114 protein-coding genes (2 of these 114 cut by a window edge) are annotated in these 113,809 nt (G+C 45.9%); 53 read left to right on the top strand and 61 right to left on the bottom strand.

Going from position 1 to position 113,809, the window contains the following annotated elements; translation table 11 throughout:
- Positions 1–216: the 3' portion of a vanadium-dependent haloperoxidase gene (locus AAHN97_RS10750; protein WP_343307603.1), read on the top strand. It extends 1,119 nt beyond the left edge of the window; the window shows 216 of its 1,335 coding nt (coding positions 1,120–1,335); its start codon lies beyond the left edge, outside the window; its stop codon occupies positions 214–216.
- Between the two features lie 84 nt (positions 217–300).
- Positions 301–693 carry a hypothetical protein gene (locus AAHN97_RS10745; protein ID WP_343307602.1) on the top strand — a complete coding sequence of 131 codons (393 nt, stop codon included), beginning with the start codon at positions 301–303 and terminating at the stop codon, positions 691–693.
- Here the strand turns inward: AAHN97_RS10745 and AAHN97_RS10740 are convergent.
- The 3 genes from AAHN97_RS10740 to AAHN97_RS10730 are packed head-to-tail and all read right to left on the bottom strand — an operon-like array spanning position 686 to position 2,856.
- Complete coding sequence (locus AAHN97_RS10740) at positions 686–1,330, bottom strand: VIT1/CCC1 transporter family protein (RefSeq protein ID WP_343307601.1); 645 nt, start codon at positions 1,328–1,330, stop codon at positions 686–688. The genes AAHN97_RS10745 and AAHN97_RS10740 overlap by 8 nt on opposite strands.
- Positions 1,331–1,337: 7 nt before the next feature.
- A complete protein-coding gene (gene rocD, locus AAHN97_RS10735) occupies positions 1,338–2,573 on the bottom strand; it encodes an ornithine--oxo-acid transaminase (RefSeq protein WP_343307600.1) in 1,236 nt (411 codons plus the stop codon).
- Between the two features lie 25 nt (positions 2,574–2,598).
- Positions 2,599–2,856, bottom strand: a complete 258-nt coding sequence (locus AAHN97_RS10730; protein ID WP_343307599.1) for an acyl-CoA-binding protein — start codon at positions 2,854–2,856, stop codon at positions 2,599–2,601.
- A 169-nt stretch (positions 2,857–3,025) separates the two neighbouring features.
- Here AAHN97_RS10730 and lepA point away from each other — a divergent pair, with 169 nt between their 5' ends.
- Together lepA and AAHN97_RS10720 are read left to right on the top strand one after the other, a co-directional pair.
- On the top strand, positions 3,026–4,819 hold the full coding sequence (gene lepA / locus AAHN97_RS10725) for a translation elongation factor 4 (RefSeq protein ID WP_343307598.1): 1,794 nt from the start codon (positions 3,026–3,028) through the stop codon (positions 4,817–4,819).
- 49 nt (positions 4,820–4,868) lie between these two features.
- Positions 4,869–5,660, top strand: a complete 792-nt coding sequence (locus AAHN97_RS10720; protein ID WP_343307597.1) for a diphthine--ammonia ligase — start codon at positions 4,869–4,871, stop codon at positions 5,658–5,660.
- A gap of 226 nt (positions 5,661–5,886) precedes the next feature.
- On the opposite strand, the gene AAHN97_RS10715 is transcribed toward AAHN97_RS10720, so the two are convergent.
- On the bottom strand, positions 5,887–6,480 hold the full coding sequence (locus AAHN97_RS10715) for a DUF6580 family putative transport protein (protein ID WP_343307596.1): 594 nt from the start codon (positions 6,478–6,480) through the stop codon (positions 5,887–5,889).
- Positions 6,481–6,519: 39 nt separating this feature from the next.
- A complete protein-coding gene (gene manA, locus AAHN97_RS10710) occupies positions 6,520–7,728 on the bottom strand; it encodes a mannose-6-phosphate isomerase, class I (RefSeq protein WP_343307595.1) in 1,209 nt (402 codons plus the stop codon).
- A 36-nt stretch (positions 7,729–7,764) separates the two neighbouring features.
- Here manA and AAHN97_RS10705 point away from each other — a divergent pair, with 36 nt between their 5' ends.
- Positions 7,765–8,109 carry a YraN family protein gene (locus AAHN97_RS10705; RefSeq protein ID WP_343307594.1) on the top strand — a complete coding sequence of 115 codons (345 nt, stop codon included), beginning with the start codon at positions 7,765–7,767 and terminating at the stop codon, positions 8,107–8,109.
- Between the two features lie 148 nt (positions 8,110–8,257).
- Positions 8,258–8,539, top strand: a complete 282-nt coding sequence (locus AAHN97_RS10700; protein WP_343307593.1) for a hypothetical protein — start codon at positions 8,258–8,260, stop codon at positions 8,537–8,539.
- Between the two features lie 145 nt (positions 8,540–8,684).
- Here the strand turns inward: AAHN97_RS10700 and AAHN97_RS10695 are convergent, their stop codons facing one another.
- Both AAHN97_RS10695 and folP read right to left on the bottom strand, forming a co-directional pair.
- The gene (locus AAHN97_RS10695; RefSeq protein ID WP_074238580.1) at positions 8,685–9,494 is read right to left on the bottom strand and encodes a diadenylate cyclase; all 810 of its coding nucleotides are present in this window, start codon (positions 9,492–9,494) and stop codon (positions 8,685–8,687) included.
- Between the two features lie 16 nt (positions 9,495–9,510).
- Positions 9,511–10,371 (bottom strand): dihydropteroate synthase, encoded by an 861-nt coding sequence (gene folP / locus AAHN97_RS10690; protein ID WP_343307592.1) that lies wholly within the window; start codon positions 10,369–10,371, stop codon positions 9,511–9,513.
- Between the two features lie 100 nt (positions 10,372–10,471).
- Between folP and AAHN97_RS10685 the strand changes: the two genes are divergently transcribed.
- The 7 genes from AAHN97_RS10685 (at position 10,472) to AAHN97_RS10655 (ending at position 15,462) form a co-directional block, all read left to right on the top strand.
- Positions 10,472–11,014 carry a DUF1599 domain-containing protein gene (locus AAHN97_RS10685; RefSeq protein ID WP_343307591.1) on the top strand — a complete coding sequence of 181 codons (543 nt, stop codon included), beginning with the start codon at positions 10,472–10,474 and terminating at the stop codon, positions 11,012–11,014.
- 3 nt (positions 11,015–11,017) lie between these two features.
- Complete coding sequence (locus AAHN97_RS10680) at positions 11,018–12,106, top strand: BT_3928 family protein (protein ID WP_343307590.1); 1,089 nt, start codon at positions 11,018–11,020, stop codon at positions 12,104–12,106.
- A 6-nt stretch (positions 12,107–12,112) separates the two neighbouring features.
- The gene (locus AAHN97_RS10675) at positions 12,113–13,171 is read left to right on the top strand and encodes an ABC transporter permease (RefSeq protein WP_343307589.1); all 1,059 of its coding nucleotides are present in this window, start codon (positions 12,113–12,115) and stop codon (positions 13,169–13,171) included.
- Between the two features lie 117 nt (positions 13,172–13,288).
- A complete protein-coding gene (locus tag AAHN97_RS10670) occupies positions 13,289–13,807 on the top strand; it encodes an RNA polymerase sigma factor (RefSeq protein WP_343307588.1) in 519 nt (172 codons plus the stop codon).
- The gene (locus AAHN97_RS10665) at positions 13,794–14,291 is read left to right on the top strand and encodes a hypothetical protein (protein WP_343307587.1); all 498 of its coding nucleotides are present in this window, start codon (positions 13,794–13,796) and stop codon (positions 14,289–14,291) included. Before AAHN97_RS10670 ends, AAHN97_RS10665 begins: the two co-directional genes overlap by 14 nt.
- Positions 14,292–14,343: 52 nt before the next feature.
- Complete coding sequence (locus AAHN97_RS10660) at positions 14,344–14,868, top strand: DUF4252 domain-containing protein (RefSeq protein WP_343307586.1); 525 nt, start codon at positions 14,344–14,346, stop codon at positions 14,866–14,868.
- Positions 14,869–14,940: 72 nt separating this feature from the next.
- Positions 14,941–15,462 carry a DUF4252 domain-containing protein gene (locus tag AAHN97_RS10655; protein WP_343307585.1) on the top strand — a complete coding sequence of 174 codons (522 nt, stop codon included), beginning with the start codon at positions 14,941–14,943 and terminating at the stop codon, positions 15,460–15,462.
- Between the two features lie 9 nt (positions 15,463–15,471).
- On the opposite strand, the gene AAHN97_RS10650 is transcribed toward AAHN97_RS10655, so the two are convergent.
- Genes AAHN97_RS10650 through AAHN97_RS10640 form a run of 3 tightly spaced genes read right to left on the bottom strand, consistent with a single transcriptional unit; the run spans position 15,472 to position 18,310 of the window.
- Positions 15,472–15,759 carry a DUF721 domain-containing protein gene (locus AAHN97_RS10650; protein ID WP_074238571.1) on the bottom strand — a complete coding sequence of 96 codons (288 nt, stop codon included), beginning with the start codon at positions 15,757–15,759 and terminating at the stop codon, positions 15,472–15,474.
- 15 nt (positions 15,760–15,774) lie between these two features.
- Positions 15,775–16,629 (bottom strand): bifunctional transcriptional activator/DNA repair enzyme AdaA, encoded by an 855-nt coding sequence (locus AAHN97_RS10645; protein WP_343307584.1) that lies wholly within the window; start codon positions 16,627–16,629, stop codon positions 15,775–15,777.
- A gap of 43 nt (positions 16,630–16,672) precedes the next feature.
- A complete protein-coding gene (locus AAHN97_RS10640) occupies positions 16,673–18,310 on the bottom strand; it encodes a M1 family metallopeptidase (RefSeq protein WP_343307583.1) in 1,638 nt (545 codons plus the stop codon).
- Between the two features lie 119 nt (positions 18,311–18,429).
- On the opposite strand from AAHN97_RS10640, the gene AAHN97_RS10635 reads away from it, so the two are divergent.
- Entirely contained in the window at positions 18,430–20,031 is a 1,602-nt protein-coding gene (locus AAHN97_RS10635) for an ABC transporter substrate-binding protein (protein WP_343307582.1), read from the top strand.
- A 123-nt stretch (positions 20,032–20,154) separates the two neighbouring features.
- Entirely contained in the window at positions 20,155–20,922 is a 768-nt protein-coding gene (locus AAHN97_RS10630; protein ID WP_343307581.1) for an acyl-CoA desaturase, read from the top strand.
- Positions 20,923–21,267: 345 nt separating this feature from the next.
- Here AAHN97_RS10630 and AAHN97_RS10625 read toward each other — a convergent pair whose 3' ends face one another.
- The 6 genes from AAHN97_RS10625 to AAHN97_RS10600 form a co-directional block, all read right to left on the bottom strand.
- Positions 21,268–22,251 carry a hypothetical protein gene (locus AAHN97_RS10625; RefSeq protein WP_343307580.1) on the bottom strand — a complete coding sequence of 328 codons (984 nt, stop codon included), beginning with the start codon at positions 22,249–22,251 and terminating at the stop codon, positions 21,268–21,270.
- 51 nt (positions 22,252–22,302) lie between these two features.
- Complete coding sequence (locus AAHN97_RS10620; RefSeq protein WP_343307579.1) at positions 22,303–23,244, bottom strand: DUF6620 family protein; 942 nt, start codon at positions 23,242–23,244, stop codon at positions 22,303–22,305.
- Between the two features lie 33 nt (positions 23,245–23,277).
- Entirely contained in the window at positions 23,278–24,021 is a 744-nt protein-coding gene (locus AAHN97_RS10615; protein WP_343307578.1) for a hypothetical protein, read from the bottom strand.
- Complete coding sequence (locus AAHN97_RS10610; protein WP_343307577.1) at positions 24,011–24,265, bottom strand: hypothetical protein; 255 nt, start codon at positions 24,263–24,265, stop codon at positions 24,011–24,013. Before AAHN97_RS10610 ends, AAHN97_RS10615 begins: the two co-directional genes overlap by 11 nt.
- 11 nt (positions 24,266–24,276) lie before the next feature.
- Complete coding sequence (locus tag AAHN97_RS10605) at positions 24,277–25,218, bottom strand: SPFH domain-containing protein (protein WP_343307576.1); 942 nt, start codon at positions 25,216–25,218, stop codon at positions 24,277–24,279.
- 79 nt (positions 25,219–25,297) lie between these two features.
- On the bottom strand, positions 25,298–25,561 hold the full coding sequence (locus AAHN97_RS10600) for a hypothetical protein (protein ID WP_343307575.1): 264 nt from the start codon (positions 25,559–25,561) through the stop codon (positions 25,298–25,300).
- A 147-nt stretch (positions 25,562–25,708) separates the two neighbouring features.
- Here AAHN97_RS10600 and AAHN97_RS10595 point away from each other — a divergent pair, with 147 nt between their 5' ends.
- On the top strand, positions 25,709–26,062 hold the full coding sequence (locus AAHN97_RS10595; RefSeq protein WP_343307574.1) for an MmcQ/YjbR family DNA-binding protein: 354 nt from the start codon (positions 25,709–25,711) through the stop codon (positions 26,060–26,062).
- A gap of 26 nt (positions 26,063–26,088) precedes the next feature.
- Here AAHN97_RS10595 and AAHN97_RS10590 read toward each other — a convergent pair whose 3' ends face one another.
- The 4 genes from AAHN97_RS10590 to gyrA all read right to left on the bottom strand — a co-directional run bounded on the left by AAHN97_RS10590 (position 26,089) and on the right by gyrA (position 31,622).
- Positions 26,089–27,045 (bottom strand): NADP-dependent oxidoreductase, encoded by a 957-nt coding sequence (locus AAHN97_RS10590; RefSeq protein WP_343307573.1) that lies wholly within the window; start codon positions 27,043–27,045, stop codon positions 26,089–26,091.
- A gap of 107 nt (positions 27,046–27,152) precedes the next feature.
- On the bottom strand, positions 27,153–27,452 hold the full coding sequence (locus AAHN97_RS10585; RefSeq protein WP_343307572.1) for a KGG domain-containing protein: 300 nt from the start codon (positions 27,450–27,452) through the stop codon (positions 27,153–27,155).
- 282 nt (positions 27,453–27,734) lie between these two features.
- Positions 27,735–28,985 carry a hypothetical protein gene (locus AAHN97_RS10580; RefSeq protein WP_343307571.1) on the bottom strand — a complete coding sequence of 417 codons (1,251 nt, stop codon included), beginning with the start codon at positions 28,983–28,985 and terminating at the stop codon, positions 27,735–27,737.
- Between the two features lie 45 nt (positions 28,986–29,030).
- A complete protein-coding gene (gyrA, locus tag AAHN97_RS10575) occupies positions 29,031–31,622 on the bottom strand; it encodes a DNA gyrase subunit A (RefSeq protein ID WP_343307570.1) in 2,592 nt (863 codons plus the stop codon).
- A 385-nt stretch (positions 31,623–32,007) separates the two neighbouring features.
- On the opposite strand from gyrA, the gene AAHN97_RS10570 reads away from it, so the two are divergent.
- On the top strand, positions 32,008–33,333 hold the full coding sequence (locus tag AAHN97_RS10570) for a saccharopine dehydrogenase C-terminal domain-containing protein (protein ID WP_343307569.1): 1,326 nt from the start codon (positions 32,008–32,010) through the stop codon (positions 33,331–33,333).
- Between the two features lie 72 nt (positions 33,334–33,405).
- Here the strand turns inward: AAHN97_RS10570 and AAHN97_RS10565 are convergent, their stop codons facing one another.
- From AAHN97_RS10565 to pdhA, 6 genes are read right to left on the bottom strand one after another with little or no spacing between them, the layout of a single operon-like run.
- Positions 33,406–34,095 carry an SIR2 family NAD-dependent protein deacylase gene (locus AAHN97_RS10565; RefSeq protein ID WP_343307568.1) on the bottom strand — a complete coding sequence of 230 codons (690 nt, stop codon included), beginning with the start codon at positions 34,093–34,095 and terminating at the stop codon, positions 33,406–33,408.
- Positions 34,092–34,499 carry an EVE domain-containing protein gene (locus AAHN97_RS10560; RefSeq protein ID WP_074238551.1) on the bottom strand — a complete coding sequence of 136 codons (408 nt, stop codon included), beginning with the start codon at positions 34,497–34,499 and terminating at the stop codon, positions 34,092–34,094. The genes AAHN97_RS10565 and AAHN97_RS10560 overlap by 4 nt, the downstream gene beginning before the upstream one ends.
- Before the next feature lie 32 nt (positions 34,500–34,531).
- Positions 34,532–35,251 carry a (Fe-S)-binding protein gene (locus AAHN97_RS10555; protein ID WP_343307567.1) on the bottom strand — a complete coding sequence of 240 codons (720 nt, stop codon included), beginning with the start codon at positions 35,249–35,251 and terminating at the stop codon, positions 34,532–34,534.
- A 47-nt stretch (positions 35,252–35,298) separates the two neighbouring features.
- Positions 35,299–35,796 (bottom strand): 6,7-dimethyl-8-ribityllumazine synthase, encoded by a 498-nt coding sequence (gene ribH, locus AAHN97_RS10550; protein ID WP_343307566.1) that lies wholly within the window; start codon positions 35,794–35,796, stop codon positions 35,299–35,301.
- 9 nt (positions 35,797–35,805) lie between these two features.
- Positions 35,806–36,507, bottom strand: coding sequence for a tetratricopeptide repeat protein (locus AAHN97_RS10545; RefSeq protein WP_343307565.1), 702 nt, complete (start codon positions 36,505–36,507; stop codon positions 35,806–35,808).
- 42 nt (positions 36,508–36,549) lie between these two features.
- On the bottom strand, positions 36,550–37,542 hold the full coding sequence (pdhA, locus tag AAHN97_RS10540) for a pyruvate dehydrogenase (acetyl-transferring) E1 component subunit alpha (RefSeq protein WP_343307564.1): 993 nt from the start codon (positions 37,540–37,542) through the stop codon (positions 36,550–36,552).
- Between the two features lie 170 nt (positions 37,543–37,712).
- Between pdhA and recF the strand changes: the two genes are divergently transcribed.
- Positions 37,713–38,798, top strand: coding sequence for a DNA replication/repair protein RecF (gene recF / locus AAHN97_RS10535; protein WP_343307563.1), 1,086 nt, complete (start codon positions 37,713–37,715; stop codon positions 38,796–38,798).
- Here recF and AAHN97_RS10530 read toward each other — a convergent pair.
- Positions 38,787–38,948 carry a DUF1328 domain-containing protein gene (locus tag AAHN97_RS10530; RefSeq protein ID WP_343307562.1) on the bottom strand — a complete coding sequence of 54 codons (162 nt, stop codon included), beginning with the start codon at positions 38,946–38,948 and terminating at the stop codon, positions 38,787–38,789. The two genes, recF and AAHN97_RS10530, sit on opposite strands and share 12 nt — an antisense overlap.
- Before the next feature lie 118 nt (positions 38,949–39,066).
- Between AAHN97_RS10530 and AAHN97_RS10525 the strand changes: the two genes are divergently transcribed.
- Positions 39,067–40,347, top strand: coding sequence for a TCR/Tet family MFS transporter (locus tag AAHN97_RS10525; RefSeq protein ID WP_343307561.1), 1,281 nt, complete (start codon positions 39,067–39,069; stop codon positions 40,345–40,347).
- 287 nt (positions 40,348–40,634) lie between these two features.
- Here the strand turns inward: AAHN97_RS10525 and AAHN97_RS10520 are convergent, their stop codons facing one another.
- Complete coding sequence (locus AAHN97_RS10520) at positions 40,635–41,291, bottom strand: NADPH-dependent F420 reductase (protein ID WP_343307560.1); 657 nt, start codon at positions 41,289–41,291, stop codon at positions 40,635–40,637.
- Between the two features lie 32 nt (positions 41,292–41,323).
- Positions 41,324–42,061, bottom strand: coding sequence for a menaquinone biosynthetic enzyme MqnA/MqnD family protein (locus AAHN97_RS10515; RefSeq protein WP_343307559.1), 738 nt, complete (start codon positions 42,059–42,061; stop codon positions 41,324–41,326).
- An 81-nt stretch (positions 42,062–42,142) separates the two neighbouring features.
- On the opposite strand from AAHN97_RS10515, the gene purB reads away from it, so the two are divergent.
- Both purB and AAHN97_RS10505 read left to right on the top strand, forming a co-directional pair.
- Positions 42,143–43,483 carry an adenylosuccinate lyase gene (gene purB, locus AAHN97_RS10510; RefSeq protein WP_343307558.1) on the top strand — a complete coding sequence of 447 codons (1,341 nt, stop codon included), beginning with the start codon at positions 42,143–42,145 and terminating at the stop codon, positions 43,481–43,483.
- Complete coding sequence (locus AAHN97_RS10505) at positions 43,480–43,875, top strand: thiol-disulfide oxidoreductase DCC family protein (protein ID WP_343307557.1); 396 nt, start codon at positions 43,480–43,482, stop codon at positions 43,873–43,875. Before purB ends, AAHN97_RS10505 begins: the two co-directional genes overlap by 4 nt.
- A gap of 496 nt (positions 43,876–44,371) precedes the next feature.
- Here AAHN97_RS10505 and AAHN97_RS10500 read toward each other — a convergent pair whose 3' ends face one another.
- Positions 44,372–44,857 (bottom strand): hypothetical protein, encoded by a 486-nt coding sequence (locus tag AAHN97_RS10500; protein ID WP_343307556.1) that lies wholly within the window; start codon positions 44,855–44,857, stop codon positions 44,372–44,374.
- Positions 44,858–45,045: 188 nt separating this feature from the next.
- Here AAHN97_RS10500 and AAHN97_RS10495 point away from each other — a divergent pair, with 188 nt between their 5' ends.
- Complete coding sequence (locus AAHN97_RS10495) at positions 45,046–45,741, top strand: pseudouridylate synthase (protein ID WP_343307555.1); 696 nt, start codon at positions 45,046–45,048, stop codon at positions 45,739–45,741.
- A gap of 6 nt (positions 45,742–45,747) precedes the next feature.
- On the opposite strand, the gene AAHN97_RS10490 is transcribed toward AAHN97_RS10495, so the two are convergent.
- From AAHN97_RS10490 to AAHN97_RS10480, 3 genes are all read right to left on the bottom strand, one after another.
- A complete protein-coding gene (locus AAHN97_RS10490; protein WP_343307554.1) occupies positions 45,748–46,365 on the bottom strand; it encodes a hypothetical protein in 618 nt (205 codons plus the stop codon).
- A gap of 63 nt (positions 46,366–46,428) precedes the next feature.
- Positions 46,429–47,325 (bottom strand): FKBP-type peptidyl-prolyl cis-trans isomerase, encoded by an 897-nt coding sequence (locus AAHN97_RS10485; protein WP_343307553.1) that lies wholly within the window; start codon positions 47,323–47,325, stop codon positions 46,429–46,431.
- Between the two features lie 19 nt (positions 47,326–47,344).
- A complete protein-coding gene (locus tag AAHN97_RS10480) occupies positions 47,345–48,349 on the bottom strand; it encodes a DHH family phosphoesterase (protein ID WP_343307552.1) in 1,005 nt (334 codons plus the stop codon).
- 186 nt (positions 48,350–48,535) lie between these two features.
- Between AAHN97_RS10480 and AAHN97_RS10475 the strand changes: the two genes are divergently transcribed.
- From AAHN97_RS10475 to AAHN97_RS10460, 4 genes are all read left to right on the top strand, one after another.
- Positions 48,536–48,952 carry a nucleoside-diphosphate kinase gene (locus tag AAHN97_RS10475; RefSeq protein WP_074238534.1) on the top strand — a complete coding sequence of 139 codons (417 nt, stop codon included), beginning with the start codon at positions 48,536–48,538 and terminating at the stop codon, positions 48,950–48,952.
- A gap of 116 nt (positions 48,953–49,068) precedes the next feature.
- Positions 49,069–50,835 carry a hypothetical protein gene (locus tag AAHN97_RS10470; RefSeq protein ID WP_343307551.1) on the top strand — a complete coding sequence of 589 codons (1,767 nt, stop codon included), beginning with the start codon at positions 49,069–49,071 and terminating at the stop codon, positions 50,833–50,835.
- 138 nt (positions 50,836–50,973) lie between these two features.
- Positions 50,974–51,300: an acetyl-CoA hydrolase/transferase C-terminal domain-containing protein gene (locus AAHN97_RS10465; RefSeq protein ID WP_343308272.1), complete on the top strand. Its 327-nt coding sequence runs from the start codon at positions 50,974–50,976 to the stop codon at positions 51,298–51,300.
- Positions 51,301–51,384: 84 nt separating this feature from the next.
- The gene (locus AAHN97_RS10460) at positions 51,385–52,281 is read left to right on the top strand and encodes an alpha/beta fold hydrolase (protein ID WP_343307549.1); all 897 of its coding nucleotides are present in this window, start codon (positions 51,385–51,387) and stop codon (positions 52,279–52,281) included.
- A gap of 40 nt (positions 52,282–52,321) precedes the next feature.
- On the opposite strand, the gene AAHN97_RS10455 is transcribed toward AAHN97_RS10460, so the two are convergent.
- On the bottom strand, positions 52,322–55,777 hold the full coding sequence (locus AAHN97_RS10455; RefSeq protein WP_343307548.1) for a pyruvate carboxylase: 3,456 nt from the start codon (positions 55,775–55,777) through the stop codon (positions 52,322–52,324).
- A 346-nt stretch (positions 55,778–56,123) separates the two neighbouring features.
- On the opposite strand from AAHN97_RS10455, the gene AAHN97_RS10450 reads away from it, so the two are divergent.
- Positions 56,124–56,564, top strand: coding sequence for a DUF4488 domain-containing protein (locus AAHN97_RS10450; RefSeq protein WP_343307547.1), 441 nt, complete (start codon positions 56,124–56,126; stop codon positions 56,562–56,564).
- Between the two features lie 56 nt (positions 56,565–56,620).
- The gene (xerD, locus tag AAHN97_RS10445) at positions 56,621–57,517 is read left to right on the top strand and encodes a site-specific tyrosine recombinase XerD (protein WP_343307546.1); all 897 of its coding nucleotides are present in this window, start codon (positions 56,621–56,623) and stop codon (positions 57,515–57,517) included.
- A gap of 103 nt (positions 57,518–57,620) precedes the next feature.
- On the opposite strand, the gene AAHN97_RS10440 is transcribed toward xerD, so the two are convergent.
- Positions 57,621–58,511, bottom strand: a complete 891-nt coding sequence (locus AAHN97_RS10440; protein ID WP_343307545.1) for a hypothetical protein — start codon at positions 58,509–58,511, stop codon at positions 57,621–57,623.
- A gap of 451 nt (positions 58,512–58,962) precedes the next feature.
- Here AAHN97_RS10440 and AAHN97_RS10435 point away from each other — a divergent pair, with 451 nt between their 5' ends.
- From AAHN97_RS10435 to AAHN97_RS10415, 5 genes are all read left to right on the top strand, one after another.
- Complete coding sequence (locus tag AAHN97_RS10435; protein WP_343307544.1) at positions 58,963–59,358, top strand: hypothetical protein; 396 nt, start codon at positions 58,963–58,965, stop codon at positions 59,356–59,358.
- Positions 59,359–59,366: 8 nt separating this feature from the next.
- On the top strand, positions 59,367–60,041 hold the full coding sequence (locus tag AAHN97_RS10430; RefSeq protein WP_343307542.1) for a hypothetical protein: 675 nt from the start codon (positions 59,367–59,369) through the stop codon (positions 60,039–60,041).
- Entirely contained in the window at positions 60,038–60,838 is an 801-nt protein-coding gene (locus tag AAHN97_RS10425; protein WP_343307541.1) for a sensor histidine kinase, read from the top strand. The genes AAHN97_RS10430 and AAHN97_RS10425 overlap by 4 nt, the downstream gene beginning before the upstream one ends.
- A 13-nt stretch (positions 60,839–60,851) precedes the next feature.
- Positions 60,852–61,511 (top strand): response regulator transcription factor, encoded by a 660-nt coding sequence (locus AAHN97_RS10420; protein WP_343307540.1) that lies wholly within the window; start codon positions 60,852–60,854, stop codon positions 61,509–61,511.
- A 104-nt stretch (positions 61,512–61,615) separates the two neighbouring features.
- Entirely contained in the window at positions 61,616–62,452 is an 837-nt protein-coding gene (locus AAHN97_RS10415) for a DUF2911 domain-containing protein (RefSeq protein ID WP_343307539.1), read from the top strand.
- Positions 62,453–62,500: 48 nt separating this feature from the next.
- Here AAHN97_RS10415 and AAHN97_RS10410 read toward each other — a convergent pair whose 3' ends face one another.
- The 6 genes from AAHN97_RS10410 to AAHN97_RS10385 form a co-directional block, all read right to left on the bottom strand.
- Complete coding sequence (locus tag AAHN97_RS10410; protein WP_343307538.1) at positions 62,501–64,210, bottom strand: sodium:solute symporter; 1,710 nt, start codon at positions 64,208–64,210, stop codon at positions 62,501–62,503.
- A complete protein-coding gene (locus AAHN97_RS10405; protein WP_343307537.1) occupies positions 64,207–64,329 on the bottom strand; it encodes a hypothetical protein in 123 nt (40 codons plus the stop codon). Before AAHN97_RS10405 ends, AAHN97_RS10410 begins: the two co-directional genes overlap by 4 nt.
- A 2-nt stretch (positions 64,330–64,331) precedes the next feature.
- Entirely contained in the window at positions 64,332–64,493 is a 162-nt protein-coding gene (locus AAHN97_RS10400; RefSeq protein ID WP_343307536.1) for a hypothetical protein, read from the bottom strand.
- Positions 64,494–64,495: 2 nt separating this feature from the next.
- Positions 64,496–66,967, bottom strand: a complete 2,472-nt coding sequence (locus AAHN97_RS10395) for a PIG-L family deacetylase (RefSeq protein WP_343307535.1) — start codon at positions 66,965–66,967, stop codon at positions 64,496–64,498.
- A 192-nt stretch (positions 66,968–67,159) separates the two neighbouring features.
- On the bottom strand, positions 67,160–68,239 hold the full coding sequence (locus AAHN97_RS10390; RefSeq protein ID WP_343307534.1) for a serine hydrolase domain-containing protein: 1,080 nt from the start codon (positions 68,237–68,239) through the stop codon (positions 67,160–67,162).
- 4 nt (positions 68,240–68,243) lie between these two features.
- Positions 68,244–68,573: a DMT family protein gene (locus tag AAHN97_RS10385; RefSeq protein ID WP_343307533.1), complete on the bottom strand. Its 330-nt coding sequence runs from the start codon at positions 68,571–68,573 to the stop codon at positions 68,244–68,246.
- A gap of 143 nt (positions 68,574–68,716) precedes the next feature.
- Here AAHN97_RS10385 and AAHN97_RS10380 point away from each other — a divergent pair, with 143 nt between their 5' ends.
- Entirely contained in the window at positions 68,717–71,038 is a 2,322-nt protein-coding gene (locus AAHN97_RS10380) for an ABC transporter permease (RefSeq protein ID WP_343307532.1), read from the top strand.
- Here the strand turns inward: AAHN97_RS10380 and AAHN97_RS10375 are convergent.
- Positions 71,035–71,970: an aspartate carbamoyltransferase catalytic subunit gene (locus tag AAHN97_RS10375; RefSeq protein ID WP_074238520.1), complete on the bottom strand. Its 936-nt coding sequence runs from the start codon at positions 71,968–71,970 to the stop codon at positions 71,035–71,037. The two genes, AAHN97_RS10380 and AAHN97_RS10375, sit on opposite strands and share 4 nt — an antisense overlap.
- A 23-nt stretch (positions 71,971–71,993) precedes the next feature.
- Positions 71,994–72,524, bottom strand: a complete 531-nt coding sequence (pyrR, locus tag AAHN97_RS10370; RefSeq protein ID WP_343307531.1) for a bifunctional pyr operon transcriptional regulator/uracil phosphoribosyltransferase PyrR — start codon at positions 72,522–72,524, stop codon at positions 71,994–71,996.
- A gap of 146 nt (positions 72,525–72,670) precedes the next feature.
- Between pyrR and AAHN97_RS10365 the strand changes: the two genes are divergently transcribed.
- The 3 genes from AAHN97_RS10365 (at position 72,671) to AAHN97_RS10355 (ending at position 75,632) form a co-directional block, all read left to right on the top strand.
- Complete coding sequence (locus AAHN97_RS10365) at positions 72,671–73,348, top strand: outer membrane beta-barrel protein (RefSeq protein ID WP_343307530.1); 678 nt, start codon at positions 72,671–72,673, stop codon at positions 73,346–73,348.
- A gap of 53 nt (positions 73,349–73,401) precedes the next feature.
- Complete coding sequence (locus AAHN97_RS10360; RefSeq protein ID WP_343307529.1) at positions 73,402–73,914, top strand: peroxiredoxin; 513 nt, start codon at positions 73,402–73,404, stop codon at positions 73,912–73,914.
- A gap of 104 nt (positions 73,915–74,018) precedes the next feature.
- A complete protein-coding gene (locus tag AAHN97_RS10355; RefSeq protein ID WP_343307528.1) occupies positions 74,019–75,632 on the top strand; it encodes an arylsulfatase in 1,614 nt (537 codons plus the stop codon).
- A 57-nt stretch (positions 75,633–75,689) separates the two neighbouring features.
- Here AAHN97_RS10355 and pruA read toward each other — a convergent pair whose 3' ends face one another.
- Both pruA and prfB read right to left on the bottom strand, forming a co-directional pair.
- Positions 75,690–77,321, bottom strand: coding sequence for an L-glutamate gamma-semialdehyde dehydrogenase (pruA, locus tag AAHN97_RS10350; RefSeq protein ID WP_343307527.1), 1,632 nt, complete (start codon positions 77,319–77,321; stop codon positions 75,690–75,692).
- A gap of 45 nt (positions 77,322–77,366) precedes the next feature.
- Positions 77,367–78,462 (bottom strand): peptide chain release factor 2 gene (gene prfB / locus AAHN97_RS10345; RefSeq protein WP_143197363.1). Its coding sequence is split into 2 segments (ribosomal slippage): positions 77,367–78,401 and positions 78,403–78,462, totalling 1,095 coding nucleotides; the frame shifts between segments, so codons are not numbered across the junction.
- Positions 78,463–78,558: 96 nt separating this feature from the next.
- Here prfB and AAHN97_RS10340 point away from each other — a divergent pair.
- Positions 78,559–79,359, top strand: a complete 801-nt coding sequence (locus AAHN97_RS10340) for a hypothetical protein (RefSeq protein ID WP_343307526.1) — start codon at positions 78,559–78,561, stop codon at positions 79,357–79,359.
- Between the two features lie 33 nt (positions 79,360–79,392).
- Positions 79,393–81,021 (top strand): glucose-6-phosphate isomerase, encoded by a 1,629-nt coding sequence (gene pgi, locus AAHN97_RS10335; protein ID WP_343307525.1) that lies wholly within the window; start codon positions 79,393–79,395, stop codon positions 81,019–81,021.
- 296 nt (positions 81,022–81,317) lie between these two features.
- Here pgi and AAHN97_RS10330 read toward each other — a convergent pair whose 3' ends face one another.
- Complete coding sequence (locus AAHN97_RS10330; protein WP_343307524.1) at positions 81,318–82,925, bottom strand: hypothetical protein; 1,608 nt, start codon at positions 82,923–82,925, stop codon at positions 81,318–81,320.
- 162 nt (positions 82,926–83,087) lie between these two features.
- On the opposite strand from AAHN97_RS10330, the gene AAHN97_RS10325 reads away from it, so the two are divergent.
- The 3 genes from AAHN97_RS10325 (at position 83,088) to AAHN97_RS10315 (ending at position 85,272) form a co-directional block, all read left to right on the top strand.
- Positions 83,088–84,017 (top strand): DUF6607 family protein, encoded by a 930-nt coding sequence (locus AAHN97_RS10325; RefSeq protein WP_343307522.1) that lies wholly within the window; start codon positions 83,088–83,090, stop codon positions 84,015–84,017.
- A 124-nt stretch (positions 84,018–84,141) separates the two neighbouring features.
- The gene (gene trxA, locus AAHN97_RS10320) at positions 84,142–84,441 is read left to right on the top strand and encodes a thioredoxin (RefSeq protein ID WP_343307521.1); all 300 of its coding nucleotides are present in this window, start codon (positions 84,142–84,144) and stop codon (positions 84,439–84,441) included.
- Between the two features lie 42 nt (positions 84,442–84,483).
- Complete coding sequence (locus AAHN97_RS10315) at positions 84,484–85,272, top strand: transglutaminase-like domain-containing protein (RefSeq protein ID WP_343307520.1); 789 nt, start codon at positions 84,484–84,486, stop codon at positions 85,270–85,272.
- Here the strand turns inward: AAHN97_RS10315 and AAHN97_RS10310 are convergent.
- From AAHN97_RS10310 to AAHN97_RS10285, 6 genes are all read right to left on the bottom strand, one after another.
- Positions 85,269–86,456 carry an erythromycin esterase family protein gene (locus AAHN97_RS10310; RefSeq protein WP_343307519.1) on the bottom strand — a complete coding sequence of 396 codons (1,188 nt, stop codon included), beginning with the start codon at positions 86,454–86,456 and terminating at the stop codon, positions 85,269–85,271. The genes AAHN97_RS10315 and AAHN97_RS10310 overlap by 4 nt on opposite strands.
- A gap of 23 nt (positions 86,457–86,479) precedes the next feature.
- Positions 86,480–87,196 carry a LytR/AlgR family response regulator transcription factor gene (locus AAHN97_RS10305; RefSeq protein ID WP_343307518.1) on the bottom strand — a complete coding sequence of 239 codons (717 nt, stop codon included), beginning with the start codon at positions 87,194–87,196 and terminating at the stop codon, positions 86,480–86,482.
- Positions 87,193–88,260 carry a sensor histidine kinase gene (locus AAHN97_RS10300; RefSeq protein ID WP_343307517.1) on the bottom strand — a complete coding sequence of 356 codons (1,068 nt, stop codon included), beginning with the start codon at positions 88,258–88,260 and terminating at the stop codon, positions 87,193–87,195. The genes AAHN97_RS10305 and AAHN97_RS10300 overlap by 4 nt, the downstream gene beginning before the upstream one ends.
- Before the next feature lie 167 nt (positions 88,261–88,427).
- Positions 88,428–88,865 (bottom strand): DUF3276 family protein, encoded by a 438-nt coding sequence (locus AAHN97_RS10295; RefSeq protein WP_343307516.1) that lies wholly within the window; start codon positions 88,863–88,865, stop codon positions 88,428–88,430.
- A 164-nt stretch (positions 88,866–89,029) separates the two neighbouring features.
- Complete coding sequence (locus AAHN97_RS10290) at positions 89,030–90,826, bottom strand: ABC transporter ATP-binding protein (protein WP_343307515.1); 1,797 nt, start codon at positions 90,824–90,826, stop codon at positions 89,030–89,032.
- Positions 90,827–90,861: 35 nt separating this feature from the next.
- Positions 90,862–92,559: a chloride channel protein gene (locus AAHN97_RS10285; RefSeq protein ID WP_343307514.1), complete on the bottom strand. Its 1,698-nt coding sequence runs from the start codon at positions 92,557–92,559 to the stop codon at positions 90,862–90,864.
- A gap of 90 nt (positions 92,560–92,649) precedes the next feature.
- Between AAHN97_RS10285 and AAHN97_RS10280 the strand changes: the two genes are divergently transcribed.
- A complete protein-coding gene (locus AAHN97_RS10280) occupies positions 92,650–93,303 on the top strand; it encodes a Crp/Fnr family transcriptional regulator (RefSeq protein WP_343307513.1) in 654 nt (217 codons plus the stop codon).
- Between the two features lie 38 nt (positions 93,304–93,341).
- Here the strand turns inward: AAHN97_RS10280 and AAHN97_RS10275 are convergent, their stop codons facing one another.
- Entirely contained in the window at positions 93,342–94,271 is a 930-nt protein-coding gene (locus AAHN97_RS10275; protein ID WP_343307512.1) for a phosphoribosylaminoimidazolesuccinocarboxamide synthase, read from the bottom strand.
- A gap of 83 nt (positions 94,272–94,354) precedes the next feature.
- Here AAHN97_RS10275 and AAHN97_RS10270 point away from each other — a divergent pair, with 83 nt between their 5' ends.
- Together AAHN97_RS10270 and AAHN97_RS10265 are read left to right on the top strand one after the other, a co-directional pair.
- On the top strand, positions 94,355–94,609 hold the full coding sequence (locus AAHN97_RS10270) for a hypothetical protein (protein ID WP_343307511.1): 255 nt from the start codon (positions 94,355–94,357) through the stop codon (positions 94,607–94,609).
- 14 nt (positions 94,610–94,623) lie between these two features.
- On the top strand, positions 94,624–95,313 hold the full coding sequence (locus tag AAHN97_RS10265; RefSeq protein WP_343307510.1) for an MgtC/SapB family protein: 690 nt from the start codon (positions 94,624–94,626) through the stop codon (positions 95,311–95,313).
- Here AAHN97_RS10265 and AAHN97_RS10260 read toward each other — a convergent pair whose 3' ends face one another.
- The 3 genes from AAHN97_RS10260 to AAHN97_RS10250 all read right to left on the bottom strand — a co-directional run bounded on the left by AAHN97_RS10260 (position 95,314) and on the right by AAHN97_RS10250 (position 98,731).
- A complete protein-coding gene (locus AAHN97_RS10260; RefSeq protein WP_343307509.1) occupies positions 95,314–96,234 on the bottom strand; it encodes an EamA family transporter in 921 nt (306 codons plus the stop codon).
- Positions 96,231–96,860, bottom strand: a complete 630-nt coding sequence (locus AAHN97_RS10255) for a CGNR zinc finger domain-containing protein (RefSeq protein ID WP_343307508.1) — start codon at positions 96,858–96,860, stop codon at positions 96,231–96,233. The genes AAHN97_RS10260 and AAHN97_RS10255 overlap by 4 nt, the downstream gene beginning before the upstream one ends.
- A 251-nt stretch (positions 96,861–97,111) precedes the next feature.
- Positions 97,112–98,731: a hypothetical protein gene (locus AAHN97_RS10250; protein ID WP_343307507.1), complete on the bottom strand. Its 1,620-nt coding sequence runs from the start codon at positions 98,729–98,731 to the stop codon at positions 97,112–97,114.
- 105 nt (positions 98,732–98,836) lie between these two features.
- On the opposite strand from AAHN97_RS10250, the gene AAHN97_RS10245 reads away from it, so the two are divergent.
- The 7 genes from AAHN97_RS10245 to AAHN97_RS10215 are packed head-to-tail and all read left to right on the top strand — an operon-like array spanning position 98,837 to position 106,394.
- Positions 98,837–99,724: a decaprenyl-phosphate phosphoribosyltransferase gene (locus tag AAHN97_RS10245; protein WP_343307506.1), complete on the top strand. Its 888-nt coding sequence runs from the start codon at positions 98,837–98,839 to the stop codon at positions 99,722–99,724.
- On the top strand, positions 99,724–101,055 hold the full coding sequence (locus AAHN97_RS10240; protein ID WP_343307505.1) for an FAD-binding oxidoreductase: 1,332 nt from the start codon (positions 99,724–99,726) through the stop codon (positions 101,053–101,055). The genes AAHN97_RS10245 and AAHN97_RS10240 overlap by 1 nt, the downstream gene beginning before the upstream one ends.
- Before the next feature lie 21 nt (positions 101,056–101,076).
- Positions 101,077–101,814, top strand: a complete 738-nt coding sequence (locus AAHN97_RS10235) for an SDR family oxidoreductase (protein WP_343307503.1) — start codon at positions 101,077–101,079, stop codon at positions 101,812–101,814.
- Positions 101,811–102,404, top strand: a complete 594-nt coding sequence (locus AAHN97_RS10230) for an HAD family hydrolase (RefSeq protein WP_343307502.1) — start codon at positions 101,811–101,813, stop codon at positions 102,402–102,404. Before AAHN97_RS10235 ends, AAHN97_RS10230 begins: the two co-directional genes overlap by 4 nt.
- Before the next feature lie 21 nt (positions 102,405–102,425).
- Positions 102,426–103,967 carry a patatin-like phospholipase family protein gene (locus tag AAHN97_RS10225; RefSeq protein ID WP_343307501.1) on the top strand — a complete coding sequence of 514 codons (1,542 nt, stop codon included), beginning with the start codon at positions 102,426–102,428 and terminating at the stop codon, positions 103,965–103,967.
- Between the two features lies 1 nt (position 103,968).
- A complete protein-coding gene (locus tag AAHN97_RS10220) occupies positions 103,969–104,559 on the top strand; it encodes a hypothetical protein (RefSeq protein WP_343307500.1) in 591 nt (196 codons plus the stop codon).
- Between the two features lie 59 nt (positions 104,560–104,618).
- Entirely contained in the window at positions 104,619–106,394 is a 1,776-nt protein-coding gene (locus tag AAHN97_RS10215; RefSeq protein ID WP_343307499.1) for an ABC transporter ATP-binding protein, read from the top strand.
- 20 nt (positions 106,395–106,414) lie between these two features.
- On the opposite strand, the gene AAHN97_RS10210 is transcribed toward AAHN97_RS10215, so the two are convergent.
- Genes AAHN97_RS10210 through AAHN97_RS10190 form a run of 5 tightly spaced genes read right to left on the bottom strand, consistent with a single transcriptional unit; the run spans position 106,415 to position 111,283 of the window.
- Positions 106,415–107,179 carry a LytR/AlgR family response regulator transcription factor gene (locus AAHN97_RS10210; RefSeq protein WP_343307498.1) on the bottom strand — a complete coding sequence of 255 codons (765 nt, stop codon included), beginning with the start codon at positions 107,177–107,179 and terminating at the stop codon, positions 106,415–106,417.
- A 10-nt stretch (positions 107,180–107,189) separates the two neighbouring features.
- A complete protein-coding gene (locus tag AAHN97_RS10205; RefSeq protein ID WP_343307497.1) occupies positions 107,190–108,200 on the bottom strand; it encodes a sensor histidine kinase in 1,011 nt (336 codons plus the stop codon).
- 4 nt (positions 108,201–108,204) lie between these two features.
- On the bottom strand, positions 108,205–108,411 hold the full coding sequence (locus AAHN97_RS10200) for a hypothetical protein (RefSeq protein ID WP_343307496.1): 207 nt from the start codon (positions 108,409–108,411) through the stop codon (positions 108,205–108,207).
- 47 nt (positions 108,412–108,458) lie between these two features.
- Entirely contained in the window at positions 108,459–109,091 is a 633-nt protein-coding gene (locus tag AAHN97_RS10195) for a hypothetical protein (RefSeq protein ID WP_343307495.1), read from the bottom strand.
- An 11-nt stretch (positions 109,092–109,102) separates the two neighbouring features.
- Positions 109,103–111,283, bottom strand: coding sequence for a TonB-dependent receptor (locus tag AAHN97_RS10190; RefSeq protein WP_343307494.1), 2,181 nt, complete (start codon positions 111,281–111,283; stop codon positions 109,103–109,105).
- 144 nt (positions 111,284–111,427) lie between these two features.
- Between AAHN97_RS10190 and AAHN97_RS10185 the strand changes: the two genes are divergently transcribed.
- Positions 111,428–113,809, top strand: the 5' end (the start) of a protein-coding gene (locus AAHN97_RS10185; RefSeq protein ID WP_343307493.1) for an AAA domain-containing protein. 2,826 nt of this gene lie beyond the right edge of the window; 2,382 of the gene's 5,208 nt are visible here — the first part of the coding sequence; it begins with the start codon at positions 111,428–111,430; its stop codon lies off the right edge, out of view.

Genomic DNA, 113,809 nt, shown 5'->3' with positions numbered 1-113,809 from the left:
ATTTTAATTGCCCGGTTCGGAAGCAATTTCTCCTTCACGGATCAGCAGAAAGTACCGGAGGGTTTTGCTCCCCGTTCCTTTATTAACATTCAGAGCATGATCAATGAAGCGGCCATTTCCCGGGTCTATGGTGGTATCCATTACGAGTTCGACAGTGAGACCGGTAAACAGACCGGCTTTGACATAGCCAGGCGGGTACTGGATCTGCAGTATTAAGCAAACCGGGGTTGGGGGAATTCACCAACCCCGGTTTTTCTTTTTCGTTTATAAACTTTTACTTTGCTGCTTTAATTCCGAGTAATGACCAAAAGCAGTATTATTGGCGTCATCGCCTCCATCATCGTTATAATCAGTGCATTCCTTCCCTGGATCAGTATTCATGTAGACGGGCAGACACTCTTGTTCACGGGTATGAACACCAAGGGCTCCAGCTTTGGGGAACCGGGAAAACTGGGGATTGCGGTAGCAGTGATGGTATTGGTATTGTTCCTGATCAATAAGGAATGGTCTCCCCGGGTTAATTTATTCACCAGTGCTTTTCTCGCTGCCTGGTATTTCCGGAACATGCTCATCTTTTCCCGTTGCGAAATGGGGATCTGCCCGGAACAGAAAATTGGTTTGTTCCTCTCTCTTGGAGCAGCAGTGATTGCATTCGCATGTGTGTTGTTACATCGCCGCAAACATGTTAAATAGCGATGGCTATCAGGTAAGAGGCTAAGATCACTAATCCGCCGGTAAGCACATAACGCAAAGCCATGCGGGTAATGTGTTGCCCTGTGATGCGTGATTTCAGATATGCAAAGAACAGCAGGGCAAAGATGCTGAGTGTAAGGCTGAGTTCAGATGCTTTTGTGAAATTCTCCTGTGCCAGGTAGGGCACAAAAGCGATGAGGCCTCCCAGTAAAAAGAATGCACCGGTAGCCAGTGTGCTTCTCAGGGCATGGGCAAGACCAAATTGTTGTAACTGTACATTTTCTTCCTGTAGGGTATTTTCCCACTGCTCCTGGTCCTTTTTCATTTCATCTGCAATGTGCTCAATGGTACCCTGGGAGATATCCAGCTTTTGCAGTCTTTGTTGCTCTTCTTTGGACATCTTGCCTTCATCATCATGATCATCTCCGCGGTTAGCGCGAAAAACGGCAATCATCATCAACAGGGTGGCGATGCCCAGGATCAGGATATGCAGGGAGTAAAAAGCTTGTACTGTAAGGCTTTTGCCATGCAGGATCTGTGTGGTGAATAATAACAGCAATAAGCCGTCAGGGAAGCCGATCAACAGATCAGTTCTCCATCCGGAGCTACGTATCGCTGCTTTATTGCGTATGTCCATAATGCAATTAGTCTAGTGTTTCAAGGCTCTTTTTTATGATGCTCACACAATCGCTGATCTGTGTGGCATTGATCACAAGGGGAGGAGCGAAGCGGATCTTATCCCCATGTGTGGGCTTGGCCAGCAGCCCGTTCTCTTTCAGTGCCAGGCATAGCTCCCAGGCAGCATCCTCATGCGGATGATTGATGATGATGGCATTCAGGAGACCTTTTCCCCTAACGATACTGATATGCGGAGATTGAATGTCTGTAATTCCTTTCCTTAATAATTCACCCATCTTCACAGCGTTCTCTGCCATCTGTTCTGTACGTAATACTTCCAGTGCCGTCATGGCCACTTTACAGGCTAAAGGATTTCCGCCGTAGGTGGAACCATGTTCGCCTGGTTTGATGGTGAGCATGATCTCATCATCAGCCAGTACTGCGGATACAGGTAACATGCCGCCGGAAAGGGCTTTACCGAGGATCAGTATATCAGGACGAACATTTTCATGATCGCAGGCCAGCATCTTTCCCGTGCGGGCCAATCCTGTCTGAATTTCATCTGCTATAAATAATACGCCTGCATCGCTGCAATATTGCCGTGCGTTGGATAAATATCCCTGGTCAGGTACTTTTACGCCGGCTTCGCCCTGGATGGGTTCTACCATAAAACCAGCCACATCAGGGTCCTGCAGGGCTTTTTCCAAAGCGGGCAGGTTGTTGTAGGGGATCACTTCATAACCGGGCATGTAGGGGCCGAAGTTTTTGCGGGCTACAGGATCGGTGCTGAAGGACACTACGTTCAATGTGCGGCCATGGAAATTGTCTGCGCAAACGATGATCTTTGCTTTGTTCTCCGGGATGCCTTTTACCATGTAACCCCATTTGCGGCAAAGCTTCAGGGCGGTTTCAACGGCTTCCACGCCGGTATTCATTGGTAATACCTTATCGTACCCAAAATAACGTGTGATGTACTGTGTGTATTCTCCCAGCAGATCACTGTAAAAAGCGCGGGAAGTGAGGGTGAGTTTACTGGCCTGTTCCACCAGTGCCGCTACAATCTTAGGGTGGCAATGACCCTGGTTTACGGCGGAATATCCTGATAAGAAATCGTAATAACGTTTACCGTCCACATCCCAAACAAATACTCCTTCGCCACGGGTAAGCACTACCGGTAAGGGATGGTAATTGTGCGCGCCGTATTGTTCTTCAAGTCCGAGGAAATGTTGCGTCTTTTCGCTGATCGTATAATTGGGTACCATAATCTCTCAAAGTTACTCAATTACTTCATCCTTTCAACTTATTCACGAGGTTGATGTAGTCCTGCATAGCGTCTTCCTTGCTTTTTCCTTTCAGATTGGTCCATGCATCAAACTTGGCTTTTCCAACAAAATCGAACATATTGGCAGGCGGCTCAATGTTAATATCTCCTTCTGTGGATTGTTTGTATAAAGAATACAATTGCAGCAGGATGTCGTTATCCGGTTTGGTGTCCAGTGTTTTGCTGGTTGCTACCGCCTCCTCAAATAATTGTTGCAGTGCCATGGTGTATTTTTTGTATTAAATGTAAAGAAATAGACGCAATAAGAGGGTAGCCACACATGAAAGAAGTCTAAAATTTAATACCTTTGCAGCTTATCACAGTTGCGAATTGTCAATTACGAATTAAAGATTGATACAATTTGAGGCTAATTCGTGATTGATCTTGTATTATATGAAGAATATCCGGAATTTTTGCATTATTGCACATATTGACCACGGTAAGAGCACGCTGGCGGACCGTTTATTACAATTTACCAATACCATTTCCGATCGCGACATGCAGGCGCAGGTGTTGGATGATATGGACCTCGAAAGGGAGAAAGGTATCACCATCAAGAGCCATGCTATTCAAATGAAATATACCGCCAAAAATGGCGAACAGATCATATTTAACCTGATCGATACCCCCGGCCACGTGGATTTCTCCTATGAGGTTTCCCGCGCGCTCGCGGCCTGTGAAGGTGCGCTGCTGCTGGTAGATGCTGCACAGGGTATCCAGGCACAAACAATTTCCAACCTGTACCTGGCCCTCGAAAACGACCTGGAGATCATTCCCGTGATCAACAAGATCGATATGGAAGGTGCCATGATTGAGGAAGTAAAAGACCAGATCATTGAACTGATCGGGGTGAAACCAGAAGATATCCTGCTGGCTTCCGGTAAGTCCGGCATAGGCATTGAAGAGATCCTGGAGGCTATTGTACATCGTATTCCGGCTCCTAAAGGAGAACAGGAAGCACCATTGCAAGCCCTGATCTTTGACAGTGTATTCAATTCTTTCAGAGGTATCATTGCGTATTTCCGCATTTTCAACGGCAGTATTAGAAAAGGTGATAAGATCCGGTTCGTGAACACGGGCATGGAATATGAAGCGGCAGAAGTAGGGATCCTTGGCCTGGGGCTGCTCCCCAGGGATACGGTGAACTGCGGGGATGTGGGATACATTATTACCGGTATCAAAAACGCCAAAGAAGTAAAAGTAGGGGATACCATTACCCTGGCTAACAATCCCTCCGAGACTGCCATTGATGGTTTTGAAGAGGTGAAGCCGATGGTATTTGCCGGTATTTTCCCTGTAGTAACAGAAGATTTCGAGGAGTTGCGGGATTGTATGGACAAACTCCAGCTGAACGATGCTTCCCTTACTTACGAGCTGGAAACTTCACAGGCACTTGGTTTTGGTTTCCGTTGCGGATTCCTTGGCATGCTGCACATGGAGATCATCCAGGAACGTTTAGAACGTGAATTCAATCAAACCGTTATCACAACGGTTCCGAACGTGGGCTTCATTGCATACGATACAAAGGAAAAGGTGATCATTGTGAACAACCCTGCGGAAATGCCGGACCCCACTAAGCTGGAACGCATTGAGGAACCGTTCATCCGCGCACAGATCATCACCAAACCTGATTACATCGGTAATATCATGACGCTTTGCCTGGGTAAAAGAGGTATCCTGGTGAACCAGAGCTATCTCACTACCACACGCGTAGAGCTGATCTTTGAATTGCCGCTCACAGAGATCGTTTTTGACTTCTATGATAAACTGAAGAGCCAGACCCGCGGTTATGCTTCTTTCGATTATAACCCTATCGGCTTCCGCGACAGTGATATCGTTAAAATGGATATCCTGCTGAACGGTGAGAAGGTGGATGCCCTCAGCGCATTGATCCATCGCAGCCGTGCACATGATTTTGGCCGCAAACTCTGCGAAAAGCTGAAAGAACTGTTGCCACGCCAGCAATTCATGATTGCCATCCAGGCAGCTATCGGCGCTAAGATCGTAGCCCGTGAAACCATCAGCGCTATGCGGAAAGACGTTACTGCCAAATGTTATGGTGGTGATATTTCCCGTAAGCGTAAACTGCTGGAAAAGCAGAAAGAGGGTAAGAAACGGATGCGTCAGATCGGTAACGTAGAGGTGCCGCAGGAAGCGTTCCTCGCTGTGTTGAAACTGGATGATTAGAGGCAGAGGCGGCATGCGGAAAGAAGTGCTGGTTTCTTCTCAAATTTAGATGACGAACATAACCTGGCTGCAGAAGAGAAGTGTTCTTTTGCATGGCTGGATGGCAGAAAGTTTCCATTTCTTCTCAAATTCAGATGGCCGGCATAACCGGATCGCAGAACGTTCCCATTTCTTCTCAAATTACATGACTAATATTATTTGCTCCTGGAGCGGCGGTAAAGATAGCTGTTTCGCACTCATGCAGGCTGTGCAACAGGGTTACCGTCCGGTTGCACTCCTGAATGTGATGAATGAAAACGGCCAGATCTCCCGGTCCCATGGCCTCCCTTCCTCCATCCTTCAACAACAGGCTGCCGCAGCCGGTTTGCCGCTTACTACCATTGCCAGCAGCTGGCAGGATTACGAAGCCAACTTTGTTACACAGTTAAAAGACTTAAAGCAGGAGTATGCTGCTTCCGCTGCCGTGTTTGGAGATATTGATCTGCAGGCGCACCGGGACTGGGAGGAAAAGGTATGTGCTGCTGCCGGGCTGGAAGCCCTTTTACCTTTGTGGCAACTGGAACGTAAATTGCTGGTATACCGCATGTTGCAGGAAGGGATCCGGTGTATGATCGTATCCTGTAATACCCATCTGGGGGAAAGTTTCCTGGGCCGGATCCTGGATGATGTGCTGATAGCGGAACTGGAGGAGAAAGGCGTGGATGTATGCGGGGAGAACGGGGAGTTCCATACTGTAGTAGTGGATTGCCCTTTGTTTGCCGTGCCGGTGCAGTTGCCCGGGTTTACGAAGGTGAGGCATGAGGAATACTGGTTCCTTCAATGGGAGATAAAGCATACATAAAGCATACATAAAGTAGAGATAAAGTAGACATAAAGCGTAGTTATCCCCACCCACTGACATTTCAATCCTTCTATCCGGTAACAATGACATAAGGTCCCTCCAACAAAGGAGTAACGAATCCTGACCCTATGTCGAGCCTATGTCAAGCATTGGAATCTTATAGGAACCCCATAAAAAAAAGCCGTTCCAGCATAGCTGAAACGGCTGGTATCTTAGATCAGTTCTCTTACGCTAATTGTTGTTGCTCATGCTGTTTTACGAACACTGGTTTCAGTAAAGCATAAGCTCCAAAAAGGATCCCGCTGTAAAACACATTCCCCATTATGGTATTCAGGGCAAAGCTACCGAACAGGCTATTCTTGTAGAAAGGAATGGCAGAAAGGTAGCAGGTCATCAGGCCGCTGAAGGTATGCGGATACGTGTCCCTGAAAATGAATGTGCCCAGGTTGGATAAGAGGAAAAACAGCACACCCGCACCAATAGATGCGAGCAGGATATTACCGGGTTTGGCTTTCTTAATACGGGTACCAATAAAGGTGGTGAGTATGAAAGCGCCATAAACAAAGAGCTGTTCTCCGCTGCCATAGAAACCCTGGATCTCTGTGAACAGTTCAAAGAACACATCACTCAGGAGGAGAGCTACCAGTGGAACGAGGTAAGCATAACGTTTATCTTTGAACACAACTCCTGCAAACAATGCACCTGCGCCTACAGCAGTGAAGTTGTAGATCTGCATGTAATTGGTAAACAACCGTCCGAGGATGGTCAGAAAAATAAGGCCTGCGATCAGGAGTACTTTAGATGTAGTTTCTTTCTTCATGCAAGATGCTGCTTTTGTTGACAGTACAAATATAATCAATTAAGGAATAGATGCTTTAAACACGCTTAATTCAGTCGTGGCCGTGAGGGTGTAACTTTCCCCGATGGCAGCAAATACAGAAGTGCCTTTTTTCAGGGGCAGTTCTGCAGAGCCTTTTACCACGCCTTCCCCGTTTAATACGATCCATGTTTCAGGAGCGGCGGCGGTATGTTGATATACTTCACCGGGTTTAAGGCTGATCTGGCTGATCACAAAATCCGGTGCAGGGGTAGGATAGATGCGTTCCTGGCCATTATGGATGGATTCTCCTTTGAGGATATTGGGTTGTACTGCTTCAAAACGGGTATGTTTTAGCAGTTCTTCCACATCAATATGTTTGGGAGTAAGCCCGCCACGTAACACATTGTCTGAATTGGCCATCAGCTCCGCATTCTGACCTTCCAGGTAAGCATGGGGAATGCCGGCATCCTGGAATACGGCGTCTCCGGGTTTGGCGTTCACGATGTTGAAGAAGTAGATGGAAAAGATGCCACGGTCCAGACGGTTCAGGCCTTCCGGATCATTTGAAATGGCGCGGGCCGTCCAGAAAGCGGGATCGCTTTTTTCCAGGGTACCTGCGGCATAGGAGGGGAGTACCCTTTCTGCCAGCGGGCGGAGGAGGGTATTGATCTCTTCCTGTGGCAGTTCCATTACTGCTTTATATAAACCTTTGTATCCTTCTGTTTCAAAGACCGGGGCGAACGACTGCAGTTCAGGTACCGTCTGCAGTACTTTTTTCAGTTGTGGTTCCGGCAGAAAACCATGCAGCAGCCAGAAATCGCTGAGGGCTACCATGATCTCCGGTTTGTGATTGGCATCTTTATAGTTGCGGTTGGATGCCGTGAGGGGAATACCCGCTTCATTTTCAGCAGCAAATCCTTTTTCTGCTTCTGCTTTGGTAGGATGCACCTGGATAGAGAGCATGTCCTTCACATCCAGGATCTTGAACAGGTAAGGCAGTTCGCCGAAACGTTCAGCAGCTTTTGTGCCCAATACCTCAGCAGGGTTTTCTGCTATATAGGCATTTAATAACAAAGGGCCGGATGAGGCCTGTAAGGTAGACGGTGCACTCTGATGTGCTCCCATCCAGTATTCCGCGCTGGGTTGCTCAGATGCCGGCAGTCCCAGTAGTTGCGGGATGTAGGTGAAACCTCCCCAGGCATAATGTTGTACCTTGCCATTCAGGTAAAATAATTTCCGGTTGCTCATGATTCCATTGTTAAGTTGTAAAAATAGAAAAATCGAATGGCTTATCATCACGAAGTAGGGAAAAAGGGTGAATTGCTTGCCGCCAGTCATCTTCGTCAAAAGAAATACGAAGTGCTCCATACCAACTGGACGTACGGGAAACTTGAGCTGGATATTGTTGCCCGTTACCAGGATGTATTAGTATTTGTAGAAGTGAAAACCCGGAGCACACAATATTTTGGTATGCCGGAGGAAGCAGTGCATGCGAACAAAGCGCAGTTGATCAGAAGAGCGGCAGATAAATACATGCAGCAATATAACCTGCAACCGAATGAAATACGTTTTGATATTATTGCTGTAACTGTTAATGAGGAGATCATGCATTTTGAAGATGCTTTCTAGGAATAGGTTATAACCCGCGCCCCGACTGCTTAACATCGTTTTAACAAATACGATTCCATACGGATATAATTAGTTGTATATTTGTGTATCCAATCAAATAATCGTCTCCTGTAAAGAACCGTTGTTTATCAATCCAAAAAGGTTCTTTATGTATATCTGGAGTTTAGTATTAACCATGCTCACAAACAATGTTGTAATGCAACAGCTTCCTTCAGGGGAAGGTACTGTTTGTATCCAGGTTCCTGCTATGGAACAACAGAGAGGTACAGTGCAATGCACCATTTATAATGAGCAACAGATGCCGGTTAGAATGATCCCTTTAGAGGGTGGACATAAAAAGGGGGTGTATACTTTACAGTTACACACACTGGAGGCAGGGAATTATACAGTGAGTGTGCAGCAGTTGAACCTGCCGGTTAAATTGAAATAAAAGACATAGCTAAGACATTTTATATTAGAGTCATCCCCCCAAACATAGATCCCCCGAGATAATCGGGGGACTTTGTATTTATAGGGCTGGCTCAAAATAAAAGAGCCGCTAAATGTTTAGCGGCTCTTTTATTTTGGTAATTTTTTTAATATCCATCTACCAGCACTTCATACATCTTCACCTTCAATTCTTCCAGCGAAACATTCTGTACCAGCTGGCCATCTTTGGCATAAGATACGGTACCTCTTTCTTCAGAAACGATCAGCGCCAGGTTATCACTGTGCTCTGTGATCCCAACTGCTGAACGGTGACGCATACCAATGCGTGTGGGCAGGTTGGGATTCTCCGATACGGGCAGGATCACTTTTGCAGCCAGTATTTTATTACCTACAATGATCAGTGCGCCATCGTGCAAAGGACTGTTCTTTTCGAAGATACTTTCTATGAGCTTGGCACTGATATTACCATCTATCGCAATACTGGAGGCGGTATCAAACTTCACACGATAGGTAGTGGCAATTACGATCAGCGCACCTGTTTGTGTTGCCATCATATGGCCCACTGCCGTGATGATCTCGTTGATCATCAGTTCTTCTTCTTTATAACTTTTAAAACGGTCTGGCAGGAAGAGTTTTGTAAAGAAACTATCCTTACTGAGTGGCGTTTTTTTACCCAGTACCAGGAGGAACTTCCTGATCTCCGGCTGGAAGATGATAATGATAGCGATCAATCCTACGTTGATAAAATTCTGCAGGATATTGGTGAGGATGGGCATTTGCAGGGAACGTACCAGAAAGTACGCAGCATACACCATCAGCAGCCCAATGAAAATATTAAAAGCAAGGCTGCCTTTCAGCAAGCGGTAAAGCTGGATCACCAGGAAAATTACAACGAGCAGGTCTACAACATTCAGCCAACGAAACTCAAATCCATAAAATTGATATACATCCTTCATATCGACAAAAATAGCATTAAATTGATTGCATAAAAGCGATGATACGTGTTGCTTCTGTCGCTTCTTTTACATCATGCACTCTGAGGATGGCTGCACCTTTCTGCAATGCCAGTGTTTGTACCACAGTAGTACCATTCAATGCCTCAGAAGCTGAATTGCCCAGCAAACGGTAGATCATGGACTTCCTGGATACTCCTACCAATACAGGAACTTCCAGCATATTAAACACCTCCAGGTTTTTCAGCAGCTGGTAGTTGTGTTCCAGCGTTTTACCAAAACCAAAACCGGGATCGATGATCACATCTGTAATGCCTGCTTCCCGGCATTGGGCTACTTTGCGGATAAAGTAATCCAGTACTTCCTGGGAAACATTGTTGTATTCCGGGTTGTGCTGCATGTCTGCCGGTGTGCCCTTCATATGCATGGCAATAAAGGGAACCTGTAGTTTAGCCACGGTGGAAAGCATCAAAGGGTCCATATCGCCGGCACTCACATCGTTCACCATGGCAGCCCCGGCATGGATACATTTCTCAGCCACGGCGGCATGGTAGGTATCAATGGAGAGGATGGCTTCCGGGAAATGATGCAGGATGCCATGGATGGCAGGCAGTAAACGTTCCAGTTCTGTTGCTGCGCCTACTTCCGGGGCACCAGGCCGGGTACTTTGTGCACCAATATCCAGCATCAGTGCTCCTTCTTCCAGCATGTCGCCAGCCCGGTCAATAATATGATGAAGCTCCCGGGTACGGCTGTCTGCATAAAAAGAATCATCCGTTACATTAATGATCCCCATCACAGCAGGGCGGGAGAGGTCTATTAACTTTCCTTTGCATCGGATCGTAAAATCTTTACGTAATAATGTATTTTTGAAACTCATTGAAAATTAATTACGAATTAAGCGATTACGAATTACGAACGATTAACAACAAATTTATCGTAAAAAAAGGCTTATTTCGTAATGACAATAGAAATAGATTATGACTCAGGTACAATATGCGGAAGTAATAGCGGGCTGTAAGGATGTATTTATCAAGAAAACGAAGGATTATGGAACATCCTGGCGGGTATTACGGCCTATCTCTATTGTAGATCAGATCTTTATCAAGGCGCAACGCATCCGTAACATCCAGGAGATCGGCCAGCAGAAAGTGGCGGACGATATCAAAGGGGAATTTGCGGGCATCATTAATTATGGTGTAATAGCCCTGATCCAGATGGAGTTGCCGGATGATCCTTATACGGACCTGCCGGTAGAAACTGTTTCCCGCCTCTACGATGAAAAGATCGCTTTCATCCGGGAGGTGATGGAAAACAAAAACCATGATTACGGGGAAGCCTGGCGGGATATGAGCCAGGAATCTTTCGTTGACCTCATCCTCACAAAATTACTGCGTATCAAACAGATCCTCCGGAACGAGGGTAAAACACTGATCTCTGAGGGGATGGATGCCAACTATGTAGACATTGTGAACTATGCCGTATTTGCACTGATACTTTTGAAAGAAAAAGAGCAATTATAAAATATGAAACCAATCCTGATCCTATTTCGCATTCTTGTAGGCGTACTGTTCATCTTTTCCGGACTTATTAAAGCGAACGACCCGCTGGGCCTCAGCTATAAGATGGATGAGTTCTTTGAAGTACTGCACATGCACTTCCTTATACCTTTTTCCCTGGCTTTTTCCCTGATCATGAACGCTTTTGAGATCATTGCAGGTATTGCGGTATTGCTGGGATACCGTATGCGCATCTTCTCTTTCCTTTTATTATTACTGATCATATTTTTCACCTTCCTCACCGGGTTTGCTTTATTCAGCGGCCTGATCAGGGAATGCGGTTGTTTTGGCGACTGTATCAAACTAACCGCAGAGCAATCTTTCTGGAAGGACATTATCCTGCTGGTGATGATTGTGGTGATCTTTATTTACCGCAACCGTATACAACCACTGCTGGCTAAAAAGCCGATGGCTGCTGTAATGATCCTGGCGGTATTATTCCCCATCATCCTTCAATGGTATACCTTATCACATTTACCCATTGTGGATTGCCTTCCTTATAAAATAGGTAATAACATCGTTGAGAAAATGAAACCGCCTCCAGGTTCCAGGCCGGATGTTTACAAAACGGTGCTGATCTATGAAAAAGACGGTAAACAACAGGAATTCTCTGAGGAGAATTATCCCTGGCAGGATTCTACCTGGAAGTATGTGGACCGTAAGGACAAGCTGATCGTAAAGGGCAATGCCATGCCTGAGATCAAGGACTTCATCCTCACGGACTATGATAATAATAACCAGAACAATGCCGTGCTGAAGGAAAGTTTGCCGGTATATCTCTTCGTGGTGCTGGATGTTAATAAAGCCGGTGAAGGATGGGATAAAAAGATCCAGGCATTACAGCAGCAGTTCAAAGAAGGTAAGATTGTGCTCTTTGGCATTACCAGTTCCAACAAAGCGGCGGTAGAAGCATTCAAGGCAAAACACGGACTGGATTTCCAGTTCCTGCAAATGGATGGTGTGGCTATCAAAACCGCAGTGAGGGCAAATCCCGGTCTGATACTGCTGGATAAAGCCACCATCAAGGGTAAATGGCATTACAACGATATTCCATAATTCATTATGCTGCGATATTTCCTGCGTAAGATCGGCTACGGTTTCCTCGTTCTCCTGGGCGTGGTGATTGTAGTATTCCTGCTCTTCAATGTACTCCCGGCAGATCCTGCCAGGCTTACATTGGGGCAGCGGGCCGATGTTACTTCCCTGGAAAATGTACGGAAAGAACTGCACCTGGATAAACCCAAAGCCGTGCAGTTCTTTTATTATCTCAACGATCTTTCTCCCATTGGCATTCATTCCCGGGAGGAATTAAAGACTTCGCTGAATGGATTTGCTTTATTTGGCATAGGAGGGGAGAAGGTCCTGGTGCTCAAAACCCCCTATCTCCGCAGAAGTTACCAGGGCAAAAAAGATGTCTGGGAGATCCTTACAGAAGCCTTGCCGGGTACACTGGTACTGGCTTTGGCGGCTATGATCTTTGCCACGATAGCGGGAATTTCGCTGGGCATCCTTTCTGCGGTAAAGCAAAACACCTGGATGGATACCAGTGCTGTATTTGCCAGTGTGATCGGGATCTCTGCACCTTCCTTTTTTACAGGCATTGTGCTGGCTTACCTGTTTGGTTTTGTACTGAGTGATTACACCGGTTTACATATGACCGGGAGTTTATTTGATATCGACCCCTTTGAAGGCAGGATCCTCAACCTGCGTCACCTGATCTTACCTGCCATTACCTTGGGCATCAGGCCCCTGGCCATTATTGTACAATTAACCCGCAGCGCCATGCTGGACGTGCTGGGCCAGGATTATATCCGCACTGCTTATGCAAAAGGATTGAGCCGCCCGGTTATCCTTTACAAACATGCTTTAAGGAATGCCCTGAACCCTGTGATCACTGCTATCACCGGATGGTTCGCGGAATTGCTGGCAGGCGCTTTCTTCGTAGAGTACATCTTTGGCTGGAAGGGTATCGGGAAAGTAACCGTGGACGCCCTGGAAAAATTCGACTTCCCCGTGGTAATGGGAGCGGTATTGTTCACGGCAGGTATCTTTGTACTGATCAACCTGCTGGCCGATGTATTATATAGTATCGTAGATCCCCGGATTAGTCTAAGTAATTGATCTTCAACTAATTTATATTTATTTTCTATTATTTTGTAACAAAGGTGATCCATGGTCGTCTTCTTATTGTAGCACGCTGACAGGAGCATCTCCTTCCGCCAAACCTAAAAACTGAAAATGTCGTCCGAAGTATTCCTTGCTCAAATAATGCCTATCAAGCAGAAGCTGTTCCGCTTCGCGCTTCGGCTGCTGGGCAATGAGGAAGATGCCAAGGACATTATTCAGGATGCTTTTATGAAAGTGTGGCACAACAAAGAAAAGATGGGAGAGTTACAGAACCTGGAAGCGTGGTGTATGCGCATCACCCGCAACCTGGCACTGGACAAGCTGAAGAGTAAGAAGTACAGGATCACGGACCATCTCGACCGGGCACAGGAAGTGCCGGCCAGTCATCAACAAACGCCGCATCAGCGATCTGAACAAAGTGATCTGATGCGCAGGGTGCACGGCCTGATCCATGCCTTACCGGAGAAATACAGGACTATTCTGCAACTGAGAGATATAGACGGGTTGAGTTACCAGGAGATTGCAGATGTACTGAACATTGAAATGAGTGAAGTAAAAGTAAACCTGCACCGGGCCCGGAAACAGGTGCGGGAACAACTACAAAATATACATGTATATGGAATACAGTAACATCAGAGCCCTGTTGGAAAAATACTGGGCTTGTGAAACTACCGAGGAAGATGAAGCAGCATTGCGCATCTTTTACGCCACCCACGAGGATGCTTTACCGGCAGACCTCCAGGAAGCTGCGCCTTTGTTCCAATACTTTCATACAGCAGAAGCGGAGTTGCCGGAAATAGAGATTCGTGGCCCCTGGGAAGAGGAAGAAACAAAGATCATCCGCCCATTCTGGCAAGGCTGGATGAAATACGCCGCCATTTTACTGGTGGCATTGGGAATAGGGCATTCCGTGTACAATTTCCAGCAAAAGAACAAACCAGAGGAAACCGGAATGGTTTTCCGGGATACGTTCGATGATCCAAAGATTGCTTATGAAGAAACGCAAAAAGCACTGGCGATCATTTCAAAGAACCTGAATAAAGGCAAAACGCAAATGGAGAAACTCAGTTACTTCAACAATGCTACAGACCTGATCCAGGGAAATAACAACTAAGGCTATTCTAGAACTGCATATCAACAATTTACAGTAACACAAATCATTCATTATGAAACGAATATTCTTTCTCATATTCATCTCGCTTTGCAGCACACAGCTGGCACTGGCGCAGAGTACCGTTGAGAAGTTTTTCCTGAAATACCAGAACGATCCGTCCTTTACCGTGATCAATGTAACGCCCAAGATGTTCTCCATGTTCTCTACGGTGCAGTCCAATGATCCCGACTTCAAAAAGGTGAGTACGGTAGTCAGCAAACTCAAGGGCCTGCGCATCCTCGTTAAAGAAGATACCAAAGATGGCGCTAAGCTTTTCAAAGAAGCCGCCGCATTCCTTACATCTGATTTTGAAGAGCTGATGACCATCCGGAATAAAGAAGCGGATGTAAAATTCATGGTCAAAGAAAACGCAAAAGGTAATATTGCGGAACTCATCATGCTGGTGGGCAGTCCGGATGAATTTGTTGCGCTCTCTATCTTTGGAGACATCAATCTCAGCGAGCTGTCTGAAATTGCGGGAGATATTAAAATTGACGGCTTTGATAATCTCAGGAGTCTTCCCAAAAAGAAACCGTAAAGAAGAAAACGCCGTCCTCCATCCACGGCGTCTTCCTATCGCGTCTGAATCTGAACCCTTAAACTATACTATATGATACGTTCCATCCTTCTCTTCGTTTGTTTCCTGGCCTTTGCCTCCATTGATGCTAACGCACAACGTAAACAATTACGCAATTTTCAAAGGCAGCATTATGATGTTGCTGAAACTCACCGCATAGGACTCAGTTTCCTGCCATTGCGGATCGTGAGCTGGTTTATCCCCGGTCATGCTTTTGACGGTGAAGCCAGGGATGTTAAATGGGCACTGAGGAAAGTAAGAAGCGTGAAATTGTACACCATTGAAATGGATAACGGCGCAGCTGTTTCTAACGAATCCATCCTCAAATTAAAGGAAGACCTCTACGCCAAAAATAAGTTTGAACCCCTGATGGAAGTGAGAACAGCTGATGGCAGTCACGTACAATTCCTGAGCGATGGAAAGGACGGCGACAGATTAGATAACCTGGTGCTGTTAGTACAGGAAGAAGGGGAAATGGTGATGGTACACCTGCGTACCCGCTTAACGATAAGTGACCTGCAAAGAGTGATGGATAAGTTTAAGAACGAGATCTGATCATCAGTGTTAGCGGATCATTACTTCCTTCACCGCTTCTTCTCCCAGCATATCATTTACTAACCGGAGGATCCGGTCTTTAGAGTAGTTCAGTTCCTGTTTTAATGGTGCAACGGTAGTAGTGATCACCAGTTTGCCATCAAAGAGTTGTACACTTTCTGTATAACGGGCAATGGTTTTACCCACTACCTGTTCCCAGTTTTCCTGGATGCGAACCTCCAGCAGCCTTGGTTTAAACCTGCTGTTATTAAGATACTCTCTTAACGCATCGCCCATACTTACAACTTTGTATCGCATGCGCCAAAGGTATGATTAAATTGCTGCTTTTTCGCCAATAACCTTTGCTGCTTCCCATCCTAATATCGCTGTTTTTCTTTCTTTGCCCCAGTGATATCCACCCAATATTCCGGTAGATCTTATAACACGATGGCAGGGAATCAGATACGCGATCGGATTATCGCCAACAGCAGTGCCTACTGCCCTGGATGCTTTAGGATGTTGAATACTTTCTGCTATTTTTCCGTAAGTGGAAACCTGGCCACAAGGGATCTTCAGCAGTGCTTCCCATACCTTTAACTGGAACGGCGTGGCTTTAACATGTAAACGCAGGTCCTTTACCGTTTCATTCCTTTCTGTAAAGAATTGCTTCACGGTTTTAAGGATAGGAGATTCCCCCACCGTGATCTGCGCTTTAGGCCATTGTGCCCGCAGTTCTGCGAGTGAGCTTTCGAAACTTTCTGTGAACTGGATATTACAAACCCCTTTATCTGTTGCCGCTAAGAATACCATGCCGAATTGGGTGATGGTGAACGTGCATTTGATATGGAGGTTTTCTCCGCCGTTCTTGTATTCACCGGGCGTCATGGCTTCCATGTTCACGAACATATCGTGCAGGCGGCTGGTTCCGGAAAGGCCTGTTTCAAAAGTGGTGTCTTCCAGGGTGTAATTCTTTTCCAGCAAAGTTTTGGCATGCTGCAAACTGATGTATTGCAGGAATTTCTTTGGGCTTACGCCTGCCCATTCCTTAAATAAGCGCTGAAAATGAAACGGGCTTAAATGTACTGCAGCCGCAATGTCGTCCAGGGAAGGTTGTTCCGTGTAATGATCATTGATGTACTTTATGGCTTCCGCAATTGTTTCGTAGTGGTGCATTGTTTTTTTATTCAAAGTAACACCTGTTTTGATGCGTGTACAACCCGGTTCTTGCGCTTTATAAAGCTTTGGTTATGATATAGAAATTCTTGTCTGCTGCAAATTTCTTTGGATCAGTTAATTGTATGGCTGTTGTTTGCCATGCTGTGGTGGGATAGATGAAGGAATATTTCCCGTCTGCCAGGGTTACTTTCACCGGCAGGTCAAATCCCTGTACATCGGCCACCCAGCGGTATTTTAATTCCCTGTTGTTGATCGAATATTCCAGCACGGGTATTTTTGTGTGCCGGAGATACTGATCAAATACCTTGCTGAAATCACGGCCGCCGTTTTTACTGATATAGGATTCTACTTCCTGGGTGGTCACTGTTTTATGATAGAAGGTTTTATTCAACCCGCGCAGGATCTTCCGGAATGTTTCATCGTTATTGATCACCTGGCGGATGGTGTGCAGCATATTGGACCCTTTATAATACATGTCTCCGCCGGAACCTTCAGTATTTACGCCATAAGGGCCGATAATAGGAATATCATTGGCAATCTTTGAGCGGATGCCCTGTACATAAGCATTGGCAGCATCTTTTCCGTACTGGCATTCTGTGAAAATGGTTTCAGAATAATTCGTGAAACTCTCGTGTACCCACATGTCTGCAATATCTTTTGTAGTGATATTGTTGCCGAACCATTCGTGACCGCTTTCATGAATGATGATGAAATCCCATTTCTTGCCCCAGCCTGTACCGGAAAGGTCTGATCCGCGGTAGCCCATCTTGTATTGGTTGCCATAGGCCACGGCGCTCTGATGTTCCATGCCCAGGTGAGGGGTTTCTACCAGTTTGTAGCTGTCTTTATAAAAAGGGTAAGGCCCGAACCAGTGTTCAAAACATTTCATCATGGGCTTCACTACCTGGAAATGTGATTTTGCTTTGGTGAGATTGTAATCCAGTACCCAGTAATCGAGATCGAGTTTACCATCCTCACCATTGTACTTGTCACTGAAATGTGCGTAGTTGCCAATGTTCAGGGCTACATCGTAATTATTGATGGGATTGTCTACGAACCAGGTGAAGGTAGTGGTGTTGTTCATCGTTTCTCTTTTGCTGATCAGGCGGCCATTGGAAACGTTGGTGAGTCCTTTTGGTACAGTTACTGCAATGCGCATGCTATCCGGTTCATCGGACTGATGATCTTTATTCGGCCACCAGATGCTGGCTCCCAAACCCTGGCAAGCAGTGGCTATCCAGGGACGTCCGAGGGAGTCTTTTCCCCAAACTACGCCACCATCCCAGGGAGCACGTATGGCTTCTTTGGGTTTGCCGTGAAAGGAAACTACCAGTTTGCGGACTTTACCTTTAATCTGTGGCTCTTCCAGGTCTACGAACCAGGCGTTCCCTTCTTTTGTGATGTTGAGGGATTTGCCATTTTGCATGGCGTTATCCAGGATCAGGGGTTCCTGGAGGTCTATCTGTAATCTTTTAGATGGTTCCAATACTCTGTAGCTTATGCCATTCATACCATAAATCATTTTATCTGCCGGGTCCAGTTTTACGTTCAGGTCGTAAAACGTAACATCCCACCAGCTTCTTTCAGGGGTAAGGGTACCACGCAAAGTATCCGCACGGCTGAACTTATGCTGGGCTTGCATATCGGGCATCAGGAAGCAAAAGCATATCAGAACAAGGAGAAGAGATCTCATTACAGTTTAGATTTGGGTGGAAAGATATTTTAAATGGGTGAATTGGAGGGTGATTTTATGATTATTGGTCGTTTATCTATGCAGAATTACTATTTTACTTCCGGCATTTATCTGCAGATATGAAATATTATTGCTTACTTTTTACCCTCTTCCTGTTTTCCTGTGGTCAACGCAGCAAGGAGCATAAAATGGTTTTCCGGTATAATCAGCCGGAAGGCATTCCTACGCTGGATCCTGCATTTGCCAAGAACCAGGCTATTATGTGGGCGGTGCGCCAGCTCTATAATACTTTAGTTGAACCGGATAGCATGCTGAATATCAGGCCATCCCTTGCTACGCGCTGGGAGGTTTCTGAGGATCGCCGCAGGTACCGTTTCTATCTTCGTAACGATGTTTATTTTCATGATAATGATATATTCCCCGGTGGCAAAGGGCGGAAAATGACAGCTGCGGATGTGGCTTACAGCCTCAAACGGATCATGGACCCCGGCACTGCATCTCCCGGTGCCTGGATCTTCAACGGTACTGTAGATCCCGCAACTGGTTTCCAGGCAATTGACGATACTACCTTTCAGCTGACTTTAATACAACCTTTCCATCCCATTATGGGGATCCTCAGCATGCAGTATTGTTCTGTTATACCGCATGAAGCAGTAGAAAAATATGGCAAGGATTTTCGTAAACATCCATGTGGTACAGGGCCTTTCAAATTTCATTACTGGGATGAAGGGCAGGCATTGATCCTTCACAAGTATGAAAACTATTTTGAAAAAGACTCCGCCGGAACCCGGCTACCATACCTTGACGCCGTGAAAGTGGTGTTTGTAGACAGCAAGGCAACAGAATTCCTGTTGTTCCGCCAGGGTGAGCTGGATTTTATCAATGATATAGAAACCTCTTTCAAAGATGAAGTACTCACCAAACAGGGACATCTGAAAAAAGAATGGGAAGGAAAGATCGCGTTGATCAAAGCGCCTTATCTGAACACAGAATACTTTGGTATTGTAATGGACCCGGAGAAACGAGATCCCTCATTGAAGGATATCCGGGTCCGCCAGGCAATCAATTATGGTTTTGACAGGGTGAAAATGATGACTTATCTGCGCAACAGCATTGGTATTCCGGCTACATCCGGTTTTGTACCTGCGGGTTTGCCTTCATTCGATACTACTCACGTGAAGGGATATACGTACGATCTTGCCAAATGCAGGCAATTATTAAAGGAAGCAGGTTATCCTGAAGGGAAAGGCCTGCCACCTATTAAACTGGTTACACAGCCTGTTTATGCAGACCTTGCCAATTACCTGGCCAATCAGTTGCAGGAAGTTGGCATGACGATCCAGGTGGAAGTGATCCAGAAAAGTACTTTAATAGATCAGGCCGCTAAATCAGCCATACCATTTTTCCGTGCCAGCTGGATTGCAGATTATCCAGATGCCGAGAGCTACTTAGCGATGTTCTACAGTAAAAATCCTGCGCCTCCGAATTATACGCGGTATAATAATCCTGTTTTTGATCAGCTGTATGAGAAAGCAATGCTGGAAACAAATGATTCCCTTCGTTATAAATTATACCAGGAAATGGACCAGATGGTGATCAAAGATGCGTGTGTGGTACCGTTGTTTTATGATATTTCCGTGCGTTTTCGTCAGATGAATGTCACGGGATTAAGCAGTAATGGCCTCAATCTGCTCGAATTGAGGAGGGTTAAAATAGAGTAGGGGCCTGCGTTTCATATCATATTATAATATATTCATTAACATGGAGTTAAATTGTGCCCCAATCCCCGCATTTTAAGTTACCTTTGCGGTTCACTTTTATTTATTTACCGAAGTGGTTTTAACATGATAGCAATCCTTATTTTCTTTTTTGCACACTGGTTCCTGTCTTTATTCTTTCATACATTTTTCCTGCACCGATATGCATCTCACCAAATGTACGATACCAGCAAAGGTTGGGAAAGAGTGTTTTACTTTATGACCTGGTTTTTCCAGGGTTCATCTTACCTGGTTCCAAGAGCTTATGGCGTTATGCACCGCATGCACCATGAGTATAGCGATACTGAACAAGATCCTCACTCGCCACACTTTTTCAAAGATGTTTGGCAGATGATGATGCACACCCGTCAGATTTACGCGGGTATTCAAACAAAGACCAAAACTCCGGATCCTCAATTCACGAAAGATCCATTACCTGAATGGGATGCGATGGACCGTTTTGGTGATCACCGTGCAACACGTATTGTCTGGATGGGGATCTACGTTGCTTTTTACGTAGTTTTTGCTACACAGTGGTGGATGTACCTGTTGTTACCGATCCATTTTCTGATGGGGCCTGTACAGGGTGCTGTGGTTAACTGGTGTGGTCACAAGTATGGTTACAGCAATTTCAAGAACGGTGATCATTCCAGGAATTCTGAACCCTGGGGTATTTTTCTGCTGGGTGAATTGTTCCAGAACAATCACCATATGCATAAAGACAGTGCAAATTTCGCGCAGAAATGGTATGAATTTGATCCCACTTATCCGGTGATGAAAATGATGCATTGGATGAGGATCATCAGACTTCGTCCCAGGGTTGCAGTGATCAATGAGGAGAAAAAAGCGGCTTAACCGGCCTTTAAATATTTTCAAAGCAGCAGGATTTCGGTTCTGCTGCTTTTTTGTTTTCAGGGGATTGGGAGTGTATTGTATTTTTCTTTTTGCCGGGTTTAGAGGCATTTTTGGACTGATTTCTGTAGTACGAGTTTGAGCTTTTTTGACACAAATATCTTCCCGAAATTGCTACTTATGACCGGGCTTTGGAGTACCTGAGCGAATCCCCGAATAACCCCTGAATGATCCTGAAAGCCTTATCTGCAGGCGATTTATTGCCATTTGCGGCGCTTTTACACAAATAGTATTTATCGAGCCATATTTATGTTATGTTAAATAGGCTTGGGGGCTTTTCCCCGATCTCTAGGAAATCAACGCCTTTGCCTTCTTCATATTCTCCTTTATTCTTCCGTCCCTGATTAACACCACCTCTCCAGCGAAGAAATGGTCCATAATCAAACGAATATTCTTAAGGTCCCCGATCTCCAAAGCAAACTGCAATATTTTTCCCGCCGGGATCTCCCTGAGGACCAGTGTCAATTCTCCTTTACCAAGACCAGCCCTGTATTGGTTGATTTCCCCGAATTTGCTGATCATCAGTTCCGTCAGTCTGGCAAATTCAATTTCATCCCGTTTGTCCACCGCCTCCAGTATCAGCAACTGAACGGCGTTTGAAATGTTATAGGAATAAAGCTCGGCGTCTTTAACACTGGGCCAGTTAATGATCTGCCAAAGCAAAGGCCTCGCCTCTTCAAATCGCTTCAGATCCCGCCATAATACGTTGGAAATTCTGCATAAATAGTAGAATTTGAACCCGTAGAACTCCTTTACGCCAGTGGAATAAACATCCGGTTTCTCGTTGTACAACCTCAGCCAAAGCTGATATTCCTTTTCCTTAAACTTCTCTTCATTCGTGCAATCACTCAGAAAAAAAGCAAAATCTTCTGCTTCTTTCAGTGACAAACTTTCTATAGGGATATTGTGGAACTTGTCGTACCACTTATTGGCTTTATGTACCTTCTTTATTTCATCGTTGATGAATTTCTGCAGCTTAAGGGATGGTTTGTGGCCAGGTTCTTTCCCAAGGATTTCAGCAATAATTTTCAGCGCGCTCTCCCCGCTGCTCAGGATTTCGGCGCCTGTTTGCATCGCCATCGCATCTATCCAGACAAAATAGGCCCAGCATAAAAGCGTATTGGAATCACTTAAATTGTCAGATACGATTGATTTTTCGATGGCCCGTGAAGTCGTATAAAAATCGAAATGCTCTACTTCCCGGCGAATGTCTGCCGGTAGCTTCTTAACGTCAAACGGATATTTTTCAAACGGATGAATATTGGTCTGCATGGAATCAAATTTAAAAAACCTTCCCGAAGATTTCCGGAAAGGTTTTATAAGTTAAAACGTTATATCATCTGCCACATTACCACCCTGCTCAGCTGCGAATTTCTCTGCGTATTCTTTCTGCTTCTCGTCCTGGTAATTCATGTAATGCATGATATCCTGGCTGTTGAACTGCTGGTTTTGTTTTTCCATATGTTTTACGGCTACACCCTGGAACTCTCCTAATGTGATGCCGTAATTGTCAAGGATCCACTGTGCACCATCCAGTCCATATTCATAGGCAGCCTGGCGGGCTCCGCAGAGTTCATGGTAGAAATAAAGGTCTTCTTCCAGGCGTTGCAGGTTTGCGGCGCCTGCTGCATTTCCGCCGGAGCCTGAACTGGCGGCGGTTAATTTCCCCAGCACCGGATGCTGATCAGCCTGACCGAAATACTGGCTAAAAACATTGACCACCTGGAAGCTGGAGTCTTCCTGCATACGTTTGGGCCAGAGAACGTTTATTTCATCCCAGACCGGTAATTCAATGCCCAGCGCTTTGCAGACCTGTTCTGTTGAAACACCTGATCCCAATTTGCTGGCTGCGGCAGCATAATCATATAAGGATACGCCATGGATGGGTTGCAATAAAGGATCGCTTTCATCTGCTTTCTGGATACCAAATGCATGAATGCCCCGTACTTTACTACCCCAAACCAGGGAGAATTGCTCGTAGCGGTCCCAGCCATTCCAGTCCGTGAAAACATCACGACCAAAATTGGTACGCAGGTTCATGATATCATTTTCCAGCAGATCTTCATCGCTGTCTGCAACAAAAGCCTGTACGCGTTTTTCTACTTCTGCTTCAAACTGCGCTTCTGTATAATGAAGGCCATGAAAGGTTTCCGGGTCAAAGCCTGCCGCTGCAGGTGCTGCTTGCTGTGCTTCCTGCTGCTGTGGCTGCTGAGGTTTCTTTTCGTCCTCATTCCCGAGGAGGTCATTTAACAACTTTTTAAACATGGTGGTCTGCGTTTTTTATATAAGTGAAACGGGTTACAAATTATCTCTCCTGTATTCTTCCAGCAGGCGTTCATAGAATTTTTCATTTTGTATTGTCAGATCGGGCACTATTTTATTCACCTCATCAAATACGCCACGAAGGTATTTTTGGTAATAAGAAACCTCGGTTTCTTTTTTTGTACGTCTCTGGGGATCATCATGCCGCGGATGAAGAACATGCTGCTGGTATTCATTGTATAAATGCTTGCAGCGCTGCTCTGCCAGCGGTTTTGATAAGCCTTCCAGGCTCTTTGCCACGGTAGAGGGTTCAAAGGTATTTTGCGTCTGGCACTGATCACATTTGATATAGGTGGTGATAAAATAGATCTTGTCCAACACCAGTTTTCCGCCACATTGAATACAGGAAAATTTATCTTTTATGGCTGCATGTTCCGCCAGTATTTCCTGGTACTTTAACTCGAGGTCTTCTGCTTCCGCGTCATTGACTGCATCTTCTTCTTTTTGCCTGATCCGCTCCTCCCATTCATGATAGGCCGATGACAGGTGATGCCCCTGCTGTTGGATCTGGGCTTCATAAGTATCACGTGCTTTTGAATAGATGGACCTCAACTGGCCCTGCATGCCACTTCTGAAACGATAATAGGTCTGATGGTATATATCCGCTTTATCCTGCCAGAGTGTTTTTCCTTCTGTGCGGATCCCTTCTATGAGTTCGTTTGCTTTTTCTTCCAGTTTACCAAGGAAAGTATTCCAGCGGGTTTCCAATTCATTTGTCATGAGAATTATCTTCCTTTTTGATGTTGATACCATCGCCGAGTTGCACACGGATAAATTCAAAACCGCAATAGGCACAATGTGTAATGCCATCCTGTTTGGCCCTGCCGGCACCGCAGTTAGGGCAATCGGTAACATCCACTTTAGCACTTTCCTGTTTGGCTTCTCCCCCATAGGAAATTTGCTGCTGCGCTTTCAGTTTCATTTTTTCAATAAAACTAAGGGGCTTTTTATTCTGGTCAGACATGTAATGGGTAACTATAATTTTTCAATGAGTTCCGCCTTTTTGGCTTTGTATTCGGGTTCGTCAATTAATCCCTGTTCAAACAGCGTTTTGAGTTTCTGGAGTTTTGCCGTGATATCTTCCTGTGGCTGTTGTTGTTGCTGCTGAAGGGTATTTAACATGATGCCAGCCATCATGCCCTGCTGCATGCCTTCATTGGCAACAGTTCCTGCCTGGCCTATTGCATTGGCCTGGTTAAACTGCTGATATTTATTCATGTCAGGGATCATGTTCATGCCGGTGACTTTGTCGTAATATTCTGTTACTTCAGGTGGCAGGGTTGCACTGGTGATAACGAACTGGGTTAACTCAATGCCGATATTTTCGAAATAAGGTTTGAGTAATGGTTCTATTTTCCTGCTGAGATCGCTGATATTGCCTGCTACGTCCAATACAGAGATATTGGCCTGTGCGAGCACTTCTCCGAATTTAGGTGCTATGAAATCACGCATTTGTACTTCCAGCTCAAAGATGGTGAGCCTTGGATAAGTACCTGCATATTGCCTGAAGAAGGTGGCTACATCTGCAATCCGTACAGAGAATGTACCAAATGCACGAAGTCTTACCTGGCCAAACTGAGGATCACGTAAAAGTATCGGAGCGGGTGTACCCCATTTCAGATTAAGGAACTGGCGGGTGGTGAAGAAATAAACATCTGCTTTAAATGGTGATTCAAAGCCGTATTTCCATCCTTTCAGGCGGCTGATAATCGGAATATTGGCCGTGCTCAGTTTGTGCATTCCAGGGGCGAATACATCAGCCAGCTGCCCTTCATTCAACAGCATGGCTGCCTGGTTCTCACGCACGGTTAACTGCGCGCCATTTTTAATTTCTTTATCACCATCTGCAAATTTATGCATGAGCAGATTAGGGTCATGTTCCACCCATTCAATAATCTCAATAAAAGGTAACGTCATGGCATATCGGGTTAAATGGTTAAACGGGCTAATGCATGGTGATGCTAAAATAAGATATTTATTATCAATGGAATGACAATTAAATGTTACCCTCATCTCCCCTCGCCTTTCTGACGAGTTGCAACATATATCTGAATGGTATTTTGATGGTATTGGCGATGGCCATCATTTCGTTAAGGGTAAATAAATGGAGGTTATCGAGTTTGTGTTTGAAGATCACCCAATCAAAGCCGCAATCCTCGCTGACGGTCTTTGCAGGAATTATCTCGAAAATATCCGGGAACCGGATCCTGTCAGATAGTATCAATGCCTTTATTTGGGCATATAGTGCTTCTGTTTTCATTAGATATGATTAAAGGTGAGCTCGGTGGTTTTTCAGAACTGCCATAGGCACAAAACTTGCGCCAAAAATCTATCTTTATAAAGTTATAGCTAATCCCGGATTTGCCAGGGTGTTGGGCTACTTATAACAAATATTTAAATTGATGTTATGAATCTAGAGAAATTCCAACAATATTGCCTGTCTTTACCTGGTACTTCAGAGGGCCTCCCTTTTGGTGAAAACACACTGGTGTTCTATGTTATGGGGAAAATGTTTGCGTTGACGGATATTGAAGAATTTGAGAGTGCCAATCTCAAATGTGATCCTGATCAGGCGATTGAATTAAGGGAGAGATATGAAGGCGTACTGCCTGGTTATCATATGAACAAGAAACACTGGAATACGGTGTTATTTGATGGTTCTATTCCTGATAAATTGCTCCTGCAATGGACAAAGGATTCCTACGATCTGGTAGTGGCAAAACTTCCGAAGAAAGTAAGAGAGGAGTTAACGGGGAAATGAACCGGATTACAGATGCGCTAAGGATATCATTCAGCATTAATAACGATAATCGTTTTGCCTTTACTTTTCCCCTGACGGCTTTCTGCAATGGCTGCCGGTGCCTGTTCCAGGGATACTTTACGATCTACCGGAATACTTACTTCTCCTGCATCGATCACTTTACGCAATGCATCCAATGCGGCAGGTGAACTCTTTGTCTCAAAATTGCCGCCATGCAAATGCTGCGCTTTTAAACTTTCTTTATCAGCCACAAATTGTGTGGTTAACGCATATCCCTCTGGTTTTACGAGTGTGATCATCTTATGAAAATCTTCCTTATTGTCAACGAGGTCTATCAGTGCGTCTACGCCATCAGGGTAAAGTTTGCGTACTTCTTCTTCCAGGGAAGATGCTTTGTAATTTATGGTAACGGCAGCGCCCAGGGTGGTTAACCTTTCTGCCTGTGCCGGGGAGGAAGCAGTGGCTATCACGCGGATGCCTTTGGCATTGGCCAGTTGCGTGGTGAAAGAGCCCACCCCTCCTGCTGCGCCTATTAACAATAGGCTCTGGCCGCTTTCCAGTTTTGCTTTTTCCAGCAGTTGCAAGCCCGTCATTCCTGCTGTGGGGGCTGCTGCGGCATCTTCGAGCGAAATAGTTTCAGGGGCCATGGTTATTGCAGCAGTTTCGGGAACTACCACATATTCTGCATAAGAGCCTTCGCCTACAGGGGAATGTAACATCTGGCCGTATACTTTATCTCCGATTTTAAAACGGGTAATACCTGCTCCCACTTCTGTTACCACCCCTGCACCATCTGCGCCTATGATCAAAGGAAAAACATGTGGCATATGATCCTGCATGATACCATCGATCGTTTTCCAGTCGAAAGGATTGAGTCCCGCGGCGGTGAGTTTTATTTTGATGGAACCTTCTTTCACAGCGGGTTCAGGGAGGTCCATCACTAAGGGGAGTGTTTTGAATTCGTTAACGGCTACAGCTTTCATCAGGTGTTTTATGAGATAACAAAATAAGGCATTTTGGGTTGAATAAAAAGAAGAATGGCTGGATGATAACCAGTATCATCCAGCCATTCTTTCTGTTAAGTTTCCTTTTAACGATTCTTGCTGGGCTTACGGCCGCCACCATGGGAGGCTTTACCGCCTTTACTGGCAATCATTTTCTGTTTCTCTTTATCCATCGCTGCAAAACCTCTTCTGCTGGGTGTTTTCACCGGTGGACGTTCTTCAGCAATTTCGCCTTCATCGCGTTTGCGGCGATCTTCCGCATCAAATTCATTTTCATCATAACCTTCGAGGTTACGATTTCTATCGTCATTAAATTCCTTTCCCTGCCGGGCAGTACGATTGTCTGTCAGTGTCGCGGCATCGGAAGTTTTTGCATGTGTGACCATAATAAAATGTTTGATATGGTTAAGAGTTAATTAACTGTCTTACAGCTAAATAAGGGTAATTACCATGCCAAGGCAGTTTTATTTTGGGTTTGTCTGCAAAAAACAGCTTTGCAAGTTATTGGTATGTAATGGCTTAGGTTCTAACGTTAATATTATGTCATCACGTTTTGCACCTAACAGCAGTGTGGAAAGCTGTAGAATTTAATTCCCTAATGAGGGTTGCGGGAAACAAAAAGGGCAAGGAGAAATTCCCCTTGCCCTTTCTTATAAAACACCTGATTTTTAGTTCAGGCTTTCGAGTTTTTTCTTCACTGCTTCTACTTTATCATTCATACTCTTGATAGCGTAGATCTTTTGCAGTGCATAGAGGCAGCTTTCGTAAGTACGTTTGTCACTTGGCTCCAGTTTGCCTTGTGCAGAGAAACCAGCATCTGCTTTCTCAAAGAAAGGCAGGGATTGGTTCATCAGCGCTTCTACTTTACCTTGCAGTTCTTTTGCTTTAGGAGAGCTTTGTTGTTTGCTTTCCATGCCGTTCAGTTCTTTGTTGAACGCAACCGCGCGATTGAAGTACAATGCACCTAACTGGAAGTTGGCGGTAGCATCTTCAGCTTTCAGCTCCAGCGCTTTTTTGTAGGCACCTTCTGCTTTGGTCATCAGGTCATCGTAGTTAGCTGGCTTTGGCAGGTCGGAACCTTTCTCATCGCGGGGATTCGCCAGGTTGTCCAGACGGATAGCGTAATCCAGTTGCAGCGGGAAGTCGGAAGGATTTTCCTGTACTTTCTTTTCCATCATGTTGATGAGATCGCTGGTTTTACCAGTTTTAGAATAGTACAGCATTTCCATATCAGCGAAACGTTTGTCTGCAGGGAAATACCTTTTCGCGGAGTCGATGGTAGCGATCCAGTTGGCGTTGTCACCACGTTCTTCGTATTGTTGCGCTAATACAACATACAAAGCGGGTTCACCTTTGAATTTCAGTGCAGCAGCGGCTTTCAGGCCTTCGAATGCTTCATCCTTTTTACCAGCCTGTTGTGCTGCGTAACCAGAATAAAACACCATGGCTGTATCGCGGGGAATGGAACCACCGAGATTTTTACCATTATAGAAATCTGCTACTTCGAATGCTTTTTTGAAATAAGCGTAGGAGGAATCCCATTTCTGCTCATTCAGGTTACCGTAACCGGCGTTCCCGATAGTGGCATACACGTTAAACATGCGGTTGTTCAGCTCCAGGAGGGCTTCAGGCAGTTTCGGATTGATCTCAAGCGCTTTCTTGAAGGCATCATAAGCTACTATTGCATCTGCTGCACTTTTGTTTTTGGTAGCCAGTGCTTCGTGGATCTTACCTTTCACATACCAGGCTTTCGCGTCATCCTTGGTTTTTTCGTTTTGAAGTGCTGCATCGATATCTGCTTTAGCCTGATCGATCTTGTCGCTTTTCAAATACTCATCCGCACTGTTCACTTTTGCCTTTTGCGCCATAACGGTGATGGCTGCGCTGCAAAAGAGAAGAGATACAAATAGTTTTTTCATGTGGCTCAAATTTTGAAATTAGCGTTAATTGTTTATGGGTTTTAGTTATGCTTCGGGTTCAGGTTCTACCGCTTCGGTAGTATCGTTGGCTTCAGTTGCGTTTCCTTCTCCTTCTACTTCAGTTCCCTCAATTGCTTCTTCAATAGCGGCTACTACTTCTTCCTCTTCATCCAAACGTGCTACTGCTGCTATTTCATCTGAATCGTCCATCCGGATGAGGCGTACCCCTTGTGTGGCGCGGCCTGCTTCGCGGATATCTCCTACTGCCATCCTGATGGTGATCCCTGATTTACAGGTGATCATCAGGTCATTTTGTTCCGTAACATCCAGGATTGCGATCAATGGGCCGGTTTTGTCGGTAACGCTGATGGTTTTCACCCCTTTACCCCCACGGTTGGTGATGCGATATTCCTCAATGTCTGTCCTTTTACCATATCCTTTTTCGGAAACAACGAGAACGGTACGGGTTTTATCTTCCTTGTCTACACAAATCATACCAACCACCTCATCTTTCTCATTATCCACCTCAATTCCTCTTACGCCGATGGCTCCGCGACCGGTGTCCCGTACGGTATTTTCAGGGAATCTGATGGCACGGCCACTTCTGATGGCCATCATGATCTCGCTGTTACCGTTGGTGAGCTTGGCTTCCAGCAATTGGTCGCCTTCATTGATGGTGATAGCGTTCACACCATTCTGGCGCGGACGGCTGAATTCTTCCAGCAATGTTTTCTTAATGATACCATTGCGGGTGCACAATACAATATAGTGGTTGTTGATGAATTCGGTATCGCTGAGGTCTTTGATATCAATGATCGCGCGGATCTTATCGTCAGACGGAAGGGTGATCAGGTTCTGGATGGCACGGCCTTTACCGGATTTTTCACCTTCAGGGATCTCGTAGACTTTCATCCAGTACAGGCGTCCTTTTTCTGTGAAGAACAGCATGGTATGGTGAGTGGATGCTACGAAGAGGTGTTCGATAAAGTCTTCATCCCTTGTTTTACCACCAATGGCGCCACGGCCGCCGCGTTTCTGCTGACGGAAATCGTAAGCGGAAGTACGTTTGATATAACCGAGGTGTGAAATGGTGATCACCACATCTTCTTCTGCGATGATATCTTCGATGCGCATTTCAGCGGCGAGGTACTGAATCTCTGTTTTACGTTCGTCACCAAATTTCTTCTTCACTTCTTCCAGTTCATCTTTGATGATCTTCATCCTCAATCCTTCATCTGCCAGTACTTCTTTCAGGTGTGCGATCGTTTTCATGATCTCCTCATATTCTTCGCGGATCTTATCACGCTCCATGCCTGTTAAACGTTGTAAACGTAATTCCAGGATGGCTTTGGCCTGGATCTCAGACAACTCGAAGTTGGTCATCAATCCTTCACGTGCAATTTCCGGTGTGGTAGAGTTCCTGATGAGGGCAATCACTTCGTCGAGGTGATCGAGTGCAATCAGGTAACCTTGTAAGATATGTGCTTTCTTTTCTGCTTCGCGCAGGAGGTATTGCGTACGGCGGGTCACTACTTCATGACGGAATTCCAGGAACTCTGACAGTAAGTCTTTCAGGTTCAGGATCTTTGGCCGGCCTTTTACGAGTACCACGTTATTGATACCGTAAGAGGTTTGCAGTTCGGAGTATTTGTAGAGCTGGTTGATGATCACGTTTGGAATGGCTTCGCGCTTGAGGTCTATTACCAGGCGCATGCCTTCCCTGTCGCTTTCATCCCTTACATCAGAAATGCCTTCAATCACTTTATCGTTCACGAGCTGTGCGATCTTCTGATGCAGTACAGCTTTGTTCACCTGGTAAGGCAGTTCGTATATAATCAGTTTTTCTTTGCCTTGTTTGGAGGTTTCAGACATGATCTTACCACGTACCACTACCCTTCCGCGGCCGGTTTCAAAACCGGCTTTCACACCTTCAAATCCATAGATGGTACCACCTGTAGGGAAATCGGGTGCTTTTACATGTTTGATCAGTTCTTCGATGGTGATCTCACGATCATCGATCATGGCAATGAGGCCATCCACCAATTCCGACAGGTTGTGCGGCATGATGTTGGTGGCCATACCTACGGCGATACCGGAAGCTCCGTTTGCCAGCAGGTTGGGGATACGGGTAGGTAATACTACCGGTTCCTCGAGGGTATCATCAAAGTTGAGTGTGAAGTCTACCGTGTCTTTATCCAGGTCTTCCAGCATGGCTTCGGCTATCTTTTGCAGCCTGACCTCCGTATAACGCATTGCTGCCGGGAAGTCGCCATCTATGGAACCGAAGTTACCCTGTCCGTCTATCAGCATGTAGCGTAAAGACCAGGGTTGCGCCATCCGTACCATGGTATCATATACGGAAGCATCACCGTGGGGATGGTACTTACCCATTACGTCCCCAACGACACGGGCAGATTTTTTGTAGGGTTTGTTATGCGTATTTCCCAATTCATTCATCCCGAACAACACTCTGCGGTGAACGGGTTTAAAACCGTCTCGCACATCCGGCAGTGCACGACCTACGATTACCGACATGGAGTAGTCGATATACGCAGTTTTCATCTGCTCTTCAATGTTGACCTGAACAATTCTACCGTCCTCCTTTTGATTGTCTTGATTGTCCGTGTTCTCTATCATTATGTTATTGGTTTACAGGTTTTTCAGCCCTTTTAAATGAAGAGCAAATATAACGCATTCAGCCCGTATTTAAAGGGTTTGGGGGCTTAATGTTAATAAAAAATGAAGGGTGTTTCGAAGGCCTGCTTTTTAGCCCCTGTTTGACCATCAAACAATTTGTTCTACTTTCGCGTCATCTCCGGCAAATGTTCTATATGTCTATTTTGAGATATATAACTGTTATACGCAAGTTGGCAGGCTATTTGTTTATAACCCTGTGAAAATCAAAGCATAATTGAAGGGAGGGAATAATTCAGATACTGAGCTTTATTAAAGGGCTTATCTGAACATTACCGGGACTTTATTGTTTACTCCCTGTAGTTTTTAACCATTTCTATAAAACATTATGAAGAGTATTCTATTGTTTGGTGCCGGAAAATCTGCTACCTGTCTGATAGACTATTTGCTGGCCAACGCTCCACGACAGAAGTGGCATATCACTGTTGTGGACAATGATCTGATGCTCATTAAATCAAAGATCGGCAAATCCTATTATGCTACACCCGCTGCGATTGACATTAACGATGAACCTGTAAGGCAGTCCCTCATCCAGGAAGCAGACCTTGTTATTTCTCTTTTACCCCCTGCCCTTCACATTGTGATTGCGCGGGATTGCCTTAAATTCTCCCGAAACCTGCTGACCGCCTCTTACATTGACCCGGAGATCCGCAAACTGGAAAAGGAGATCGAAAAGGCCGGATTGCTGTTCATGTATGAAATGGGCCTGGACCCGGGTATCGACCACATGTCTGCCATGAAACTGATCCATTCTATTGAAAAGAAAGGCGGGCAGATCTATTCCTTCAAATCTTACTGCGGCGGGCTCATTTCCCCGGAAAGTAACGACAACCCCTGGTGTTACAAGATCTCCTGGAACTCCCGCAACATTGTGCTTGCAGGTACCTCAGGGGCTACATACCGGGAAAAGGGGAAAGTTAAGGAGGTAGAGTACCAGCAGTTATTTGATCAGTCCAAAACCGTACAGGTGCCAGGGCTGGGAAAACTGGCTTATTACCCTAACCGGGATTCTCTGAACTATGTGGATATCTATGCGCTGAGCAATATCCCTACTTTCATGCGGGCCACTTTGCGGTACACTGAATTCACCGAAGGCTGGAATGCACTGGTAAAACTGGGTTTAACAGATGATACCAAAAAACAACAGACCAACAACATGCCCTATTTCAAATGGGCATCCCAACATATCAAGGTAAATAAGGAACTGACGAATGAAGAAAACATCGCCCAGTTCCTGGGAGTGAGCAGTAAAAGCAAGCTCATCCGTCAGCTGAAATACCTGGGTATTCTGAACGGGGAATTGATTAACTTAGGAGAGCAAACAAATGCAGGCGTGCTGCAGCATGTATTGGATGTTCGTTTAAAAATGGAGCCTTCAGATAAAGACATGATCGTGATGCTGCATGAGATAGAGTTCGAGCGCAGGCATATGGGCACTAAGTTACATAGTTACATGATCGTTCAGGGAGAAGATAACCTCCGTACCGCCATGGCTAAAACGGTAGGGCTGCCATTGGGCATTATGGCCAAACTGGTGCTCTCCGGGCAAGTTGAATTAAAAGGATTACATATACCCGTGATGCCGGAAGTGTACAATCCCGTGCTCAGGGAGCTGGAAGAACATGATATCAGATTCGAAGAGAGTTTTGAATAGAAGAGATTTTTCCTGTGATAAACTCCGTTTGATGATCAAAGTATGGAGCCGCCTGACATCCGGGCGGCTTTTTTATTGCGCTTCAGCCAGAAGCTTCAGTAACTCCTCCACTCCCTCCGTGGCAGGCTTTTCTATCAGGTGATAATCCGAACCTTTAACGGGTGGAATCTTTTTATCAATGATGTATTTGGGAATACCGGGTCTGAGATAATCCACCAAACCTGCAGCAGGATAGACATTCAGCGAAGTACCAATCAGTACGAACACATCTGCCTGTACAATTTCAAGGATAGCAGGCTCTATCATGGTCACTGCTTCTCCAAACCAAACTACATGCGGGCGGAACTGACTTCCGTCTGCTGCAAGGTCGCCCATTTTGATGTCGCCGGTAATGGGGAAAAGTTCAGTTTCGTTGAGTTCGCTGCGCATTTTGATGATCTCTCCATGCAGGTGTAAAACCCTTGTGGAGCCTGCGCGTTCGTGCAGGTCATCTATGTTCTGGGTGATGATGTGTACATCGTAATGTTCTTCTAATTTAGCTAAGCCGATGTGTGCTGCATTGGGTTGTGCATTCATCACATCTTTGCGGCGCATGTTATAGAAATCCTGTACCAGCGCGGGGTTCTTCTGCCATCCCATGGGAGAAGCTACTTCGTAGATATCATATCCTTCCCACAGGCCGTCACTGTCCCTGAAAGTACGGAGACCACTTTCTGCGCTGATACCAGCACCTGTGAGTACTATGAGTTTAGGTTTGCTCACATGCCTGCCATTTCGAGTACTTTCTTAAATTCCTCTTCTTTCACTGCGCCAACAGATAATCTGCTGAGGCGTATCAGGTCCATATTCTGCAAACTTTCTTCCTCTTTCATCTGCGCGAGGGAGACGGGCTTTTTTAATTTCTTTACAGGGGCAAGGTCCACTGAAAGCCAGGCGGGATCAGGGGTTGTAGGGTCCTGGTAATGTTCTTTCACTACTTTGGCGATGCCTACAATTTCCAGGCCTTCATTACTATGGTACCATAACACCTGGTCTCCTTTTTTCATGGCGCGCAGGTTGTTGCGTGCAGCATAATTGCGTACGCCATCCCACAATGTTTTGCCGTCTTTTACAAATTGATCCCAGGAGTACTTAGATGGTTCGGATTTCACTAACCAGTATTGCATTCGGACGAAGTATTATATTTGATAATTACTGATCACCAGCCACTGGCCAGTACATCAGCGATATGCATAACTTTGATGTTGTGCCCATGTTTGCGGATATAACCATCCAGGTGCATGAGGCAACTGAGGTCTGTTGAGATCAGGTAATCCGCTCCGCTGTCAATAGCATTGAGCACTTTTTGCTCACCCATTCCCAGGGAGATGGGTTTGTATTTCACTGCAAAGGTACCACCGAAACCACAGCATACTTCACAATCGTGCATTTCTTTCAGCTCCAGGCCTTTCACGTTTTCAAGTAACTGGCGGGGACCGGCTTTGATGCCGCATTCGCGCAATGCGCCACAGGCATCATGATAGGTGCCGATGCCTTCAAGCGTTGCGCCGATGTCTTTTACATGCAGCACGTTTGTGAGGAACTCGGTGAATTCGAAGAGGTTTTTTCTGAGCAGTTTTACATCGTTGTGTGCAGCAGAATTGTCGAACAGCTGGCCATAATAGTTACGGACGAAACCTGTGCAGGATCCGCTGGGTGCAACAATGTAATCGTATGTATGGAAATCTTTCAGGAATTTAGTGGCAACGGAGCGGCATTCGTTCTGGTAACCTGCGTTGAAAGCCGGTTGGCCACAGCAGGTCTGGTCTGTATTGTAACTTACATTACATCCCAGTTTTTCCAGCACTTTCACCATATTAAAAGCCGTTTCGGGAAATAGCTGGTCTACGAAGCATGGTATGAATAGCTGTACGTTCATTATCAGTATCAGATTGCGTGTAATTCCTTAAAAGTACTCTTTTGCGCTTAAATCTTGGCCAGCTGCCTCTGGAAGCTGATCATTTTCAGGGCGGTAAGCGCAGCTTCCTCTCCCTTATGGCCATGGGCGCCACCGAGACGGTCTTTTGCCTGTTCGATGTTATCCACGGTGAGTATACCGAATATAACAGGTACGGGGAGTTCAAGGTTGAGTTGCAGGATACCGTCTGTCACGGCTTTACAAACGTAATCGAAGTGAGGGGTCTCTCCTCTTATCACACAGCCAAAAGCTATGATGGCAGAGGGTTGTGAACCGGTACCTTTTGTTTGTTCCCAGATCTGCCTGCAGGCAAAGGGTAATTCAAATGCGCCAGGTACCACGGCTTTGGTGAACTTTGCTTTGTATTGATCCAGTGAGCGTTCGCAGCCCGTTACCAGTTCATTTACAATGAAGTCGTTCCATTCCGTATATGCAATAACAACACTGGCACCCTCCAGGTGAAGAATGCCAGCGTCGTTGAGTAAGGTCTGATTATATATAGACATTTCCCGAAGTTATTTCACCACTCCCAGTCTGGCCAGGTATTTCTCAATCTCACGGCCTTCGTTCGTCTGTGGGTATTTTTGTTTGATCTGTTCGTATACCGCAATAGCATCCTGCGGTTTGTTTGCTTTTTCCAGCGCCAGGCCTGCACGCAGCAGGTAGATGGGGGAAGTGAGCATGTTATCGGCAGCGCCTGCTTTCTTATAATAAGAAACGGCATCGTCTGTTTTGTTCAGTTCCATGTAAGCATCTCCGATCAGCCCGTTTGCGAGGGATTGGATCACGAGATCGCTGCTGGAGAAGGCTTTCAACTGATCGATACCTTTCTGGTAGTCGCCCAGTTTCACATAACAAACGCCTGCGCTGTATTTAGCGAGGTTGCCTGCTTTTGTTCCGCCATATTTATCGATCACCTGCAGGAAACCGTAGGTGTTACCGTCTCCGTTGAGTGCCAGCTTGAAAGAATCCACGGCAAAGAAGTTCTGCGCGCCGAAGATGGCTTCCTGCGCTTTCTTTTCGTTGGGAGCTTTTACAAAACGATTGTAACCAAAGAAACCTCCGATGATCACAACTACAGCGAGTAAGCCGATGTTGATCACATTTTTGTTCTTTGTGTAGAAGTCCTGTGCCCTGTCTGCCGTGTGCTGCAGATCAAAGTCCTGGTTCTTAGCGGCTGGTGCCGGTTGTTTGGTGTTTGTTTTATTATCTGACATGTGTTGCTCTAATATATTAGATAGTGGTAATAGGGTTCCGTATTAGTCTACGATGAATGGATAATCCTGCTGGATATATACATCCTTCAGCAATTCATCGTCAGAAGGCCATGGGCTTTCTTCGGCGAAGTTAACGGAATCTTCCACTTTATTCTTTACGCGCTCAGTGATAGCTTCGAGTTCAGCATCAGTGATCCATTTGTTATCCTGCAGTGTTTTGAGCACAACAGTCAGCGGATCCCTTTCCTTATACTCTTCCACCTCTTCTTTGGTGCGGTATTTAGCGGGGTCACTCATAGAGTGGCCGCGGTAACGGTAAGTTTTGATCTCCAGCAGGGTTGGTCCGCCGCCTTCGCGTGCACGTTTGATAGCTCTGTCCACTCCTTCATGTACAGCTTCGCAGCTCATACCATCGATGGAATCGGCAGGCATTTCATAAGCGTCTGCCAGTTTATAGATATCCAGTACATTGGAAGTACGTTCTACAGAAGTACCCATAGCGTAATGGTTGTTCTCGCAGATGAATACTACGGGAAGTTTCCACAGCATGGCCATGTTAAAGGTTTCATGCAGCATACCCTGGCGGGCAGCACCATCACCAAAGAAGCAAAGTACAGCATTGTCTGTACCCAGGTATTGCTCTGCAAAAGCCAAACCAGCACCTGTACCTATCTGCGCACCTACGATCCCGTGACCGCCAAAGAAACCGAGTTCTTTAGAGAAAAAGTGCATAGAGCCTCCTTTACCTTTGGAACAACCTGTTGCTTTACCATACAGTTCCGCCATGCAAGCCTCAGGAGAAATACCTTTAGCGATTGCAAGGGCGTGATCACGGTAAGCCGTAATGAATTTGTCGCCGGGTTTGGTAGCTGTCATGGCTCCGGCAGCAATAGCTTCCTGGCCAATGTAAAGGTGACAGAATCCACGGATCTTTTGCATACCGTAAAGTTGCCCGGCTTTTTCTTCAAAGCGGCGCAGTAACAGCATCAATTCGTACCAGTATAGATAGGTCTCTTTGGAGAATTTCGTTTTCACGTCTGTTAAAGTTTGCACTATTTCTAAATTTGTTCGCAAATATAACAGGAAAATCTGCAAATTCAAGCAATTTTGCGGAACGAAGTACGAAGGCGGGCGGAGACGCGCAATATATTGTACTTCTACCTGTTAAAAATATTACTTGATTATATTAATTATATACGACAAGCTTGTTATCTGTTTCTAAAATAGCGCTTACCCAATTTAAGAATTACTCTCACCGGGTATTCCACTTTTCCAGGAGGATCGTGGGCATCACCGGGCATAATGGTTCCGGCAAGACCAACCTGCTGGATGCCATTTATTACCTCTGTTTCACCAAAAGCTATTTCAGTACGGCCGAAAACCAGAATGTACAGTATACCACCAACGGTTTCCGGCTGGAAGCTCAGTTTGTAAGGCATGCGCGGGACGAGAAGATTGTGTGCACAGTAAAGGAAGGGAAAAAGGAGATTGCGCTGAATGAGGAAAGTTATGAGAAGTTCTCCCGCCATATTGGTCAGTTCCCGGCTGTGATGATTGCGCCGGATGATGCAGAGATCATTCTCGGGGGAAGTGAGGACCGCCGCCGCTGGCTGGATAGTTTGCTTTCCCAGTTGCACCCCGGGTACCTGGATCACCTGATCGCTTATCATAAGATCTTACAACAGCGGAATAGTCTGCTTAAATCACTGGCCCCCTCCCCTGATGCTTTGCTGGATGTGTTTGATGAACAACTGGTACAACATGGGGTGCCGATCTTTGAAGCCCGGAAATTCTTCCTCCAGACCTTCATTGGACAGGTACAGCAGAAATATGATTACCTGGCGGGCCGCCATGAGGTAGTGGCTTTCCGTTATCAAAGCCAGCTCCTGGAGCGTGATCTGGCAGAATTGCTGGCCACCAGCAGGTTGCGGGACAAACAAATGCAAAGGACCACACAGGGCATCCACCGGGATGATCTGTTGTTCCTGCTGGATGAACATCCCATGAAAACCAGTGCTTCCCAGGGGCAGCGCAAAAGTTTCCTCTTTGCCCTGAAACTGGCGCAGTATGAGGCCATCCGGGAGCATAAACAGTTCCCTCCTATCCTTTTACTGGATGATGTGTTCGAAAAGCTGGACCAGGAAAGGGTTTCCAGGCTTATTCAACTAGTGCAGGGGGCTGATTACGGACAGGTTTTCATCACAGATACACACGGAGAACGGCTGTTACAGGCATTCTCCGGTAATCCGGATATGATCCAGCTGATCAATATGCAGGAATCACTTCCTTAACAAACCTGCGATCAGGGAGATCAGGAACAATACCACGAAGATAAAGAAGAGGATACGCGCAATAGAAACAGCGCCAGCGGCGATTCCGCCGAATCCAAAAACTGCCGCCACAATGGCGATGATCAGGAAAATAACTGCCCAGCGTAACATAATATATGGTTTTACGGTAGTGTTTACAATTATCATTCCACAGATTACAAATGGTGTACGTCATTTGTTTAGCCTTTCTGATCTTTATTCCCGCTAGTTTTGCGCAAATTCTTAAACAATGGCTGACAGGCAGAAGTGGGCACTATCGTTCATCTTCATTACATTATTGATCGACTTTACCGGGTTTGGTATTATATCCCCCGTTGTTCCCAAACTGATTGAAACCCTTACCGGTGGCGATATTAGTGATGCTTCCCAGTATGGAGGCTGGCTTACTTTTTCCTATGCCATTATACAATTTGTGTGCGCCCCTATCCTCGGAGGGCTGAGTGACCGTTATGGAAGAAGGCCTGTGCTATTGCTTTCCATGTTTGGTATGGGAGTAGATTACCTCTTCCTGGCTTTTGCACCTTCCATCTTCTGGTTGTTTGTGGGCAGGATCATATTAGGACTCACCGGCGCCAGCATCACAGCGGCTTCCGCTTATATTGCAGATGTCAGTACACCTGAAAAACGGGCACAGAACTTTGGCCTGCTGGGAATGGCTTTGGGGATAGGATTCACGCTGGGGCCTTCTATCGGAGGGTTTGCGAGTAAGCTCTGGGGTGTTCATGCACCTTTCCTGATAACAGCGGGCATGTCTTTATTGAATGCACTGTATGGTTATTTCATTCTGCCGGAATCCCTTAAAAAAGAGAACAGGCGCACTTTTGAATGGAAACGATCCAATCCCATAGGTACTTTAAAGCAACTGAAGAACTATCAGAAGATCTATTCCCTGCTGGGCGCGGTTTTCCTGATCTATATAGCGGTACATGCCATTCAAAGCAACTGGACGTTCTATAACATGTATAGATTCGGTTGGGAAGAAGACATGGTGGGGCTTTCGCTTTCCCTTTCGGGAATCCTGCTGGCTATTGTACAAGGCGGGCTGATCAGGATCGTGCTGCCTAAGCTGGGTTACCATAGGGCGGTATATATTGGTTTACTGATCTACATGACCAGCTTTTTGCTGTTTGGCTTAGCTACAGCGGGTTGGATGATGTTTGCCATACTGGTGGCCTATAGCATGGGGGGAATTTTTGGGCCATCGCTGCAAGGGATCATGAGTAACCAGGTATCATCTTCTGAACAGGGGGAATTACAGGGAGCTATGACCAGTCTGATCAGTTTGAGTAATATCATCGGGCCTTTGCTGATGACGGGCGTGTTTCATTTTTTTACGAAGAAGGATACGGTTTTCCGTTTCCCGGGAGCGCCGTTCTTCCTGGCTTCTGTTTTGACTTCCATTGCTGCTGTGCTGGCTATCAGGGCGTTCAGGAGGACTACTGCTGTTGCTGAGCCTGAGCCTGCCACAGCTACGGAGGAGATTGTTGAAGGGGAACTGGTTCCGCGGTAATGTGAATGCGTGGCTTCAGCGGATTAACTTCCGCAGTAATGTGAAAGCATGAATTCTACCTCCTCAGTAACCTGAAGAACAGATACTGTTTCCGCGGTGATGTGAAAATCGGGGCTCCAGCAGCTTTACTTCCGCAGTAATGTGAAAGCATGAATTCTATCTCCTCAGTAACCTGAAGAACAGATACTGTTTCCGCGGTGATGTGAAAATCGGGGCTCCAGCAGCTTTACTTCCGCAGTAATGTGAAAGCATGAATTCTACTTCCCCTGTAACCTTAAAAACAGATCTTACTTCCTTAGCAGCCTGAAAGCATGGTTCCAGCTGCCTTCCCGGAATGCGATAGCGGACCAGATCACAGCTAATCCTTCCAGGTAACGGCTCATTTCGATGTTCCCGGTGTCTGTAATGTCTTTCCAGCCTAGTTGACGGAGTATTTCACTGACTGCTTTTTTGGCCAGGTTATCGTTTCCTGCAATGAGCATGGTGGGATCTCCTTCCTGGAATTGGGGATTGACCATCAGGAGGTTGCCTACTATGTTAAGGGCTTTTACTACATGGGCATCCGGTAACCAGGCCTGTACCTGTTCTCCCCCGGAATTACTATTGCCGGGGGCAAGTCCTAGCCTGCCGGTTTTATCAGGACCTTTGCCATCCAGGGGATTGGTGACATCTACGATTATCTTCTTTTTGAAATTCCATACACCGGCCTGCTCGATCACGTTCTGTGTACCACTCCAGTTGGTACAAAGAAAGATCACTTCTCCATAAGCGGCTGTTTCAGCGAAGGTGCCAATGCTGCTGCCAGGGCTGTTTTCCATCATCCATTGCTGTAGTTTCTCCTGCCTGGGATGCCGTGTTCCGATCATAACGGAGTGGCCTAAACGTACCAGCCCCTGGCCTATGGTAGTACCTACCACGCCAGAGCCAATGATGCCTGCCTTCATACTGTATGAATTTAGTATTGAAAGTTAAGCATTTATTGCAGGTAACTGAGGAACTTTTGCATGCCCTGCCGCTTTGCAGGGGTTAAACGGTAACTGATGTTCTGGGTATAATAAGTGGTGAGATCGTAATCCGGACTGCCGTTTTCAGATACCACTATCGGAAGGTTATTGAGCCCGATCTGGTTGGCATCGTTGAACTGTTGGATGAATTCCACAGGCAACGGGCGGTTGCTGATCCAGGCTGCAAATACAAAAGGCAGGCTGGTGAAGCGGACCCAGGCTTCACCGAGATCATATATATAAGGGGAAATGAGGCGTTGTTTGAGAGCACGGTCTCCAATTACGAGTCCTGCGTCTGTTCCTTTGATCAGGTCCTGGTAATCTCCGGAAGTTTCCACAAATTCCACGTTCAGTTTCCAGTGCTCCCGCACCAGAACCTTCAGGAGGGCTACGGAAGTACGGCTTTGGTAGTCCAGGTAAATACGTTTTATCTCCTGCAGGGGTACCTCGCTGAAAAGGCAAACAGAGGCAACAGGGCCTTCCGCACCAATGCAGAAATCTGCGATGATATGGTATTCTTTCAATTTTGGAATAATTGCCACCGGCACCAGGGCCAGATCTACTTCTCCATCAATCAACTGGCGGGCTATCTTAGCCGGATAATCCATTGTCAGCTCCATGGAGCGTAACACTTTATGATCCCTGAAACCATATAATAAAGGTTTCGTATTCAAATAACTAACTGCCGCTACTTTTACTTTCCGTTCCAATTTCCGTAATTTTGAGCCTGCAAAAATAAAGTAATTCCTGCAAACTAATGCCAGGGGCTATATTGACCGGTTAATTAAAATATGATGCAATTACAAGCTTTAACTGCTATTTCCCCGGTAGACGGGCGTTACAGAGGACAATTGGAAGAACTGGCCCCCTATTTTTCCGAGTTTGCGTTGATACGCTACCGTGTACAGGTAGAGGTAGAATATTTCATAGCCCTGGCGGACCAGAAGCTTTTTACACTGCCCAAAGCCAGGATCCCTGCTTTAAGGAACATCTATCAATCTTTCACCATTGAAAATGCTCAGCTGGTAAAGGATACAGAAAAGATCACCAACCACGATGTTAAAGCAGTGGAATATTTCCTGAAAAATGAACTGAAGGCCCTGGGGCTGGAAGATAAACTGGAGTGGATCCACTTCGGCCTTACTTCCCAGGATGTGAACAACACAGCTACTCCCCTGCTCTGGAAGGAAGCGGTAGAGCATGTTTACCTGCCTGCCATCTCCAACCTGATCATTCACCTGAAGAAACTGGCAAAAGAATGGAAAGCTGTACCGATGCTGGCCAGAACACATGGTCAGCCTGCATCTCCTACCCGTTTAGGTAAAGAGATCCTGGTGTTTGTAGAAAGACTCGAAGGACAGATCAAATTATTAGGCCAGATACCTTTTGCGGCTAAGTTTGGTGGAGCAACAGGGAATTTCAATGCACATCATGTTGCCTTCCCTTCCATTAACTGGGAGAAGTTCGGGAATAAGTTTGTGAACGGGGTATTAGGACTGCAAAGGATGCAATACACCACACAGATTGAACATTACGATAATCTTTCCGCACAGTTTGATACCTTGAAACGTGTGAACAATATCCTCGTGGATTTTGCACGTGATGTGTGGACCTATATCTCCATGGATTACTTCAAACAGAAGATCAAAAAGAACGAAGTGGGTTCTTCTGCGATGCCGCATAAAGTAAACCCCATCGACTTTGAAAATGCAGAAGGCAACCTTGGCCTGGCGAATGCTTTGTTTGAACACTTAAGTGCTAAACTTCCTATCTCCCGCCTGCAGCGTGACCTGACGGATTCCACTGTACTCCGCAATGTTGGTGTGCCAATGGCACATACGGTATTGGCTGTTAAATCCCTTGAAAAAGGATTGGGCAAGCTGATCCTCAATGCTGCGAAATTACAGGCGGACCTGGAGAATAACTGGGCAGTTGTTGCAGAAGCGATACAAACTGTTTTGCGCCGTGAGAATTATCCGCAGCCTTATGAAGCGTTGAAAGAATTAACGCGTAACGGGGAGCAGATCACGCAGAAAACAATGCTCAAATTCATTGATGGACTGAAGATCAGCGCTACCTTGAAGAAAGAACTGAAAGCTATCACACCTCATAATTATACCGGTATCCATTGAGCCGGATCATCCTGTTTGACGGTGTTTGTAAATTCTGCAACGGCAGTGTGAACGTTGTCATCAGGCATGATAAGCACGACCGGTTTAAGTTTGCTCCTTTGCAGTCTGCTGCCGGGCAAGCGTTGTTAAAGCGGTTTGCATTGGATACGGAGAAGATGGATTCCTTTGTGCTGATAGATAACGATAAGGCCTATACGCGGAGTACGGCGGTGTTGAGGGTGTTGCGAAGGCTGGGTTTTCCTTTTAACCTGTTGTATGTGGGAATAGTATTACCGGTTGGCTTGCGGGACAGTTTGTATAACTGGATTGCAAAGAACAGGTATAGGTGGTTTGGGAAGAAGGACCAGTGTATGGTACCGGATGAAATGGTGAGGAAGAAGTTTTTGGATTGAGAATTGATATGCAGAAGGGTGCCTTTTGAAAGGACAGGTAAGAATTTAGACTTGGTTATGAACGTGAAGAACGAGTGCCTTTGAGAGGACAAGTAAGAATTTTGATTTAGTTGTGAACGTGAAGAACGAGTGCCTTTGAGAAGACAAGTAAGAATTTAGACTTGGTTATGAACGTGAAGAACGAGTGCCTTTGAGAGGACAAGTAAGAATTTAGACTTGGTTATGAACGTGAAGAACGAGTGCCTTTGAGAAGACAAGTAAGAATTTTGATTTAGTTATGAACGTGAAGAACGAGTGCCTTTGAGAGGACAAGTAAGAATTTTGACTTAGTTGTGAACGTGAAGAAGGGATGCCTTTGAATTGATCTGCAAAAAATAAACCTGTAAGAGGAGGCCTTGATACCAGGCTCCGTAATAAACTTTGTCTTGAAAGAGGGCGTTCTGTTGGACGCCCTCTTTATTTAATGGATTAGTATTTCACGAGGACATGATATGTTCTAAGTTTGTATCTCCACCGGGCAGATATTGCCGGCAACATCGTACACCAGTATTCTCAGTAGTTCGCCGGGTTGTTTGAATTCATACTCCCACTGTTCATTTTTTAATACGGCGAAGCGCTCTCCCACTTTCACTTTCTCTATACGGTGTTTCCCTTTTGTTTTGATGATGATCTTCTGGTCTTGTTTGGAGACCGTTACTTCCGGTTTATGATAAGCATCCTGAAACGCTGCGTTGAAAGCACTTTGGCCGGGTTTGGCTATTGATTTGTAGTGTGCTTTTTTCGCTGGGTCCTTGATGGCTGCTTTTGCGAAGTTGTTGGCTTTTTTGAAACGCTCCTGGTTGGCCAGTTGATTGGCGGTTTTAGGAGGATATGGCTTGGGCATCTTGCAGATAACGGTTTTCCCGTTCCGCTGGCGCAGTACGAATTCGTTTGCGAAAGTTCCGCTTGCCTTTTTAAGAATTACACTTCTTGATATTGCCATAACAACACTAAGGTAAGTATAAGATACCAGATATCAAAACTTATTTTAAACCTAATTTAAACCTATATTGAACCTATGTCAGTGTTCTGAGAGTACAATGAAAGTGCTTCTTTTGAGGTTGTTTTGAAGGGGATTGGAGGGATTTTCTGAGTGAATGAGGTACCTTTGCGGACCTTTGGGGATTTTATATGAACACTGCTGCAGCTTTTCGTCCTTTTCAAACATCTCTTGCTGTTCAGCAGTTAGCAGAAGGACTGACGTTTTCACTGGATAATGCCCTCCACCCTCTTAGTTTACTGGCTGTCAGTGAGTTGCAGTTGCATTTAAAGCATCAGCAGGAATGGGCGGGGAAAATGTTCGGGGTATTGGTAGTGAGAACGGAAACGGGGGAATTGGGTTACCTGTCCGCATTTTCGGGGAAACTGGCCGGAGAGAATCATCACGAGGGATTTGTGCCACCTGTGTTTGATGGATTGGTGGATGGCGGATTTGTGAATGAGGGAATGACAAAACTTACCCGGATCAATGAGGAGATCAATTCCCCTGAAACGGATGCAGTACAGGTGGAGTTGCTTAAAGTACTCAGGAAAGATCATTCTACTTCTTTACAGTACAGGATCTTTGAACAGTATCATTTCCTGAATAAGTTAGGGGAGTCTAAAAGCCTGATTGAAATATTTGGGGATAGAAACCCTCCTGCTGGTGCGGGAGAATGTGCGGGGCCGAAGCTTTTGCAATATGCTTATCAGCATAAGATGGAACCATTGGCGCTGGCAGAATTCTGGTGGGGATCATCTACCAGGTCCGATCACTGGAAACATGGGGAGTTTTATGCACCCTGCAGGGAGAAATGTTCTTCTATATTAGCACATATGCTGAGCTGAGTGATGTCAGGTCTTTTTAAAATATCCTTTTTCTATAATAGAATCACCCACACCCAGATCCCAGTTGGTGAATCCCAGCTTTTCCATCATCAGCTCCTGTAATTTTCTTTGGTATAAGAATGGTTCAGAACACAGATAACCGTTCTCCGGATCTATATAAACCAGCATGCCTTCCTCTCCTTTCTCTTCCTCCTCCCTATATGTTACCGCATGCTCCCATTTCAGTTCCGTTCGTTCCGGAGGACCGAAATCAATGACCGCTTTACGATACCGGCTAAAGAGCTGTCTTTTAACTACTCCGTTATAGATCAGCGAGTAGGAATAAGATTCACTGCTATCATACTCTTCATAAGCAAAGACCAATTCAGGGTCCGAGAAATAGTCCAGGTATTTTTTTATAGTGGATGTTTCCTGGTTTTTGAAAAATTCCCCGGCAAAGTCTGAGTTGCAGAGCACAACCAGGTCTTTGGTCTTTACGGCATATACACTGTCCGGGCGTCTGATATCAAAGAAGTGCCCGTTATGATCTTCAAAGGATTCACCAAAGAGATCCTTCACTACTTTTTTTAGCTGGAATTTTCCTGTGTTGACTTTAAACGCAACACCTGCGCCGTTTGTACCCATAGCCTAATATAACAAAAAAGGCTGATCTTAAAGACCAGCCTTTTTTGTTATATCTGTAACAGATTACTTTTTAGGTGCAGGTGCAGCAGGAGCTGCTTCAACAGCTGGTGCAGGAGCCGGCGCTTCAGCAGGTTTAACATCAACCAGTTCTACGTTGAAAACGAGAACGCTGTTGCTCTTGATGGTTTGACCCTGGCCTTGTAAACCGTAAGCTAAAGCAGACGGGATTACGATAGTAGCTTTAGAACCTTTTTTCAGTTGAGCGAGTGCATCGTCCCATCCTGGAATAACACGGCCCTGACCAACAGGGAAGGTTAATGGCTCTAATGGCATACCCGGGCGGATAGTGGAATCAGTGTTTGAATCAAACACGGTACCATCCAGCAGTTTACCAGTATAGTTTACAGAAACCACATCTCCGTTCTTAGGTTGTTCGCCGGTACCTTCCTGGGTTACAGCGATATAAACACCTTTAGGGGATTTAGTGGTTTTCAGTTTATTCTTGTCGATATACTCCTTAATAGCTACTTCGTCTTTAGCAGTTTGCTTAGCTGAAGAATAGATGCCTTCCACGATGAAATGAACATTCATTTTGTCGCCTGGTTTTGCGAACGGAGGTCTTTGTTCTGCTGGCATAGAATCGATCGGGAGAACGAAGATCGCGCTGTCTCCTTCAGACAGTTCAGCGAAGCCGTCCATCAGGTCCCACTTAACAGTAGATTTCTGAACGATCATAGGGATAGCGTTAGGAGATTGGTCCCTTGATTTCATCAGGAGAGAATCATTCAGATAAGAAGCGAAATATACCAGGATGGTATCGCCTACTTTCAGTTTGTCTCCTTTACCTTGTTTGGCAACGGTATATTCGATGCCGCTTGGTGTTTTTCTCGGGCCGCTTTTACCACAACTTGCCAGCAGCAAGCCCAGTGAAGCAAAAAGTAACAGGTTGTTCTTTTTCATTTGATTGTATTAAGTGAGTCTATTGCAAAATATCTTCATTCTCATGCATGGCCTTCAGGAAACGTTGAACTGTTCTTTCGAGCGAATCGGTGCTCCTGCCACCGGATGCATGAAAATGGCCTCCTCCTTCAAAATATTTACGTGCGAAGGTATTCACGTCGAAATTACCTTTTGAACGGAAAGAGAGTTTTACTTCTGAATTCCGGTCGATAATCAGAGCCGCTAATTTAATGCCTTGGATGGACAAAAGGAAATTTACCAGGCCTTCTGTGTCCCCGGTTTGCAGATCGAACCTTTTCAGGTCGCTGTAGGGGATGGCCATGATGGCTGTATTGGCTTCATAATAGACTTCCATGCGGTTCAGCAGGCTGTGGCCGATGAAGCGGAGCCTGTTTTCCAGGAAGTTATCGTATATGGCCTGGTGGATGAGTTCGTGTTCGAGGCCTCTTTCCAGCAGATCGGCCACCATTCGGTGAACACGGGCTGAGGTACTGGCGAAACGGAAAGAACCGGTGTCAGTCATGGTGCCGGCGTAGATGCATTGGGCGATGTCATTATCTATATAATGTTCATCCCCAAGGCGATAGATGATCTCGTAGACCAGTTGGGCAGTGGAAGCGGCGGTGGTATCGCTGATACCATAGTCGAAACCCGGCTGTGGTTCCAGGTGGTGGTCTATGAGGATCTTTACGCATTGGAGCTTTTCCAGGTAGGGCTCCATTGTTTTGGTGCGGCTCATGGTATTGAAATCCAGGCAGAAAAGGAGCTCCACTCCTTCCAGGGCCTTGATGGATTTTTCCTGAGCAGACTCAAAATCGAGGACGGTATCGCTACCAGGCATCCATTTGAGGAAATCAGGGAAATTAGTGGGCGATATTACCGTTACATCGTGGCCTTTGCGGCGTAGGTAGTGGCACATCGCTAATGACGAGCCCATCGCGTCTGCATCGGGCTTCTGGTGCATGGTGACCACCACTTTCTTGGGGCTTTCCAGTAACGGTTTAATTTCCTCGATTGGCTTCATTCCAAAAAACGCTAGAATTTTAATTTACAAGCTGTTATAAATAGCCTGTTTTCGTTCAGGCAAATGAAGTGCGAAGTTCTTCATTTGAACCAGTATTTCAAAATTTTTTACTGCTTAACAAAAACTGTTTACTTTTGCGCGCGAAACCCCTTGGCTTTAAATCTGAAAAAACGACTAATTCACAATATGAGTAACAGAACATTTACCATGATCAAGCCCGATGCCGTTGAAAACGGACATATCGGAGGTATCCTTGATAAGATCTGCGCAGCAGGTTTCAGGATCGTAGCAATGAAGCAAACGAAACTTTCTGCTGAGAAAGCGGGTGAGTTTTATGCTGTACACAAAGAGAGACCTTTTTATGGTGAGTTGGTTGAATTCATGAGTAGCGGGCATATTGTTGCTGCTATCCTGGAGAAGAGCAATGCCGTAGAGGATTTCCGTAAACTGATCGGGGCTACAAATCCTGCTCAGGCTGAAGAAGGTACTATCCGTAAGATCTATGCTGAGTCTATCGGTAGGAATGCGGTGCATGGCTCTGATTCTGATGAGAATGCGGAGATTGAAGGGAACTTCTTCTTCAGCGGTTTGGAGAAATTCTAGTTTGACAAATAATGTTGAAGAAGCTCCGGTGGGATTCCATCGGGGCTTTTTTGTTTCTACAGGGTAACATCCGGTCAAAGTCGTTGATATACAACTGTACTAAACCACTTTGAAAGATGAAAGCCAAAATTACTTTAGCCCTCATACTGGTTTCAATGCAGATCAGCTTTGCACAGCAAACCAAAATATTTAATCAAAACGCTTCCCGGAGCAATCACACGCGCATTAGCTTGTCTGCAGGAGGAATTTTCACTCAAAACGATCAATTGCAGAATGGGTTTGATGTACAGGCAGATGCTTTCCTGCCATTTTACCGCAAAGGCCGGGACGGTAGTGTGAAAGGAAGCGGATTTGCACTAGGCATCAATATCAGCGGCAATTATTCCGGGGTTAAAAATAGTTCGCCGGACAATATTGCGGTGGCAAACCGATACCCCGTTTACTCAGCTACCCATACCGTTTCTACTGAAAAAGGCGGCTCAATTTCCAGCAATTTTTCAGGGCTGCTTGGCGTACAGGCTATGTTTGGGTTGGGCAGAGCTTATATTTCGCCAGTGGTAAGTACGGGTTATTCTGGTTTTACACTACAAGGATTTACCCAGACCGGGGCTTACACCGCTAACGGGCAATCACAAAACAAAGACCTTGTAAAAAGGCAAAAACAAAACTCCGGCGGCATGGTCTTTAAGCCAGCATTGAAGATCGGCTACAGCCTTACACCAGCACTGTCATTGTTTGCGAGTTCTGCATACATAATAGGACCGGATATAAAATGGACTACGGAGAATTGGGTACCGCAAGGTGGTTTTAATCCTAATAATTCTTATGAACCCCAGCAAATGCAAAACGGGTCCTGGTCTGCTGCAAACAATAGCAGTAAATACAAAGCAGTAGAAATTAACATCGGGCTTTCTCTCGCAATCGGAAAAAGAACACATAAGCCCAAGGCCATCAAACCTGGTGGTGCGGTTTCTAATTCTTATGCTAAAACTGCAGCACAAACTCCTGAAGAATTAGAGAAAACCAAAACTGATCTTTTAAATAACCTTTTCGTTACCAAAGACGGTATACCACAACTAAAACCGGACCTGTTTAAAGAAGCATTAACGCCAGGCGATCTGAAAGGTCAAAAAGTATCTATTACCAAAGCCGGCAGATCTTATATATACCTCGGAAACCAGGATGATCTGGCCGCGATTATTTCCCTTCCTTCCGGAAATCCTGTAAACAGGCAATCAGGATGTGCAGATTGCACCACTACAACCTGCAATGGTACAACATATGACTGCACCTGTGTGAATGGTTTTTGTATGTGTGTTCTTTGTCCTGAAAGATCAACATTAACACCCTTACCCGAAGAAATAAAAATAATAGATCAAAATGGTAAAAGCATTAGTACAAAAGGGGTGAAAAGTATTAATGCCGCAGCATTAGCACTTCCCGGCAATCCCATTGGTGGTATTATTGTAAAAGGCGGTAAAAATCCCGGTGGCAATGCCATCAATTTAACTACCAATGAAAATGGAGAAGTGATCTTTACTGCAACAGAAGCGGGCGAATACAAATTACAGTTCACTGCTCCGGAACCTTCAGGCAATGAACAAGGCGTTAAGGCATCAACAAAAAGAACAGGTGTGCGAACTTATACCGCCGGCAGAAAAAATGAAACACCAGCCATTAATATAGTGGCGGGAAACCCTATCGGCGGCATCATCGTTAAGGGAGGCAAAAACCCGAGCCCGGGCAGTGGTTGGGGTGCCATCAATGTAATGACAGACGAAAACGGTGAAGTAACTTTTAACATACATGAACCGGGCGAATACAAACTGCAGGCAACCGCACCGGCATCCAACGGCAAAAGCATCAGCGAAAAAGGAATATAACACGATTGCCCGAAAGTATGCCGGTGAAATGTATGCTGTTTTATCTGTAGCACCTATCAGTACTCCGATAAAAGCATCAGCGAAAAAGGAATATAACACGATTGCCCGAAAGTATGCCGGTGAAATGTATGCTGTTTTATCTGTAGCACCTATCAGTACTCCGATATTGGTGGACAGATGGATTTTATGCGGGGCGCTTCTCTTTCTGAAGGAGGTAAACCGATCATCGCATTGCCATCCGTAACGAACAAAGGTATTTCCCGGATCGTTCCACAATTGAAGCCTGGTGCGGGAGTTGTTACTACGCGGGGGCATGTACATTATATTATCACGGAACAGGGAATTGTGAACCTTTACGGCAGGAACCTGGAGCAGCGTGCGCGGTTGCTGATCAGTATTTCACATCCTGATCACAGGGAGATGTTAGAGACAACTTTTCATGAAAGGTTCGGGAAACTGATCTGAGAGGATTTGTAAATACCAGATTGAAGTAGTAGTTTAGGAAACAGCTTGAAGACAACCACATCATTCTTAATTAATTCTGCAACAATGAGAACAGTTTTCCTTTTATACCTGATCACGATTTCATTCTTTTCGACTGCACAAGAAAAGTTAGTTACTGTAAATGGAAATAACTACCATGTTTTTGTAAAAGGATTTGAAAACAGAGGGAAAAATGTGCCAGCTGTAATTTTTGAAAATGGAATGGGGGTTGATCTGGGGAATTGGAAAAAAGTACTGGAGCAGGTGTCGTCATTCGGGCCTGTTTTTGCATACGACAGGGCTGGAATAGGCAAGAGTGATAAAGTTTTTAAAATGCCTACCGTTCAGTTTGTATCTGAAAATCTGCATGAGATCCTAAAGACTTTAAAGATAGCGCCACCCTATATATTAGTCGGGCACTCGCTCGGAGGAGTATATATCAGAAGCTTTGCCGGGTTTTATCCCAATGAGATATCAGGCCTGGTTTTTATTGATCCTGCGGATTTTACAGAAACCAAAAATGACTGGAATGCTATTTTCAGAACAATGGGTGTTCCGGAAAAGAAAATTGACGAAATGTTATACAATCGTCTTTATCAGCAAAAAACAACAGTTGATTCAATGAATTTTGGCCCCTGGAGTGAAAGGCAGATCTTAAATGATCTGAGGAAAACAGATTTCGCCGAGGTATCGAAATTACCTTTACCCAATGTTCCAATTTACTTTTTCGTTGGTGGGAAATTTGAAGTTCCTCCGGCCCAAAGGAGTAAGGATTTCGACCAGGAAGCCTTTTTTCATATAAAGAACAACGCAAACATGGAACGCTGGAAAAAACTGATGTATTCATCAGGCAAAGGCGGGACGCTTATTTATCTCACCAATGCCGGACATTATATACACTGGGACGATCCTGCATCTGTCATCAATAATATCAGGATCATGTATGAAGGTCTGAAAGAATAAAAAAAAGAGGGGTATCATTCAGTTGATACCCCTCTTTTTTTTACGCATCCAGCTCTACCACCAGATCGTCCTGCTGGACCATGGTGCCTTCGCGGAGATGAATTGTTTTTACTTTAGAGTCTCGTGTAGCCGTTACGGTAGTTTCCATCTTCATGGCTTCGATGATGAAGAGTGGCGTGTTGGCGCTGATGCTGTCTCCTGCTTTTACAAGCAGTTTGGATAGCTTGCCCTGTAAAGGTGCGCCTACTTCTATTTCCGGATTACCTACTTTCTTATTTACGGGTACTTCGCTTTTTACGGCTTTGTCCCTGATCTGTACACGGCGGGTGTAACCATTCAGTTCAAATACCACGGTGCGCATGCCGCTTTCGTCTGCAGGCAATACATACACGAGTTTTACGATGATGGTTTTGCCTTTGCCTAAAGTGATGAGGATCTCTTCACCCAGGCGCAATCCGTAGAAGAACGCAGGTGTTGGGATGGCTTCCACGTTGCCGTATACCTGTGCATGTTCATAGTATTCTTCGAATACTTTCGGGAACATGTGGTAGCTGAGGTAATCGAGGAATTCAGCCAGCGGATATTTGAGCTGGAAGGCGGCAAAGTCACTGTCGAAATCAACGGGTGGTAAATGGCCGTTGGGTTTTCCGGTGAGGGGCTTCTGCCCTTTCAGTACGATCTTTTGCAGTTTTTCGGGGAATCCGCCGTAAGGGAAACCGATCTCGCCTTTGAAGAAACCTTGTACGGAGGCAGGGAATGCCAGGTTGCGGGTTTCGTCCAATACTTCTTCAGCTGTAAGGTTGTTGGAGGTCATGAACAGGGCCATGTCCCCTACTACTTTAGAGCTGGGCGTTACTTTCACGATGTCGCCGAAGAGCTGGTTCACCACGGCATAGTTATGCTTGATGGTTTCCAGTTTATCTCCAAGACCCAGTGATTCAGCCTGCTGGCGGAGGTTTGAGTACTGACCACCAGGGATCTCGTTCTCATATACCTGGGCCGTTCCGGCTTTCATATCTGATTCAAAAGGATAATAATACTCACGTACATCTTCCCAGTAATTGCTGTATTCATTCAGGGAATGCAGGTTCATGGGCTGGCTGCGCTCATGCCCTTCCAGGATGGCAGCCATGGAATTGAGATTGGGCTGGGAAGTAAGACCACTCAGAGAAGCAATAGCACAATCTACCACGTTCACACCAGCTTCGATAGCTTTAAGGTAAGAAGCTGCCTGAACGGATGCGGTATCATGTGTATGCAGTACGATAGGGAGTTTTACAGCATCTTTCAATGCACCTACCAGAACTGTTGCGGCCTGGGGTTTCAGCAATCCTGCCATGTCTTTGATACAGAGCATGTGTGCGCCTGCATCTTCCAAACGTTTAGCGAGGGTGATGTAATAATCCAGGGTATACTTCTTATTGTCTTTATTCAACAGATCGCCGGTGTAGCTAATAGCTGCCTGTGCGAGGGAGTTGGTATTGTTGCGCACGAAACCGATACTCGGTGTCATGGCTTCAATATCATTGAGGGAATCGAATATGCGGAAGATATCGATACCGTTCTCTGCTGCTTTTTCGATGAATTTAGCGATGAGGTTTTCCGGGTAAGCGGAATAACCTACTGCGTTGGAGCCACGGAACAGCATTTGCAGCAGTACGTTGGGCATGGCCTGCCTTAAGTTCTGCAGCCTGCGCCATGGGTCTTCATGCAGGAAGCGCATGGCCACATCAAAGGTAGCACCACCCCATACTTCCATGGAAAAGATCTGTGGGTTGTTGCGGGCGTATCCTTCTGCTACGGCTAATATATCTTTGGAACGTACGCGTGTAGCAAGGAGACTTTGGTGTGCATCCCTGTAGGTGGTATCTGTAAAATAAACAGGCTTTTCGTTGCGCAGCCATTGTGCGAACTGTTCGCGGCCCAGTTCTTCCAGTTTGTTGCGGGAGCCTTTTGGAACAGGCGCCAGCGGATCGAAAGACGGAATGGTGGGTACGCGGAAACGTTTATTGTCGTTCTTTCCTTTTACATCAACATGCCCGTTCACGGTAACGTCTGCCAGGTACATGAGGGTTTTGGTGGCCCTGTCTCTTATCGGCGAGAGTTTGAACAGTTCGGGATGTTTGTCGATGAAGCTAACGGTACAGTTTCCTTTGCGGAAAGTATCGTGTGTGATCACGTTTTCCAGGAAGCGGATATTGGTTTTCACCCCGCGGATCCTGAATTCCTTCAATGTACGGTGTAAACGGCCGGCGGCACCGGAAAGGGTACGGCCTGATGCAGTTACTTTCACCAGCATGGAATCAAAGAAGGGAGAGATCTTTACGCCGGAGTAGGCACTGCCTTCATCCAGGCGGATACCAAAGCCACCAGCATTGCGGTAGGCAATTACGGTTCCGTAATCCGGTGTGAAGTTGTTTTCCGGATCTTCTGTTGTAACGCGGCACTGGATGGCGAAACCATTCAGCTTCACGTCTTCCTGGTTTTTCAGGAAGATCTCGGGATCGGATAAATGATGTCCTTTGGCGATAAGGATCTGGGAACGTACGATGTCGATACCGGTTACTTCTTCCGTAACGGTATGTTCCACCTGGATGCGGGGGTTCACTTCAATGAAGTAAACTTTGTTCTGGCGGTCTACCAGGAACTCTACCGTACCTACGTTATTATAATTTACGGCGCGGGCCAGGGCTAACGCGTATCCGTAGATCTCTTCTCTTGTTTCTACGGGCAGGTTGGGTGATGGAGCTATTTCCACTACTTTCTGGAAACGGCGTTGTACAGAGCAATCTCTTTCATAGAGGTGAACGATGTTGCCATGGTTGTCTCCCATGAGCTGCACCTCAATGTGTTTGGGTTCTTCAATGAACTTTTCAATGAAGATGGTGTCGTTACCGAAAGCTTTTCCGGCTTCGCTCCTGGCTTCTGAGAAGGCTTTTTCCAGCTGATCTGCCGCATGTACAACACGCATACCACGGCCACCGCCACCGAATGCTGCTTTTAAGATAATGGGAAAACCGATGCGGGCAGCTTCCGTTTTCACGGTAGCCAGGTCCTTCAGTTCTGCTTCACTGTCTTCGATCAGGGGCACTCCTACTCTTCTGGCAAGGGTTTTAGCGGCAACTTTGTCGCCCAGCTGGTCCATTACAGAAGGATCGGGGCCCACGAAAATGATCCCTTCTTCTTTACATCTGCGTGCAAACTGAACGTTTTCACTGAGGAAACCGTAACCGGGGTGAATGGCATCTACCTCCTGGGTTTTGGCCAGGTGGATGATGGCTTCGATGTCCAGGTAAGGTTTGAGTGGTTCATCGTCTTTTCCGATCTGATAGGCTTCGTCCGCCTTATAGCGGTGTAAAGAGTAGCGGTCCTCATATGTGAAGATGGCTACGGTCCTGATCCGTAATTCCGATGCTGCTCTTAAAATCCGTACCGCGATCTCTCCGCGGTTTGCTACTAACAGCTTTTGTATTTTCTTTAGCGATGAATCCGACATAACTGTGGTTGAAATGAAGCTTCAATATAACATTATTGCTAAAATTCAGCGGGCATAAAAGTAGTAAAAGAATCAGGTTTTTTATTCGTTTATTTCTAAAATTTAGTGGATTTTAATTAATTTTCTTTAATCGATTTCGATTGAGAGAAAGTTTTGTACAAAAAAACAGCCGGTTCTTCATATTATGTTTATTTTCCATTGGCGGAAGGGTTTGATATCGTGAATAGGATACTGGTGGCCGTTTTGGGCGATGGTTATGCGTTTGTTACTGTTTGCTGGTAAAATCTTTAATATGATGCATTAAAATATTATATTGTTTCAAATAAAACCCATTTATCCATTTGTTATGAAAATGAACATCAAATCCTATTTCGCGCTGTTGTTTGTAATTATGGTGACTACTTCATTTACAAAAGATGAAGTATTAAGTAACAGGTTTAAAGGAGTCTGGCAGCTCGTGTCCTTAAATTATGGGAAAGGAGATGGAAAGCCGAAAATGGTTACGTTGAAAATATTTGGAGACTCCTCTTTTCAGTCTTACATCTGTACCCCGGAAGGCTCGGTACAAACCATTGAAGGAAAATTTAAGGTGCTCAGTGATACGCTTTATAAAGAAACGATTATCGAAGCCAGGAATACTGCCATGAATGGCCAAACTTATGATATTAAATACAAAATGAATAGCAGGGCATTTACTATTTCGGGTATAGTTGGTGGAAAGAATGCAGATGGCTCTGTAGTGAAAACGGCGTTCCAGGAAACCTGGGTGAAGATAGAATTCCAGTGAGCCCGAACATCTGGCTCTTCGCCCCAATTCCCAACCCAAATCCGTAATTTCACCCCATGTGGGAATCCAACATTAAGGGCTTTAATACCTATTTAAAGAGCGAGAAGTTTCTTGAAAAGAATACGATTGAGGCTTATATCCGTGATGTAGAGCGGCTTACAGAGTATCTGGCGGCAGTGGATAAACCGGTATCCCCGGAGCAAATTACACTGGATGATCTCCAGGCTTGTGCGCAATGGATTGCTTCCCTGGGCATGACGGCCACTTCGCAGGCCAGGATCATTGCGGGGATCAGGGCTTTTTTCAGATTCCTTCTCAGCCAGGATATGATCAGGGAAGATCCTAGCCAACTGCTGGAAGCGCCCAAAACACGCCGCAAGCTTCCCGATTTTTTAAGTTTCCAGGAGATTGAAGATATGATCAGCCGGATAGACCTCAGCAAACCTGAGGGCCATCGTAACAAGGCTATCCTTGAAATCATGTACAGCTGTGGATTACGGGTCAGTGAGGTGGTATCTCTGAAGATCTCACAGCTTCATTTTGAAGAGGAGTATATCCGGGTAATTGGAAAGGGGGATAAAGAACGGCTGATACCGATCGGGGAATCTGCCATGAAGTACATCACCATATATTATAATGAAACGAGAAAAGCAATGCTGCCTAAAAAAGGCCAGGAGGATATCCTTTTCCTGAACCGGAGGGGCAGTGCACTCAGCCGGGTGATGATCTTCCTTATTATAAAGGACCTGGCTGCCCAGGCAAATATTCATAAAACCATCTCACCACATACCTTCCGCCATTCATTTGCCACACACCTTGTAGAAGGCGGAGCTGATCTGAGGGCGGTACAGGCGATGCTGGGGCATGAAAGCATCACTACTACCGAGATCTACACGCATTTAGACAGGCAGTACCTCCGCGACACGCTCCAGCATTACCATCCAGGTTTTTAATGTCTTAAGCTATAGGGAAGAAAAAAACAGCTACCATTGGAGGCTTGGCTGAGGGTAGGTAGCTGTTTTGTAGATATTGGGGCTTCCAACATTGGGCGAAGACCTACATGACGTAGAGGTCTTTATAATGACTTTTTGTTTTGGTATTACTTATAAAATCATTGAACCAACCGGTAAGCCTTGCTGCTTTCTTCTCTCCTCCCGGAGGTTTGATGAACAGATTCAATTTTGTACAAGGCGGTATATGCTGCCGCTCAGGCTGTAAGGCCATATCTTTACTCTCACTCCAGACCAGCTGGTTCTGATCATATACCTTAAAATAAACATCAGGTCCCTGGTTATAACCTGCTTTATCGTCCTTTATAATATACAGCAATCTGCTGCCACTGATATCCTTTCTTGAAAAGTTCAGTTTATATCTGCCACATTCATTGCTCAGGCACCAGCCCAGCAGTTTATCATTATGTGCGTTATAAGCTTCCACTCTATAGGTACCGAGCCCCTGGTAGGTCTCGTTATGTTTCACCATTCCTGTGATCACCCAGGCTCCAAAATCTTCGCGGATCCTGCTCCACATGTCAGAAGGTACCACGTAGGCGAAGGCTGCGAGGTACTTCTCTTTGGATCTTTTCCAATGCGGCACAAAGGTGCTCAGGTTGTACTGGATCCAGTCCTGTTGGCCGCTGCTCTGTTTGCCGGGTACGCTGTTAAGACAAATATCCATTTCCAGCGGTTCGGTGAACAGGTGAAGGTCTTCCCAGCCAAGGCTGAAATTTCCTCTTTCATCCAGTTTCGATTCGGCCAACAGGCGTTCTGCTTTGGCTTGCACATCCCTTTCAGACAGCTGCCGGAGATCTTTAAAAATGCCGCGCGCCAGGTCCTCACTGTTGTATTCAGCAACCGGTAAGTAGATCCGGATCCGCGCGTTTGCCAAGGGTTCAATACATTCTTCACTGATCAACGCAGAGATGTTTCCAATTAATAGATAACTCATAGCGACGACATTTTGGTTCTTCAATTTTGGGGGTAACTAGTTTTCGTTTACTGGTTTCAGGGTAACCAGCCAACCCTCTGCATACTAACGAAACAAACATTGGTAGAAAGGCCCGAGTGCGTGTAAAATTTTTGGAATTAACACGGTTTCAACAACCCTCCTTTTTGCCCTTTTCACGTTACAAAGTTTGAAAAGAATAGTATTGCAGTCAAGCGTTAAGTCCCTATAAATATGGAATACGTAGAAGTACGCATTTTGAGGGGAGAACCACGCATTCAGGGTAGCCATTGGGTAGCTAACCAGCGGCTGAAAACCGCAGTGGTAAAGATTGTGATTGGTTTTCAATGCTTTTTTCAGGAGGCGTTATTATAAGCAAGGGTGTATTATAAATGAGAATTTGTAATAATTTTAATCCCCGACAACCTATTTTAAACAGTTTAAATTGACACGCATGTCTAAATTTAACAAGGACGCCGGGAAGTTTATTTCCCTTGTAAAAGGCGCCAAGCTAACACAGGCTTACCGGATCGATCAGATCGATCGTAAAAAACACAAAGATCCTCTTCTGGCTGGTTTTTTCGGGCTGGATAAGATCAATGAATTATTGAACAAAGATAAAGCCACCGGTCTTCGTATCTATTATGGATTGGACATTGACGGTGATGGCAAACGTGATAAGAAATTCGTATTAGTGGCAGTAGATACTGACGGTAACGACATTCTGCCTTCTGCCGAAAATCAATTTGCCAAGGACGAACCGGCTGATGATATCCTGACCACTGATATCTATTGTCCGTTCGATTGCCCGAAAGCCAATCCAATCAACTCAGATAAAGGTAACGGATAAAGAACTAAATGCATCTTCATCACTATATTTACTATTTCATGGTGGGGATCAGGCTACTGCTTCTGATCCCCTTCTTTTTAAACTACCGGTTCCTCAATAAAGAGCAAAAGGTAATCTTCATCTATGCCATAACCAATGCATTTATGGGGGTAGTATTAGATACTCTTGCCAGGGTATTCCATAATAATATGCCTTTCCTTACCGGTATGATGCTCATACAGTTCTTCATACTTACATTCTTTTACCGCCATGTTCTGAAGAATCCCAATGCCCGGAAGATCTTAAATATAATGCTGGTGATCAGCACTATCCTCTGCATCGTTGATATTTCTTTCCTGGAAGGACCACTTTTTTTCAATTCCATCTTTGTTTCTTTCCGTACCTTCCTGTTGATTATTTACGGGGTGATATTCTTCCTTCAATTGATGAAAGATGAAAGTCTGATAGAGCAATCTATTTATATCAACGAGTTACCAGCATTCTGGTTCAATGCCGGATTATTTGTAGCGCTTTGCTGCGCGTTTCCGCTGGACCTTTGTTTCAACTATCTGCAAAAGACTCCTCCAACTGACTACACGATTAATTTATTCAGGATCACGGCAGCTTTAACATGGAGCGGAGGTGTTATTCAGTCAATTCTTTTCTATATTGGGCTCGTAAAACTCAAAGCCGCCAGAAAATGAATACACTGCAATTAATATTAATAGGCACCATCGTCATGCTGAGCCTTGGTATTTTTGTTGTGGTAATGGTTGTATTACAGCAAAAGCAGGTAGTTCAGTATAAACTGAAGCTGAAGGATAAAGACCTTCAAATCCAGAAAGAACGGCTTGTGGCTGTATTACAGGGGCAGGAAATTGAGCGTAAACGGATAGCGGAAGACCTTCATGATGAAGTGGGGGCGCAGTTATCAGTGCTGAAACTCAACCTGAACCATCTTCAGCAGCTGGCGAGCAACGGAGAAGCAGAACGAATAAAGGAAACCAAGGAATTTACAGATACTATCATACAACAATTACGTTTCATCTCCCAAAGCCTCCACCCCACTACCCTCGAAAATTTTGGCCTCAGCCATGCCCTGGATTCTTTCTCCAGCCTGATGAACAAGAATAAACAGATCCTGATCGCTTTCAGTACGGATGGTACAACTTACCCGGTAGACCGGGAAAAAGCCCTGAATGTGTACAGGGTTGTGCAGGAACTGATCAATAATATCCTCAAACATGCAGAGGCGCATCATGTAAAGATCATCTACGAAAGCTCCCCCAGCCTGCTAACCGTTCGCGTTGAAGATGACGGAAATGGCAAATTAGTAGCGGATCTGGCGGAATTCAGTAAAAAAACAGGACATTTAGGTCTTAAAAATATTGAAAGCCGCTTGAATATTATCGGCGGAAATATCAATTTTGCGAATAATTCACCAAAAGGCACTATTGCCGAGATCAGGGTGGATAATTATCAGCCTGTTTTAGTCAGTTAAACTTATTCTCTATATGCAACCGCCAATCAAAGTCGCTATTGCGGACGACCATAAAATATTTCGTAGTGGTGTGATCAATACGCTCACGCCCTATGAGAATATCAGCGTGGTATTTGAAGCGGAAGACGGAGAACATCTGCTGGAGATCATGCAGCAGCAACAGCCTGATGTGATACTTATGGACCTGAAGATGCCTAAAATGGATGGCATCCAGGCCACGATCAAGGTAAGGGAAAAGTATCCCCAGGTGAAAGTGATCATCCTCACCATGTATGAGGACGATAATTTTATCGTACACCTGGTAGAGAATGGCGCCAATGCCTACCTGCTCAAGAACAGTGAACCGGAAGAGATCTACGAAGCTATCTGCACTACTTTCGATAAAGGATTTTACTTCAATGAGAACGTAAACCTGGCCCTGCTTAAAAAAGTACTCCACAAGAACAAACAGCAATTCAAACCTACTTTCAAGAACGAGGTACAGCTCAGCGACCGGGAGCTGGAAGTACTGAAACTCATTTGCAATGAGTTCACCACGCAGGAGATCTCCGAAAAGATCTTTCTGAGCCCGCGTACGGTGGAAGGCCTTCGCCAGAAGCTGCTGGAAAAATTGAATGTAAAGAATACAGTGGGCCTGGTACTGTATGCATTCAGGAATGGATTGATAGAATAGTTCATTTAAAGTACCAAAATCTTCAGTTCAGCTTTGTTTCACAACAGCTGTGTTGTTTTCTTTCCTATTTTCGCGCAGAATTCTTACCACCAAATAATACAACTATGAAACAATTTCTATCTGCTGTAGCGGTATGCCTGGTAACGGCATCTGCTTCTATGGCGCAGGGTATAAAAATGCCGGCGCCCAGTCCTACGCAAACCATCAAACAGCAATTTGCACTGTCTGCTGTGGAAGTTACTTATTCCCGTCCACTGGCTAAAGGCCGTACTGTAATGGGTGACCTGGTGCCTTACGACAAATTATGGCGTACCGGTGCCAACAACGCAACCAAGATCACTTTTGGCGAAGATGTTAAACTGAACGGCCAGGCTGTACCTGCAGGTGAGTATGCATTATACACTGTTCCTTCCAGGAGCGGCTGGGAAATTGTGCTCAACAAAGGCGTGAAGAACTGGGGCATTGATGGTTATAAAAAAGAAGACGATGTAGTGCGTTTCCAAACGGAATCAAGTGAATTGCCTTTTGCTGTTGAATCATTCATGATCACTTTCGAGAATGTTCGCCCTACCACTATGACGATGATGCTGCTCTGGGAAAAAACCATGGTGCCCATCGAGATCACGGCTGACATTGATGGCAAAGTAATGGCACAGATCGATCAGGCCATGAAGAATGCTGAGAAGAAACCTTATTTCAGTGCAGCAATGTACTACTATGAATCCGGTAAAGACCTGAAACAGGCATTAGCCTGGGCGGATCAGGCTACTAAGGAAGATGCTAAAGCTTTCTGGGTATTTCACCTGAAGGCTAAGATCCAGGCAAGACTGGGTGATAAAGCGGGTGCAAAAGCTACTGCACAGCAGTCAATTGAACTGGCAAAAGCAGCTAAAAATGATGATTATGTTGCGTTGAATGAGAAGCTGATCGCTAATCTGTAATTTTTTCTTTTGTATAGAGGGGAGGCTGGTCTGTGATCAGCCTCTTTTTTATGAGGGTGTGTCTGAAGCTTGCAATTTCTCAGGCGTCAGCACTTGCCATAACCAGGCAAAGAGCATCACAAATGCGCATCCTATCAGGTTCAGCCAGAGGAACGATACAATATCCAGCATAAAAACCATTACCACACCTATCTCTGCTATCAATGCTCCCCAGAAAACCGATGTACCCCTGATCTTTTTCATACCAAAGGCAACAACAAAAATACCCAATATGGTGCCGTAAAACAGGGAACCGAGAATATTCACGGCCTCAATGAGGCTGCCCAGGTTAGTGGCAAACATGGCCACAGCCACACTAAAGATGCCCCAGCCGAGTGTAATGAATTTGGACATACGCAGGTTCTCTGCATCAGAACAGTTTGGATTGATCAGGCGCTGATAGATGTCCACCATGGAAGTGGATGCGAGTGAATTCAGCGCCCCTGCGATACTGCCCCAGGAAGCCAGGAAGATAATGGCGATCAGTAATCCCACCAGCCCTTTCGGAAGATTGTTCACAACAAAATGCAGGAAGATATAATTGGTATCATTGTCTTCCGCACCAGGTAAAGCGGCATGGATGATCTTCCGTGCTGAATCCCTGGTTTGCATGGACAGGGTATCTGCGTCTTTCAATAACATCTGCACTTCTTTTATCTGCTGCTCATTATCTGTTTCCAGGGCTGCCGCCATGGCTTTTACATGTATTTGCTTTACGGTGAACAGGGAATCGTACCGGGCTTCCTGCTCAGCCATCAATGGGGCATATTTTGTATTGTGCACTCTGTCCAGCTCGCCTTTATTAAAAGTGATAGGCGCTCTGAAGTACAGGTAGAAAACAAATACCAGAGCGCCGATGAGCATAATGAGGAATTGCATGGGCACTTTTACCAAACCATTCATCAGCAAGCCCACCCTGCTTTCAGATAAGGTTTTAGCGCTGAGGTAACGGCCAACCTGGCTCTGGTCTGTTCCAAAATAGGAAAGCGCCAGGAAGAAACCGCCAATTACGCCGCTCCAGATATTATAGCGGTCTTTCAGGGAAAAGTCTGTTACAATTACATTCAGCTTTCCCATTTTACCTGATACATGCAGAGCTTCTGAAAAGCCAATGTTCTCCGGCAACAGTTTTACCACCATCCAGCCTGCCAGGAACATGCCGGTGAAGATAATGGCCAGTTGCAGGGATTGCGTGTAGGAAACAGCTTTGGTGCCTCCGGACATGGTATAAATGATCACCAGCCCGCCCATTACAATATTGGTATAATAGATATTCCAGCCAAGTAAAGAAGATAAAATAATAGAAGGTGCATAAATACTGATGCCAGTGGAAAGCCCGCGTTGCACGAGGAAGAGGAAAGAAGTGAGTGTGCGTGTTTTCAGGTCGAAACGCTGCTCCAGGAATTCATACGCCGTGATCACCCTCAGCCTGCTGAAGATGGGTACGAATACAATACAGATCACGATCATGGCCAATGGCAGGCCAAAGTAATATTGCACGAAGCGCATCCCGTCTGCATAAGCCTGCCCGGGTGCGGAAAGGAAAGTGATGGCACTGGCCTGTGTACCAACAATGGACAACAGCACAATGTACCAGGGCATGGTGCGGTTCCCCAGGAAATAACTGTCCAGGTCCTTTTGCCCGCGGCTTTTCCAAACCCCGTATAAAATGATGGCAGATAACGTGAAAATAAGTACGATCCAGTCCTGAAAACTCATGAATATGTTTTGGTGAACACGTAGAATAAAATGATCAGTGAAACAAGCCAGACTGCCACCAGCAAATACCAGGTGGACCAGCGCGGAAATAAAGGCGGTTTCTCGTTTGGTTCAGTCATGATTAATTCCTTTTAGATAAAAAAGCACCGCTAAGCAATCCTAATGCCAGGCCGATCAGTAATCCGATGTGTACACGTTTCATCAGAAAACCTAACAGCAGTCCTAAGCCAATGCAAAAAAGGGCGGACAGTCTGAAGCGGGTGAAGTCTTGTTTGCTACTCATAACTATTTCGATATCATGTTCACAAATAAACGGTATGCACCGGGAACGCCGGCAGGCAATTGACGGAAGAAGGCTAAACCGGTATATACGTATTTGCCTTTACCGTAGTTGGCTATAATAGTTGATCCATCCAATGAGCGTTCGCCGGGATCATTCATTTCAAATGGTTTCAGGTATTCACCGTTCACATTAGCAGGGAAATACAATCCGCGCTCCTGTACCCATCCATCGAAATCACGTGGTGCGATCTCGTTGGGATAGGTGAATACTTTATCCTGCGGCAGCAGGAACTTTACAGGTGCTGCCTCGTTGGTTGTTCTGTCGCGCGATAAACTGAAAGGGAAAGGCCCCAGCTGGTCTGTGGCGAGGTTGCCGCTTACGTTGTATTGGATCAGTAAGGTGCCGCCATTCTTTACGTAATCCAGCAAACGGGGTTGCCAGTAACGGAGGCGGTCCTGTGTATTGTAAGCACGTACGCCGGTGATAATGGCATCGAACTGGGCAAGGTTTCCCTGCATGATCTCTTTCTCTCCGAGCAGGCTTACTTCATAACCTACCTGGCGTAATGATTCTGCTACCTTGTCCCCTGCTCCCGGAATATAACCGAGTTTGCGGCCATTGTATTTCAGGTTTACAGTTACAAGCCTGGCGCTGGCTGCAGGGAAGATGGTAATGGAAGGAATATGATCGTATTCGATGGTGCTCATGCTGTACGTGTACTCCTTGCCGTTAGTGGACACTGCTACCGTCATGGTATCTACTATGTTCTGGCCGTTCACTTTTACAGGTGATACGTGGAATACTACTTCTGTTTCATCTCCTTTCCCGGAAAGGTTATAGGGGATAGAAGTTTTATCTGCTTTGAACCCTGCGGGCAATTGTAAACTTACATTGCCGCTTACATTACTTTTCATGGAATGGATCTTCACGGGAACAGCCTGAGGTTCAGCTTTGGTGAACACAAACACCTGGTTGCTGAGTGATGCGATCACAGGTGGTGCAATTACCAGCGGGCGGTAGATCTCTCCTTTTACAGGATCTGTATATTTATAGATGAAAGGTCTTTCTACAGCAATCACTTCTCCTTCTATCTTTAAGTAGAAGGTAGCGCAAAGGGAAGGGATGTTTTCAGGATACCCTACCATCATCGGGTCTTTGATCATGTAAGTGCCGATCGGGTGAGATTCCTGTAACCAGTAAGGTTGTGAGATATTTGTTGCTGCGGGTACCGTTAATGTTTTCTGAAAGGTGGTGAACTTGTTGAATGCCAGTGGTTGCTGCAACACCGTATCCTTTCCGTTGATGCTGATCTTTTCCAGTGTTACTGCTGCATTGCTGCGGTTGATCAGTTGCAGATTGCTGCCCATTGTTTCACCGGGCACTACTTCTGCAGAGGTGCTGAAAGCTTCTGCCCAGAAACCGGCGCAGGCCAGGATCAGTTTATCTGTTTCTTTCAATTTTAATGTCTTCCAGTATCCGTCCGGTAATGCCTGGATCTTTTTGCGGATCTGTATCAGTTGCGGGATGGAGGCAGATGGATCTTCCGGGTTATAGCTTTTGGTGGTGTTTGCTACCAGTTCCCGGATGCCGGTTTCATTTAACCGCAGCCAGTCTGTTTTAACACCTTCCATCAGGCTGGTCTTGGGTTTGTCTCCTTTGATGGTTTCAAAATATTCAATGGACGTACCTCTTGAAGAAGGTACACCAAAACCCTGGCTTTTATGCTGGGAGCGGCTTTCAGCAGCTATTTCACCAAAACCTTTTCCAAGTAAGGGGTTGTAGGCACCGAGGTCCATTTTGAACTGATCTTCTGAGGTGGTGTTATTACCGCCGAAGTTGAAGGTATTCCAGAAGAGGCGTTTAGCCTGCCATACTTTTACTTTCGTTAATTGCTCAGGGTATTGTTTTGGATCAGCGGCGGCTTCAAATGCTTCTGCTGCCAGTACTGCAGATGCAGTGTGATGACCATGGCCGGCACGGCTATCTGCAGGGAAACGGCAAATGATCACATCCGGCTGGAAGTTGCGGATCACCCAAACTACATCTCCCAGGATCTTTTTACGGTCCCAGATGGTGAAGGTTTCCTGCTGGTTTTTGGAGAAACCGAAGTCGTTGGCACGGGTGAAGAATTGTTCTGCACCATCTATGCGGCGGGCTGCGAGTAATTCCTGCGTGCGGATCAGGCCTAATTGTTCAGCCTGTTCGTTGCCGATCAGGTTCTGGCCGCCATCTCCTCTTGTGAGGGAAAGGTAGCCTGTGCGGTAGAGGCTTTCTTTGGACAGGAAGCCCAGGAGTTTGGTGTTCTCATCATCCGGGTGTGCGGCAATATATAATACGCTTCCGAGCGTAGAGAGTTTCCTGAGCTGTAGCTTTATCTCGGCGGCATTCCATGCCGGAGCGGTCTGTGCAAATGTGCGGATAGAACCTGACAGCAGTATGCATGTCAGCCAAATAAAGTTGCGGATATTTAACATGAAATAGTTACCTGATTTTGTCAAGTTGTCAAAAATAATCATAAATCCGGTGAACGGTGTACCGCTTGTGGATTTATAACGAGGAGGTAATGCCTGTTGCGGTGTTTACAGGTCCATGGATTTAACAGGTTGTGTTTACAGGTCACAGGTCCGTGGATCTAACGGGCTGTTAATTTGTGCGGCCTGTTGTGCTTACCATGGCCGTAACATCAGGGCTGTGCCTACACGGTTCTCTGCAGAAACATTAGAGAGCACCACAATCGCTGTGCCTGATTCCCGTTCTACTGCTATAAAGGAATGATATCCACCAGTCTGCCCGGTATGTGTTACCCAGTTCTTACCATCTTTGCTGAAGAGCAACCAGTTGAGGCCCACGATATTTGCGCCGGCGAAAGTCTGCTGATGTGCCAATACCATGGCTTTTTCCAGTATAGTGGGCTGTTTGCTCATATTTGCGCGGGCATAAATGAGCATATCGTGCATGGTGGAACGGATACCGCCCATTCCTGCAATATCCTGAAAATCCCAGGGGCCCTGTAGTTGCAGCTCTTTAGTATAGCCCTGGATAAACCGGCTTTTCATGGATTCCGTGAGTTGCACTTTGGTATCCTTCATTTGCAGTGGCAGCGTGATCTCTCTTTCCAGTAAAGTGGCATAAGTGGTTTTTGCATGGCGCGCCAGCAGTACCCCAAGCAAACCTGTACCCACGTTGGAATACTCGTACTTATCTCCCACTTTCCTTTCCAGCTTTAAGTTCTTTACAAAGTGGAAGAGGTTATCGTTGGTAAATTGTGCGTAAGGGTTCCGTATGTCAACAGCGTCTTTGAACATATTGGTGGCTAAACGCGGGAAACCTGAAGAGTGATTGCTCAGGGATACCATCGTAACCGGCACGCCATCAAAGACAGGCTGCGGAACCGAATCCGGCAGGTATTTACCAATGGGGTCGTCCAGTTTTATTTTCCCGCGGATTACCTGAAGTGCCAATAAAGTACCGGTGAATGTTTTAGATACTGAACCTATTTCATACACGGTATTTTCATTAGGTAATGTGTTATTGCCCTTTAGCGTTTCACCATAATTGTAGATGGAAACCTGGCCATTCTTTATGAGGCCCACTACCATTCCAACAGCCTCACCTCTTGTAAAGGCAGCTCTTACGAGTGTGTCTACTAATTGGTCCTGCGGATCTTTGAGCGGATTATCTGTTGCCTGGGCCAGGCATAATAAGGTGAACAGGGATGAAAGCCCGGTAAGAAGGATCTTTTTCATAGGTTTATTTCTTAAACATAAAGTATACGGCACCTAATAAAAGGGAAAAGGATACCAGGTAATTCCAGCGCAGGGGCTCTTTCAGGAAAAAGATGGCAAATACACAAAAAACGGTGAGAGTGATCACTTCCTGGACCATCTTTAACTGGAAGCCGTTAAATCCTTCCATATAACCTAAACGGTTAGCCGGCACCATGAAACAGTATTCGAAAAAGGCAATCCCCCAACTGATCAGTATCACTTTCCATAGTGGTACACCTGTGTGTTTTAAATGACCGTACCAGGCAAAGGTCATAAATACGTTGGAGACGAGCAGTAATAAAATCGTACGCATACAGCTAAACTAATCATTTTTTTCATTGTTCTCCAGCGAACATCAAATGATCATTATCGAACACTTGACAAATATTGCACATTTATATATCTTTCATTTTATGGGGCTACCTCCTCTGGCATTCACTTTGTAATTTCACGTTCATGATCCGTAACTATTTGCTCACTGCCTACCGGAATATCATCCGGCACAAACTGTTCACCTTCATTAATATATTCGGCCTTGCGCTGAGCATGAGTGTATGCATGAACGTTATTATCGGCATCAGTAAGGAAATGAACTATGATAATTTTCATCCGCATCCGGAACGTACCTATCGTATTTTAACAGAGATGCGGAACCCGGAAGGGAATAGCTGGAAGCTGGCGAGTTCTCCCCTACCCCTGCGGGAAACATTGCTTAGCAATAACAACCTGGCAGAAGATGCGGTACGCTTGTATCCGGCACTGAATGGCAAGGTAACGGATGGTGCTAAAACCATTCAATTAAACGGTGCCTTTACAGAACCATCTTTCTTTAAAGTATTCGGATTTGAACTGGCAAAAGGTAATACTACTACAGCGCTGCAATTGCCCAACAGTGTAGTATTAAGTGATGAAGCGGCTACCCGTTTCTTTGGTTCTGTGGATCCTATGGGCAAGATCATTTCCTTAGAAGATGGCAGCAATTACCAGGTGACCGGTGTATTAAAACCAACGCCGGAAAAGTCGCATATTGCTTTTGACGCTTATGGTTCTGCGAACAGTATTGATAAAGCTGTTCAAACCTGGGACCCGGGGAAAGCATATACTTATGTGCTGCTGAAAGAGCATGTAAATAAAAGTGCCATGAAAAGTGAGCTGGCGCGTATTGCCTCTTCGCTGTATGATAAAAACGCAAAAGGCAGTATGCATTTTCAGCTGCAATCGCTGGGTAGCATTACACCTGCATGGGAAGAGACTTATAACAATATGCATAACGGTGGTACCTGGGCTAAACACATGGGCGCGCTGGGTATTATGCTCATTATCCTGGTATCTGCCTGTTTCAATTATACGAACCTCTCTATTGCCCGTTCTTTAACAAGGGCGAAGGAAATTGGGATCCGCAAGGTTTCCGGCGCCAGCCGTAAACAGATCTTCGGCCAGTATATCTTTGAAGCGGTGGCCATTTCTCTTTTCGCATTGGGATTTGCATACCTGTTACTGATGCTGATGGCACGTTTTAACCTTTTCAACAGTGGGTATGAGAATATACATGCCGTGAATGCCAGCTGGCGTTTGATATTGGTGTTCCTGGGTTTTGGTGTCTTTACGGGTTTGATGGCAGGCAGCCTTCCTGCCTGGCTGCTTTCTGCGTTTAATCCTGTGCAGGTATTGAAAAGTATGCCTGCCTTTAGGGTATTCGGGCGGATGAACCTGCGCAAAAGCCTGCTGGTGTTTCAATTCGCCATTTCGCTGGTGGTCACTATTTTCCTTTCGGCATTTTATCAGCAGTTTGCATTTATGGCGAAAGCGGATACGGGATTCAATCCGCATCGTGTAGTGGCCGTGCAATTACAGGGAAATAAACCGGAGTTATTAACGCAGGAATTAAGTGCTATCAGTGGTGTGGAAAAAGTAGGCGCCACTTCTGCCAATTTCGGGCGTTATGAGGGCGGGCGTTTGCCCCTTACCGTTAGCAAGGCACAGGAACCTGTGCAGGTGAGTTATTATCATGCAGATGCTGCTTTTTTATCTATGATGGAACTCAAATTTGTAGATGGTCAGAATTTCATCGGGCAGCAGATCATTTTAAATGAAAATGCAGCAGAGAAGCTGAAAGTGAAAGCTGGCCAGCAGATCTGGATGAATGATTCCACGCAGGTGGAAGTAGCGGGTATTGTAAAGGATTTTCATTTTGAGAATATGGGCAAGCCGGTTACGCCACTGGCGTTCCTTCCCGCTTCTGATTACAATACGCTGGACCTGAAAGTGAATACAGATAACAAAGAGGCGCTGAATAAACAGATTGCCGCAGTATGGGATAAATTGTATCCGGGGCAGCCTTTAAAGATCAGCTGGCTGGAGGAAGCGTTGTATGAAGGGAAATCAAACTGGAATGATATATCCTTCCTGGGTTTCCTGGCGGCTATGACCATCATTATCGCTGCTATGGGATTACTGGCGCTAGTGATCTATAACACTGCGGTACGCCGGAAAGAAATAGGGGTAAGAAAAGTGATGGGAGCCAGCATCCGGAGTATTATCGTGATGTTGTCAAAAGGATTCCTGAAACTAATACTGATAGCGGCCTGCATTGCTTTGCCCATTGGTTACTTTGTAAGCCGGTTGTTCCTGCAGAACTTTGCGATACGCATTAATTTAGGCATGGGTAGTTTGCTGATCAGCCTGGGCATTTTATTGCTGGTAGGATTGATCACCATCATATCACAAACCTGGCGGGCTGCCAGGGTGAATCCGGTAGAGAGTTTGCGGAATGATTAATTAAAAACGGGCTCTTTGCGGGCAAGGAGGTATAAGACAGCCATTCTTGTAGCTACGCCGTTTTCCACCTGGTCCAGGATAATGGACTGGCCGGAGTCTGCCACATCTGAGCTTAATTCCACTCCCCTGTTGATGGGGCCCGGATGCATGATCACGATCTCTTTCTGGAGACTGTCCAGCAGTTGACGGTTCACACCATAAGCCAGCGAGTATTCGCGTAAGGAAGAGAATAAAGGCATGTTCTGCCTTTCCAGCTGAATGCGCAGTACGTTTGCTACATCACACCAGGCCAGGGCTTCACGGATATCATAACTCACGTTAACGTCCAGCGCCTGTGCAATGTGTTTGGGAATGAGTGTGGGAGGCCCTACCACGGTTACTTCTGCACCCAGTTTTTTGAGGCAGTAGATATTGGAGAGCGCTACGCGGGAATGCATGATGTCTCCACAGATGGCTACTTTTTTCCCTTCCACGCTGCCCAGCTTTTCCCTGATAGAGAAAGCATCGAGCAATGCCTGTGTGGGATGTTCGTTGATACCGTCTCCGGCATTAACTATGGGTACATTGATGTGTTTGCTGAGGAAGTGAGGAGCGCCTGTTGCGGAATGCCGCATCACTACCATATCCACTTTCATGGACAGGATGTTGTTGACCGTATCTATCAGCGTTTCTCCTTTGGATACGGAAGAACCGGATGCGGAGAAGTTCACCACATCAGCGCCCAGCCGTTTTTCCGCCAGCTCAAAAGAGATGCGGGTGCGGGTGGAATTCTCAAAGAAAACATTGACGATAGTGGTATCCCGAAGTGTGGGAACCTTCTTGATCGGACGTTGTAAAACCTCCTTTAACTGATCGGCCGTTTGGAAAATAAGCTCTATATCCTGACGCGTCAGATCGCGTATACCTAGTAGATGTTTAACAGACAGTGACATTCTAAGGTGCAAATATAAGAGGTTTAGGCAATCAACACAACTTCGTCTTTTCCATCGCGTTCTTTCCACAGGACTTTTACGCGTTCTGTTATGATGGCATCGATGGTTTTTCCGGTGTAATCAGACTGGATGGGCAGCTCTCTGCTGAACCTCCTGTCTATCAGTACAAGCAGCTCCACGGCGGCGGGGCGGCCAAAATCAAGCATGGCATCCATGGCGGAACGGATGGTTCTGCCGGTATACAACACATCATCTATCAGCACTACCCGTTTATTTTCAACGGAGAAATTAATATCCGTTTCATTGGGGGCCTGCAATCCCTTCTCGCTTTTAAAATCGTCCCGGTAAAAGGTAATGTCCAGTTTACCATAGGCAATATGGGTGTTGGGAAGCAGCTTTTTCAAATTATGGTAGATCCTGTCAGACAAATAGATCCCCCTGGGCTGTAAACCTATGAGCACCGTGTCCCTGAACTCAAGATGGTTCTCAATCAGTTGGTGGCTGAGCCGGTCGATGGTGATAGCTAATTGCCGATCCGTCAAAATAGATTTCAAAACAAAAGTGTTTAAGCATCAAAAATAAGGATTAATGGGCCAGATTAAAAACTATGATTTCAGACATCGTATATTCATTTAACATTATATTAAGAGTTAAGCAGTTATACTTGTACTGTTAATCTATTCTTTCAAAAATTACATTTATGAAAAAACTTTACGGAACCATGTTTGTGGCGGCTTTATTTTCAAGCGCCACTGTATTTGCGCAGGATGTACCTGCTAAGAAATTTTTCCTCGGAGGAACTGCAGGATTCAGCACTGTCAAGAATCAATCTGTTTACAACACGAGTCCGGTTGGTACACCTCCTAATTTTGTTGTGAGTGGAGGAAGCAGGTCCAGTCAGTTCAATATTGCTCCTGAGTTCGGCTATTACATTAAGGAGAATGTTGCACTGGGTATTAAATTGGGTTACAGCCACACAGGCGGGGAAAACCTTCAAAGTTCCAATAGCTACGTTGCTGCTCCTTTTGTTCGTTTCAATGTGCCTATTGGTAAGAGCCGGTTCTCTGTATACAACGATCTGGGCTTGTCTGCAGGATATAGTCAAACTAACGAGCATTTAGCTGATGGCCAACCTGCTGATGCCAAAATTTTGAACCTGGGTGCTTTTTATGAGCCAGGCCTGCAATTCAGATTGAAGAACAACATCAATCTGTTAGCTACATTGGGTAATCTGTTTAATTATGATTATCACCGGAAACAGCTAAAGCCGGAGCAGGACCCTACCAAAAAAGCTGTCTCCACTGGCCACTTTGTTGGTATCAACAGTGATTTCTTTTCCCTCAATTCTGTCAGGATCGGCGTAAACCTCCTGTTTTAACATTTCTGAATGATCCCTGTTTTGTAGCTTTGATACTACAATATCAAAACATCATGAAACTCATAAAAACCATGCTCCTCACACTGGCAATCTTCGGATTTGGTGCTTCTGCCAAATCCCAGATCAAGAACGGCGAAAAGATACCCGACTTTGAATTGAAAGATCAAAACGGGAATAATTTCAAATTGTCTTCCGCATTGGCGAAAGGCCCGGCAGTGATTTACTTCTATCCGAAGGATGATACGCCCGGATGTACAAAAGAAGCCTGTTCTTTCCGGGATTCGTTTTCGGAGTTCACAGATAAAGGTGTGCAGGTGATCGGGATCAGTTCAGATAATGTAGCTTCTCATAAGAAGTTTGCGGAAAAATATCATCTGCCTTTTACATTGCTCAGTGATGAGAATAATGCGGTGCGGAAGTTATTTGGTGTGCCTAAGACCATGATGATGCCGGGACGTGTTACTTATGTGCTGGATAAGAATGGTACGGTTGTGCATCAGTTCAACTCTATGACGCAGGCTACGCAACATGTGGAAGAGGCTATTGCAGCTATCAAGAAGATATAATCAACAAGGAAATAAAAAAGGGGCGCTCTGCAAAGGGCGCCCCTTTTTTTATGAATTCAGTTTGAGTATATTTAAACTGCACCTTCTATCCTAAAAATATCTAAATGAAAAAAACAACCCGGTTGAGCTGTCTGTTTCTGGCCTGTGGCATGATCACAACAGGAACGGCTATTGCACAGAAGCGCCCTAATGTTATCGTCATCATGGCAGATGACCTTGGTTTTGCTGACCTGGGATGTTACGGCAGCGAAATACCAACCCCTCACCTGGATGCACTTGCCAAAAACGGCGTCCGGCTTACCAATTTTTACAATACAGCACGCTGCTGCCCTTCCCGGGCTTCACTGCTCACGGGGATCTATGCCCACCAGGCTGGTATAGGGCATATGATGGAAGATAAAGGTCCGGAGCATCCGGCTTACAGAGGCCGGTTGAATAACGAAAGCGTTACGATAGGTGAAGTGATGAAAAATGCCGGATACTTTACAGCTATGGTTGGTAAATGGCATGTGGGACAAGCTCAGGGCGTGGTGCCGTGGAAACGGGGATTTGACAGATCACTCAATGCACCGGCCGGAGGTTTTTACTATGGCGACCATCCCAATGCAAAACTTTTCCTAAACGGGAAACGCCTGCCTAATGATGCTGCTGTACTACCTCAAAACTGGTACAGCACTGATCTATGGTCCAATTACAGCCTGCGGTTCATAGATGAAGCTTTACAGGAACAAAAGCCTTTTATGCTGTACCTGGCATATAATGCGCCTCATTTTCCCTTACAGGCGCCCCTGGATGAAATTGAAAAGTTCAGAAAGAAATACCTGGAGGGATGGGAAAAACTTCGGGAACAGCGATATAAAAAACAGCTTGCCATTGGATTGCTCGATCCATCCTCCAAACTAACGCCATTTAATCCAAATGTTCCTGATTGGGACCAGCTGAGTCAGCAGGAGAAAGAAAAGTTTGATCATATTATGGCCATATACGCTGCAGTAATAGCTCATATGGATAAGAGCATCGGCGACCTGGTAGCAGGTTTGAAAAAGAGGAATGTGTTTGATAATACAGTGCTGCTGTTTGTATCAGACAATGGTGGTAATGCAGAGCCGGGAGCAGAAGGAAAATATGATGGAGCTATACCCGGTTCTTCCCAATCCAGCGTGTTCCTTGGGCAGGGATGGGCAGAAGCTTCCTGTACACCTTTCTGGGGATATAAACATCAAACACATGAAGGAGGCATTTCCTCTCCCTGTATTGTTTCCTGGCCCGCAGGGATACCAGCTTCCAGGAATGGTGCTTTTGAACGGCAGCCGGCACACATCACTGATATTATGGCCACATTGGTTGACTTAGGTAAAACGCAATACCCTTCAACGTTTGGAGGCAATGCTATTCAACCTTTGGAAGGTGCCAGTATGGTGCCTGCCTTTACAGGAAAAAAAATAAACAGGGTTAACCCCATCTTCTGGGAACATGAAGGAAACAAGGCTGTACTGGATGGCAAATGGAAACTGGTTGCCGAGCATACAGAACAATGGCAGTTGTATGATATTGAGAATGACCGGTCGGAACTGCATGATCTTTCTTCTGCACAGCCTGAGATTGCCGGTAAATTGAAACGGGAATACGAGCACTGGTATCAAAAGGTAAAAGCAGAACCTTTCAAGCGAACGTTTAAATGGTTTTATAACTATACAGATGCCAAATCAAATCTCTGATAATAAAAAAAGCAGTTCCATTCCCGGAACTGCTTTTTTATAATGTAATATATTGAACTATGCTTCATTCAGGAAAGGATACCTGTAGTCCGTTGGCGGAACCAGTGTTTCTTTCACGGTTCTCGCACTCAGCCAGCGGTAGAGGTTCAGCTGTGAACCTGCTTTATCATTGGTGCCGGATGCACGGGCGCCTCCGAATGGTTGCTGACCAACTACTGCACCTGTTGGTTTATCGTTCAGGTAGAAGTTACCTGCCGCGTTCACCAGCTTTTTAGCAGCCAGTTCCAATGCGTAACGGTCCTGCGCCAATACAGCTCCTGTGAGTGCATAGGTGCTGGTGCTGTCTACCAGTTTCAATGCTTCTTCGTATTTCTCTGCATCGTATACGTATACTGTGAGTACAGGTCCAAAGATCTCTTCGCACATGGTAGTGTATAAAGGATCTGTGGTTTCGATCACAGTGGGTTCTATGAAGTAACCTTCTGTTTTACTGTAGTTACCGCCAGCGATGATCTTAGCTTTTGCATCGTTCTTCGCGTTATCGATATACTTAGTGATCTTATCAAAAGAACGTTCATCGATCACGGCGTTGATGAAGTTGGAGAAGTCCTCTGTAGTACCCATTTTCATGGTCTTAAGGGCTGCAGCCAGTTTAGTCTTGATTTCTTCTGCAATATTGCTCGGCAGGTAAGCGCGGGAAGCAGCAGAGCATTTCTGACCCTGGTATTCAAAAGCGCCTCTTGCGAGTGCAGTTACCACCGCATCTACATCGGCAGACTTGTGAGCGATCACAAAATCTTTACCACCGGTCTCTCCTACTATGCGTGGGTAAGTTTTGTATTTATGAATGTTATTGCCAATGGTTTTCCACATGGTTTGGAATACGCCGGTAGAACCGGTGAAGTGGATACCGGCAAAGTCAGCATGTGCGAAACATACATCACCGATGGTGGGTCCGTCTGCATAAACAAGATTGATCACGCCATCCGGTAAACCGGCTTCTATGAGGATCTTCATGAAAAGGCTGGCGTGGAATACCTGTGTATTGGCAGGTTTCCAAACTACTACGTTACCACACATGGCAGCAGAAGTAGGCAGGTTACCACCGATAGCGGAGAAGTTAAATGGCGTTACAGCCAGTACAAAACCTTCCAGGGGACGATATTCCAGCCTGTTGTGCACACCAGGTGAACTGATAGGTTGCTGACGGTAGATCTCTGTAAGGTAATGTACGTTGAAGCGCAGGAAGTCTATGAGTTCGCAGGCGCTGTCTATTTCAGCCTGGTAGGCATTTTTGCTCTGGCCCAACATGGTAGCGGCATTGGTATGCGCGCGGTATTTGGTGGCCAGCAGCTCTGCTGCTTTGAGGAAGATGGCTGCGCGATGCTCCCAGGGAGTATCTGCCCATTGCTGGCGTGCAGCCAGTGCGGCGTTGATAGCATCTGTAACATGACTGGCATCTCCGGAGTGGAAATGACCCAGTTTATGTTTGATCTCATGCGGGGGACGAATGTCTACCGTTTTGCCGGTACGGACTTCTTTTCCGCCGATGTACATGGGAATGTCCTGCTCAACAGCCTTATATGCGGCTAGTTGTTTTTTAAGTGCTGCTCTTTCCGGGGATCCCGGAGCGAAGCTCATAACCGGTTCATTGCCTGGTGCTGCAAAGTCAAAATAAGCGTTATGCATGGCTTAGATTGTTGTTGTTTGTTATAAATATGGTTGGTGTTCGGATCAACCTTTCTCTTCTTCTTTCTGCATCATCAGGTACGCTTTGATGAATCCATCCAGCTCACCATCCATTACAGGGCCGATATTTCCTACTTCATACTCGGTGCGGTGATCTTTGATCATTTTGTACGGATGGAAAACATAAGAGCGGATCTGTGAACCCCATTCGATCTTGCGTTTATTTGCATTCGATGCATTCTTCAGTTCTTCGCGCTTGCGGATCTCTTCTTCGTACAACCTGGACTTCAACATGGTCAATGCCTTGGTACGGTTCTCCCCTTGTGTACGTGCCTGCTGGCATTCGATGATAATACCGGAAGGAATATGTTTCAGGCGAACGGCGGTTTCCACCTTGTTCACGTTCTGACCACCTTTACCACCTGAACGGTAGAATTCCCATTCCAGGTCGGCAGGGTTAACAGCTACTTCGATGGTATCATCTACAAGCGGGTATACGAATACAGAGGCAAAAGATGTGTGGCGGCGGGCGTTGGAATCAAATGGAGAGATGCGCACCAACCGGTGAACCCCACTTTCTGCTTTCAGCAGGCCGTAAGCAAATTCCCCATCGAATTCAAGCGTAGCAGATTTAATGCCTGCGCCATCTCCGTATTGCACATCGATCTCACTGACTTTCCAACCCTGCTTTTCACCGTACATACGGTACATGCGGAGAAGGATCTCTGCCCAGTCCTGACTTTCGGTACCACCGGCGCCGGAATTGATGGTGAGAACGCCGGGCATTTCATCTTCCGGCTGGTTGAGGGTGCTTTTGAACTCCAGCTCATCCAATGCCGCAGTGGCATTATCATAAGCTGCTTTCACTTCTTCCTCAGTTGCTTCACCTTCTTTTTGGAATTCCAGCAGAACGGCGCTATCTTCAATGGCGTCCTTTACCTGATTGTAAAGATCCACCCAGAATTTGTTCACCTTAATTTCTTTCAGGATAGCAGTTGCCCTTTCGTTATCATCCCAGAATCCCGGGGCGAGGGTCATCTGCTTATCATTTTCTATTTTGTCTATGCGGTCCTGTACGTTAAAGAAAACCTCCCAGGACGTACAGACGGTCCCTCATAGCCTTCAATTGTTCTATTGTCATAAGTCCGCAAAGATAAATTAATATTCAGTAAATACGAAACAGCATTATCGCCTAATTATGGTTAGATTTTTGCGGAGCAATTTCAAACCAAATGTTATGGAAACCCGTCAGAGCGTTGGTCATTACCGTCAGCAAGCAATCTTCAATATCCTGGCCCTGCTCATTGTGATCGGTGTGAATGCCATGGCTAACCTGTCTCAATTGAACGGTAAAACCACCGGCGAGGTTTCAGATGCATACCCCAACCTTTTTGTTCCGGCAGGATTTACTTTTTCCATCTGGAGCATTATTTACCTGGGGTTATTGGGTTTTGTGGCCTACCAGTACCGGCTGGCATTTTTCAACGGGCATGCCATAGAGTTGCAGGCCTTTATGGTGAGGATGAAAGGCTGGTTCCTGCTCAGTTGCCTGGGTAATGCCTGCTGGCTGTTTGCCTGGCATTATAACATGATCTTCCTTTCGTTCTGCTGTATGCTGGTGCTCCTGGCCAGCCTGATCGTCATCCATCGTAAATTCCGTATAGGCCACCCGGGAGCGTTTACACCGGAAAAGGTATTTATCCATTTCCCTTTCGGCATTTACCTGGGATGGATCAGTATTGCCACCATTGCTAATCTCACGGCTTTACTGGTAGCCTGGAATATTCCCATTCCACAGGTCACCTGGACGGTTGTGATGATGGGCCTGGGCACCCTGCTGGCGGTGCTGGTGGTTTTCAGGTACAATAATGTGTATTATGCACTTGTATGTATCTGGGCTTTTTATGGCATTATCGTTAAAAGGGAGTCCATCGGCGGGCGGGAATGCGCGCCCATTGTAGCTATGGGCACTATTGTTATCGCCGTGTTAGCTTTATCCATTCTCATGCAGTTAGTTAGAAAAAAGATCACTATATAGCTTATTTTTGACGCACTAATCTAATCAGAAAGTATGTTCCCAACAGTACACCCAACTGCGACCAAGGCCTGGCAACAGTTACAGCAGCACGCAGCAGACATGAAAAAAACGCAGATGCGTTCCCTCTTTGCGGCAGATCCGCAACGCTTCCAATCTTTCTCGCTGCAGTTTGAAGATATCCTGTTCGATTATTCGAAGAACCTCCTCAATGCCCAAAGCCTGCAACTGCTGCAGGAACTGGCAAAGGAATGCAAACTGGAGGAAGCCATCAAAGCGATGTTCCAGGGCGAAAAGATCAATGCCACAGAACAGCGGGCGGTACTGCATACGGCACTGCGGAATGTATCCGGCCAACCGGTATTGCTGGATGGAAAGGATGTGATGCCTGAAGTGAATGCTGTACTGAAACAGATGGAAGATTGCTGTAACAGGATACATAAAGGGGAATGGAAAGGATTTTCGGGTAAACGTATCCGTTATATCGTGAACATTGGTATCGGTGGTTCTGATCTGGGCCCTGTAATGGTAACAGAAGCCCTCCGCCCCTACTGGGTTCCGGGTATTCAAACCTATTTTGTGTCCAATGTGGATGGTACGCATATTGCTGAAACACTGAAGAAAGTAACAGCAGATGAAACCCTCTTCCTCATTGCTTCCAAAACTTTCACCACACAGGAAACCATGACCAATGCACATTCTGCACGTACCTGGTTCCTGGAGAACGGTGGTTCTGAAAAAGATATTGCCCTGCACTTTGCGGCGCTTTCTACCAATGAAAAAGCGGTGAAGGAGTTTGGTATAGATACGAAGAATATGTTCGCATTCTGGGACTGGGTGGGTGGACGTTATTCCCTCTGGTCCGCTATCGGCCTTTCTATTGCACTAACTATCGGGTATAAGAACTTTCATGAACTGCTGGCAGGAGCGCATGCTACTGATGAGCATTTCCGGAATACACCTTTTGAGAAGAACATTCCGGTGATCATGGCGCTGATAGGTATCTGGTATGGGAATTTCTTTGATGCGGCTTCTGAAGCGATCCTTCCTTACGATCAATATATGCATCGTTTTGCGGCTTATTTCCAACAGGGAAATATGGAGAGCAATGGTAAAAATGTGGACAGGAACGGGAAACCGGTGGATGTACAAACGGGGCCTGTTGTTTGGGGAGAGCCAGGTACGAATGGGCAGCATGCTTTCTATCAGCTGATCCACCAGGGAACCAAAGTGATCCCCTGCGACTTTATTGCGCCGGCGATCAGTCATAATCCACTGGGAGATCATCATCCTAAATTACTGTCTAACTTCTTTGCACAAACGGAGGCCCTGATGAATGGGAAAACTGTGGAGGAAGTGAAGGCGGAAGGTACTGCGGAAGAGCTGGTGCCATTTAAAGTGTTTACGGGTAACAGGCCAACGAATTCTTTCCTGCTGAAGCAAATTACGCCGCGGTCCCTTGGTTCGCTGATAGCGCTGTATGAACATAAGATATTTGTGCAGGGAGTGATCTGGAATATCTACAGTTTTGACCAGTGGGGTGTGGAATTAGGGAAACAGTTGGCGAATAAGATATTGCCTGAGTTGAAGGATGATGCGGAGGTTAGTTCGCATGATACTTCAACGAATGGGTTGATCAATGCTTATAAGAAATGGAGGGGGTGATAGCTTGCTGAGAGCTTGCCGCGCAGCAGAGGGCGGAGTTTTTTATTTAAGAGGTGTTTTCTTTTGTGGAAGATATTTTCGCCTGCAGGAGGTTGCTGAGGCCTTGCCCCGCGCAATAGAGGGCGGAGTTTTTTTGTTTTAGGGAGATGTTTTTTGTAGAAGATATTTTCGCCTGCAGGAGGTTGTTGAGGCCTTGCCCCGCGCAGCAGAGGATGAAGGTTTTTATTTGCTAATTAAATTCAATAAAAATAAACCCCGCCGATTGGCGGGGTTCTTTATTTTAGACAAGTACTTTTTTAATCCAGTGCTTCTCCCCTTTCTAACTTCTCAATATTTGCCTTTGTATCTGCATTTGGTTCAAGGCTTTTCAGCTTTTCAAATGCTGCTGCAAGCGCAGGTGACCAAATTTCTTTCCCCCATTTACCCAGCACGCGCAGGGAAAAATTACGGTGCCTGGTTACACGGCTGTTCAGGGTGGCTATGAGAATAGGTTCTCCTTTGCCGGGATGCCTTTCTAAAAAGGGTAGTATGAAATCCAGTGATTGGAATTTGGAATAATTGGGGCCAAGGCCGAGTATATCTTCGGGGCCGGTGGATAATTCATCTAAAGGGATGGTTTTAATCGCCAGGTCTATTATTTCATCCACATGGGGCTCCATGTATTCGTTAAGTACATCGTACCAGAGCGAGCCTTCATGCGGACTGGCTAAAAGGCGCTTCCAGTAAACATCCCATACATCCAGGCCTAATAAGCGGGCGGCCTGTTTTCCACTCCAGTAAGTGGTGTTATCCGTGCTGTTTAAAGCTTCCCATGTTTTCTCTTCCCAGTCCAGCCGGTGCAGGATGGCGGAAATATCGATCAGGCAATTGGAGATAATATCCTGCGTCCATCCATTCTCAGCGTGGTCCGTCATATCGTCCTGGATGTCCTGCAGCAGGTTAAAGATGCTGCTTAATACAATGTAGTTGCCTACTTCCGTAGCATGTTCCTGGGAATGCCTTACATACTGTTCAATGACGATGGAGGCAGATGTATAGTTGGAGATATCTTCAGCCGGGCCTCCTGCAATAAGTGCTTCTATGATCTCACCTGCAGCGATGTACATGGCGCGGTCTATTTTCTCCAGGGAAAGTTTTTCATCCAGTTCTCCATGCACGGCACAGGTATAAGCCAGGTATTCATACATGATGTCGTTCTTATACCCTTCCAGCAGCAGCCAGTCTTTTATAGCTGGCTGTGTAACCATATTGGCCAGCCTGTCTACCGACTGGATCTTTCCCCAGCCGTTCACTTTTTTAGAAAGCTCCCAGAGATCACCTTCCGGATCATCGGACAAGTTGATGATGGCGATGGTGGTATAAAGGGTAAATTCATCATGCAGCCCCAGGGTTTTAATTTCTTCCAATACATTTTCCCGCTGGCAAACACCCAGGATGGCAATGCCGAATTTTACGGCATTGCGGTTAGTTGCTTTAAAGGAAAGGTCCTGCGCAAAGGGGAATAAGTAAGGTTCAATGGGAACGCTCAGTTTGCCCATTTCTTCCAGTACGGGATCAATGAGACTTACGATATTATCATTACTGGCGATCAGTTCATAGATCTTCAGATCGCTCTTTTTATCCCCGTATTGGGCAAACCGTTTAATGATGGAAGCCAGCTCGTTGATTTGAGCAGTGGATTCTTCCGATTCGCTGTTACCAAATAAGGTATCGCTCAGCCCGGCAGCAAAGCGGAGATCGTTCTCCCCTTTCTTTTCGTCAGGCAGTTCCTCTGCAGATTCCTTTAGTTTTCCGGTAGTGTCTATATTGCTGCTAATGAACTGATAAATAGACTGTTCATTACGCCATTCCTCAAGAATAGGTTCTTCGTTCGTATTGAAAATATTCTTTATCCAATCCCTCATACTATTGGTCGTTTATACCCAAATATAATGGCCCTGGTCCGATTAAAATAATTATTAGCCTGTTAAGGGAAAATGACCTTTTCCGTTTTGCGTAACTCTTTTTCCCGAATCCGTAAGAACGGCAAACTTGTCCAGCCTACCTTGCTTAAACAAAACCCGATAATGAAAAGACTTTTTCTATTCGCCGTGGCTTTTATTACACAGCAAAGCATGGCGCAGCAAAAACTATCACAGGATAAAGCGGCCATCAAAAACATGTGCGGCTGCCACGAAGTAACTTTCGAGTATACGGAAACATTCCCTGCGGACAGTACTTATAAACCCAAAGGATATAAAAAGATCACAGATGCGGTGGAGTATATTACTGTAGCAGAAGAAAGTGATAAACGTATTGTATTACAGCATCTGCTGATAGCAGAAGGTGATGTGATCAAACACTGGACGGAGGATTGGCAATATGAAAACCAGACCCTGTTAGCCTTTGATAAAGACAATACCTGGAAAAAGATCCAGTTGCCGGCAGCACAGGTAAAAGGGCAATGGACGCAGAAGGTATTTGGTGTGGATGATGAGCCCCGTTATGAAGGTTCCGCTACCTGGGTTCATACAGATGGCCGCCACTACTGGGAAGCAGCCAGCGATGCTCCTCTGCCCCGCCGTGAATACACTACCCGCAATGATTATAATGTACTGCACCGCATTAACCATCATGAGATCACTGCTACCGGTTCTGTGCATGAGCAGGATAATAAAAAAGTAGTAAGAGCAGATGGAAAAGATAAAGTGATTGTACAGGAGAAAGGTGTGAATACCTACGATCGTACAGACGAAAGCAAATGCGCTGCTGCAAAGGCCTGGTGGGAACAGCATAAAGCGTTCTGGGCTTTGGTGCGTAAGAGCTGGGATAAACTTTATGCGGCAAATACTTCTGTTGTTCTGCAGAAAAAAGTGAACAATGAACCATTGTACAAAGCCATGAGCACGCTGGAAAAGAAAGCTTTCGAGAAGGAACTTACCGGCGCAGCGCTGGAGAAAGAGATTGCTGCCACCTTACAGCAGTTTGCGGCAAATAAGGATATGGGATTGAAGTAGTTTTGCGGTGAATGCGAATATCAAATAAAACCATTTTCTTTTTTTAACGTAAAGAAGGCCTCCGGTATTCCGGGGCTTTTCTTATTATTGGGCACTGAATTTGTGTCCCTTATATAAAAAAGCCATGGCAACTACCTTCTCAGAAATGATCAACAGCAGTAAACCGGTTCTGGTAGACTTTTTTGCCACCTGGTGCGGCCCCTGTAAAACAATGGAGCCGATCCTGAAGAATGTGAAAAGCGAGCTTGGAGACGCTGCCAGCATCATCAAAATAGATGTAGACAAGAACCCTGCAGCCGCGCAGGCTTACCAGGTACAGGGCGTACCCACGCTGATATTGTTTAAGGAAGGAAAGATCCTCTGGCGGCAATCCGGTGTGGTGCAGGCGAAACAACTGGAGCAGATCATCCGGCAGTATGCCTGAACTTTCACATCGCTTCCCTTTTAAAATCACTATTTTGCATACATGCTCATACAAGCCTCCTGTTTGCTGGACCTTACCTGCGAAACCCCGGTCCCTACCACCTTTATGCTTCGTGCAAAAAGCGGCGTTGGCCAGTTTGTGATCAAAGAAGAAATGCACACCAGTCCCTTCTGTACCATGACGGAATTCACGGACAATTACGGAAACCTCTGCCAGCGTATAGTATTACCTGTAGGCAACTTTCGCATAGAAAGCAGTGTGCTGGCAGATTGCGCGGATACAATAGAAGTAGATCATAACGCGGGCTGGACGGCGATTGAATATCTCCCTGATTTCATGCTGCACTACCTCCTGCCCAGCAGGTATTGTGAATCTGATAAAATGGCGGACCTGGCTGCAGAGATCACAAAACATGCAGGAACAGGTTATGAACAGGTAGCGGCTATTTGCCAATGGATACAAAATAATATCCGTTATCAATATGGCACTACCAACAGTTCTACTTCCGCATGGGATATGCTCTCTGCTAAAGTTGGTGTATGCCGGGATTTCTCGCACCTGGGTATTTCCCTTTGCAGGGCATTGGATATTCCTGCCAGGATGGTAACAGGGTATCTCTTTGGCTTAAAACCAATGGACCTGCATGCCTGGTTTGAAGTATATCTTACCGGGCGCTGGTATTGTTTTGATGCCACGCAAACGGAACCCAAAGGCAGGCGGATCACGGTAGCATATGGCCGTGATGCTGCAGATGTTGCTTTTGCCAGTCACTTTGGGCCGGTGCGCTTAAACGAGATGATCGTGAAGGTAAACGAGTTTGTACCAGCCTAAAGACTAATAGCCGCAGTGGTTTTATCAATATAGATCAGCCAGTCAAACAGATCTCCCAGCTTTCCCGGTTTTTCAGGGAACTGGTATTCCGAAGCATATACCCCCACAGTCCTGAACTTTCCTTCTACCGATACTTTTTTCAAGGGCAGCAGGAAAACAGGGATCCCTGTTTGGTGCAGTATATACTCGGCTGTTCCGGGGCCTGCCGGGACCAGTGCATTATCAGTTCTCATATTCCCTGCTTTGTCAACTACTGCCCGGTAAGTGCCTGTGCTGGTAGCAAAACCGATACTGGTATAAGCCCGGCCATAATGCCGTTTTAAGTTTGCGCCCATTGTATTGAACTCCGATGCAAAAATATGCTGCCGGCCGATATGACCATTGTGCGCCCACAGCATCATCTTCTCCCCGGGATGCAGTTTGGTAAGATGTGTAACATTCAATGCCATCATGGAATCCCGGGTGTTTAGCCCCAGCAGGAATTCCTTTGCATTGAACTGATCCATTGCTGCTGCAATGTTATTGATCATCCAGGTAGCCTGTTCCCAGGCAGTGTCAGGTACAATGGCTGGTTTGGGAGGCAGTGTTTGTAAAACACTGTCTACGATCTGCTCCGCCGCATGCATGGCATCGTTGATGCTGTCTATTCCTTCTCCATCGTAATCGGTGATCGGGGTGAAAATATGTGTTTTGTATTGTGCTTCAAATGTCCGCAGGGCACGTACATAACTATCCATCTGCTGGGTATCGAAACCAGCGAAGGTGAGTTTGCGGGTATGCTGTGCATTGTAATCTTTCATCCATTCTATCAGGTCTATCAACTCCGTTACCTGCCATACAGCATGAAATTCGTCTTTCAATATCTGCCGGGGATCTCCCTGGCCGGTAAGGATATAAGTGTTGATCAGGTTGGCGCCATAGATACCATCCTCAATGGCAAACACCGTATACCCCATTTCTTCTGCCAGGAATTTAAATACCTGGTGTTTCATGGTAAAACATTCATGGGTGCCATGAGTGGCTTCTCCCATACCAACTATCTGTGTACCTGCCAGCGCTTTTTTCAATGGTTTAAAATCCCCTGTTCCATTTAAGGGGAAAGCTGCCCGGCGAATAGACTGGGCCATAGTAACAGAACAAAGCAGGCATAACATGGCCATTAACGATAGGTACATTCGTTTCATACATAAACTATTTTAATAGATCATCAGATACCGCGTAACTCGCGGAAGAGAATGGATTGCCGCCTGGACACAGGTATTTTTGTACCGTCCGTTAATTCCAGTTGCAGCATATATTGGTTCAGTGCAATGATATGTTGTACGTGTTCCAGGTTTACGATATGTTTACGGCTGGCCCTGAAAAAGTATTGAGGGTTCAGGCGTGATTCCATTGCTTGCAGGCTGCGGGCTAAAAGTGGCGCATGTTTTCCGAAACAGATGCGTGTATAACTTCCGGTTGATTCCAGCAACCGGATGTCTCCCAGTGGAATAAACCAGCAACGTTCCCCGTCTTTCACAAAGATCTTTTCCCGGAGCTCAGGGTATTGCGCTGTTTGTTGTACTGCTGGTTTTGTGACCTCCTGCAATCGCTCCAGGCTTTCAGCCAAACGTTTTGAGGTTACCGGTTTCAGCAGGTAATCAAGGGCATTTACCTCAAATGCTTTGATAGCATAGGCATCGTATGCGGTGGTAAAGATAACTTCCGGTACCGTTTTCAATTGTTCCAGCAGTGTAAAACCGTTTGCTTCCGGCATTTCAATGTCGAGGAAGATCAGCTGCGGAAGGGTACGTTCAATGAGTTGTAAGGCTTCCGCCACATTAGATGCTTCACCTGTGATGGTAATGAAAGGGAACTGCTGCAACACCGCACGCAGGTCTTTCCGTGCCAGTCTTTCATCATCTACGATCACTGCTTCAATCATACCCTGGGTAATTTTACGGTAGCATGTACGGTATGCTGCCCTGTGTTACGGATAGAGAAAGTAGCTTTATCACCATACAAAAGCGCTAAACGTTTAATGGTTCCCGTTATACCAAAACCGTTCTGCAAAGTATCCTCAGCTATCTTCCCGGTATTTTCCACATGAATGTAATAATGTTTGTTCTCCATCTGTGTTTTGATCCTGATATCCCCGCCTGCGGCCTTTTGGGAGATACCATGTTTGATGGCATTTTCCACGAGGGTCTGTAATAACATAGGGGGCATGGATTGCTCATATGCGGCGGGATCAATTTCATATTGCACCTGTAAGCGTTCTTCAAACCGGATCTTTTCAATAGCCAGGTAATGCTGTACAACTTCCAGTTCCTTTGCAAAGGAGATCTGCTGCTGATGTTCCACCAACATGGCGCTTCTGAGCACTTCTGCTAACTCTCCCACTGCTTCCTGTGCGCGTAGCGGGTTTTCAGCGATGAGGCTGCGGATGCTGGTCAGTGCATTAAACAGGAAATGTGGGTTTAGTTTAGACTTCAGTGTATCCAGCTCTGCCTGTTTCAGGCGGTTCTCCGCTTCAAGTGCCATCCGTTTAAAGCGGCTTTGCAGGAGGCTGAAATAAATGATCACCCAGGCCCATACTATCAGGTGCCATACCAGCCAGATAATACCCATGATCACCATGAAAGTGGTAGTTCTGCTGGTGAATGTTCTGGCGGCATCCATGGATACCATGAACTTGTTCCAGCCGCCGGCTATGATGATCTCATAGGTAAGAAAGGTAGCAGTGATGCCCAGCGAGGTAAGTAAAACACTGAACCATAATTTCAGGAATAGTGACCCAAAGCGGTACCGGGCCAGGTTTTGTTTGCGCAGGTACAGGTGCAGCAGATGCGTATAAAAAATACCGCTGAGGATGGCGCCATAGAATTCCCCGTCAATGAACACATCCAAACGGAAAGCAAAGCCGTCAGTACGAATGTTGTTATAGAGATAAGTGAAGGAAAGCCATCCCACAATCTGGTATATCCAGTAACGGTAGCGCATATTCATACAAGCAAAACTAAGCGATGCATTTTAATGTTGCACGATGAACCTGATCGAACGGAATATTTGGGCATTGAATGGAATATTTTCTTGTCAGGCATCTTTAAAATAAAAAACCCCCGGGAGTATTCCGGAGGTTTAAAAGAGTTCTTATTTGGTTGACAGGGAATGTATTACCATTTGTCCACATCCTCGCTGGATTGAGCGGGGGCTGCTATTTCCACTGCTTCTGCAGGTGCAGATACTTCAGCGCGTGGTCCGGCAGACTCAGTGCCTTCTCCACCATCCTGCTCTTCTTCACGATTTTCTGAGTAGTCGTGATTGTAAGCATCAAAATCGAAGTCTGGCATCAACTCAGTTTTCACATAGTTGATGGTTTCTGTTAAAGCGTTCAGAAACTTATTAAAATCTTCTTTGTACAGGAATACTTTGTGCCTGTCGTAACCGTTGTCGTTGAAACGTTTTTTACTTTCTGTGATAGTAAGAAAGTAATCGTTACCCCGAGTTGTTTTTACATCAAAGAAATAAGTTCTTCTTTTACCCGCTTTCAATCGCTTGGAAAAGATGCTGTCGTTGTTTCTTTCCTGTTGATTGTTGTTTTCGTACGCCACAGTTGATAGATTTAAGTGTTAACGAATCAAATCCTGTTTGAATGATCAATAATCAACAAATATACTATTGTTTTACAAATATCAAAATATTTTTAAATGATTTTGAAAAAACATCTTATATTTCCCGTAAACCTTGATGGCAGCGACATACAACGGAGTGAATACTACCCATTTACACGCTCTTCTGCCCCGGTTTGCTGCCTGGCATATAGCTCTGCATAATATCCGTTAAGGGCAATTAATTCATCGTGTGTTCCGCTTTCAACCATCTTCCCCTCGTCCAGAACGATGATCTTATCAAAGGCAAATAAGGAGAAGATCCTATGGGTGATGATGATGGCAGTCTTATCTTCCAGATAGGCATACAGGTTACCTATAATCTCCTTTTCCGTACGGGCGTCTACGGCAGAAAGGCAGTCATCGAACAACATAATATGGGGGTTGCGGATCAGGCCGCGTGCAATTGATACCCGCTGCTTCTGGCCACCACTGAGAGTTACGCCCCTCTCTCCCACTATCGTGTTAAAGCCTTCGGGGAACTGAAGGATGTCCTTTTCCACGGAAGCCTGCCTGGCAGCCTGCTGTACGGTTTCCTCTGCAGCCGTTGGTTCGCCGAAGCGGATATTATTACTGATGGTATCTGAGAACAGGAATACATCCTGTGGTACATAACTGATCTGTGTCCGCAAACTGTTGAGTTTCAGGTTCCGGATATCTTCCCCATCCATTTTAACCTGCCCGCTCTGCGGATCATACATCCGGATGAGTAACTGAGCCAGCGTGCTTTTGCCGGCACCGGTACGTCCGATGACGGCAATTTTCTGACCGGGTTTGATCTTCAGTTCAAAGTTCTTCAGGGCCTGGATGCCGGTATGCGGATAAGTAAAGGATACGTTTGAAAAGTGGATCTCCCCTTTAAGGGTGATCTCTTTAGCACCCGGTTCATCTTTGATCAGCGGCTTTTCGTCCAGGAATTCATTGATCCGCTGCTGTGATGCCGCAGCCCGCTGGATCATAGAAGCCACCCAGCCAATGGAAAAGAAAGGAAAGGTGAGCATGTTCACATACAATACAAATTCCGCCAGGTTACCTACTGTGATATTCCCATTGATCACCTGCATGCCGCCGATGAAAATGGTGAAGATCACACTCAGCCCTATCATCAGTCCCATAGCGGGTTGATAGAGGGCATCGGTTTTAGCAAGACTGATAGAACTCTGCTTATAAGCTTCGCTGGCTTCCTCAAAATGTTTAGCGCTGGGCTCTTCCTGTACGTATGATTTGATCACCCGGATGCCGGAATAGTTTTCCTGTGCAATGGAGGTGATATTGGATAACTGGGATTGAATGCGTTCGCTTTTCCTGTGGATCACCCGGTTCACAAAGTAAATGGTGATGGCCAGCAAAGGTAGTGGGGATAAAGTATAGAGGGTGAGCCTGGGGTTCACTTCCCACATGAGCCAGATGATCATTACCATCATAATAACGGTACGTGCGGCATACATGATGGCAGGGCCTACGTACATGCGTACGCGGGAGACGTCTTCCGTGATACGGCTCATGAGATCACCCGTGCGGTTCATTTTAAAGAAGTTCAGGTCCAGGCGCTGATAATGCTGGTAGACCTCGTTTTTGAGATCATATTCAATATACCGGCTCATTACAATGAGGGTCTGCCTTTGCAGGAACATGAAAAATCCGCTTAACAGGGCCAGGCCCAGGATAGATACCCCATAGAAAGCCAGGCTTTGGGAAAAGGAACTTCTGAAAGCATCTTTCAAACCTGTATCGCTGATCATGGGATAGTTTTTCAGGTTCTGTTCCAGGAGATCAAAGATCTGCCGTACGAGAACGGGCTGGAAAACGTTGAATGCAACGGATACAGCGGTGAACAACATACCAAGAAGGAAGCGCCATTTATATCGGACGAAGTACTTATTTAAAACTGCCAGGTGTTTCATAATGCTTTACAAATGTAGGCATTGATCCTATGCGGTCAGTTTTTCCCTTTAGACTTTAATATCTGCCGCCCCTGCAGGATCAGTTTAAAACCTCTGCGTTTAATGGAAATGGCCCGCTGATATGCATCATTGTCCCTGCGGTTTTGCCGGTAAGCATTCAGGATCATCTGCGCATCGAGCATACCCAGAACTTCTTGTTTATTCTCTTTATTCACTACGGGCAGGGAGTTGATGTTGTAGCGGCCCATGATGTCGATCGCCAGGCCCAGCCTGCTTTCGGGGTATACATAAATGGTCTGGAAATCCGTCAGCCGGCCCTTTTCCTGTTTTTCCATCACCATTTCCACAGATAGGTTCTGCAATACATCCGGCTCATATTTATCCGGGGTATGAACGCCCCTCCGCTGAATCTTTTCCGTCATAATAGAGCTCTTCATCATAAAAAAGGAAACGAAATAGGAAGCTGTGCAGGCACCCAGCAAGGGTAACAGCCCATGTGGCTGCATGGTGCATTCAAATGCAAATACAATGGAAGTGAGCAATGCCCTGGCGGCTCCGGCAAACATGGCAGCCATTCCTATCAATGCACAGGTGGGCAGGTTGATGGAACTTTCCGGGAAAATGCGGAGCACCAGCATACCCAAAGCTAAACCTGTGGCCCCTCCTATGGTAAGCAAAGGAGCCAGCGTACCACCGGATGTTCCGCTGCCCAGGGATACAGACCAGGAGATGAATTTCAGAAAACACAGGCCTAATACCAATTGCAAAGGCAAAGAGCCGGACAGCAGATCCGTGATATTGGTATAGCCCACTCCCAGGGTGTAAGGTGCAAAGTAACCTGTTACCCCAACTGCCACTGCGCCTATGGCCGGCCACCACATCCAGTGGATGGGGAGTTTTTCAAACAGGTCTTCTATGAAATACACACTCTTGGAAACCACTGCTGCAATTACGCCGATCACTGCACCCAGCAAAAGATACCAGAGCATATCCTGGTAAGTGGGCGATGGAATTACCGGCATGGCAAACACCGGTACCGTATCAAATAAGAGATAGTGCATGGCGGCACCTGTGGCACAAGCTAATGCTACAGGAATAATAGAACGTGGTGAAAATTCAAACAGGAGCAATTCTATAGCCAGCAGTACGGCGGCAATAGGTGTTCCGAAAATAGCCGCCATACCGGCTGTAGCCCCGGCCGTGAGCATGATCTTCCTTTCGCTGGGAGTGATATGCATGATCTGTCCTGCAAAAGATCCGAATGCACCACCGGTGGCAATGATGGGACCTTCTGCTCCAAAAGGACCTCCGGTTCCAATGGAAATGGCGGCAGACAAAGGTTTGAGAATGGTGATAATTGGTTTGATACGGCTTTCGTTGGTCAGTACCTGCTCCATTGCTTCAGGAATGCCATGCCCCCTGATAGCTGCAGAACCAGTGCGGGCAATGATCCCAACCAGTAATCCGCCGATCACGGGGACGGCAATTACCCAGATGCCTAATTGATTGGCAGCAGGACCATGTTCCGCGAAAGAGAATTGTCCGTAAAAGGAAATATTGGTGATCAGGTTGATCAATGCCACCAGGGCCTTCGCCACAAATCCTATTATAATGGCGTTCAATACCACCTGTATACTTAAAAAGAATACCCGTTTAGAAACCACCCGTTCTTCCGTTATATGGATATCATCCACTAAGGAAGGTGCAACGGGAATCGACTCATCTTTGCTCATACCTGTATTATTTACCTGCAAAAGTATTGCATAAACAATATTTTAAAGGGATATTTTTCATAAATTTGCCTGAATTATATGATTTAAACAATGAACGACCATCCAAATTGCTTTTTGTGCAGACATAGTTTACCGGAATGGAGTGGCGCCATTGCCACCCATGCCACCATTGTCCGTTTCAAAAAAGGGCAGGTCATTTTCCAGGAAGGAGAATTGGCTACGGGTTTTTACTTTTTGCATGAAGGCAAGGTGAAAGTGCATAAGCAATGGGGAGAAGAAAAGGAACTGATCATCAAATTTGCCAAAGCGGGCGATGTGCTGGGGCACAGGGGAATGGAGCCACAACAGCTGAACCCGGTTACTGCCACTGCTTTGGAAGCAGGCAGTGCCTGTTTCATTACAGCGGAATTCTTTCGCACCACACTGGCTGTGAATAATGAACTCACCTACCAGATGATGTTATTATATGCACAGGAATTACAGGTAGCAGAACATAGTATGCGGAACATGGTGCATATGGATGTGAAGGGCCGTATTGCAGATGCACTGCTGAAGATCAGGGAGTTCTTTGGTACGGAAGTGATACTTACCAAACAGGATATTGCATCCTATGCCGGTACTACTTATGAGACTTTGTTTAAAGTATTAAATGAACTGGTGCAGGAACAGGTGATCACGGTTAATGGAAAGAACATCCAGATCAAAAAGGAAAAGAAACTAAAGGAATGTATACAGTATAGCTAAAAAAGAAAAGGGGAACATTGCTGCTCCCCTTTTCTTTTTTATAAACTTTTCAGTGTTTCGATGATCTTTTTCTCTGCATCAGCCGGCGCTACATCTTCTTTTTTGAATGTTTGCCCGGTGATATTTTCGAACAGCTCAATGTAACGATTGCTTACGCTTTCGATGAAAGCATCCGTCATTTCCGGCACCTGCTGGCCTTCTTTACCCTGGAAACCGTTCTCCATCAGCCATTCCCTTACAAATTCCTTGCTCAGCTGCTTTTGTGCTTCGCCGGCTTTTTGTTTGGCTTCGTATCCTTCTGCATAGAAGTAACGGGAAGAGTCAGGCGTGTGGATCTCATCGATCAGGTAGATGGTGTCGCCGATCTTACCGAATTCATATTTGGTATCTACGAGGATGAGGCCACGTTTAGCAGCTAATTCACGGCCACGCTGGAACAGCGCCAGGGTGTATTTCTCCAGTTGCTCATAATCTGCCTGGCTTACTAAACCGCTGGCTATGATCTCATCGCGGGAGATATCTTCATCATGCCCTTCATGTGCTTTGGTGGTGGGCGTAATGATCGGCGTGGGGAAATAATCGTTTTCCTTCAGGCCTTCCGGCATGGTTACGCCGCAAAGTACACGCTGGCCACTTTTGTAAGTACGCCATGCATGGCCGGTGAGGTTACCGCGCACTACCATTTCCACAGGGAAGGTTTCACATTTCAGACCTACGGTAGCACTTGGCAGGGGTACGGATTTTACCCAGTTAGGTACGATATCCTTTGTAGCATCAAGCATAATAGCCGCTATCTGGTTCAGTACCTGGCCCTTGTAAGGAATGGGACGGGGTAATACCACATCAAATGCAGAAATGCGGTCACTAACAAACATCACCATCCACTTATCTTCAATGGTGTACACGTCCCGAACTTTACCTTTGTAAAAAGCGGTTTGATTCGGGAAATTAAATGTAGACTCTAACATGCCGGATTATTTTAATAGATTACGTATTTTTTTGGTGCTGCAAAAATACGCTGACCAACGTTAACTTTACAAAGCATTTTTTTATGGAAGGGTCAGAAAAAATATATCAGCCTATAGATTGCGATTATTATGATCGCCTGGAAGCCTGGGCCACCATGCATACCATCTGCCTGCTGGTTTTCCGGGATGAAACCGGTAAGGAACAAACCGTTTCCGGCCGGATAGAAGATCTTTACGCTTTGAATAAAGTGGAATATTTAAGGATGGACAACGGGCTGCTGATCCGTTTGGACCAACTTTTGTCTGTGAATGGCACGCCTCTGCCAGGCGCCTGCTGATTAAATTACCGAGTATGCAAAAAATCCATGAGCTGTTGCTGGACCCGTCTTTCCAGGAAATAACCATTACCCGTTTGTTTATTGCCCTGTTGGCTGGCGCCATCCTTGGGCTGGAAAGGGAATTTCAGCGTAAAGCCGCTGGTATCCGTACGATTGCGCTTATTTGTGTAAGTTCTGCACTATTCACCATCCTCAGTGTGGAAATTGGCGGAGCTACCACGGGAGACCGCATTGCTTCCAATATCCTCACGGGTGTTGGCTTCATTGGAGCCGGTGTGATATTCCGGGGAGGATTTACAATAGACGGTATCACTACGGCCACGGTGATCTGGATCTCTGCAGCCATCGGTATGGCTATAGGTGTGGGAGAATATAACCTGGCCTGGGCGGCAGTGGGGATTTCGATCCTGGTATTGTGGGGCCTCACTTTCGTGGAAAAGTTCATCATGAAAGAAAGGGAACGGAAATACTATGCCATTAAATACCGGAAGGATTCCCTTACAACCGCTGAACTGGAGGCGATGTTTAACAGTAATCGTCTTATCGTAAAGCCACTTGCTACTACTAAAACCCGGGAAAACGAAATGGTTGTACTGGAAGGAAAATATGAACTAACTGGCCCAATAGCCAGATTAGCAGCATTAAACGAACTGCTGCTTAAAAACGAACACATCCTCCAGTTCGAAGTGGAACTAACGAAGTGATCAGTGTTTCTTTTTACTTTTACCCACCGTCATTAATACCACCCCGCCAATTACGATCACGGAACCGATAACGGATTGCCAGGTGAGTACTTCATCTACAATCAGCCAGCCCAGGAAGATGGCCACCACCGGATTCACGTATGCATAGGTAGCTGTTAAATGCGCAGGAGCATTATTTACCAGCCAGCTGTAAGCAGTATATCCGATCAGGGACCCGAAGATCACAAGGTAAGCAATGGCAGACCATGCCCTTACTGTCATTGTTTCAACTGTATGCCAATCATTACGTTCCAGTAAATAACTTAAAATTATACATGAAACCATACCCGCCAGCATCTGGATGCCGGATGAGGTAAATTGTTTGGGCGTATCCAGTCTTGGAGAAAGCAAAGAACCCAATGCCCATGCAATGGAACCAACCGTTAAAACCGGGATGGGCCATAAAGGATAAGACCTTGTTGTGCTACTGGCAGCAGAGAACAGGTGGAAAGGATCGAAAATATAAAAGAGGCCCACAAAACCTAATACCAGTCCCCAGAGCGTCATAGGCTTAGGGCGTTCCTTACTGAAAAAAGCCCAGTCCAGCGCAATGAACCATGCCGGCAATGCAGCAATAAAAAGGGCTACCAGGCCTGAGGGCATATATTTTACGGCCAGCGCAACACTTGAGTTTCCAATACCAATAAGCAATATACCAATCAGCACTGCATTCAGCCATTGTTTACGGGTAGGCATTTCCTTCTCCTGCCAGAAGCCAAAACCCAGCATGATGGTACCTGATAAAATGAACCGCATAGCGGACAGCAGGAATGGCGGAACTGTTTCAGTTCCTATTTTCATCCCTAAATAGGTGGATCCCCAAATGATATATACAAGCCCTAAGGCTATGATGAGCTTCGTTTTTTTGGAGCTGGTGGTCATGATGGTTTCTTTCGTTCTTTTTTCTTGCGATGATAAGCTTGTTTAACTTTTGAGACATCTCCACAGGTAGCCATGCTGCACCATTTCCGCGACTTGTTCTTACTCCTGTCCAGGAACAGCCAGTAACAGGACGGGCATTTTTTAAGAAGTGCTAACTCCTTGCCAGTCAATAATTCAGCTACACTTTGCAACATTAACCATGAAGGCTGCTCCAGTGCCGGACGGGTATAGATCAGCTTCATTTCCCTGGTGGTTTTATCAAAAAACAGCTCAAGGTAACTCAAAGCATTGGCAACCTGTGTACTCAATTGCTGCAATTCCAGCTCCGGCGGTTTGCCTTTTTCTATCAACTGGCTGAATACCCTGTAAAGCAATTCCCGGAGGGCGATGGCTTTATCGAATTCCTGGCGGGCCTGATCGGGGTATGCTTTGGCCAGGCGTTCTAAAACCTGGCGGGTTTTCGCCGGCATGAGTCCGAGGCGTTCACAGAGATCCAGCAGATCGCGGTATTGGCTGAGGTAGTCAATACCTGTTTCCTTACTTCGGTTGTCTTTTGTATTGACGAAGTTGAGACAGGCGATTCCGCCGTCCAGGCGCATGGTTTGTATGGTTTTAGCTTCGGACATCTGTAAATACTAACCGGCTAAACTGGTTTTGCTGGTTATACAAAGGTAGGCATAATGTACTGTTTTCCAAACCCAATGTCTGGCTTTAAAGAAAAGGGGTTATTTAATTGATAATGAGTACGTTAAATAGCAGCTTAAAGCACGCATTAATAGGGGTGCCTGATAGTATTTTAATCGGGATATAAAAGAAGAGTGCATGAAAAAGGCAGCCCATAATGTGGACTGCCTTTTATCCCGGGAATTGGGATCCCCTATCTTACGTACACTTCAATTGTTGCATTTGTTGGTCTCCTGGGCGCTAAGAAAGAATCCACCTGCCGATAGCTTTTTTTCAACTCATCCCTCAGGGCAAACGGGAAGAAGTTATTCAATGTAGGTGCGTATTCAAACAATACTACATCATACTTTTGTGTTCTGATCTTCTCCGTATATTCCATCAACTGCTTGTTAAACATCCCAACACCTAAATGATGCCATAAGGGAATATCCATGCCTTTTTCTTCCTTATAACCCATAGCTGCTGCCAGCGGCGTTAACTCAGTGAGGTTCAATAACTTTAACTCTTTTCCTTTGGTTTTAACTTCAGGTAAGAGTAATAATCTGTCCATACCATATACCGTAGAAGGTGGCATATAGATGTTTTTAAATACCGGAATGGGTGAAAAGATCCATTCAGAAGTTGAAACATCCGTTGTATCCAGGTTGATCATGAATGTGTTACGTGTAATTATGTTTTCTCCGCCAGTGCTTGTTATTTCTGCCGGAGGGAAGATGCGTGCCACTATTCTGTCCAGGTATTTATAGAAAGTACCTGACCACCAGAGCAAAATTAGCAGTCCAGCCAATACAAAGGGCTTAAAATCCTCCATTTTAAATTGAAGTAAACTTCCTAAATAAGTGAGGATAAAAGCAAATGCGAAGCTGTGAAAGAAGATATTGTTGTCTGGTGGCGTATAACTGGTTACCTGGAAAAGCGCTGCCTCTATGAGCATGCCCAGGGTTACAAGAATGAACAACATTTGTTGCTTATTCTTCCATAACCCCTTCCAGTTTCTCAAGGCCGGTACCAGTAAAAGTATGATCAGGAGGAAGTAAAATTTGAGCCACTGGGACCCCATCAGGATTTCATCTGCAAAATCCTTTACAGCCAGCCTGGAACTATGTGGTGCCTGACCGTGGTTGAACCAGTAACCGAAACCATAAGGGATAAATGGTAAAATGAAAGCACAGGCCACTGCGATGTAAAACGCAATAAAGCCAGCCAGTTCCTGCCAGCGTTTCTCCACAAGGCTATGATATCCAAGTATCCCAAGTGCAACCAAGAGTGCCAGGCCACCGCCATCCTGTTTGGTAAAGAGGCTCAGGAAAGTGAAAAAAGCAGCAGCAAACAATGTAAGCCAGCGGAATTTACCGCCTTTAAGAGAACAAAGTAAAAAGGCCAGGCCTACTAACTGGAAGATGATCACCGAGTTATTGTACCAGGGCCAGAAATTGGAAAAGGAATAAGAGAGTACATACAGCAATACAGATAATACCCTCACCCCAACCGGGGCGCCTACACTCCTTAATATAGAACGGAAGGCCAGGCCGCCAATAATATTCAGGAATACCTGCGCCTTTACCAGCGAGATCATGGAAGGGCCGAAAAGTTTAAAGAAGAACGCAGGCACCAGCCAGTAGGCAAAACCCAATGGCGACCCAAAATCCCGGAAAGGTAATTCCCCCTGAGAAATACGCCAGGCGCCTTCCCAGGAAAGGAAGATGTTTACACGGTAAGGGAATGTTACAAACAAAGGTACAAGGGCCAGCGCTATGATAATTAAACATTCAATGACAGTTGCACGGCGACCGGTAAGAAACGGTTCTTTCATGTTGGGGAGCATTTTATAAATAAAGTTATTGTGATATATAGCGGCCAAAAATAGTGACTATTCCTCAGATTCATTGTATCTTGCCTCGCATTAATGTTTAATCCCGTGCAATACTTAAAATTATTAAGGCCAAAACACTGGGCGAAGAATTTATTCCTGTTTATTCCGCTCTTTTTTTTTGGAGAGATCTTCAATGGGCAGAAACTCCTGGTGGTGCTGTATGGCTTTATTTGTTTCAGCCTGCTGGCCAGTAGTATCTATATTATAAACGACTACAGGGATATTGAGGCGGACAGGTCCCATCCCGTCAAAAGCAAACGCCCATTGGCGGCCGGCACTGTTTCAAAAAGCGCAGCACTGATCATCTTTGCTTTGCTGGTGCTTATTGGTTTTGGAATTGCTTATTCTATCGACCAGAAATTTACCTTCATTCTGGGCTTGTATTTCGTTCTCAACCTCGCTTACTCTTTTGGATTAAAGAATATTTCGATCCTGGACATCTTTATTGTAGCCATAGGATTTGTATTGCGGATCAAAGCAGGTGGTGCTGTTGCCAACATCCCGGTTTCTGAATGGCTGATGCTCATGGTGTTCCTGCTAGCCCTATTTATGGCTATTGCTAAAAGAAGGGATGATGTTGTGCTGAAGATAGCCTCCGGAAAGGATCTGCGGATTGCTTCCAAAGGGTACAATATGGACTTCCTGAACACTTCCCTTGCATTGGTTTCCGCTGTAATTATTGTGGCTTACCTGATGTATACAATGGACCAGGTGACTATGGCCCGCTTTAAAACCTACCGTCTTTACTATACCAGCATTTTTGTTATTGCGGGATTAATGCGATATTTGCAGATCGCATACGTAGACAACAATACCGGTTCGCCAACTTCTATTCTGTATAAAGACCGGTTCATCCAAATAACCATACTCCTCTGGATACTGAGCTTTTATGTAATTATATATTTACCAACGAATAAAAGTTTTTTTGAGTAATGGTAAAACAATTATCGAACTGGGGTAATTACCCTATATTGGATTGTGATGAAAGTTCATTCACCCAGGAAGAACAACTTACCCAATATGTTAACACCCACGACCACATTATAGCCCGGGGAAATGGCCGCTGTTATGGTGATGCCTCTCTTGGCGAACATAGTATTTCCACCCTCCGGTACGACAAGGTTTTACAATTTGACACCGAAAATGGCATTTTCGAATGCCAGGCAGGTATTACGTTAGACCAGGTACTGGCTATTACTGTACCCAGGGGATGGTTCCTCCCTGTTACACCCGGGACTAAATTCATTACCATAGGTGGTGCTGTAGCATCTGATGTACATGGCAAAAATCATCATGCGGAAGGTAGTTTTTCCAATCATGTGATCACAATGGACGTACTCACAGGTGTTGGTTTTATGAGTTGCTCTCCGGAAAACAATCCGGATCTTTTCTGGGCCACCTGCGGAGGTATGGGGCTTACCGGAATTATCACCAAAGTGCAGTTCCGTTTAAAGAAAATAGAAACAGCGTATATCCGTCAAAAGCAGATCAAAGCAGAGAACCTGGATGAGATCATTCGGCTTTTTGATGAATATAAGGACTATACTTATTCCATGGCCTGGATCGATTGCCTCAAAAAGGGTAAGAACTTTGGCCGGAGCATCCTTATTGTGGGAGAACATGCCACTAAAGAAGAACTCTCTGATAAACAGAAAGCTGCGCCATTGTTGTTACCGGACAAGTTAAAACTGACCATTCCTTTTAACCTTCCTTCTTTTGTATTGAACAATTTCACGGTGAAGGCCTTTAATATGTTGTACTATGCCAAGAACTATAAGAAGGAAATGAACGGTGTGGTGCCTTATGAACCTTTCTTTTATCCGCTTGATGCTATTCATCACTGGAATCGGGGTTATGGCAAACAGGGTTTTGTACAATACCAGTTTGTATTGCCAATTGACCGTAAGGAAGGACTGGCTGCCATCATGCACCGTATCAGTGATAAAGGCTGGGGTTCTTTCCTTGCTGTGCTGAAAGTGTTTGGCAAACAGGATGATCTCATCTCTTTCCCGATGGAAGGTTATACCCTGGCACTGGACTTCCCCGTGCGAAAGGGCCTGTTTCCTTTCCTGGACGAACTGGATGCATTGGTGTTGGAATATGGAGGAAAACTTTACCTGAGTAAAGATGCCCGTATGCAACAGGAAGTGTTCTGGAAAAGCTATCCTAACGCGGAACGTTTTGCCAACATCATCAATACCTATAACCCCGTTGGTAAATTCCGTTCCGTGCAGTCTGACCGGCTTTTAATAACTAAACCTTAAGCATCTATACCTAATATTAAAATGATGATACCTACTGTATTGATACTGGGGGCTGGCTCAGATATGGCTGTGGCCATTGCCAGGAAGTTTGCCGCTAATAATTATGCTATTCAGCTGGCAGCGCGAAAACCGGAGCTGTTACATGCCCAAGAGCAGGACCTGAGGATCCGCCATAATGTTGCGGTTACAAGTCATGGGTTTGATGCACTGGATTTTGAAAGTCATGTTTCCTTTTTCCAGTCACTCCCCGTGAAGCCGGATGTTGTAATCTGTGTGTTCGGTTACCTTGGTGACCAGGAAAAAGGACAAAACGACTGGCAGGAAGCTTCCCGCATTCTGCACACAAATTATACCGGTGCAGTGTCTATCCTGAATGTGGTGGCAGAAGATATGGCTGCCCGTAAAACAGGCACAATCATCGGGATCAGCTCTGTTGCCGGAGACCGTGGAAGAATGAGCAACTACCTTTATGGCAGTGCCAAGGCTGGTTTTACTGCCTATCTTTCCGGATTGCGGAACAGGCTTTTTCATGCAGGTGTACATGTGATGAGTGTGCAACCCGGATTTGTGAATACCCGCATGACAGAAGGTTTAACATTACCTCCCCTGTTAACGGCGCAACCGGAAGAAGTAGCGAATGACATTTTCAAAGCAGCATCAAAAAAGAAAAACGTTGTTTATTCCAAATGGTTCTGGCGTTATATTATGCTGATCATCACGAGCATCCCTGAGTTCATATTCAAAAAGCTCAAATTATGAAGAACGTGATCGCTTTCTTTGATTTTGATGGTACCATAACTGCAAAAGACACACTTTTTGAGATCATCCGGTTTCAAAAGGGCGGCGCTGCACTTTACCTGGGCATGGCCCTCTTATCACCTTTGCTGGTGCTGTTCAAAATGAAAGCCATCTCCAACCAGCAGATGAAAGAGATCGTACTCCGGCTCTATTTCAGGAATACCCCCATAGAAGTATTCCAGCAGGTATGCAATGATTTCTGCCGGCTTCGTTTACCTTCCCTTTTACGTCCCAAAGCCTTGAATGCTATTGCCTGGCATCAGTCGGAAGGCCACCAGGTATACATTGTTACTGCCTCTGCTGAAAACTGGGTGGCTCCCTGGAGCGAAACCATGAAAATCCCCTGCCTGGGTTCCATCCTTGAGCTTAAGGACGGCCTGGTAACAGGCAGGCTGGTGGGCAAGAACTGTAACGGCAACGAAAAGGTATGCCGGATCAGGGAAGCAGTACACCTTACTACCTACGCTACCATTTATGCTTATGGTGACAGCAGTGGCGACAAGGAAATGCTGGCACTCGCACAGCATCCCGGTTTCCGCACATTTGAGTAAGAATATTGCTTAAATTTAAGCATGCCCGCAAAAAAGAAAATTCCTATTGAATACTTCACGGAAGCACCTGCCGTGTTACAGGTACTTCAGCAATTAGCCGAAAGGTTTGATGAACCCGGCTCTTCCCACAATTACAAAAAACTGGTGATCTCAGATACCCTGGATGGAGAAGGATACCAATATGTAAACCTGGTCCAGGAAGGTGGTGGCGTTCTGGGTATTGCGCTGGTAGGTTATACTTACGTGCTGGAAAAAGCAGGCATCCGCTTTATGCGATTGGCGGGTACCAGCGCGGGAGCCATCAATACAACCCTGATGGCTGTTGTGAAAGCAGACAAACGGACCAGCTCTGAAAGGATCCTGGAATACCTCTGCGAGAAACCCTTCTTTGATTTTGTAGATGGTCACCCCTTCGCCCAAAAGCTGATTAAATGGGTGGTAAAAACAGAAAACTTCGCCAAACGTATCAGACGTTGCGGGCTTTGGCTGGGTATTATCCTTGCCCTGCTGATTATATTGGACATCCTTAGTGTGGGTTTGCGTTTTCATTATCCTGTGTTCAGCGGCGTGGCCCTGGTTAGTTTTATCTTAACCGGTATTGTGCTGATGGGCCTGGGACTGGCGGGAGGATATTTCGGTTACCTGATCCAGCGCCTCAAGAACCGCGGCTTTGGCATCAACCCCGGCAGGAACTTTACGGAATGGATCAAAATGATCATGGAAGAGAACGGGGTGAATAATATTGACGACCTGGAAGCGGTGTCTGAAAAGATCCCGGAGGGTTTACACCTGCGGCCTGATATTCAAACAGACAAAAACCTGGGCGACAACCCGCTCAAAGGTTTAAAGCCGGATATCACCCTGATCACTTCAGATATCATCACCCAGAATAAAATTGAATTCCCGCGCATGTGGAACCTGTTCCGGGAAAACAAACATGAAATACATCCGGCAGAATTTGTGCGGGCCTCCATGAGTATCCCGCTCTTTTTTGAATCACACATTATCCGCAACATTCCAAGAGATCTGCCCATTATTCAAACCAACTGGCGCAATCACCTGCTGCTGGAACCGCAGGATATTCCTGCCGCGGTTCGTTTTGTGGACGGCGGGGTATTATCCAATTTCCCCATCAATGTATTGTATAATCCGGAAGTGACCATCCCCCGCTTACCCACACTGGGTATTGAACTGGATGATGCAGAACCAGCGGACAATACTTTGAACCAGGCAGATAACCTTGGCCTGGGCGCCTATATGGGCAAACTTTTCAATACGGTGCGGTATTATTATGATAAGGACTTCCTGTTGAAGAACAGTCTTTTCAGGAAAGGGATCGGCGTGATCAAAGTAAGTGAATACAACTGGCTGGATTTTAATATCTCTGATGAAAAGCAAAGGGAATTATTCATCCTCGGTGCGCAGGCCGCAGCTAAATTCCTGCTGGAAGATTTTAACTGGCAGGAATATAAAACCGCGCGGATCATTGTACACCAGCAGGTGAACACTTCCAGGAAAGATATGCGTGGGGTATCTGATCTCTTAACACAAAGCAGGAAATAAGATGATGTTATATTTTATGCTCTCCTTCACCTTGATGCTGTTCACTGCTTTGTGGATGTTGCTGCTTGGCAAAAAGTTCAGCTACCGGGATGCGGGCGGCGTGGAAATCCCATTCAGTATCCTGGACCTGCAATTCCCTTCATCGGAACAGGAACTTTGTACTATTATGAAAGGGCTCTCTCCTGCTGCCGGAAAAGCACTGCGTGCGCATTTGTGGGTAGACTACCTTTTCATGGCCGGCTTTTACCCTTCCATAGCCATCCTCTGCATCATTGTGGGTTACAAAACCGATGTGGGCCAGTATTTCTTCTGGCTGATGGCAGCTTTGCAACTTGCTGCCTGGCTGTTTGATATGCTGGAGAACGGTTATTGCCTCCGCAAACTGCGTAAACCGGTGCCAGGCACTACTTTTCAGAGTTATTCTTTTTTCGTATACGCTAAATTCATCCTTTGCCTGGCAGGTGTGGCGAGTGCTATTCCGGCGCTCTTTTATTGCTGGATAACAGGAGATTTTGAGGTAAACTCCCTGTTATATGGTGGTATTATAGTGGCAGAAATCCTCATTGCTTTATGGATCAAAGCAAAGAGCTGAAACAATATTTACCAGATTGGATCGTCTTCTCCCTAAGGAACGCTTAACTTCGCAGCCGTATGGAGCAACAGACAAAACGTGCAAAGATCACATTTTCAGGTATTCGCAATGCATTAAGGCTTTATCAATATGCCAAACCCTACCGCTGGCAATTCGGATTGGGGTTGATGATGTTGTTATTGTCCACCGGTGCCAGTCTTGCTTTCCCCAAACTCCTGGGCGATCTGATAGATACCAGTCATAAAGGGCCGCTGATGCAACATATTGAGCAGATTGGTCTGATCCTCATAGCGGTATTGATCCTTCAATCCACCTTTTCTTATTTCCGCATCCGGATCTTTGTATCTGTTACAGAAAAAACACTTGCCGCATTACGGCAGGCCACTTATAGCCACCTGATCAAACTCCCCATGAAATTCTTTGCGGAACGCAGGGTGGGAGAACTGAACAGCCGTATTTCCTCAGATATTTCGCAATTGCAGGATATGTTCACCACCACACTGGCAGAATTCCTGCGGCAGGTGCTCATGATCATCGGCGGTATTATTCTGCTGGCGCTTACTTCCGGCAAACTCACTCTTTTCATGCTGGCCATTCTGCCGGTAATCTGTGTGCTGGCGGTGTTCTTTGGCAAATTCATCCGGCGTTTTTCAAAACAGGTGCAGGCACAGGTAGCTGAATCCAATACCATTGTGGAAGAAACCCTTCAGGGTATCTTCAATGTAAAGGCTTTCGCCAATGAGTATTTTGAAATAGGCAGGTACAGAACTAAAACCAACGAAGCTGCACGTACAGGCATTAAAGCCGGGGTCTACCAGGGCGCTTTTGTATCCTTTATCATCCTGGGGCTGTTTGGCGCCATGGTAGCTGTTATCTGGAAAGGTGCTGTAATGATGTCTGCAGGCGAACTGGAAGTGGGGGAATTGTTTTCCTTCATCCTTTATTCCGGTTTCATTGGTGGTTCTATCAGCGGGCTGGCGGAGATCTATACCCGTATTCAAAAAGCGATCGGCGCATCTGAAAATCTCCTGGAGATCCATGATGAACCAACGGAAGATATTCACCTGCTCACTGCAGAACAAAAGTTCCCCGGCATTTCCGGAGACATCCGTTTTGAAAGTGTGAGTTTCTCCTATCCTTCCCGGAAAGATATTCCTGTGTTGCAGGATGTTAGCTTCCATGCGCAACCCGGGTGGCAGGTAGCACTTGTAGGACCCAGCGGGGCTGGTAAATCCACCGTTGTTTCCCTGCTGCTGCGTTTTTATGATCCCGCCAATGGCGCCATCCTTTTTGATGGTAAACTGGCTTCCAGTTACGACCTCTCTGTGCTGCGCAACCAGATGGCGGTTGTACCGCAGGATGTGTTCCTCTTTGGCGGTACCATTCTTGAAAATATTGCTTACGGTGATCCCCATGCTACAGAAGAAAAGATCATGGAAGCGGCCAAGAAAGCCAATGCCTGGGAGTTCATTCAGAAATTCCCTGAAGGCTTGCAAACTATTGTAGGGGAACGTGGTGTGCAGTTATCCGGCGGGCAACGTCAGCGGATCGCTATCGCGCGTGCTGTTTTGAAAGATCCGCGGATATTGATATTAGACGAAGCAACTTCCGCGCTGGATTCAGAATCAGAACGTTTAGTGCAGGATGCATTGGATAAACTGATGCAGGGGCGTACTTCCATTGTGATCGCACACCGTTTGTCCACCGTGCGCAGAGCAGATATGATCTTGGTGATGGATAAAGGGATAATTGTGGAAGAAGGTACGCATGTGGAGTTGATGGAGAAAGAAGAAGGATTATACAAAGGGCTGAGTGAATTGCAGTTTACGGTGTAGGCCGCTGTAAGCGCTTTCGCTTATGGCGTGATCCATTCCTTAAAAGCCGCTGCTTTATCTTTACTCACCATCACCGGAAGCGGTTTTGCCATTTTCAGCTGCAGGTTTAATTTTCCTGTATCATCTGAGCGGTAACCACTTAGAAACGCTTTCTGCACAATACACTGCCGGTTAGCACGATAGAATTTCTGAGGATCCAGCAGGTCTTTCACCTCATCCAGTGAACGGAAATCCGTGATCCATTGCCTGCCATCTGCCTGGTGCAGATAGATCAACTCCTGTTTCGTAAAACACACGATCTCTCCTACCGGTACCACATACACGCTACGGCCATAATGAACTGTGAAACTTTCTTTAAATGCCTGCTTGCGCTGCTGATGTTGCACAAACTGCATGAGTTCCTGCAGATATACCGGGTTGCTGTATTTCTCCCTTAACAGCGCAAATTTCTTAAAGGCATTTTCCAGTTCTTCCACATCCACCGGTTTCAATAAATAATCGATGCTATTGATCTTGAATGCCCTGATGGCATAATGATCATATGCGGTGGTGAAGATCACCGGGCAGGCGGGCTGCAGATGATTGAAAAGATCGAGACTGATACCATCTGATAACTGGATGTCCGCCAGGATCAGATCAGGGTGTGGGTGCTGTTGCAGCCAGGCATTTGCTTCCCGCAAACTTGCCAGGGGGCCCAGTAATTGCCAGTCTGGTTGCAGCTGGTGTACCAGTCTCACTAAATGTGCAGCCACCAGTGGTTCATCTTCAAGGATCAATACTTGCATATGGGTTGGTTTACAATAAGGGCAATGCTACGGTAAACGTATCTGTTTCATCTTTCACTATCACAGGCCGTTCGCTCAGGAAAGTATACAGGCTTTTTAACTGCTCCAGTCCTTGTTTATCAGAATGCGCCAACTGCCTGCGGATCTGTTTATTATTCCTTACTTCCAGGTAACCATCATTCTCCGAAATATGGATGCGTAAAGGGTTTCCGGGATGTACTTCATTGTGCTTCACCGCATTGTCTATCAGCATTTGAAGTGTTACCATGGCAATACCTTTCTCTCGCGCTGCTTCAGGTACCTGGATCTCAATCACCAGCGCTTTATCAAATCTGATTTCCAGTAAAGCGATATAATGCGCCAGGAAATCCAGTTCCGTTTGCAGGCTTACTACTTCTTTATCCCGGTGCTGTAACACATAACGGTATACTTTAGCCAGGTGGCCAATGAAGCGGGAAGCAAGGTCAGGGTCCACTTTCACAAGACTGTCAAGCGAAGTAAATGCATTGAAAAGGAAATGCGGGTCTACCTGGTTCCTGAGCTGGTGGTATTGTAATTGTACTTTTTCCCTTTCCAGTCTTTCTGCCTTGACCACTCCTTCTTTCCATACAGCGGTAAAGTGCTGGCTGATCAGGGCCATGTTCACCGCCAGTGATACCAGGTTATTGATCGTGGCGATCATAGCCCTGCCCAGGTTGGAGAGTTCAAACTGCGGAAGCTGTTCCAGGCAGCTGAGCACAATAGTCCTCAAAATATATACCAGTACAATCCCTATTACAACCTGCAGGATCACGCGGGCATAGAGGCTTTTGGAAAATGGAAGCACCCTGTTTAACAGGCGGTGAACAGCAGAGAGGATCGTCCAGATGACCTGAGTAATAATGATCACCGGGATGGAAAATAAGAGGTGCCGCCCCAGGGACATAGGGGCGAATAGTACAGCCCTTATGCTCCATGCCACTATTACAAAAGCGATGGTAATGGCGATGCGGATAGCATGTTTTCTGAGAAATGACTCCATAGTATTATCCTAAGTTACGTAGTTGTTTTTTAATAAGATGGCCTTTCCACATCCATAAACCGCTTAAAACGATCAGGGGGAAAATGATGAATTTCACGGCAAAGGCTGCACGGGGAATTTCTGCCACAGGGCCGTAAATATATCCTATCACGGGAATGCTGATAACGATGTGGAACCAGCGCATGATCTTTCTTTCTGTTGATGCTTTCATGTTTTTAAGATTTAGCGGTTCCGTTTTTATACGGAACCGCTGTAAGGTTATTGGATCATTTTTTCACAATCTGCTCTCCCCCATTGCGGTGCAACGGCAGATGCAGGTTTTACTTCGAATTGTTTGAGGGCCTGTTCAAATAATTCCTTCGCTTTCTTTTTATCGCCGCCCCACATGGCGGGTGTTTTGAATTTGACCAGGCCATCGAGATATAAAGCGCGCGGATTGGCGGGATCAAGTTGCCGGGCTTTGCTCAGGTGTGCACCGGCTGTGGGGCCATATTTACGGCCATTCACCATTGGATCCGCTTCTACCCTGCTTCTGTTCATGAAGCTGTATACCGTATATACTTCCGCGAGTTCTTTCTGATTACCACCGGGTTTCACAATGGCTTCTGCTTTTTTAATTTGCTCTTCAGCAAGGTTGCTGAACTGCATGGCCCGTTCAGCATCTTTCTGCAGGAAAGCAAGTTTAGTATTGCTGTATGCTGCATAATATGCCGGCAGCCATTGTGTAGGTTCCGCAGCAGCCATCCTGCCAAATTCATTCGCCAGTTGCTGGAAATCTGCGATGGAAGCAGCCGTGTTCAGTTTGGTTACAGCGGCCGCCAGTTGCTGATCCTGTGCCTTTACGGTGTTCAGCATAAAAAACACGGCGATCAGGGAGATCATTTGTTTCATGGTTTATTGTTTTAAAGGTTATCATTCATAAAGTCTTCTGTTCTGTCTATCCCCAGGCTCATGAATATGCCCAGGAAAAAACTTCGTGCAGCCGGTAACGTAACGGGCACTTTCCGGCTTCCATTATAACTGTATTCATATCCGAATACCTGGTTAGTTCCCAGCAGGTTATTTACGCCAACGGCAATCACCGTAAAGTCTTTCTCCTTCCATTTCGGAAACATGGTGAACATGTGATAGAGCCCCAGGTTCAGTACATTATAAGACTTCGTAGTACCCTGATCACGGATCTTTCCGTACGCTGTGAGATCGTAATAAGGCCTGCCGGCAGCATAGGAATAAGAGATCCCTATACTGGTACGGATGGGTTCAATAAACCGCCGGGCCACCAGTGATGCAGTATGCGGTGCAGCAAAAGAAGGTTCCATCTGGTAAGGGAATTCCAGGTGATCGCGTTTGGTGGCGAGGTAGGAATAACTTACCCAGTAATCCAGGTTTTTGATGGATGATTTATCCCGCCAGAACAGTTCAAATCCTTTTGCATCACCACTGCCGTTCATGCTGAGTGTGGGGAATGTTTTCAGCAGCCGGTCGTAATGTTTGTAAAAGATCTCAGCCCGGAACAAGCGGCCATTGGCGCGTTGCAGGTAGTTCAGGATGTAATGGGCAGCTTTTGCCTGGGGCAGGTTGTGGTTATCCAATAAGAACCTGTTCTCCGGTTTTTGGTAAAAGATGCCATAGGCAGCGTTGAGCGATGCGCCATTTGGTAAACGGTAAGCCATACTTACGCGTGGCGCCAGTTCTGCAGCTTTCAACAACTGATCATATTCAAAACGCAGGCCGGTACGCAGGGCCAGGTTATGTGCCAGCCGCCATTCAAATTCTGCGAAGGAGGTATAGTACTGATCATCCATGAACCGGTCGTGCGTGAACTGGTACTCCGCCCCTGCTTTTAATACATGATGCCCTGCAAAGAAATGGCTCAGTACAAAACGGCCGGTGAAGTAATCTTCGCCGGATTTCAGATGCTGGTTCTTGCTCACATACGGTGTGTCCGGAATGATCACTACCGCTTTGGAGGCATCCAATAGGTTATTTCGTATGTCCGTGGTGTTATGATTGTATGCGGCGGCAAGGTCCAGCTGCCAGTTCTTTGCCAGCTGGCTGCGGTGGCTGATGTTCACATAGAGGTTCCTGTCTTCCGCCGCAAAACGTTTGCGCAGGCTGCTGCTGTCGATGTCATCTTTTGTAAAATCTGTTTTGTTATAACCGAAATTCGCATAGACTTTCAGCAATCCTGTTTTGCCGGTTTTGAGGCGCACGTTGAGATCATTCATGAAGTAGGCCGGGCCTGCTGCAAAGTCCTGCTGCTGCGGGATCAGCTTTGTGTAGGCATTGTTATTCATGTACCTGGAATAGAAACCCCAGCTGCTGCGTTTATCCTTTGCCAACTTTTGCATACCTGTCACTGCGAGCGTGGGAGAAAGACCGATCACCGCGGATGATTTATCATGCAGATCTGTAGACTCCATGACCAGTGCACCACTCAGGCCCTGGCCATATAGAGCAGAATACCCACCGCTACTGAATACAATCCCATTAAAAAGAAAGGGAGAAGAAATGCGGTTGAACTGCGGCAGGCCGGGTAATGTTACATAATAGGGCCTGTTCACCAGTACGCCATCCACAAACTGCCGGGTTTCTTCACCGGAGCCGCCTCTTACAAAAAGCCCTTCCCTTTCGCCGATCTGCTGTGCACCCGGAAGTGTACGGATGGCATTGGCTACATCTCCTCCGTTACCGGGAACGGATACTACATCCATGGCCGTCATCACAGCACCTTTACTTTTATCACTGGCCTCGAAACTGCCCGCGGAGATCACCACAGGATCCAATGTGGCAGGGTCTTTTGCCAGTATAAAGTGTACAGGATTACCTTTGGTGACCGGCAATATTTTCGCTTTGTAGCCCATATAAGTAGCCACGAGCATTATTTCTCCGTTAATATTGGCTTCAAAGCTGAAGTTCCCGGCAGAATCAGTGCTGGTGCCAACAGCTGTGCCTTTTATGGAAATACTGGCGCCTTCCAGGGGCTGATTATTTTTATCTTTCACGCTGCCAATAATTCGTTGTGCAGCGGCGTTATTAAGGGCTAAAACCGCCAGGAGGCAAAGCATCAGGGAAGTTTTCATAAGGTGTTGTTTTACAGCAAAGTAAATTTGCCGGCCCGCCCTGAGCAACTGGAATACAAGGAGGCGGAAGAAAACAACAACGAAACGGAAACACCCGCATTAAATGATTATTTTAGAGCACCATTTTCAGCATAAACGTATACATTGACGACTATATCTTTTCCGCAGTTCCTTGAAACTGCCTTTCAGAACGGAGCCTACACAACAGATGACGTGATTGCAGCGGTATTACCGCTTTTCAAAACTGTTTTAGCCCTGCACGACAGCGGCCTCGTTGCACCCTTCGGCCAGGAGGATGTATTGCAGGTGCAAAACCGTGCCGTGATGCTGGACACGGCATTGGCGCATCCGCCACTGGATGCCTATGAAAAAGTAGCTGCGCTCTACAACAGTCATAACCCTCATTTTCAGATCGTTGATAAAGTAAAACTGCTGGCAGACCAGGCGGAAGCCATCAACCTGCAGGTACATAAAGATGTATCGCAACCACTGCAACATGGTGCATATATTCCCGGATACCGCAGCTATGAAATGTTGCTGGGGCATCACGATGCACAAACCGATATCTTTTGCCTGGGACTGATACTGGCGAGTATTGCCTTAGGGATTGATCTGCATTCCCCTGATGGCTTAGATAAACTGGTGGTACAGCGCACACATCCATTAGCCTACCGCCCTATTCATCCGGCCCTCGGTACCATCATCACAGAAATGACGGAACTGAACCGCACACAAAGGGCACAGGACCTGCATGAACTGATCCACCGCCTGGAGCACTACCGTGATTTTGACAGTGAGAAACAACTGGACCTGGGCCAGATGGCAGGATGGAAATACCAGGAACGAAAAGAAAGACAGGGTTTCATTCTCAATAAATTACGGAACCGTTTATTTGATGTGAGCAGACGTAACCGCCTGCTGTATTATAAACCCAACTCCCGCTTTGCCAATCTTACCCTGAGCAGCGTGCCCATGGTATTGCATCATCAAAGCATCCGCCCGGAACTGTTATTTACCTGGAATGAAGAGATAGCAGAAAAAGTGATAGGTATGAAAGACCTGTCCCTCAATAAGTACCTGCGTTTTGAAGATCATCCGTATCTGCCGGGTGTATTGAATAAAGTACGGCTGGAAGCACAGAAAGATATACAGGAATATGGTTTCAGCCAGTTAAAACTGGTGGTGGCCTTCCTGAAATGGCATAACCTGCGCGAAGATCCGGAAGAAAGTATGATGAGTCCCCTGCTGCTGATCCCCGTTGAACTGAAAAAGAAGAAACAAGTAGGTGAAGATCAGTATTCCCTCAGCATTACAGACAATCATGCGGAAGTAAATCCCGTTCTCGCCAATCAACTGCGCGATCTCTATGGCATTGAACTGCCGGATATGATAGACCTGGAGGAAATGAGCATGGATCAATTCTATCAAACGCTGCAGAAACAGATAGAAGGCGCTAACAGGGGCATTGTATTGCAATACATGCAGAAACCCAGGATCAAACTGATCTACAAAGAAGCAAGGGATACCGTTAATCAATATCAGAAGAAATTACAGAAAGAACCGCTGCCTGATCATGAATCCTATGAAGTGATCGAAGGCACCGACAATCCTTACCGCTGGGATTTTGAAACCTGCCACGTTGTACTGGGCAATTTCAATTACAAGAAAATGAGCCTGGTGCAGGATTATAATTCTGTGATAGATCAGCCACAGCAGCATGAGGTATTTGAGCAGCTGTTCAGTGCACATCCCAAACCCGTTCAGGAAGAAGAAGACTTAGCCGCCTTTCCCGAAGCGGAATGGTTCCATGTGATACAGGCAGACCCAACACAAACCAAAGCCATTCTGCAGGCGCGCAAAGGTGAGAGTTATATCATCCAGGGACCTCCGGGTACCGGCAAAAGCCAGACGATCACCAATCTCATTGCAGACTTTGTGGCCCGTGGCAAACAGGTATTGTTTGTATGTGAAAAGAGAGCGGCGCTGGATGTGGTGTTCCATCGTTTAAAACAACAAGGATTGGATGAACTCTGCTGTTATATTCACGACAGCCAGGCAGATAAACGTGCTTTCATCAAAGACCTTAAACTTACCTACGAAGCTTTCCTCCGTCCGTCTGAAAACCTGCACAGTATCACTGTCCGGCGGAATGCTTTAATGCATAACCTGTCGCAACAGTTACAACTGCTGCAGCAGTTCCATGATACACATGCGCATGAAACAGAAAATGCAGGGATAGCCGTACGTACCCTGATAGAACGGGTATTGGTATTGAAGCCATTGCTGCAAACGGTAGAACCTGCTGTAGAAGAGAATGTACCTCATTATAAACAATGGCTGCAATTTGGAAACATCGTAGAACTTTTAGGAGAAGCATTGGAGGAAAGCGGCTCAGATCCTGTATTTGCCACGCATCCGCTCAGTAAAGTGAATGAACAGGTGTTTGCCGCCGAGCAGCCCCATCAGTTGCTCAACAGCCTGATCGCCAATAGCAGGGCCTTGCTGGACCTGGTGACCCGCGTGATC

It is taken from the genome of Chitinophaga niabensis (genome assembly GCF_039545795.1).
In the GTDB taxonomy this organism is placed as follows: domain Bacteria; phylum Bacteroidota; class Bacteroidia; order Chitinophagales; family Chitinophagaceae; genus Chitinophaga; species Chitinophaga niabensis_B.
This window is presented reverse-complemented; position numbering and strand designations above follow the sequence as displayed.

Excerpts from the sequence above, each read along its gene's own strand:
- AAHN97_RS10745 (WP_343307602.1), top strand. The coding sequence starts at position 301 with ATGACCAAAAGCAGTATTATTGGCGTCATCGCCTCCATCATCGTTATA.
- AAHN97_RS10740 (WP_343307601.1), bottom strand. The coding sequence starts at position 1,330 with ATGGACATACGCAATAAAGCAGCGATACGTAGCTCCGGATGGAGAACT.
- rocD (WP_343307600.1), bottom strand. The coding sequence starts at position 2,573 with ATGGTACCCAATTATACGATCAGCGAAAAGACGCAACATTTCCTCGGA.
- AAHN97_RS10730 (WP_343307599.1), bottom strand. The coding sequence starts at position 2,856 with ATGGCACTGCAACAATTATTTGAGGAGGCGGTAGCAACCAGCAAAACA.
- lepA (WP_343307598.1), top strand. The coding sequence starts at position 3,026 with ATGAAGAATATCCGGAATTTTTGCATTATTGCACATATTGACCACGGT.
- AAHN97_RS10720 (WP_343307597.1), top strand. The coding sequence starts at position 4,869 with ATGACGAACATAACCTGGCTGCAGAAGAGAAGTGTTCTTTTGCATGGC.
- AAHN97_RS10715 (WP_343307596.1), bottom strand. The coding sequence starts at position 6,480 with ATGAAGAAAGAAACTACATCTAAAGTACTCCTGATCGCAGGCCTTATT.
- manA (WP_343307595.1), bottom strand. The coding sequence starts at position 7,728 with ATGAGCAACCGGAAATTATTTTACCTGAATGGCAAGGTACAACATTAT.
- AAHN97_RS10705 (WP_343307594.1), top strand. The coding sequence starts at position 7,765 with ATGGCTTATCATCACGAAGTAGGGAAAAAGGGTGAATTGCTTGCCGCC.
- AAHN97_RS10700 (WP_343307593.1), top strand. The coding sequence starts at position 8,258 with ATGTATATCTGGAGTTTAGTATTAACCATGCTCACAAACAATGTTGTA.
- AAHN97_RS10695 (WP_074238580.1), bottom strand. The coding sequence starts at position 9,494 with ATGAAGGATGTATATCAATTTTATGGATTTGAGTTTCGTTGGCTGAAT.
- folP (WP_343307592.1), bottom strand. The coding sequence starts at position 10,371 with ATGAGTTTCAAAAATACATTATTACGTAAAGATTTTACGATCCGATGC.
- AAHN97_RS10685 (WP_343307591.1), top strand. The coding sequence starts at position 10,472 with ATGACTCAGGTACAATATGCGGAAGTAATAGCGGGCTGTAAGGATGTA.
- AAHN97_RS10680 (WP_343307590.1), top strand. The coding sequence starts at position 11,018 with ATGAAACCAATCCTGATCCTATTTCGCATTCTTGTAGGCGTACTGTTC.
- AAHN97_RS10675 (WP_343307589.1), top strand. The coding sequence starts at position 12,113 with ATGCTGCGATATTTCCTGCGTAAGATCGGCTACGGTTTCCTCGTTCTC.
- AAHN97_RS10670 (WP_343307588.1), top strand. The coding sequence starts at position 13,289 with ATGTCGTCCGAAGTATTCCTTGCTCAAATAATGCCTATCAAGCAGAAG.
- AAHN97_RS10665 (WP_343307587.1), top strand. The coding sequence starts at position 13,794 with ATGGAATACAGTAACATCAGAGCCCTGTTGGAAAAATACTGGGCTTGT.
- AAHN97_RS10660 (WP_343307586.1), top strand. The coding sequence starts at position 14,344 with ATGAAACGAATATTCTTTCTCATATTCATCTCGCTTTGCAGCACACAG.
- AAHN97_RS10655 (WP_343307585.1), top strand. The coding sequence starts at position 14,941 with ATGATACGTTCCATCCTTCTCTTCGTTTGTTTCCTGGCCTTTGCCTCC.
- AAHN97_RS10650 (WP_074238571.1), bottom strand. The coding sequence starts at position 15,759 with ATGCGATACAAAGTTGTAAGTATGGGCGATGCGTTAAGAGAGTATCTT.
- AAHN97_RS10640 (WP_343307583.1), bottom strand. The coding sequence starts at position 18,310 with ATGAGATCTCTTCTCCTTGTTCTGATATGCTTTTGCTTCCTGATGCCC.
- AAHN97_RS10635 (WP_343307582.1), top strand. The coding sequence starts at position 18,430 with ATGAAATATTATTGCTTACTTTTTACCCTCTTCCTGTTTTCCTGTGGT.
- AAHN97_RS10630 (WP_343307581.1), top strand. The coding sequence starts at position 20,155 with ATGATAGCAATCCTTATTTTCTTTTTTGCACACTGGTTCCTGTCTTTA.
- AAHN97_RS10625 (WP_343307580.1), bottom strand. The coding sequence starts at position 22,251 with ATGCAGACCAATATTCATCCGTTTGAAAAATATCCGTTTGACGTTAAG.
- AAHN97_RS10620 (WP_343307579.1), bottom strand. The coding sequence starts at position 23,244 with ATGTTTAAAAAGTTGTTAAATGACCTCCTCGGGAATGAGGACGAAAAG.
- AAHN97_RS10615 (WP_343307578.1), bottom strand. The coding sequence starts at position 24,021 with ATGACAAATGAATTGGAAACCCGCTGGAATACTTTCCTTGGTAAACTG.
- AAHN97_RS10610 (WP_343307577.1), bottom strand. The coding sequence starts at position 24,265 with ATGTCTGACCAGAATAAAAAGCCCCTTAGTTTTATTGAAAAAATGAAA.
- AAHN97_RS10605 (WP_343307576.1), bottom strand. The coding sequence starts at position 25,218 with ATGACGTTACCTTTTATTGAGATTATTGAATGGGTGGAACATGACCCT.
- AAHN97_RS10600 (WP_343307575.1), bottom strand. The coding sequence starts at position 25,561 with ATGAAAACAGAAGCACTATATGCCCAAATAAAGGCATTGATACTATCT.
- AAHN97_RS10595 (WP_343307574.1), top strand. The coding sequence starts at position 25,709 with ATGAATCTAGAGAAATTCCAACAATATTGCCTGTCTTTACCTGGTACT.
- AAHN97_RS10590 (WP_343307573.1), bottom strand. The coding sequence starts at position 27,045 with ATGAAAGCTGTAGCCGTTAACGAATTCAAAACACTCCCCTTAGTGATG.
- AAHN97_RS10585 (WP_343307572.1), bottom strand. The coding sequence starts at position 27,452 with ATGGTCACACATGCAAAAACTTCCGATGCCGCGACACTGACAGACAAT.
- AAHN97_RS10580 (WP_343307571.1), bottom strand. The coding sequence starts at position 28,985 with ATGAAAAAACTATTTGTATCTCTTCTCTTTTGCAGCGCAGCCATCACC.
- gyrA (WP_343307570.1), bottom strand. The coding sequence starts at position 31,622 with ATGATAGAGAACACGGACAATCAAGACAATCAAAAGGAGGACGGTAGA.
- AAHN97_RS10570 (WP_343307569.1), top strand. The coding sequence starts at position 32,008 with ATGAAGAGTATTCTATTGTTTGGTGCCGGAAAATCTGCTACCTGTCTG.
- AAHN97_RS10560 (WP_074238551.1), bottom strand. The coding sequence starts at position 34,499 with ATGCAATACTGGTTAGTGAAATCCGAACCATCTAAGTACTCCTGGGAT.
- AAHN97_RS10555 (WP_343307567.1), bottom strand. The coding sequence starts at position 35,251 with ATGAACGTACAGCTATTCATACCATGCTTCGTAGACCAGCTATTTCCC.
- ribH (WP_343307566.1), bottom strand. The coding sequence starts at position 35,796 with ATGTCTATATATAATCAGACCTTACTCAACGACGCTGGCATTCTTCAC.
- AAHN97_RS10545 (WP_343307565.1), bottom strand. The coding sequence starts at position 36,507 with ATGTCAGATAATAAAACAAACACCAAACAACCGGCACCAGCCGCTAAG.
- AAHN97_RS10530 (WP_343307562.1), bottom strand. The coding sequence starts at position 38,948 with ATGTTACGCTGGGCAGTTATTTTCCTGATCATCGCCATTGTGGCGGCA.
- AAHN97_RS10525 (WP_343307561.1), top strand. The coding sequence starts at position 39,067 with ATGGCTGACAGGCAGAAGTGGGCACTATCGTTCATCTTCATTACATTA.
- AAHN97_RS10520 (WP_343307560.1), bottom strand. The coding sequence starts at position 41,291 with ATGAAGGCAGGCATCATTGGCTCTGGCGTGGTAGGTACTACCATAGGC.
- purB (WP_343307558.1), top strand. The coding sequence starts at position 42,143 with ATGATGCAATTACAAGCTTTAACTGCTATTTCCCCGGTAGACGGGCGT.
- AAHN97_RS10500 (WP_343307556.1), bottom strand. The coding sequence starts at position 44,857 with ATGGCAATATCAAGAAGTGTAATTCTTAAAAAGGCAAGCGGAACTTTC.
- AAHN97_RS10495 (WP_343307555.1), top strand. The coding sequence starts at position 45,046 with ATGAACACTGCTGCAGCTTTTCGTCCTTTTCAAACATCTCTTGCTGTT.
- AAHN97_RS10490 (WP_343307554.1), bottom strand. The coding sequence starts at position 46,365 with ATGGGTACAAACGGCGCAGGTGTTGCGTTTAAAGTCAACACAGGAAAA.
- AAHN97_RS10485 (WP_343307553.1), bottom strand. The coding sequence starts at position 47,325 with ATGAAAAAGAACAACCTGTTACTTTTTGCTTCACTGGGCTTGCTGCTG.
- AAHN97_RS10480 (WP_343307552.1), bottom strand. The coding sequence starts at position 48,349 with ATGAAGCCAATCGAGGAAATTAAACCGTTACTGGAAAGCCCCAAGAAA.
- AAHN97_RS10475 (WP_074238534.1), top strand. The coding sequence starts at position 48,536 with ATGAGTAACAGAACATTTACCATGATCAAGCCCGATGCCGTTGAAAAC.
- AAHN97_RS10470 (WP_343307551.1), top strand. The coding sequence starts at position 49,069 with ATGAAAGCCAAAATTACTTTAGCCCTCATACTGGTTTCAATGCAGATC.
- AAHN97_RS10460 (WP_343307549.1), top strand. The coding sequence starts at position 51,385 with ATGAGAACAGTTTTCCTTTTATACCTGATCACGATTTCATTCTTTTCG.
- AAHN97_RS10455 (WP_343307548.1), bottom strand. The coding sequence starts at position 55,777 with ATGTCGGATTCATCGCTAAAGAAAATACAAAAGCTGTTAGTAGCAAAC.
- AAHN97_RS10450 (WP_343307547.1), top strand. The coding sequence starts at position 56,124 with ATGAAAATGAACATCAAATCCTATTTCGCGCTGTTGTTTGTAATTATG.
- xerD (WP_343307546.1), top strand. The coding sequence starts at position 56,621 with ATGTGGGAATCCAACATTAAGGGCTTTAATACCTATTTAAAGAGCGAG.
- AAHN97_RS10440 (WP_343307545.1), bottom strand. The coding sequence starts at position 58,511 with ATGAGTTATCTATTAATTGGAAACATCTCTGCGTTGATCAGTGAAGAA.
- AAHN97_RS10435 (WP_343307544.1), top strand. The coding sequence starts at position 58,963 with ATGTCTAAATTTAACAAGGACGCCGGGAAGTTTATTTCCCTTGTAAAA.
- AAHN97_RS10430 (WP_343307542.1), top strand. The coding sequence starts at position 59,367 with ATGCATCTTCATCACTATATTTACTATTTCATGGTGGGGATCAGGCTA.
- AAHN97_RS10425 (WP_343307541.1), top strand. The coding sequence starts at position 60,038 with ATGAATACACTGCAATTAATATTAATAGGCACCATCGTCATGCTGAGC.
- AAHN97_RS10420 (WP_343307540.1), top strand. The coding sequence starts at position 60,852 with ATGCAACCGCCAATCAAAGTCGCTATTGCGGACGACCATAAAATATTT.
- AAHN97_RS10415 (WP_343307539.1), top strand. The coding sequence starts at position 61,616 with ATGAAACAATTTCTATCTGCTGTAGCGGTATGCCTGGTAACGGCATCT.
- AAHN97_RS10410 (WP_343307538.1), bottom strand. The coding sequence starts at position 64,210 with ATGAGTTTTCAGGACTGGATCGTACTTATTTTCACGTTATCTGCCATC.
- AAHN97_RS10405 (WP_343307537.1), bottom strand. The coding sequence starts at position 64,329 with ATGACTGAACCAAACGAGAAACCGCCTTTATTTCCGCGCTGGTCCACC.
- AAHN97_RS10400 (WP_343307536.1), bottom strand. The coding sequence starts at position 64,493 with ATGAGTAGCAAACAAGACTTCACCCGCTTCAGACTGTCCGCCCTTTTT.
- AAHN97_RS10395 (WP_343307535.1), bottom strand. The coding sequence starts at position 66,967 with ATGTTAAATATCCGCAACTTTATTTGGCTGACATGCATACTGCTGTCA.
- AAHN97_RS10390 (WP_343307534.1), bottom strand. The coding sequence starts at position 68,239 with ATGAAAAAGATCCTTCTTACCGGGCTTTCATCCCTGTTCACCTTATTA.
- AAHN97_RS10385 (WP_343307533.1), bottom strand. The coding sequence starts at position 68,573 with ATGCGTACGATTTTATTACTGCTCGTCTCCAACGTATTTATGACCTTT.
- AAHN97_RS10380 (WP_343307532.1), top strand. The coding sequence starts at position 68,717 with ATGATCCGTAACTATTTGCTCACTGCCTACCGGAATATCATCCGGCAC.
- AAHN97_RS10375 (WP_074238520.1), bottom strand. The coding sequence starts at position 71,970 with ATGTCACTGTCTGTTAAACATCTACTAGGTATACGCGATCTGACGCGT.
- AAHN97_RS10365 (WP_343307530.1), top strand. The coding sequence starts at position 72,671 with ATGAAAAAACTTTACGGAACCATGTTTGTGGCGGCTTTATTTTCAAGC.
- AAHN97_RS10360 (WP_343307529.1), top strand. The coding sequence starts at position 73,402 with ATGAAACTCATAAAAACCATGCTCCTCACACTGGCAATCTTCGGATTT.
- AAHN97_RS10355 (WP_343307528.1), top strand. The coding sequence starts at position 74,019 with ATGAAAAAAACAACCCGGTTGAGCTGTCTGTTTCTGGCCTGTGGCATG.
- pruA (WP_343307527.1), bottom strand. The coding sequence starts at position 77,321 with ATGCATAACGCTTATTTTGACTTTGCAGCACCAGGCAATGAACCGGTT.
- AAHN97_RS10340 (WP_343307526.1), top strand. The coding sequence starts at position 78,559 with ATGGAAACCCGTCAGAGCGTTGGTCATTACCGTCAGCAAGCAATCTTC.
- pgi (WP_343307525.1), top strand. The coding sequence starts at position 79,393 with ATGTTCCCAACAGTACACCCAACTGCGACCAAGGCCTGGCAACAGTTA.
- AAHN97_RS10330 (WP_343307524.1), bottom strand. The coding sequence starts at position 82,925 with ATGAGGGATTGGATAAAGAATATTTTCAATACGAACGAAGAACCTATT.
- AAHN97_RS10325 (WP_343307522.1), top strand. The coding sequence starts at position 83,088 with ATGAAAAGACTTTTTCTATTCGCCGTGGCTTTTATTACACAGCAAAGC.
- trxA (WP_343307521.1), top strand. The coding sequence starts at position 84,142 with ATGGCAACTACCTTCTCAGAAATGATCAACAGCAGTAAACCGGTTCTG.
- AAHN97_RS10315 (WP_343307520.1), top strand. The coding sequence starts at position 84,484 with ATGCTCATACAAGCCTCCTGTTTGCTGGACCTTACCTGCGAAACCCCG.
- AAHN97_RS10310 (WP_343307519.1), bottom strand. The coding sequence starts at position 86,456 with ATGAAACGAATGTACCTATCGTTAATGGCCATGTTATGCCTGCTTTGT.
- AAHN97_RS10305 (WP_343307518.1), bottom strand. The coding sequence starts at position 87,196 with ATGATTGAAGCAGTGATCGTAGATGATGAAAGACTGGCACGGAAAGAC.
- AAHN97_RS10300 (WP_343307517.1), bottom strand. The coding sequence starts at position 88,260 with ATGAATATGCGCTACCGTTACTGGATATACCAGATTGTGGGATGGCTT.
- AAHN97_RS10290 (WP_343307515.1), bottom strand. The coding sequence starts at position 90,826 with ATGAAACACCTGGCAGTTTTAAATAAGTACTTCGTCCGATATAAATGG.
- AAHN97_RS10285 (WP_343307514.1), bottom strand. The coding sequence starts at position 92,559 with ATGAGCAAAGATGAGTCGATTCCCGTTGCACCTTCCTTAGTGGATGAT.
- AAHN97_RS10280 (WP_343307513.1), top strand. The coding sequence starts at position 92,650 with ATGAACGACCATCCAAATTGCTTTTTGTGCAGACATAGTTTACCGGAA.
- AAHN97_RS10275 (WP_343307512.1), bottom strand. The coding sequence starts at position 94,271 with ATGTTAGAGTCTACATTTAATTTCCCGAATCAAACCGCTTTTTACAAA.
- AAHN97_RS10270 (WP_343307511.1), top strand. The coding sequence starts at position 94,355 with ATGGAAGGGTCAGAAAAAATATATCAGCCTATAGATTGCGATTATTAT.
- AAHN97_RS10265 (WP_343307510.1), top strand. The coding sequence starts at position 94,624 with ATGCAAAAAATCCATGAGCTGTTGCTGGACCCGTCTTTCCAGGAAATA.
- AAHN97_RS10260 (WP_343307509.1), bottom strand. The coding sequence starts at position 96,234 with ATGACCACCAGCTCCAAAAAAACGAAGCTCATCATAGCCTTAGGGCTT.
- AAHN97_RS10255 (WP_343307508.1), bottom strand. The coding sequence starts at position 96,860 with ATGTCCGAAGCTAAAACCATACAAACCATGCGCCTGGACGGCGGAATC.
- AAHN97_RS10250 (WP_343307507.1), bottom strand. The coding sequence starts at position 98,731 with ATGAAAGAACCGTTTCTTACCGGTCGCCGTGCAACTGTCATTGAATGT.
- AAHN97_RS10240 (WP_343307505.1), top strand. The coding sequence starts at position 99,724 with ATGGTAAAACAATTATCGAACTGGGGTAATTACCCTATATTGGATTGT.
- AAHN97_RS10235 (WP_343307503.1), top strand. The coding sequence starts at position 101,077 with ATGATGATACCTACTGTATTGATACTGGGGGCTGGCTCAGATATGGCT.
- AAHN97_RS10230 (WP_343307502.1), top strand. The coding sequence starts at position 101,811 with ATGAAGAACGTGATCGCTTTCTTTGATTTTGATGGTACCATAACTGCA.
- AAHN97_RS10225 (WP_343307501.1), top strand. The coding sequence starts at position 102,426 with ATGCCCGCAAAAAAGAAAATTCCTATTGAATACTTCACGGAAGCACCT.
- AAHN97_RS10220 (WP_343307500.1), top strand. The coding sequence starts at position 103,969 with ATGATGTTATATTTTATGCTCTCCTTCACCTTGATGCTGTTCACTGCT.
- AAHN97_RS10215 (WP_343307499.1), top strand. The coding sequence starts at position 104,619 with ATGGAGCAACAGACAAAACGTGCAAAGATCACATTTTCAGGTATTCGC.
- AAHN97_RS10210 (WP_343307498.1), bottom strand. The coding sequence starts at position 107,179 with ATGCAAGTATTGATCCTTGAAGATGAACCACTGGTGGCTGCACATTTA.
- AAHN97_RS10205 (WP_343307497.1), bottom strand. The coding sequence starts at position 108,200 with ATGGAGTCATTTCTCAGAAAACATGCTATCCGCATCGCCATTACCATC.
- AAHN97_RS10200 (WP_343307496.1), bottom strand. The coding sequence starts at position 108,411 with ATGAAAGCATCAACAGAAAGAAAGATCATGCGCTGGTTCCACATCGTT.
- AAHN97_RS10195 (WP_343307495.1), bottom strand. The coding sequence starts at position 109,091 with ATGAAACAAATGATCTCCCTGATCGCCGTGTTTTTTATGCTGAACACC.
- AAHN97_RS10190 (WP_343307494.1), bottom strand. The coding sequence starts at position 111,283 with ATGAAAACTTCCCTGATGCTTTGCCTCCTGGCGGTTTTAGCCCTTAAT.